General features: G+C 37.4%; 102 protein-coding genes and 2 tRNA genes (2 of these 104 cut by a window edge). 44 read left to right on the plus strand and 60 right to left on the minus strand.

Translation table 11 applies throughout. The features are described from left to right. On the minus strand, window positions 1-294 hold the 5' end (the start) of the coding sequence (locus HU137_RS03835) for a hypothetical protein (RefSeq protein ID WP_182042478.1). Its footprint begins 3,156 nt before the window's first position; only the first 294 of its 3,450 coding nucleotides appear in the window; its start codon is at window positions 292-294; its stop codon lies beyond the left edge, outside the window. Between the two features lie 99 nt (window positions 295-393). On the opposite strand from HU137_RS03835, the gene HU137_RS03840 reads away from it, so the two are divergent. After that, window positions 394-750, plus strand: coding sequence for a DUF4260 domain-containing protein (locus HU137_RS03840; RefSeq protein WP_182042479.1), 357 nt, complete (start codon window positions 394-396; stop codon window positions 748-750). Window positions 751-795: 45 nt separating this feature from the next. Here the strand turns inward: HU137_RS03840 and glyA are convergent, their stop codons facing one another. Next, entirely contained in the window at window positions 796-2,067 is a 1,272-nt protein-coding gene (gene glyA / locus HU137_RS03845; RefSeq protein WP_182042480.1) for a serine hydroxymethyltransferase, read from the minus strand. Between the two features lie 51 nt (window positions 2,068-2,118). Here glyA and HU137_RS03850 point away from each other — a divergent pair, with 51 nt between their 5' ends. From HU137_RS03850 to HU137_RS03870, 5 genes are all read left to right on the plus strand, one after another. Next, window positions 2,119-3,174, plus strand: coding sequence for an anhydro-N-acetylmuramic acid kinase (locus tag HU137_RS03850; RefSeq protein ID WP_182042481.1), 1,056 nt, complete (start codon window positions 2,119-2,121; stop codon window positions 3,172-3,174). Window positions 3,175-3,194: 20 nt separating this feature from the next. After that, the gene (locus HU137_RS03855; protein ID WP_182042482.1) at window positions 3,195-3,845 is read left to right on the plus strand and encodes a response regulator; all 651 of its coding nucleotides are present in this window, start codon (window positions 3,195-3,197) and stop codon (window positions 3,843-3,845) included. A gap of 137 nt (window positions 3,846-3,982) precedes the next feature. Beyond that, a complete protein-coding gene (locus HU137_RS03860) occupies window positions 3,983-4,510 on the plus strand; it encodes a DUF6252 family protein (RefSeq protein ID WP_182042483.1) in 528 nt (175 codons plus the stop codon). A gap of 168 nt (window positions 4,511-4,678) precedes the next feature. Continuing rightward, a complete protein-coding gene (locus HU137_RS03865; RefSeq protein ID WP_182042484.1) occupies window positions 4,679-6,466 on the plus strand; it encodes a tetratricopeptide repeat-containing sensor histidine kinase in 1,788 nt (595 codons plus the stop codon). A 47-nt stretch (window positions 6,467-6,513) separates the two neighbouring features. Further along, on the plus strand, window positions 6,514-7,728 hold the full coding sequence (locus tag HU137_RS03870) for a bifunctional folylpolyglutamate synthase/dihydrofolate synthase (RefSeq protein WP_182042485.1): 1,215 nt from the start codon (window positions 6,514-6,516) through the stop codon (window positions 7,726-7,728). Between the two features lie 11 nt (window positions 7,729-7,739). On the opposite strand, the gene HU137_RS03875 is transcribed toward HU137_RS03870, so the two are convergent. The 16 genes from HU137_RS03875 to HU137_RS03950 form a co-directional block, all read right to left on the minus strand. Continuing rightward, the gene (locus tag HU137_RS03875) at window positions 7,740-10,118 is read right to left on the minus strand and encodes a GumC family protein (protein ID WP_182042486.1); all 2,379 of its coding nucleotides are present in this window, start codon (window positions 10,116-10,118) and stop codon (window positions 7,740-7,742) included. Between the two features lie 3 nt (window positions 10,119-10,121). Further along, entirely contained in the window at window positions 10,122-10,898 is a 777-nt protein-coding gene (locus tag HU137_RS03880; RefSeq protein ID WP_182042487.1) for a polysaccharide biosynthesis/export family protein, read from the minus strand. A 123-nt stretch (window positions 10,899-11,021) separates the two neighbouring features. Then, window positions 11,022-12,899, minus strand: a complete 1,878-nt coding sequence (locus tag HU137_RS03885) for a polysaccharide biosynthesis protein (protein WP_246361474.1) — start codon at window positions 12,897-12,899, stop codon at window positions 11,022-11,024. Window positions 12,900-12,957: 58 nt separating this feature from the next. Then, the gene (locus HU137_RS03890; protein WP_182042488.1) at window positions 12,958-14,067 is read right to left on the minus strand and encodes a DegT/DnrJ/EryC1/StrS family aminotransferase; all 1,110 of its coding nucleotides are present in this window, start codon (window positions 14,065-14,067) and stop codon (window positions 12,958-12,960) included. A gap of 36 nt (window positions 14,068-14,103) precedes the next feature. After that, on the minus strand, window positions 14,104-14,778 hold the full coding sequence (locus tag HU137_RS03895; RefSeq protein WP_317169892.1) for an acetyltransferase: 675 nt from the start codon (window positions 14,776-14,778) through the stop codon (window positions 14,104-14,106). 17 nt (window positions 14,779-14,795) lie between these two features. After that, the gene (locus HU137_RS03900) at window positions 14,796-15,254 is read right to left on the minus strand and encodes a DUF3368 domain-containing protein (RefSeq protein WP_182042489.1); all 459 of its coding nucleotides are present in this window, start codon (window positions 15,252-15,254) and stop codon (window positions 14,796-14,798) included. After that, a complete protein-coding gene (locus HU137_RS03905; RefSeq protein WP_182042490.1) occupies window positions 15,247-15,474 on the minus strand; it encodes a UPF0175 family protein in 228 nt (75 codons plus the stop codon). The genes HU137_RS03900 and HU137_RS03905 overlap by 8 nt, the downstream gene beginning before the upstream one ends. 70 nt (window positions 15,475-15,544) lie before the next feature. Beyond that, window positions 15,545-16,150: a sugar transferase gene (locus HU137_RS03910; RefSeq protein ID WP_182042491.1), complete on the minus strand. Its 606-nt coding sequence runs from the start codon at window positions 16,148-16,150 to the stop codon at window positions 15,545-15,547. A 63-nt stretch (window positions 16,151-16,213) separates the two neighbouring features. Then, on the minus strand, window positions 16,214-17,362 hold the full coding sequence (locus HU137_RS03915; protein WP_317169893.1) for a glycosyltransferase family 4 protein: 1,149 nt from the start codon (window positions 17,360-17,362) through the stop codon (window positions 16,214-16,216). Between the two features lie 51 nt (window positions 17,363-17,413). Continuing rightward, window positions 17,414-18,505: a hypothetical protein gene (locus tag HU137_RS03920; protein ID WP_182042492.1), complete on the minus strand. Its 1,092-nt coding sequence runs from the start codon at window positions 18,503-18,505 to the stop codon at window positions 17,414-17,416. Window positions 18,506-18,766: 261 nt separating this feature from the next. Continuing rightward, on the minus strand, window positions 18,767-19,918 hold the full coding sequence (locus HU137_RS03925) for a hypothetical protein (RefSeq protein ID WP_182042493.1): 1,152 nt from the start codon (window positions 19,916-19,918) through the stop codon (window positions 18,767-18,769). A 27-nt stretch (window positions 19,919-19,945) separates the two neighbouring features. After that, a complete protein-coding gene (locus HU137_RS03930; protein ID WP_182042494.1) occupies window positions 19,946-20,986 on the minus strand; it encodes an acyltransferase family protein in 1,041 nt (346 codons plus the stop codon). Beyond that, window positions 20,976-22,046 carry a glycosyltransferase family 4 protein gene (locus HU137_RS03935; protein ID WP_182042495.1) on the minus strand — a complete coding sequence of 357 codons (1,071 nt, stop codon included), beginning with the start codon at window positions 22,044-22,046 and terminating at the stop codon, window positions 20,976-20,978. Before HU137_RS03935 ends, HU137_RS03930 begins: the two co-directional genes overlap by 11 nt. A gap of 109 nt (window positions 22,047-22,155) precedes the next feature. Further along, the gene (locus HU137_RS03940) at window positions 22,156-23,388 is read right to left on the minus strand and encodes a glycosyltransferase (RefSeq protein WP_182042496.1); all 1,233 of its coding nucleotides are present in this window, start codon (window positions 23,386-23,388) and stop codon (window positions 22,156-22,158) included. 627 nt (window positions 23,389-24,015) lie between these two features. Beyond that, on the minus strand, window positions 24,016-25,317 hold the full coding sequence (locus HU137_RS03945; protein ID WP_182042497.1) for an RNA-binding domain-containing protein: 1,302 nt from the start codon (window positions 25,315-25,317) through the stop codon (window positions 24,016-24,018). A gap of 1,178 nt (window positions 25,318-26,495) precedes the next feature. After that, complete coding sequence (locus HU137_RS03950) at window positions 26,496-26,699, minus strand: hypothetical protein (RefSeq protein ID WP_182042498.1); 204 nt, start codon at window positions 26,697-26,699, stop codon at window positions 26,496-26,498. Between the two features lie 304 nt (window positions 26,700-27,003). On the opposite strand from HU137_RS03950, the gene HU137_RS03955 reads away from it, so the two are divergent. After that, window positions 27,004-27,762 carry a hypothetical protein gene (locus HU137_RS03955; RefSeq protein WP_182042499.1) on the plus strand — a complete coding sequence of 253 codons (759 nt, stop codon included), beginning with the start codon at window positions 27,004-27,006 and terminating at the stop codon, window positions 27,760-27,762. Between the two features lie 92 nt (window positions 27,763-27,854). Here the strand turns inward: HU137_RS03955 and HU137_RS03960 are convergent, their stop codons facing one another. Then, on the minus strand, window positions 27,855-28,868 hold the full coding sequence (locus HU137_RS03960) for a PDDEXK nuclease domain-containing protein (RefSeq protein ID WP_182042500.1): 1,014 nt from the start codon (window positions 28,866-28,868) through the stop codon (window positions 27,855-27,857). Between the two features lie 348 nt (window positions 28,869-29,216). After that, on the minus strand, window positions 29,217-29,774 hold the full coding sequence (locus HU137_RS03965; protein WP_182042501.1) for a hypothetical protein: 558 nt from the start codon (window positions 29,772-29,774) through the stop codon (window positions 29,217-29,219). A 310-nt stretch (window positions 29,775-30,084) separates the two neighbouring features. Between HU137_RS03965 and HU137_RS03970 the strand changes: the two genes are divergently transcribed. After that, entirely contained in the window at window positions 30,085-31,644 is a 1,560-nt protein-coding gene (locus HU137_RS03970) for a helix-turn-helix domain-containing protein (RefSeq protein WP_182042502.1), read from the plus strand. A gap of 317 nt (window positions 31,645-31,961) precedes the next feature. Here HU137_RS03970 and HU137_RS03975 read toward each other — a convergent pair whose 3' ends face one another. The 14 genes from HU137_RS03975 to HU137_RS04040 form a co-directional block, all read right to left on the minus strand. Continuing rightward, the gene (locus HU137_RS03975) at window positions 31,962-34,514 is read right to left on the minus strand and encodes a prolyl oligopeptidase family serine peptidase (protein ID WP_182042503.1); all 2,553 of its coding nucleotides are present in this window, start codon (window positions 34,512-34,514) and stop codon (window positions 31,962-31,964) included. A gap of 14 nt (window positions 34,515-34,528) precedes the next feature. Further along, entirely contained in the window at window positions 34,529-35,914 is a 1,386-nt protein-coding gene (locus HU137_RS03980; RefSeq protein WP_182042504.1) for a RagB/SusD family nutrient uptake outer membrane protein, read from the minus strand. 16 nt (window positions 35,915-35,930) lie between these two features. Beyond that, complete coding sequence (locus tag HU137_RS03985; protein ID WP_182042505.1) at window positions 35,931-38,933, minus strand: SusC/RagA family TonB-linked outer membrane protein; 3,003 nt, start codon at window positions 38,931-38,933, stop codon at window positions 35,931-35,933. Window positions 38,934-40,045: 1,112 nt separating this feature from the next. After that, a complete protein-coding gene (locus tag HU137_RS03990) occupies window positions 40,046-40,687 on the minus strand; it encodes a hypothetical protein (protein ID WP_182042506.1) in 642 nt (213 codons plus the stop codon). Between the two features lie 105 nt (window positions 40,688-40,792). Further along, window positions 40,793-41,290: a hypothetical protein gene (locus tag HU137_RS03995; protein ID WP_182042507.1), complete on the minus strand. Its 498-nt coding sequence runs from the start codon at window positions 41,288-41,290 to the stop codon at window positions 40,793-40,795. Between the two features lie 167 nt (window positions 41,291-41,457). After that, window positions 41,458-41,694 (minus strand): hypothetical protein, encoded by a 237-nt coding sequence (locus HU137_RS04000; RefSeq protein ID WP_246361475.1) that lies wholly within the window; start codon window positions 41,692-41,694, stop codon window positions 41,458-41,460. A gap of 337 nt (window positions 41,695-42,031) precedes the next feature. Next, complete coding sequence (locus HU137_RS04005; RefSeq protein ID WP_182042508.1) at window positions 42,032-42,517, minus strand: serine O-acetyltransferase; 486 nt, start codon at window positions 42,515-42,517, stop codon at window positions 42,032-42,034. A gap of 73 nt (window positions 42,518-42,590) precedes the next feature. Then, complete coding sequence (locus tag HU137_RS04010) at window positions 42,591-43,709, minus strand: glycosyltransferase family 4 protein (protein ID WP_182042509.1); 1,119 nt, start codon at window positions 43,707-43,709, stop codon at window positions 42,591-42,593. Beyond that, window positions 43,702-44,769, minus strand: coding sequence for a glycosyltransferase (locus tag HU137_RS04015; RefSeq protein WP_182042510.1), 1,068 nt, complete (start codon window positions 44,767-44,769; stop codon window positions 43,702-43,704). The genes HU137_RS04010 and HU137_RS04015 overlap by 8 nt, the downstream gene beginning before the upstream one ends. 1 nt (window position 44,770) lies before the next feature. After that, window positions 44,771-45,907, minus strand: a complete 1,137-nt coding sequence (locus tag HU137_RS04020; RefSeq protein WP_182042511.1) for a glycosyltransferase — start codon at window positions 45,905-45,907, stop codon at window positions 44,771-44,773. 1 nt (window position 45,908) lies between these two features. Next, window positions 45,909-46,856, minus strand: a complete 948-nt coding sequence (locus HU137_RS04025; protein ID WP_182042512.1) for a glycosyltransferase family 2 protein — start codon at window positions 46,854-46,856, stop codon at window positions 45,909-45,911. Window positions 46,857-46,998: 142 nt separating this feature from the next. Next, window positions 46,999-48,003 (minus strand): glycosyltransferase family 2 protein, encoded by a 1,005-nt coding sequence (locus tag HU137_RS04030; protein ID WP_182042513.1) that lies wholly within the window; start codon window positions 48,001-48,003, stop codon window positions 46,999-47,001. Then, entirely contained in the window at window positions 47,996-48,934 is a 939-nt protein-coding gene (locus HU137_RS04035; RefSeq protein WP_182042514.1) for a polysaccharide pyruvyl transferase family protein, read from the minus strand. The genes HU137_RS04030 and HU137_RS04035 overlap by 8 nt, the downstream gene beginning before the upstream one ends. A gap of 1 nt (window position 48,935) precedes the next feature. Continuing rightward, window positions 48,936-50,462 carry an MATE family efflux transporter gene (locus tag HU137_RS04040; RefSeq protein WP_182042515.1) on the minus strand — a complete coding sequence of 509 codons (1,527 nt, stop codon included), beginning with the start codon at window positions 50,460-50,462 and terminating at the stop codon, window positions 48,936-48,938. Between the two features lie 403 nt (window positions 50,463-50,865). Between HU137_RS04040 and HU137_RS04045 the strand changes: the two genes are divergently transcribed. Next, the gene (locus tag HU137_RS04045; RefSeq protein WP_182042516.1) at window positions 50,866-51,189 is read left to right on the plus strand and encodes a GIY-YIG nuclease family protein; all 324 of its coding nucleotides are present in this window, start codon (window positions 50,866-50,868) and stop codon (window positions 51,187-51,189) included. Window positions 51,190-51,716: 527 nt separating this feature from the next. On the opposite strand, the gene HU137_RS04050 is transcribed toward HU137_RS04045, so the two are convergent. The 3 genes from HU137_RS04050 to HU137_RS04060 form a co-directional block, all read right to left on the minus strand. After that, window positions 51,717-51,986, minus strand: coding sequence for a hypothetical protein (locus tag HU137_RS04050; protein WP_182042517.1), 270 nt, complete (start codon window positions 51,984-51,986; stop codon window positions 51,717-51,719). 14 nt (window positions 51,987-52,000) lie between these two features. After that, a complete protein-coding gene (locus HU137_RS04055; protein WP_182042518.1) occupies window positions 52,001-55,873 on the minus strand; it encodes a hypothetical protein in 3,873 nt (1,290 codons plus the stop codon). A gap of 391 nt (window positions 55,874-56,264) precedes the next feature. Continuing rightward, window positions 56,265-57,551 (minus strand): nucleotide sugar dehydrogenase, encoded by a 1,287-nt coding sequence (locus tag HU137_RS04060; protein ID WP_182042519.1) that lies wholly within the window; start codon window positions 57,549-57,551, stop codon window positions 56,265-56,267. A 173-nt stretch (window positions 57,552-57,724) separates the two neighbouring features. On the opposite strand from HU137_RS04060, the gene HU137_RS04065 reads away from it, so the two are divergent. Together HU137_RS04065 and HU137_RS04070 are read left to right on the plus strand one after the other, a co-directional pair. Then, window positions 57,725-57,973 carry a hypothetical protein gene (locus HU137_RS04065; RefSeq protein WP_182042520.1) on the plus strand — a complete coding sequence of 83 codons (249 nt, stop codon included), beginning with the start codon at window positions 57,725-57,727 and terminating at the stop codon, window positions 57,971-57,973. Beyond that, window positions 57,970-58,266: a type II toxin-antitoxin system RelE/ParE family toxin gene (locus tag HU137_RS04070; RefSeq protein ID WP_182042521.1), complete on the plus strand. Its 297-nt coding sequence runs from the start codon at window positions 57,970-57,972 to the stop codon at window positions 58,264-58,266. The genes HU137_RS04065 and HU137_RS04070 overlap by 4 nt, the downstream gene beginning before the upstream one ends. Here HU137_RS04070 and HU137_RS13115 read toward each other — a convergent pair. The 3 genes from HU137_RS13115 to HU137_RS04085 all read right to left on the minus strand — a co-directional run bounded on the left by HU137_RS13115 (window position 58,220) and on the right by HU137_RS04085 (window position 58,926). After that, entirely contained in the window at window positions 58,220-58,444 is a 225-nt protein-coding gene (locus tag HU137_RS13115; RefSeq protein WP_182042522.1) for a GIY-YIG nuclease family protein, read from the minus strand. The genes HU137_RS04070 and HU137_RS13115 overlap by 47 nt on opposite strands. Window positions 58,445-58,525: 81 nt before the next feature. Continuing rightward, window positions 58,526-58,810 (minus strand): GIY-YIG nuclease family protein, encoded by a 285-nt coding sequence (locus HU137_RS04080; protein ID WP_182042523.1) that lies wholly within the window; start codon window positions 58,808-58,810, stop codon window positions 58,526-58,528. Window positions 58,811-58,853: 43 nt separating this feature from the next. Then, window positions 58,854-58,926 (minus strand) — tRNA-Phe (locus HU137_RS04085). Between the two features lie 191 nt (window positions 58,927-59,117). On the opposite strand from HU137_RS04085, the gene HU137_RS04090 reads away from it, so the two are divergent. From HU137_RS04090 to HU137_RS04130, 9 genes are all read left to right on the plus strand, one after another. Then, window positions 59,118-60,386 carry an aromatic hydrocarbon degradation protein gene (locus tag HU137_RS04090; protein WP_182042524.1) on the plus strand — a complete coding sequence of 423 codons (1,269 nt, stop codon included), beginning with the start codon at window positions 59,118-59,120 and terminating at the stop codon, window positions 60,384-60,386. A 9-nt stretch (window positions 60,387-60,395) separates the two neighbouring features. Then, the gene (gene lptC, locus HU137_RS04095; protein ID WP_182042525.1) at window positions 60,396-60,977 is read left to right on the plus strand and encodes an LPS export ABC transporter periplasmic protein LptC; all 582 of its coding nucleotides are present in this window, start codon (window positions 60,396-60,398) and stop codon (window positions 60,975-60,977) included. 132 nt (window positions 60,978-61,109) lie between these two features. Then, window positions 61,110-63,293: a peptidylprolyl isomerase gene (locus HU137_RS04100; protein WP_182042526.1), complete on the plus strand. Its 2,184-nt coding sequence runs from the start codon at window positions 61,110-61,112 to the stop codon at window positions 63,291-63,293. Between the two features lie 144 nt (window positions 63,294-63,437). Then, a tRNA-Asp gene (locus HU137_RS04105) sits at window positions 63,438-63,511 on the plus strand. A 44-nt stretch (window positions 63,512-63,555) separates the two neighbouring features. Next, window positions 63,556-63,822: a GIY-YIG nuclease family protein gene (locus tag HU137_RS04110; protein WP_182042527.1), complete on the plus strand. Its 267-nt coding sequence runs from the start codon at window positions 63,556-63,558 to the stop codon at window positions 63,820-63,822. Window positions 63,823-63,930: 108 nt separating this feature from the next. After that, a complete protein-coding gene (locus HU137_RS04115; RefSeq protein ID WP_182042528.1) occupies window positions 63,931-64,200 on the plus strand; it encodes a GIY-YIG nuclease family protein in 270 nt (89 codons plus the stop codon). A gap of 106 nt (window positions 64,201-64,306) precedes the next feature. Further along, window positions 64,307-64,576, plus strand: coding sequence for a GIY-YIG nuclease family protein (locus HU137_RS04120; RefSeq protein ID WP_182042529.1), 270 nt, complete (start codon window positions 64,307-64,309; stop codon window positions 64,574-64,576). Between the two features lie 79 nt (window positions 64,577-64,655). Then, window positions 64,656-64,952 carry a GIY-YIG nuclease family protein gene (locus tag HU137_RS04125; RefSeq protein WP_246361476.1) on the plus strand — a complete coding sequence of 99 codons (297 nt, stop codon included), beginning with the start codon at window positions 64,656-64,658 and terminating at the stop codon, window positions 64,950-64,952. Between the two features lie 266 nt (window positions 64,953-65,218). Continuing rightward, window positions 65,219-67,027: a TonB-dependent receptor plug domain-containing protein gene (locus HU137_RS04130; RefSeq protein WP_182042530.1), complete on the plus strand. Its 1,809-nt coding sequence runs from the start codon at window positions 65,219-65,221 to the stop codon at window positions 67,025-67,027. A gap of 250 nt (window positions 67,028-67,277) precedes the next feature. Here the strand turns inward: HU137_RS04130 and HU137_RS04135 are convergent, their stop codons facing one another. From HU137_RS04135 to hutH, 4 genes are read right to left on the minus strand one after another with little or no spacing between them, the layout of a single operon-like run. Next, window positions 67,278-68,594 (minus strand): MATE family efflux transporter, encoded by a 1,317-nt coding sequence (locus HU137_RS04135; protein WP_182042531.1) that lies wholly within the window; start codon window positions 68,592-68,594, stop codon window positions 67,278-67,280. A gap of 12 nt (window positions 68,595-68,606) precedes the next feature. Next, the gene (locus HU137_RS04140) at window positions 68,607-69,101 is read right to left on the minus strand and encodes a hypothetical protein (RefSeq protein WP_182042532.1); all 495 of its coding nucleotides are present in this window, start codon (window positions 69,099-69,101) and stop codon (window positions 68,607-68,609) included. Between the two features lie 21 nt (window positions 69,102-69,122). Continuing rightward, entirely contained in the window at window positions 69,123-71,102 is a 1,980-nt protein-coding gene (locus HU137_RS04145) for a urocanate hydratase (RefSeq protein WP_182042533.1), read from the minus strand. Between the two features lie 41 nt (window positions 71,103-71,143). Continuing rightward, the gene (gene hutH / locus HU137_RS04150) at window positions 71,144-72,643 is read right to left on the minus strand and encodes a histidine ammonia-lyase (protein WP_182042534.1); all 1,500 of its coding nucleotides are present in this window, start codon (window positions 72,641-72,643) and stop codon (window positions 71,144-71,146) included. Between the two features lie 141 nt (window positions 72,644-72,784). Here hutH and folE point away from each other — a divergent pair, with 141 nt between their 5' ends. The 7 genes from folE (at window position 72,785) to HU137_RS04185 (ending at window position 78,418) form a co-directional block, all read left to right on the plus strand. Further along, a complete protein-coding gene (gene folE / locus HU137_RS04155; RefSeq protein ID WP_182042535.1) occupies window positions 72,785-73,462 on the plus strand; it encodes a GTP cyclohydrolase I FolE in 678 nt (225 codons plus the stop codon). A gap of 25 nt (window positions 73,463-73,487) precedes the next feature. Beyond that, complete coding sequence (locus HU137_RS04160; protein WP_182042536.1) at window positions 73,488-73,970, plus strand: YcxB family protein; 483 nt, start codon at window positions 73,488-73,490, stop codon at window positions 73,968-73,970. A gap of 94 nt (window positions 73,971-74,064) precedes the next feature. Then, window positions 74,065-74,319, plus strand: a complete 255-nt coding sequence (locus tag HU137_RS04165) for a DUF6364 family protein (RefSeq protein WP_182042537.1) — start codon at window positions 74,065-74,067, stop codon at window positions 74,317-74,319. Next, window positions 74,316-74,735, plus strand: a complete 420-nt coding sequence (locus HU137_RS04170) for a type II toxin-antitoxin system VapC family toxin (protein ID WP_182042538.1) — start codon at window positions 74,316-74,318, stop codon at window positions 74,733-74,735. The genes HU137_RS04165 and HU137_RS04170 overlap by 4 nt, the downstream gene beginning before the upstream one ends. Further along, window positions 74,732-76,210 (plus strand): cysteine--tRNA ligase, encoded by a 1,479-nt coding sequence (gene cysS / locus HU137_RS04175; protein WP_182042539.1) that lies wholly within the window; start codon window positions 74,732-74,734, stop codon window positions 76,208-76,210. The genes HU137_RS04170 and cysS overlap by 4 nt, the downstream gene beginning before the upstream one ends. Window positions 76,211-76,450: 240 nt before the next feature. Continuing rightward, window positions 76,451-76,891: a universal stress protein gene (locus HU137_RS04180; RefSeq protein ID WP_182042540.1), complete on the plus strand. Its 441-nt coding sequence runs from the start codon at window positions 76,451-76,453 to the stop codon at window positions 76,889-76,891. 279 nt (window positions 76,892-77,170) lie between these two features. Then, entirely contained in the window at window positions 77,171-78,418 is a 1,248-nt protein-coding gene (locus HU137_RS04185; protein WP_182042541.1) for a LuxR C-terminal-related transcriptional regulator, read from the plus strand. A 10-nt stretch (window positions 78,419-78,428) separates the two neighbouring features. Here the strand turns inward: HU137_RS04185 and HU137_RS04190 are convergent, their stop codons facing one another. The 5 genes from HU137_RS04190 to thrS all read right to left on the minus strand — a co-directional run bounded on the left by HU137_RS04190 (window position 78,429) and on the right by thrS (window position 83,552). After that, complete coding sequence (locus tag HU137_RS04190; protein WP_182042542.1) at window positions 78,429-80,129, minus strand: APC family permease; 1,701 nt, start codon at window positions 80,127-80,129, stop codon at window positions 78,429-78,431. Window positions 80,130-80,365: 236 nt separating this feature from the next. Next, window positions 80,366-80,710, minus strand: a complete 345-nt coding sequence (gene rplT / locus HU137_RS04195) for a 50S ribosomal protein L20 (RefSeq protein ID WP_182042543.1) — start codon at window positions 80,708-80,710, stop codon at window positions 80,366-80,368. 97 nt (window positions 80,711-80,807) lie between these two features. Further along, window positions 80,808-81,005, minus strand: coding sequence for a 50S ribosomal protein L35 (gene rpmI, locus HU137_RS04200; RefSeq protein ID WP_182042544.1), 198 nt, complete (start codon window positions 81,003-81,005; stop codon window positions 80,808-80,810). 59 nt (window positions 81,006-81,064) lie between these two features. Further along, a complete protein-coding gene (infC, locus tag HU137_RS04205; protein ID WP_317169895.1) occupies window positions 81,065-81,577 on the minus strand; it encodes a translation initiation factor IF-3 in 513 nt (170 codons plus the stop codon). A 52-nt stretch (window positions 81,578-81,629) separates the two neighbouring features. After that, window positions 81,630-83,552 carry a threonine--tRNA ligase gene (thrS, locus tag HU137_RS04210; RefSeq protein WP_182042545.1) on the minus strand — a complete coding sequence of 641 codons (1,923 nt, stop codon included), beginning with the start codon at window positions 83,550-83,552 and terminating at the stop codon, window positions 81,630-81,632. Between the two features lie 96 nt (window positions 83,553-83,648). Between thrS and HU137_RS04215 the strand changes: the two genes are divergently transcribed. Beyond that, window positions 83,649-84,926, plus strand: a complete 1,278-nt coding sequence (locus tag HU137_RS04215) for an acetyl-CoA hydrolase/transferase family protein (protein ID WP_182042546.1) — start codon at window positions 83,649-83,651, stop codon at window positions 84,924-84,926. 65 nt (window positions 84,927-84,991) lie between these two features. Here HU137_RS04215 and HU137_RS04220 read toward each other — a convergent pair whose 3' ends face one another. From HU137_RS04220 to tgt, 7 genes are all read right to left on the minus strand, one after another. After that, window positions 84,992-86,569, minus strand: a complete 1,578-nt coding sequence (locus tag HU137_RS04220; protein ID WP_182042547.1) for a calcineurin-like phosphoesterase C-terminal domain-containing protein — start codon at window positions 86,567-86,569, stop codon at window positions 84,992-84,994. Between the two features lie 128 nt (window positions 86,570-86,697). Beyond that, on the minus strand, window positions 86,698-88,131 hold the full coding sequence (locus tag HU137_RS04225) for a SusD/RagB family nutrient-binding outer membrane lipoprotein (protein WP_182042548.1): 1,434 nt from the start codon (window positions 88,129-88,131) through the stop codon (window positions 86,698-86,700). A 10-nt stretch (window positions 88,132-88,141) separates the two neighbouring features. After that, window positions 88,142-91,345 carry a SusC/RagA family TonB-linked outer membrane protein gene (locus tag HU137_RS04230; RefSeq protein WP_246361477.1) on the minus strand — a complete coding sequence of 1,068 codons (3,204 nt, stop codon included), beginning with the start codon at window positions 91,343-91,345 and terminating at the stop codon, window positions 88,142-88,144. 78 nt (window positions 91,346-91,423) lie between these two features. Further along, complete coding sequence (locus tag HU137_RS04235; protein ID WP_182042549.1) at window positions 91,424-92,449, minus strand: FecR family protein; 1,026 nt, start codon at window positions 92,447-92,449, stop codon at window positions 91,424-91,426. Between the two features lie 74 nt (window positions 92,450-92,523). Beyond that, the gene (locus HU137_RS04240) at window positions 92,524-93,108 is read right to left on the minus strand and encodes an RNA polymerase sigma factor (protein ID WP_182042550.1); all 585 of its coding nucleotides are present in this window, start codon (window positions 93,106-93,108) and stop codon (window positions 92,524-92,526) included. Between the two features lie 97 nt (window positions 93,109-93,205). Then, window positions 93,206-94,303, minus strand: coding sequence for an LptF/LptG family permease (locus HU137_RS04245; protein WP_182042551.1), 1,098 nt, complete (start codon window positions 94,301-94,303; stop codon window positions 93,206-93,208). Next, window positions 94,304-95,434, minus strand: coding sequence for a tRNA guanosine(34) transglycosylase Tgt (gene tgt / locus HU137_RS04250; protein WP_182043314.1), 1,131 nt, complete (start codon window positions 95,432-95,434; stop codon window positions 94,304-94,306). A 114-nt stretch (window positions 95,435-95,548) separates the two neighbouring features. Between tgt and HU137_RS04255 the strand changes: the two genes are divergently transcribed. Next, a complete protein-coding gene (locus HU137_RS04255) occupies window positions 95,549-96,382 on the plus strand; it encodes a mechanosensitive ion channel family protein (RefSeq protein WP_182042552.1) in 834 nt (277 codons plus the stop codon). Further along, window positions 96,379-97,644, plus strand: a complete 1,266-nt coding sequence (locus HU137_RS04260; RefSeq protein ID WP_182042553.1) for a D-alanyl-D-alanine carboxypeptidase/D-alanyl-D-alanine-endopeptidase — start codon at window positions 96,379-96,381, stop codon at window positions 97,642-97,644. Before HU137_RS04255 ends, HU137_RS04260 begins: the two co-directional genes overlap by 4 nt. A 229-nt stretch (window positions 97,645-97,873) precedes the next feature. Here the strand turns inward: HU137_RS04260 and cmk are convergent, their stop codons facing one another. After that, a complete protein-coding gene (gene cmk / locus HU137_RS04265; protein ID WP_182042554.1) occupies window positions 97,874-98,557 on the minus strand; it encodes a (d)CMP kinase in 684 nt (227 codons plus the stop codon). Window positions 98,558-98,633: 76 nt separating this feature from the next. Beyond that, a complete protein-coding gene (gene porQ, locus HU137_RS04270) occupies window positions 98,634-99,656 on the minus strand; it encodes a type IX secretion system protein PorQ (protein WP_182042555.1) in 1,023 nt (340 codons plus the stop codon). A gap of 156 nt (window positions 99,657-99,812) precedes the next feature. Between porQ and HU137_RS04275 the strand changes: the two genes are divergently transcribed. From HU137_RS04275 to HU137_RS04305, 7 genes are all read left to right on the plus strand, one after another. Further along, the gene (locus HU137_RS04275) at window positions 99,813-100,208 is read left to right on the plus strand and encodes a hypothetical protein (RefSeq protein WP_182042556.1); all 396 of its coding nucleotides are present in this window, start codon (window positions 99,813-99,815) and stop codon (window positions 100,206-100,208) included. Window positions 100,209-100,437: 229 nt separating this feature from the next. Then, entirely contained in the window at window positions 100,438-100,851 is a 414-nt protein-coding gene (locus HU137_RS04280) for a hypothetical protein (RefSeq protein ID WP_182042557.1), read from the plus strand. A gap of 17 nt (window positions 100,852-100,868) precedes the next feature. Beyond that, window positions 100,869-101,474 (plus strand): metallophosphatase domain-containing protein, encoded by a 606-nt coding sequence (locus HU137_RS04285; protein ID WP_182042558.1) that lies wholly within the window; start codon window positions 100,869-100,871, stop codon window positions 101,472-101,474. 67 nt (window positions 101,475-101,541) lie between these two features. Beyond that, window positions 101,542-102,678 (plus strand): AAA family ATPase, encoded by a 1,137-nt coding sequence (locus HU137_RS04290; RefSeq protein ID WP_182042559.1) that lies wholly within the window; start codon window positions 101,542-101,544, stop codon window positions 102,676-102,678. 105 nt (window positions 102,679-102,783) lie between these two features. Further along, the gene (locus HU137_RS04295) at window positions 102,784-103,122 is read left to right on the plus strand and encodes a type II toxin-antitoxin system RelE/ParE family toxin (protein ID WP_182042560.1); all 339 of its coding nucleotides are present in this window, start codon (window positions 102,784-102,786) and stop codon (window positions 103,120-103,122) included. A 1-nt stretch (window position 103,123) separates the two neighbouring features. Beyond that, complete coding sequence (locus HU137_RS04300) at window positions 103,124-103,414, plus strand: helix-turn-helix domain-containing protein (RefSeq protein ID WP_182042561.1); 291 nt, start codon at window positions 103,124-103,126, stop codon at window positions 103,412-103,414. 28 nt (window positions 103,415-103,442) lie between these two features. Then, window positions 103,443-103,637, plus strand: a complete 195-nt coding sequence (locus HU137_RS04305) for a hypothetical protein (protein WP_182042562.1) — start codon at window positions 103,443-103,445, stop codon at window positions 103,635-103,637. Here the strand turns inward: HU137_RS04305 and alaS are convergent. Next, window positions 103,634-106,246 (minus strand): alanine--tRNA ligase, encoded by a 2,613-nt coding sequence (gene alaS / locus HU137_RS04310; RefSeq protein ID WP_182042563.1) that lies wholly within the window; start codon window positions 106,244-106,246, stop codon window positions 103,634-103,636. The two genes, HU137_RS04305 and alaS, sit on opposite strands and share 4 nt — an antisense overlap. A gap of 127 nt (window positions 106,247-106,373) precedes the next feature. On the opposite strand from alaS, the gene HU137_RS04315 reads away from it, so the two are divergent. From HU137_RS04315 to HU137_RS04325, 3 genes are all read left to right on the plus strand, one after another. Continuing rightward, window positions 106,374-106,613 carry a nucleotidyltransferase family protein gene (locus tag HU137_RS04315; RefSeq protein WP_246361478.1) on the plus strand — a complete coding sequence of 80 codons (240 nt, stop codon included), beginning with the start codon at window positions 106,374-106,376 and terminating at the stop codon, window positions 106,611-106,613. 221 nt (window positions 106,614-106,834) lie between these two features. Next, a complete protein-coding gene (locus HU137_RS04320) occupies window positions 106,835-107,803 on the plus strand; it encodes a M23 family metallopeptidase (protein ID WP_182042564.1) in 969 nt (322 codons plus the stop codon). After that, a complete protein-coding gene (locus HU137_RS04325) occupies window positions 107,804-108,145 on the plus strand; it encodes a MerR family transcriptional regulator (protein WP_182042565.1) in 342 nt (113 codons plus the stop codon). An 18-nt stretch (window positions 108,146-108,163) separates the two neighbouring features. Here the strand turns inward: HU137_RS04325 and HU137_RS04330 are convergent, their stop codons facing one another. After that, on the minus strand, window positions 108,164-108,973 hold the full coding sequence (locus HU137_RS04330; RefSeq protein WP_317169912.1) for an SDR family NAD(P)-dependent oxidoreductase: 810 nt from the start codon (window positions 108,971-108,973) through the stop codon (window positions 108,164-108,166). Window positions 108,974-109,112: 139 nt separating this feature from the next. On the opposite strand from HU137_RS04330, the gene dnaE reads away from it, so the two are divergent. The 4 genes from dnaE to HU137_RS04350 all read left to right on the plus strand — a co-directional run. Continuing rightward, a complete protein-coding gene (gene dnaE / locus HU137_RS04335; protein ID WP_182042566.1) occupies window positions 109,113-113,444 on the plus strand; it encodes a DNA polymerase III subunit alpha in 4,332 nt (1,443 codons plus the stop codon). Window positions 113,445-113,546: 102 nt separating this feature from the next. Continuing rightward, the gene (trxA, locus tag HU137_RS04340) at window positions 113,547-113,867 is read left to right on the plus strand and encodes a thioredoxin (protein ID WP_182042567.1); all 321 of its coding nucleotides are present in this window, start codon (window positions 113,547-113,549) and stop codon (window positions 113,865-113,867) included. 157 nt (window positions 113,868-114,024) lie between these two features. Continuing rightward, a complete protein-coding gene (locus HU137_RS04345) occupies window positions 114,025-115,029 on the plus strand; it encodes an AAA family ATPase (protein ID WP_182042568.1) in 1,005 nt (334 codons plus the stop codon). Window positions 115,030-115,100: 71 nt separating this feature from the next. Continuing rightward, window positions 115,101-115,343 carry the beginning of a DUF58 domain-containing protein gene (locus HU137_RS04350; protein ID WP_182042569.1) on the plus strand. 633 nt of this gene lie beyond the right edge of the window, so the window shows 243 of its 876 coding nt (coding positions 1-243); it begins with the start codon at window positions 115,101-115,103; its stop codon lies beyond the right edge, outside the window.

Raw genomic sequence — 115,343 nt, forward strand, 5'->3', positions numbered from 1 at the left:
ATCGGGATGGATATAATAAGAAATGGCCAATTTTTTTCCGACCAAAGATTCATCAAAAATAATTTCGCCTGTAGTATAATCAATTTTGTAAAATAGAGCAGAAATCGGTTTTCCTTCTTCGTCCGAAATCATCAATTTTTCAGGAAGAATTACGCGAGCATTGAGTTGGACCGTATCGGAAACCACGATGGAATCCTGACGCAAATTATCATTTTGCCAAGCCGGAACTTGTGCAAAAATCGAAATTGAACCCAGTATCCAAAAAAGAAAAAATATGTAAAACTTAATCTGCAAGCGGTGGATTTATAGTACAAATAACGGAAAATAACGGCTTGTCGTACAACCAAGTTGTAACAAAATCTTATATTTTCAACCAATAGATAAATCGTTTATATGAAAACATTAATTCGGTTGGAAAATTTGGGATTGTTTCTGCTTTCTGTGTATTTGTTCACGCTATTGGATTTTAAATGGTGGACGTTTCCCGTTTTCCTTCTCGCTCCCGATTTGGGAATGATCGGCTATATTTTTGGAAATAAGGTAGGCGCAATCGTTTACAACTTTTTTCACCACCAATTATTGGCCGTAGTGCTGTATTTAATTGGAATTTATTTAGAAAACGAATGGGTCCAATTTGCCGGAATTATCATTTTAGCACATTCGGTTATGGATCGAATATTCGGCTATGGATTTAAATATTTCACCGGATTTCAAGACACCCATTTGGGAAAAATAGGAAAAGCAAATTGATGGAATTAATGTAAATTCAGTCAGTCAGTTGACGGAATTAACAAATCACCATTGAAACAACGGACGTTCTTCCATCATTTCCACAACTTTATCACCGACTGATTCGAGTACAGATTCATTGTCTTTGTTCATCAAAGCTTGATCGATCAAATCAGCAATCGTTTCCATATCCGCTTCTTTTAAACCTCTCGTTGTAATTGCAGCCGTTCCCAAACGGATTCCGGAAGTGGTAAACGGTGACTTATCGTCAAACGGAACCATGTTTTTGTTACAGGTAATATCGGCTTTGACCAAAGCATTTTCCGCTTCGCGACCATTGATGTTTTTATTTCGTAAATCAATCAACATCAGATGATTATCTGTCCCTCCCGATACGATATCGTACCCATTTCTGATCATCGCTTTGGATAGCGCTTGTGCGTTTTTGGTAACTTGAATGATGTAATCCATGTATCCGTCAGAAAGCGCTTCTTCAAAAGCAACAGCTTTTGCAGCGATGACATGTTCAAGTGGACCACCTTGTGTTCCCGGAAAAACCGCCATATTTAAGAGTTGGGACATCATTTTGACTTCACCTTTTGGCGTTGTTTCGCCCCAAGGATTTTCAAAATCTTTCCCCATCATGATGACACCGCCTCTTGGTCCGCGTAAGGTTTTATGCGTAGTGGAAGTAACGAAATGACAATGCGGCATAGGATCGTTAAGAATTCCTCTGGCGATTAATCCCGCAGGATGCGCAATATCTGCCAATAACAAAGCACCAACCTCGTCAGCAACTTCACGGAATTTGGCAAAATCCATATCGCGCGAATAAGCCGAAGCACCGCAGATGATCATTTTGGGTTTTTCTGCCAAAGCCGTTTGGCGCATGGCTTCGTAATCAATCGTTCCGGTTTCTTTATCAACGCCATAGAAACAAGTCTGATAAAGCATTCCCGAAGAACTCACCGGCGAACCATGTGTCAAATGTCCACCATGTGACAAATCCAAACCCATGATTTTATCGCCCGGTTTCAAACAAGCCAAATAAACCGATGCGTTGGCTTGAGAACCGCTGTGTGGCTGAACATTTGCATATTCGGCATTGAATAAATGTTTCAATCTTTCGATGGCAAGGGTTTCGATTTCGTCTACGACTTCACAACCGCCATAGTATCGTTTTCCGGGATATCCTTCTGCATATTTGTTGGTGAGAATAGAACCCATCGCTTTCATCACGTTTTCACTCACGTAATTTTCAGATGCAATCAACTCCAAACCTATGGTTTGTCTTTCTCTTTCGTCTTCGATCAAATCAAAAATAATATCCTTAGCCATTGTCCAAATTTTAGATGCCCAAAAATAGGGATTTTATCTTACATTTAGATGATGAAAACCTTTTTTGCAATAGGATTAATGTCAGGTACTTCGCTAGACGGATTGGATATTTGTTATGTGAAATTTCCTTTTCCTGATGTAGAAAAATTTGAAATTCTCAAAGCAGAAACAATTCCTTATGATGAGAATTGGAGACTTAAATTGAAAAACGCCATTCATTTATCGGCTGAAGAATTGACCCAATTGGATTTTGATTACGGGATTTATTTAGGTCAAATCACCAATGAATTCATTCAAAATCATCAAATTCAAAGCCTTGACTTTATTGCTTCTCATGGCCATACGGTTTTTCACAACCCAAATGAAAATTACACGTTGCAAATCGGGAAAGGGCAAGGGATTTTTGCAGAAACGGGAGTTAAAACGATTTTTGACTTTCGTTCCCAAGATGTTTTGTTGGGTGGTCAAGGCGCTCCTTTGGTGCCGATCGGGGATCGATTTCTTTTCAAAGAATTTGACGCTTGTTTAAACCTCGGCGGATTTTCCAATATTTCCTTTGAGCGAAATTCAATTCGGATTGCATTTGATATTTGTCCGGTGAATATCGTTTTAAATCAATTGGCAGAACAAATTGGAAAACCTTATGATAAAAATGGTGAAATAGCACGTTCAGGAAAAATTGATTTGAATTTGTTAGAGGAATTAAATCAATTGGAGTATTATCAAAAACCAGCTCCAAAGTCATTGGGAATCGAATGGTGCAATGAGAAGATTTATCCAATAATTGGAAAACATCCACTAAAAACGGAGAATATCATTTCCACATTTACGGAACATATTGCCGAACAAATTGCTGTAGTTTTGAATCAAAATTCGATTCGAAATGTATTCATTACGGGTGGAGGCGCATACCATGTTTTTTTAATGGAAAGACTTCAAACCAAAACGGATTGCCAAATCATTTTACCCGAAAAACAAATCATCGACTACAAAGAAGCCTTGATATTTGCTTTTATGGGGTTATTGCGACTGGAAAATAAAATAAATGTATTGGCTTCGGTTACAGGAGCAAGAAAAGACCATATTTCCGGAATGGTCATTTCTTAAATTTTTGTTATTTTTATCAGATGAACAAACGAATTGTCCTGGTTGACGACAATCATTTTCTGACCAAAGTTATCGCTGAGAAATTGTCTTTTTTTGAAGAATTAAAGCTCAAATTCACGGCGCATGACGGCATGGATTTATTGGACAAACTGGAAGAGGATTCGGTTGTAGATTTGATTTTGATGGACATCGAAATGCCCCAAATGAACGGAATCGAAGCTACGGCAGAAGTCAAAAAAAGGTATCCGCAGATAAAAATCGTCATGCTGACGGTTTTTGATAACGATGAAAATATTTTCAATTCCATAAAAGCCGGAGCTGACGGATATTTATTAAAAGAAGTTGACCCAAAAACCTTGTATAACGGCATCATCGAAACCCTAAACGGTGGCGCAGCCATGACACCTTCCATCGCTTTAAAAACTTTAAAGCTTTTAAGGAATCCGGTTGAATTTAAAAGTCCGGAAAAAGAAGAAGAAATCAAACTTTCTTCAAGAGAAATAGATGTTTTGGAACAATTGAGCAAAGGACTGAGTTATACAGTCATTGCTGAAAATCTATTTTTATCGCCCAGCACTGTCCGCAAACACATCGAAAACATCTACAAAAAGCTACAGGTTCATAACAAACTCGAAGCCATCCAAAAAGCCGAACGAAATAAGTTGATTTAAATAATGGATGCTATATGTTGGGTATGAAAGTTCAGATTTCGTAATTCGTAGTTCAAAATAGGGCAATTGCCTTATTGAATAGCATGGGGCATCCTTCTACTTTTGTCCTCAACAATCAACTCAAAAAAATTATTGATATGAAAACAATGAAACAATCTTACCTATTTATTCTTACGCTTTTTGTAGCGTCCGTATTTACCTTTTCATGTAAAAGTGATGACGATGGCGGCGGAGGTGGAAGTGCTGCTGAAGGAACTATATCTGCCAAAATAGATGGCGATGGATTTACATCTGTAGAAATGGCAACTTTTGCTACAATTAGTGGTGGTTCCATTCAGATTCAAGGAAATACAGGTGGAACTTCAAGTAAAGCAATTATCATGACCATTACCAGTTATGATGGTGTAGGAACTTATCCAATTGGAGGTGGGGCCAATATTTTTAATGTCGCTTCTTATGTCGAAACAGAAGTAGATTTATCTGACCCTACTAATCCAAATGTAGTTACTTGGGCTGCACCCTATGATGACACCCAAGTAGGGGAAATCAATATCTCTGAAGTTACCGACACACATATTAAGGGAACTTTCTCTTTTAAAGCAAAAAACGAAGCACAAAACATCAAAAATATCACAGAGGGTTCTTTTAATATCGCCCTCAACTAAACCTATTTTTCCAACGGGAGCCTCTCTACATCTACTTTATCTTAACCTCCCAAATGCTATGAAACAATTAGAGGGACTCAAAATGGTAGCAATTATGAAGTCCAAATTTAATCGGATTTTGATTAAATTTGGGTTTCGGCTGCCGTTTCACAAAAATTTTACCTCTCTATGAAAGCATTTCAGTTCTATACGGTCTTTTTCTTCTTCCTTTCTGCTTTTTTAATGGCACAGGATGAAAATTTGATTCGAAAAATCGATTCATTAAATTTGGATGTGCCTTATGATCAACGAATTGAAACCTCCGCTTTCAACCTCAACAAATATCTTCAAAATGCCAAATCAGCCGAATCCATTCACTATCAAAAAGGAATCGCGGATTCGTATAACAACATTTCCCTAATTTATTATTACCAAAGCAAATACGACATCAGTACCCGGTATTTCTTTAAAGCCATCAAACTTTATGAAGCCTTAAAGTTGGACGGTGAAGCCGGAAATCTATATTCGCTTTACGGTTATCGGTTACGCCATAAAGACATCGAGAAATCGATGGAGTATATGCAAAAAGGAATCTTTCTGGCTAAAAAAGCCAATGCCCAATTTGAATTGATGGGCATGTATGACAATTATGGTTTGGTGAAAGAAGCCAATAATGAACCGGACAGCGCCGAATTCTTTTTCAAAAAATCGCTCGCCATGAAAAAAGCAGCCAATGACCAAGCCGGAATTCCCTATAGTTTAAACAAACTGGGGACACTGTATTCGGGATTGGGTGATTTTAAAAAGGCAAAACCCTATTTTGATGAGGCCTATGCCTTACGATTAAAATTAAAAGACAAAGTAGGAATCGCCGAAAACCTTAGTTTTTACGGGACTTTTTATGAAATGCAAGGTGAAACTTCCCAAGCCATTTCCTATTTTAAACAAGCGCTGGAAGCAAGCAAAGATGCCGGATACAGATGGTTGACATACCGTATCTATGAAGCCCTTTCCACTAACTACGAACAATCCAATCAATTTGCAGAAGCGCTGGATTATCATAAACAATTCACGGCCTATAAAGACAGTATTTACAATTTGGAAACGACAACCAATCAAAAAGAAATCGAAATCCAATTTGAAACGGAAAAAAAAGAAAAACAAATTCTGATTCAACGGGCTGAATTGGCCGAAAACAAATTGAGTTTGGAGCGAAAAAACACCTGGATGATTTTGATCATCGGATTAGCGCTTTTGATCGGATTGATCGGTTATTTTGTCTACCGAAACCAAAAGTTAAAAAATGAACAACTCCGCAAAGAAAACCAATTGAAAGATGCCTTGATCCGCATCGAAGCCCAAAACAAAGTACAGGAAGAAAGACTGCGTATTTCGCGGGATTTACACGATAACATAGGCTCCCAATTGACCTTTATCATTTCGTCGCTCGATAATTTAAAATTCCAATTGGGCAAAGAAAATCCGGAAGCCGGAAAACGCATCGAAAACATCAACGAATTCACCCGAAATACCATTACCGAATTGCGGGACACGATTTGGGCGATGAACAAAGAAAATATTCTTTTTTCCGATTTAAAAGTACGCATCAGCAACTTTTTGGAAAATGCAAAATCCCATGTTGAACATACCGATTTTGAAATAGAAATGAATGAATCCATAGATGAAAATCATTCTTTCTCAGCATTTGAGGGAATAAATTTATACCGAGTCATTCAGGAAGCGGTCAACAACGCCATCAAACATGCGGAAGCTTCGCACATCAAAGTTTCTTTTGAAAAAATAGAAAATCATTTCGAAGTTAAGGTTTCGGATAACGGAAAAGGAATAAGTGACTTATCAAAAGAATCAGGAAATGGTTTAAATAATATGTACAAACGGATTGCAGATTTGGGCGGAGAATTGATTGTAAAATCAGAACCGGGAAAAGGGACGGTTTTGAGAGTTGTTTTCTCATAAAATTGGAAGTATTTTCTACATTTGGGTTTGTATAATTTTATGTTCAGATGAATTACAACCAAACCGTTTCCTGGCTTTATCAAAAACTTCCCATGTTTCAACGAACAGGTGTTTCCGCTTATAAAAAAGATTTGGGAAACATAAGGGCTTTGATGGAACATTTGGGTAATCCGCATGAAAAATTCAAATCGATTCATGTTGCCGGAACCAATGGAAAAGGGAGTACTACGCATATGTTGGCTTCTATTTTTCAAGAATCAGGTTATAAAACCGGATTGACAACTTCTCCTCATTTAAAGGATTTCAGGGAAAGAATTCGCCTGAACGGCAAAGTTTGTTCGGAAGAATTCGTAATTGATTTCGTAGAAAAAAATGCAGCATTTATCGAATCTTTACAAGCTTCTTTTTTTGAAGTTTCCATCGCGATGGCGTTTACTTATTATGCCCAAGAAAAAGTAGATATCGCGATCGTCGAAACCGGATTGGGCGGGAGATTGGATTCGACCAATATTATTAGGCCGGAATTGTCCATCATCACCAATATAGGACTAGACCACACCGGAATTCTCGGTGAAACACTATCAGAAATCGCATCTGAAAAAGCCGGAATCATTAAACCGAACGTTCCGGTCATAATTGGAGAGTCTTCAACTGAAATTCAAGCCGTATACATACAAAAAGCAGTAGAAACTAATTCAAAAATTCATTTTGCAGAAGAATTTATCTTCCCAAATTATGATTCTGATTTAAAAGGAATTTACCAAGAAAAAAACAAAAGAACGGTTTTGACCGCTATTGAAATGCTCAATAAACAAGGATTTGAAATTTCGCAAAATGCAATCCAATCGGGTTTGAAAAATGTCATTTCCAATACCGGTTTACGCGGCCGCTGGGAAATTTTGCAAGAAAATCCGACCATCATTGCAGACACCGCTCATAATCCGCATGGTTTGGCTGAAATCCAAAAACAATTGTCCCAAACAAATTATGAAAACCTTCATTTGGTTTTGGGATTTGTAAACGACAAAGATGTCCTTTCCATTTTGGAATTTTTCCCAAAAGATGCGCAGTATTATTTTTGTCAGCCTGATGTTCCGAGAAAATTAGAATTGGTTGAATTGAAAAAAATGATTCCCCAAAATTTGAAGGCAGAATTTATCCCCGATGTCAGACAAGCATTGGAAAAAGCAAAATCAAAAGCCGGAAAATCCGATTTGATTTATGTCGGCGGAAGCACTTTTGTGGTGGCCGAAATTATCTAAATTGTTGAAGATTATTTCTTCAATAAATTTTTAGGCAAGAAACGTTTCCATCCGCTTGGGTTTTTGGAAGCATAACCATAGCCGTAACCGTAGCCATATCCGTAACCATAACCTTTTCCGGCTCCCACATCATTGAGGATGAGCGCCATATTGGGCAATCGTTTGTCACGGTACAAATCCTGAGGCATTTCCAGCATGCGTTTGTCTAGATAATTGGCACGAATGACATATAGAAATAAATCCGCAAAATCCGCAATAACCTGAGTATCAGTAACCAAACTCGTCGGAGCTGTATCGACTACGATGTAATCGTATTTATCTTTTACTTGATCCAACATTTCTTTGAAACGACCATTCATCAACAATTCAGAAGGATTGGGAGCCAAAGCGCCTGCATGGATGATATCAAATGGAAGTGAAGTTTCACTTATCAAAACGTCTTCAATCGGCATTTCATAATCACTTAAAAACTGCGTGATCCCTTTTCTATTATTGAATTGGGCAAGGTCCAACATTTCCAAAATCCTTGGATTTCGGATGTCAGCACCGACCAACAATACATTGTGCTTTTTTGAAGCCGATAATATCGTTGCCAAATTGACGGCGATAAAAGTTTTTCCCTCTCCACTTACAGTTGAAGTGATGAAAACGGTTTTGGCCAAATTATTTTTACCGGATAAGTAGAAACCTATATTGGTTCGCAACATACGAAAAGCTTCTGCCAGAATACTTCTGTCGTTTTCTTGAATGATCAAATCGGATTTGGTTGAAGGAATATCACCGATGATAGAAATCCCCAATTTATCGATGTCCCTACGTGATTGCACTTTATTGTTCATCATGAATATCAGGTACAAAACGGCAAAAGGAACGATCAATCCGGCAGCAGTTGCCATTAGGTAAATGTTGTTCCTGTTAGGCGAAATCGCCGCATTATTGCTATAAGCATAGTCCACAACTTTTATGGAAGAAGGTGTGGCAGCATTGGTGATTTCGTTTTCTTCTCTTTTCTGAAGCAAAAACAAATAAAGCGCTTCGACGATTTGTTGTTGGCGGGAAATGTTTTTAAATTCTTTTTCTTGCGTTGGGAATCGGTTGATTTTAGATGCGATACGACCGCTTTCTCCTTGTATGCTTCCCAAAGCGATTTGGGTCGTTTTTTTATAATTGTTTAAACTTTGGCTCAAATTGTCACGGATTTCATCAATTTGGTTGTTCAGATTTTGAACGATCTGGCTGGATTCTGTCGAGTGTTTCAACATGTCCATACGCGCCAGAATCAATTGGTTGTATTTTGCAGCATTGGCATTTACAGCTCCATCTGAAAGTCCTATGTTTTCCGGAATCAAATCATTTTGGTTATTGCGCAAATAATCCTGCATGGAATTCACCAAACTCAATTGCGTAGATTGTTCTAAAACCTGAGCATGATTGGCAGAAGCTTCCGACAAACTGATTCCACCTTCCGCTTCCAGATTGATGACTTGATTGTCTTTTTTAAATACTTCTACATTCTGATCTTTGTTTTGAAGATCTTCAGAAACTTTGGCCAGCCTTTCTTCGATGAATTGCGTGGTTCTTTCACCGATGAGTTCCTTATCACTCAGCGCATCTTCGTTGTATTGGTTGATCAGATCATCAATCACCGTTTTGGCTCTTTCCGGTAAATTGTCGACCATAGAAACGCTAAGTACAGAACCGTCATTGATCGGCGCTATCGTCAACCTTCCTTTGACCATACCGATCCCTGAAGAAACCGGATAAATCACCACATGGATGGTTCTTCCTACAGCATTGCCAATTGGTAGAACGGTAAATTCATTTTCACCCAATTTTATGGGTTTACCAAATGAAGATTTGATCGTTCTTTCGTTATGGGTGATTTCTATTTCTGATTTGGATTTTACGAAAACTTCAAAATTGAGATAAGAAACATCTTTGGAGAGCACACTTACTTTAATGGGAGATTGGTTGCCAAAGAATTCTTGTTTTTTTACGCGGGCATCTGAAAAATACCGAATGTTTAACTGTAAATTATCGACTACTTTTCCTATCAATCGTCGCGAACGCATGATTTCGATTTGATCGGAAATATTGGGTTTGGTATTTCCTCTTCCCAAACCTCCTCCGGTCAAAGCACTTAATTCAGAAGCTTGAGAGGAAAGGTCTTCTTTCAATAAGATTTTGGCTTCTGCGCTATAAAGGTTTTGGGTATATCTCAAATAAATCGCGGCGCAACTCCAAGCAACAAACAATCCCAATACAAACCATACCCAGTGTCTGCGCAACTGCTCCCAAATTTCAATCATAGAAAAAGAACTCGTCTCGGGTTTTGGTTCCATGACCGTTTGGGTGGTGTTGGTTATACTATTTAGTTCGCGGTAGGACATGGTTTATTTTGTAATTAATAAAATGATGGTCAACAAGAAACTGGAAATCGACATCGCAAATGAGATGTCACGGAAGATCGTCGCATTTCTGGACGAATTGATCTTATTTTGGTTGGGCTCTACATAGACCACATCGTTTTGTGCCAAATAATAAACCGGCGAATTGAAAACTTCTTCGGTCAATAAATTGACCCGATAAAAATTTCTTTTCCCGTTTTCTTCTCTCACCACCAAAACATTGTCTCTCAGTCCATTGATCGTCAGATCTCCCGCCATGCCTAGCGCTTCTAAAATCGTTACTTTTTCATTTTCTAGTGGATAAGTCCCCGGACTTCCTACTTCACCCAAAACGGTAATTCTATAATTGGTAATCGCAATGGAAACACCTGGATCTATGATTTCGTTACTGAGCATTCCTTTCATGTATTGAATGGCTTCATTTCTGGTCAATCCTGCCAATTTGATTTTGCCTAAAACCGGAAATTCGATATTTCCTTCTTCATCTACCAAATAGGTTTTCTGATTACCCATTCCACCCATTCCTACATTACTTTCCTGATTAAAGATACGTGTAGCCTCTTCATTTCTTCCAAAAACGGTTATGGACAGCAAATCGTCCGGTTGAATGGTGGCCGAATATTGCTCCGCCAATTGGTCAATGGATTCTAAATCACCTTGAAAATAAACGATTTTTTCCCGAGGAACACATGAGGTAAGGAATAAGCCGATGATCATTAAAACGAAATATTTCAATACGAATTGATGGCGGTTTATTTTCATATTTGGGCAATTGTTGCAGATGCAAATGTAAAACTAATTAATCTATGCATAAAATTTCTGATTTTTAAGTCGAATTTTGGTTTTTACGGATAAAATTTTTTGACTCAACTTTTTCACAAGGAATTATTTCGGATTCTGAAAATCAAAAGAATTGGAAATAGAAGTATAAATCGAATTACTAGGTTGATACTCCGGTACGAGTTCCTTCATTTTTGAAACCAAAATAAGATTGGCTTCCATTGCATTTTCAGTTGGTTCCGTAAAGACCAAATCCATTACTTTCTGCTCAAATCCTTGAACGGATTGATATACTTTTGCGATCATGATTTTGGGATGATGGGTTTTGATCGCGGTCTCATTGTCTACCAATAATTCTTCGTAAATTTTTTCCCCCGGTCGCAAACCCGTGATTTTGATATCGATGTCTTCAGGATATTTTAATCCACTCAACTGGATGACTTTTTTGGCCAAATCAAAAATTTTGACTGACTCGCCCATATCAAACACAAATACTTCGCCTCCCTTTCCCATGGCTCCTGCTTCCAAAACCAATTGACAGGCTTCCGGAATCGTCATGAAATAGCGGTTGATGTCAGGATGGGTAACGGTCAGTGGACCTCCTTCTTCTATTTGGCGTTTAAAAGTTGGGATTACGGATCCATTTGAACCCAAAACATTTCCAAATCGCGTTACGACAAATTTGGTATTGGATTTGGCGTTCAATTGGGTAACATATAATTCTGCCACGCGTTTGGTCGCACCCATGACATTGGTTGGATTTACCGCCTTATCTGTCGAAACCATCACAAATTTTTCCACACCATATTTCACGGCTAAATCCGCAATCGTTTTAGTACCCTTTACGTTGGTCATCACCGCTTCATAGGGATTGTCTTCCATGAGCGGAACGTGTTTGTAAGCCGCCGCATGAAATATAATATCCGGTTGATAATGGCGCATCATCACTTCGACGCGTTCGGGATTCCGTACATCTCCCATGACAAATTCACAACTATCATTATAAAATTTTCTTGTGGTTTGTTGCAAATTAAACAGGGCCGTTTCGGCCTGATCGACCATGATCAATTTTTTATGCGGATAGTTCATGATTTGTCTGGAAATCTCGCTTCCAATAGAACCTGCGGCCCCAGTCACCATGACTACTTTCCCACTGATTTCGTTTCGGATTTCTTCGTTGTCCAATTTGATGGGCTTGCGTCCGAGTAAATCTTCGATTTTGATGTCTTTGATTTGTTGGGCCGTCAAATCGCCTTTTAACCAATTGGATACAGCAGGGACGATTTTTAAAGTAACGGAATAGTCTGCAAATTGGTCCACAATTTCTCTCAATTGTGCTCCCGGCAAGTTTTGAATGGAAATGACTATCTCTGTGATATTGTGTTTTTCTATGAATTCTTTAGAAATTTTATTTGAATTATAAACAGGAATTCCATTGATTTTCTTTCCAACTTTTTTCTTGTTGTCATCCAAAAAACCCATTACCGTTACCTTGCTCTTATCGTCTGCTGTAAGGGCTTTATAGGTAATCACACCCGAATCTCCGGCACCATAAATCATGACTTTGCGTTTGTAACGGTTCCCCGTTACATAATAATTGTACAGATTTTTATACAGGATACGCAAAAATGAAAGGGCGATGGTGTTGAATAAAAAATGGACGACAATTACGGTTTTCCCAATCCGAAATGCCGGTTCGGTTTTAATTTCATAAATCATCCAAGAAAACAAACTGATCATGATGGTGTACAGAATAGTCGCCTTTAACACATTCATCATGTCCTTAAAACCCGTATGACGAACGATTCCCTTAAATGAAGATGTTAAAATAAAAGAAATGAGCGCAAAGATTAAAACTTGCGGCAATTGATGGGTGATGACTTTGCCGAAATCAGTTTCAGGTGCTATATTCATCCATCGGAGTACCCAAAAAGTCAATAAAAAAGTATTCAGCGTGATGTATAGATCTATAAGTAAGACCAACCACCTGGGCGTTTCTTTTTGTAAATGTTTCTTAAGCTGATAGCTTATAAAAGGGAAACTATAGGTTTTCAATGATTCTAATTAAATCTTGTTCTGTTAAATCCGATCCACTGGGCAAACAAAGACCCTTATCAAATAACTGCTCACTTGTGCCATTTACATATTTCGGGTATTTTTCAAATACCGGTTGTAAATGCATCGGTTTCCACAAGGGCCGGCTTTCTATATTCTGTTTTGCTAATCGCAATCTTATTTCTTCTCTTTGTTCAAACGAATCAGTCAAAATACATGTTAACCAACGATTGGACATAAAACCTTCAGGTTCATTTAGAAATCTTATACCCTCTTTTCCGGCCAATTGTTTTTGGTAAAATTCAAAATTGGCTCTTCTGGCTTCCACTCGATTGTCCAAAACTTCCATTTGTCCACGACCTATTCCGGCCACTACATTGGACATTCTATAATTGTATCCGATCTCTGAATGTTGGTAATGAGCCGCTGCATCTCTGGCTTGAGTCGCAAGAAAAATCGTTTTTTCTTTGGTTTCTTTCCTTTTGGAAATCAGTGCACCACCTCCTGAAGTCGTGATGATTTTATTGCCATTAAATGACAATACAGAGAAATCTCCAAGTGTTCCACATTTTTTTCCTTTATAAGTGCTCCCAAGCGCTTCCGCTGCATCTTCAATTACTGGAATTTCAAATTTCTCCGAAATCCTTTTGATTTCATCATGTTGATAGGGCATACCGTAAAGGTGAACGGCGATGATGGCTTTGGGTTTATGTTCCCTCGCCAATCGGTCTTCAATGGCTTTTTCCAACAAATCGGGATCCATGTTCCAAGTTTCGGTTTCGCTATCCACAAAAACAGGCGTCGCGCCCAGGTAGGCAATAGGATTGGCAGAAGCTGAAAAAGTCATGCTTTGACAGATCACCTCATCTCCGGCTTTCACTCCCGCTTGGATCAAGGCCAAATGCAATGCGCCAGTTCCTGAACTCAAGGCTGCGACATGGGCTTCCGGTCCCAAATATTTTTCCAAATCCAATTCAAACCCTTCTACATTTGGTCCCAATGGTGCAACCCAATTGGTTTCAAATGCTTCATGTACATATTTTAATTCTCCTCCACCCATGTGTGGAGAGGATAGCCATATTTTTTTTTCGTTCATGACTGAATTAAATTTGGGGTGTAAAGATACAACGAATTAACGGTCTGTATTCGTATTTTCAACCGTTTTTATTTGCTTGGCCGGATTGCCAACCATCACAGCAAAATCAGGTACATCACGGATGATAACAGCGCCCGCACCGATCACCGCCCATTTTCCTATTTTTACGCCTTGGATCACAGCTGCTCCTATGCCAATATGCGTGCCTTCCCCAACCGCTACATCTCCTGCCAATGCTGCGTTGGGTGAAATATGAACGAAATCTCCCAATTCACAATCGTGATCGATGGAAGAATTGGTGTTTAAAATGCAATGCTTCCCTACTTTTGCTTCCGAATTTACCGATACACCTGAAAGAATGACAGTTCCGTCACCAATTGCTGCCCGTTTGGAAACAAAAGAAAAAGCATGAATGATTTTGGGATAAACCAAATTTGGAAAACGATCCACTATTTTTTTTCTCACCTCATTTTTTCCGACCGAAATCACCATTTCTTTTGCTCCCAATGGAAGTTCTTTCAAAACTGGCAAATCCAATAGACTGGAAAGATTTGGGTTTTCATCTATAAAACCACTGACCTCCATTCCGGCTGTTTCAGCCGCCTCAGCTACTACTTTTCCATGACCGCTTGCGCCAAATACATACATATTTTTATTCATTTCCTCTAAAAACTTCCATGGTCGCTTGTCCTTGTTGTGAAAGCCTAACAAAGGGTGCTGTTTTACTGTTATAATTCGTCATTTAATTTTAAAAATTCATGGATAACATTATCTGCAATTCTAAAATCTGTCATCACTATTTTATCAATCAAGGGTTTCACTTTATTGATAACCGACATTTGTTTGGCTTTATGAATCACTCCGAGGGTTCCTGTGATTTTGAATTTAAGTTGCATTGCTAATTTACGTGCCTTTAAGTCATCAAGCAAAAGAAGCACATCGTCAAACTCCGAGGCTAAGGCTATAGCACTTGCCTCTCCTACATCAACTTGGGTTTCTAAAAACCATTGATATTTTTTATCAGAAACAGCTTGAATTTTAATCCAATCCGGTAATTTTTCACCAAATTCTTCTGCAACCTCGGAAGTGGTAATTAATTCACTATATACTTTTTGTAAAAGACCTATTTCATCAATCTTATCGAAAAGTATCAATGTACTGGTATCTGAAATAACGGTTTTAGGCATTTTTTATATCTGAATGTAAGTCTGATGTTGATTTACTAAAAACAGAAATTCCGTATTTGCCCAGCATTTCTATGAATGCTCTTTTGGACAGGCCAACCATTTTGGCTGCCTGACCTGCTGAAAGTTTAGCGTCTTCATAGAGTTTGGCAGCTATAATCATCGAAAAATCATAATCTTTTAAATCTATATTTTCCGGTATATTTATTTGTATGGTTCTCATGATCTTTTGTTTTCAACAAATTTACAAAATTTGACTGTACATTTAATCACCTTCGATTTTATGTTGGCGATCATTCATTTCCTTTAAAAACTTCCATCGTGGCTTGTCCTGTTTGCGAAATCCCTTCTCTGATCACTACTTTTTTGAGCGTTAAAAACAGGATTTTCACATCCAAACCAAATGTCAAATGGTCCACATACCAAACGTCCAAATCAAACTTTTGTTGCCATGAAATCGTATTTCTACCATTGATTTGCGCCCAACCTGTGATCCCCGGACGCACTTCATGTCTTCTTTTTTGGTTTTCATCGTACAGGGCTAAATACTGAACCAAAAGTGGTCGAGGTCCGATCAAACTCATATCGCCTTTGATGACGTTGAGCAATTGGGGGATTTCATCCAAAGAAGTTTTCCGTACAAATGCGCCGATTTTGGTCAGTCTCGCTGCGTCCGGAAGCAAATTGCCTTCTGCGTCTTTTTGATCGGTCATCGTTTTGAATTTGATAATTTGGAAAATCCTTTCGTTTTTACCCGGTCGTGGTTGGACAAAAAACGGTTTTCCACGATTGGCCAAACAAAGCCCTAGACAAACGATGAAAAACAATGGAAACAATAAAAGAAAGGCCGTCAATGACAACACAAAATCCAATGTTCTTTTTAAAAAAGCCCCATACATACCTGCGCAAAATTACATCTTATTTGAAAATCCCGAAAAATGAAAATGCATATTCTTTTATTTCTATCCCAATAAATTCCGGTATTCTTCCAAAAGCTTTTCCCAAACCCGATTTTGTTCATAACGGTCTAGGATCATTTTTCGGGCATTTAGAGCAAATCTATTTCTTAAATCAGTTTCCTGAACCAATTTCAACATTGCTATGCTTAAGGCTCTTTCATCTTTTGTCGGAATGATCAAACCATTTTCATTCTCTACGATGATTTCATTACAACCATTGATATCGCTCACGATAGAGGGCAAACCCATGGCGCCGGCTTGCATCACGACATTTGGGAAACCTTCTCGATAACTTGGAAAAACCAATGCGTCTGAGATCGCAAAATAAGGTCTGACATCTGCCTGAAAACCTACCGAAATGATGGCAGAATTTTCATTGATTTCCTGAATCGTTTCGGAAGATAATGGATCCAATTCCTGCTCAAATGGACCTACTAAAATGAGTTTTGAGTTTTGGGTTTTGAGTTGGGAAAAAGCCTTTACCAATTCATTGATGCCCTTGTCCTTTACCATTCGACCCACAAAAACGAATACAAAATCATTTTTTTCAATTCCCCATTTATTTCTCAATTCAGATTTCGTTTCTTCTGAAACTTCATCAGGCGAAAAATAAGTCGTATCGATGCCGTTGGAAGAGCCTTGACCTATGATTTTCAGTTTGGATTTCGAAGTGAAATTTTCATTTAGAATAAATTCATACAAACCTTTTGAGTTAGGATAAACATGAGTCGCAGACCGATAAGTCAATCGTTCTACGAAATTTAAAATCTTTCTTTTTATTCCCGTCGCTTCCATCAACGGCATGCCCGCAACGGTATGCATACGGATGGGAATCCCGGCCAACTTTGCGGCCATCATGCCCAATAATCCTGCTTTGGGCGTATGGCTATGCACGATTTGGGGTTTTTCTTTTTTAAAGAATCGGTACAATCTCCACAATGCTACCAAATCCTGAATCGGTGTGATTTTTCGGGTCATTTCGATGGTTTCCACCCGAATTCCTTCTCTGAGTTTTACTTTTTCAGATTCCTTACCTGAGGCTGAAACGCCAACTATTTCAAAGAATTGGTTCATAAATCCCAATTGTCCTTTCAATAAAATATCCAAGGACAATGGAACGGTCGTGATGCGGATGATTTTGGGTTTGGACACGGTTTCAATTTGGGACAAAAATAAATTATTATTTGAAATGAGATTGCTTCGTTACGCTCGGAATGAGAATTTGGAATCGCAATGACAACGAAATTCTTGTAAAACCGAAATACCTAGCATTAAAATCACTGGAAACACCAGGGATTTGGACCGAATGATCAATCCGAAATTGGCATATCCATACACCAACATGGTGCCGTATAAAATCAATAGCAAAACAGCAAATAATTGAAATACTGAACATTTCAATTTTTTCCAATAACGAATTGTTCCATATAAAATTCCAATAAAAAACCCTAATAAAATCAAATTTTCAAGCCCAATCAATTGATAAAGCATTCCCGGCCTTTCAAATAAAATGGGTCTGAAATAAAACGTAAACATTTTATACGGATAGATATATTCTTCCATCGGAACATAGGCTGCTGTTCCTTTCAGTTTAAAGTTATGGGCCGCATAAAGGTTCTCGATTTTTTGGATCAATGGGATTTGGGCATTGGTGATTTCGGCCAATAAAAAATACAATGCAATACTTAGAAGAATTCCGGATATACCCAATAAAAATTTGATTCGAATCGATGTTCTTCCCTTCCAAATAATCGCTATCAAATAAGCCAAAAAAACCACAAAGGCGAAATGTGGCCTGATCCAAGCTATCATAAAAAAGGAAATCCATACACTCCAAGTAAAAAACTCCTTTTTGTATAATTGACTGCAAATATGAACTACAGGCCAAAACAAAATGGCTTCTTTCCCGATGAGCGAAGTCCAAAAATGGGTGTTTGGAAGCAACAAAAAAAGCATGAAAAAAAATAAGAAATTGGATTTATGGAAAGATATTTCTTTTGCTAATTTCCAAAGTTTTAAAAATCCGATTCCGCTAAAAGCACTAAACAAAAGACAGCCTGCCCAACCGGGAAGATGAAGAAATTTCACAAAAGGAAAGGTGATAAACTGAATGAATTCGGTTCCAGGTTTTAAAAAAGATATCCATTCTAAATTTTCCATGTTGCTGCCGACAAACCAATATTTCACCGCATCTCCGTTGTTTTGGTTGACATAATCATAGGCCACCCAAGCAAAACCCAAATGGTAAAGGAAGAGGAAATATGGGAAATATTTTACAATGAATTTGGTTTTCATGTGATTTTCTGGGTTGGGTATAAAATTAAGGGAATTTTGATTTAATCCATAGGAGGATTACTTCAATTTCCCGAACAGCTCCCAGCTGTTCTCCTTCTTAATCTCAAATCCCGACCCTAAAGGGTGGGCGTTTTAATTACTTTGAATAATCAAAATATGTATTGAAAAGAATAGTTCAAAACCCTCCCTTTAGGGCTGGGGTTAAGATTTTAAACTATTTCCTTTACGGTTGGGGCAAATAAATTGAAATTTATTTTAAAATCACCCCTTCCCTCTGGTCTGATAATGGTAGGAAAACACCCACAAAATGAAGATCAACATCCCCGGTAAAAACATATTCCGCATCCGGATCATGATGCCCAGATTCCCCATAGATTGTGAAAAAGCGAGGCTTCCCACAATCAAAAAGATCACCATTCCTTTGATCACAAAAGGTGCAGCTTTAAAGGCGGTCAATGGTTTCAAACGCATCGCCATGATAAATAAACTAACCAACACCAAATTTTCTATGGAAGCCAATAAACTATTGACATTGTGCGCATCAAAAAACAAAGGCCGGAACCAAAATGTAAGCACTTTTAGAGGCAATGGATAGGAAGAAATATCAATCGCAGAACCTGAACTTGCACGACCTAAAACCGCCGATTTTTTATCAGCAAAATCATCAAAAGCCTCCACACTGGCTTCTTCAATTTTAGCAAATTCCATGACACTAGGCAATATTGCTATTCCGATGCCCAGCATGGCTACCGAAAAAATGATCCGCTGAAAACCGGAAACCTTTCCGCCAAATACATACGCCATTCCAAAGCCAACCATCATGAACAACAACATATGGGGCCTGACCGCCATGGTTAACAATACACTGATGACCAAAAGCGGAATCCGCTTCATCGGAGACATAATGCCATACACAAACATCCCGATGCATAAAAACAAAAGCGAATCTTTTCCTACCGCCACACTCCATATATGCAAATTGGGCATAAAAAATAACAGAGGAAATAAAGCATATCCATTGATGATTTTACTATAAGGAATGGTTTTGACCGCGACCATATAAAAAAAGGCCATACCTATAAAGCCAAAAAGTGAAAACAACAAGGTATTGGATAAATAGGACATTCCCAAAAGATTGGTAAATGGGAAATTTAAAGCATACATGAACATGGTTCCTTCCCCATTAAAAATATCTTCTGTAAAACGCTGAAACGAATAGTTTTTAGGTACGCGCCAATAGCCCACTGCATCTCCCGGAATAAAAAAACAATAGTACGCCCCGGCTACCAAATGAAAGAAAAACAGAAGTTGTAAAGTTTTAAAATTTTGAGGTGTTAATTCCTTTTTGAAAAGGTTTATAAAACCAATTCCCAGCATGATGATCAGAGGTATGTAAAGGACGTCCATTGCCATTCGAGCAAATGTAAAGATTTGATTGAATTATTTTTCAATAAACACAGGTTCAAATTTTAGTTTGATTTTATTTAAAACCTTTTTTTCAAATACTAAATAATAAAGATAACTAACAATGCAACAAACTATAACCACTAAAGTAAATTCTAATAAGATTAAATATTGTTGTTTAAGATCCGGTAAAAGTTTCACCATGAAGCTTTGAATCGGGTTGTGCAATAAATACAATGAATAACTTGAATTTCCAATCAACATCGCTATGCTTCGATTTCCCATCTTCACATTCCAATATTTTACAGCCAAATAAACAAACCATCCCATAGAAAAGGCAAATAATAAATTTGTTGAAAATCGGAACGTCTTTAATTCCAAAATTTTTATCATTAAAAACACCAAAAAACTTAAACATGCAAATAATAGTGAATAATTCCTTTTGACGATAATTTGAGATTTCACAACATAAGCTACAAAAACGCCAAAAATAAACTCAAGGTTATACATATTGAAAACCAAATTGGCAAACGCTCCTTTTGCATCAACATCAAAAATATTAACTCCAATTATTGAACAAATCCAAAGCGTTAAAAACCCATACCAAAGTTTTTTAGAAAAAAAATTTAAACCATATACCAAATAAAAAAACATTTCAAAAACCAAGGTCCAAGCAACCGACAACGCCGGATTTCCATTTGGAATTAATGTTAAAGAAGTAAGCAGGCTGATGGATCTATTTGAATCACTAAACCCAGGAATTATTGCATACAAAATCAACATCCCAATTGAAATGGGCAAATAAGGAATATAAATTCTGATGATTCTATTGAACGTATATTTCTTTAAAAAATTTGGATTATCTCTGAATCGAAATGTTGTAAATGCAATGATAAATCCAGAAAGAACAAAGAAAAAATCAACGCCATATTTTCCAATGGATGCAATAAACTCTAATGGAGGAAAATTCAATCCTTTAAAATATGAAAAAGACGTATAAGTATGATGTATCACGACAAGCAATGCAGCTATTCCCCTATAAACTTGAAGTAAATCAAAAAATTTTTTATCCGCCATTTGTTTCCTTTAAAATTCGAACCCATTTCCCCGCTGTCACCTGAATACAATAATTCTCCTCCACCAGTTTTCTGGCATTTTCCCCTAATCGGATGCGCGCTTCTTTATTATTTTTCAACTCGATGATTTTTTGTTTCCATTCTTCGGCTGAATCCACCAAATATCCGGTTTCATTTGGAATTGTTACTTCTTTGTTCATGCCCACATCAGAAGCAATTCCCGGCACACCAGAAGCCGCATATTGGATCAATTTGTAAGCACATTTTCCTTTCTCCCAAAGGGAATTCTGCAAAGGCATGATGCCAACATCCATTTTTTGAATTTCAGCTACTTCGGTTTCTTCTGACCAAGGAATAAATTTTACATTTTTTCCCATTCCCATATCTGTCGGAATCCCCACTACATGAAATTTTATTTCCGGATGACTCATTTCCAACTCCCGAATCCAATTTTTACAAGGCGCCAAATGTTTTTCAAACGTACTGCGCGTACCGATCCAGCCTACGATAAAATCCGAAGAACCCTGTGAATGTTTTTTTTGAGGATAACGATCCAAATCAATTACCGTTGGAATGATTTCAACTTTTTTCGCGCCGGCATTTTTTGCATAATCTGCCAAATAAGCGTTTCCTGCCACTACAACAGACGCATTTTTCATCACAGTAGCAATTTTTCGGGATAAGAAATGGCGAATGATGGGATTTGAACTTTGGTCATAATTATGAAAAATCGCATCGTCATAATCCACAATATATTTTACGCCAATCCATTTTAAAAACCATTCAAAACAAGCGGGTAAATAGGGAAACAATTCTTTTTCGATGATGAGAACATCGTATTTTCCGACAGCAAACAAGGTCAAAAACCGTTGGATATACCCTTTGAGACTTTCCTTAAACGTCGATTTTCCGCTGTACAAATTCTCCAAGTATTTCTCAGAAAACAGCGACGAAACTTCCACTTTAAAACCCGCTTCTTCCAAATACGGTATATACTGAAAGCTTCTCAATCGGCTGCTTCCGGCATTTCGTGCATATTTGGTGAAATAAAGGGTTTTCATGTATTAATATTTATTTTTTTTTAATGGACATATTTCGACTACGCTCAACACAGGCATGGAACACCCTATTGACATTCCGCTGTTTGATAAAACAATAATAATGGGTGTTTCATTCTTGAATCTTACTAATGGCTGAAATATACGATTCCGCAGCGGCTTCCAGTGAAAAATAAGTTGCTGCTTTCTCGCTGCTTTTGCTTTGGTCTGCAAAATTAGTCTTTTTAATGAACTCCATTATTTCGGAAATATTATCTCTTGATTCTTTTTTATGGTCATATAAATAACAATCTTTAAAGTTTTCCAAAATCGTTTCTGTATCCCCAATTCCTTTGCTCGCAATTACCGGAAGCCCGCACAGCAGATATTCTCCCAATTTGATCGGCGCAACGCCTTGCATGCTGAAAGTCGGCTTGCGCAACGCAAATCCGATCTGAGCCACGTTCAGATAAGCCGGAACTTCCTCTGATTTTACTTTTTTCAGGAGGATGTCCGATTTCAAATGTTCCGGAATGTTTTGTTCTGCGAATTCTAGATTTCCGGTCAGGATCAAAAATTTGGATTTGTTCGTTTTCTGATGGTTTTCAAAAATGGCCAACATTTCCGGGAAACAATATTGGGGACCGAGCGAACCTGCATACACAAATAGGAATTCGTCTTTTATGCTCAATTCCTTTCTGATTTTCTTTCCCATTTCCGGGTCAAATTTGAATCGACTGGCATCTCTTCCATTCAAGACCACTGAAAATTTATTCCTGAAATTTTCACCGATGGTTTTCAGGTGTACCTCAATTGCCTTTTGGGATCGTGTGATAACGGCATCTGCGTTTTGAAGCATTTGGGTTTCAGCGGATTTAAACAACTGATACTGGAAACTTCCTTTTTTCAATCCGGCGAAATCAACGCGTTCTTCGATCGGCAAACCATCGGCATCAAATATCAGTTTCCCCCTAAATCCTTTGCCCCTAAATCCCCTAAAGGGGAGTTTTTTTGTTTGAATCATTGAATTGACCATCATGGCCGGAAACGTACTTCGGGGCATGAGGATGTCGATTTGGTTTTCTTGGATGTATTTTTTGAGTTTACGACCCGATGTTTTGGCGGTGACCAAACTTCCGATGGAAGCGATGGGTTTGCGCAAAATGGGAAATGCGGTATACTTAATTCCCAATCTTTCTGCAACTTTCCGGGTTTCTTGGATTTTCTTTTCGTCTGCCCAGGTAAATTGGATGACGTGAAATCGGATGGCTTCTCTTTTGGCGATTTCGTGGAAAATCGGCATGAAAAGTCCTTCCATGTACGAAGTCTGTGGGCCGTCCCAACTGATGAAGAGGAGGTTTTTCATGATTTAAATTCAAGTTTCAAAATTATGGATATTAACGTGATTTCGATGTAAAAACATTAAGAATTAAGATAGATGCGCATTAAATAAAACTCATATTTATTTGTAATTCACTTTATTAAGACATTTTAAGAAATCAACAAGTTGATTTAAGAATAATAGACTTAAAATCATTTAGGATACCATTTTAAACTTTTTTCAATTCAATACTTACTTCTGTCAGGCTGAGCGTAGTCGAAGCCTTATTCGTGCAATAAATGTACATTTCGACTACGCTAATGTACATTTCGAACACGCTAATGTACATTTCAAATACGCTAATGCACATTTCGACTACGCTCAATGTGACAGAGGGTTGCTGTGTGACAGAGGGTCGCTGTGTGACAGAGGGTTGCTGTGTGACAGAGGGTCGCTATGAGACAACCTCAAGATTGATAGACTTAAATCGAACTGAGGTTAATTATTATTATCGTAATTATAACAATGCCCTGTTTTTCCGAAAATTATAATCCTATTTATAATTTTATTTGATTTATCATCGGGATTTTCATTGAAAATGGAGCATGCAAAGTCCTTTCCTATACGAAGTCTGTGGGCCGTCCCAACTGATGAAGAGGAGGTTTTTCATTTTTATTTTTTTATAAATTCCCAGTGCCCTCCTTTTGCTGCGCCTTCTCTTTTCAAAATACCTTTCGAAACCATATTTTTCAAATACCGCTGAATAGTTCGTTGAGAAATTTCTAATTTTTCTCCTATTGTTTTAGCAGAAGCTTTATTGTTTTGCAATAGGATTTCGATAATTTTTTGTTCAGTTTCTACGACAGTTTCTACGACAGTTTCTACGACAGTTTCTACGACAGCTTTGTTTGCAACAAAAACCATCCGAAGGAAATTTTCAGAAAAATGAAAACTGCTTTTGGGATAATTTTTTAGTATTCTAGGCACTCCCGAACCCAATTGTTCTACCAAATCCAAATCCTTAAAAATACGCATGATCTCCTGATTTCTAGGAACCGAATAGCCCGAAAAAAATTCATCCTTACTTAATCCTTCCGGTAAACCGCCATAAGAAGTGATTTCGATTCTATCCGAAAAAATCTCAAATTTTGGAGCCAATTCTTTTGTATAATCATTATGTACAAATGCATTTATCACAGCTTCCCTTAATGCAATTGGATTCCATAAACGAAATTCTTTTCTTTCTTTGGAAGTAATTTGGGTTAAGGTTTTATTTTCAATTTCCAATTTATCCAAAATGCGTTTGGTAGATTTGACCAATGATTCATAACCATATTCATTATTCTCTATCAAATTTTCACGATCCTTTCCATCGTATTTTGCCATTTTTACGGAAAGGGAATTATGGTCAGAAAAAAGATAACCTATCAGATTATATTGACCTTCTTCTGTTTGGAACTCCAAATTTTTGGAAAACTGTGCATTGAGTCTTTTATCATTCGTTTCATAATAAATTTTTAATTGCTCAAAAGCCAAATCCTGACGAGGCGAACGAATTTTACGGATAGAATGCCGAATGCGTTTGGAGAATAAATTTTCAATCATTTTTGAAGGCATCGGTTCAGAAGAACTTCCTATACGTACAAAAGTCCCTTTTTCGGACATTCCGTATTTTCTAAGATAATAAGGCTTTTCAGGTCCGCTAGCCATAATAATTTTCAGAACAGCCTTCCCTTCTTTTTCCTGTAAAATCAAATCAAACAATCCCAACGCAGAGGGCAGGATATTATTTTTCAACCGGTCTTTGATAAGCAATTGCACTTTATCTGCATTTTCTATACCTACCGCATTCCCCTTATCATCTACGCCCAAATAAATAATACCGCCTTCCGCATAATTTAGAAAAGCGATGACTTCCTTTTCTAAATTCTCGGTGAGTTCTTGTTTATATTCAATTCGGTTCGATTCTGACATCTTGTCAAAGATAGAAATTTCAATGTGTATTTATATGTTCAAAAATCGGCATAAACAATCCTTCCATATACGAAGTCTGTGGGCCGTTCCAACTGATGAAGAGGAGGTTTTTCATGATTTAAATTCAAGTTTCAAAATTATGGATATTAGCGTGATTTCGGTGTAAAAACATTAAGAATTAAGATAGATGCGCATTAAATAAAGCTCATATTTATCTGTAATTCACTTTATTAAGACATTTTAAGTAATCAACAAGTTGATTTAAGAACAATAGACTTAAAATCATTTAGGATACTTTACTAAACTTTTGTATCAATTCAATACTTATTTCTGTCAGGCTGAGCGTAGTCAAAGCCTGCTTCATCCAATAAATGCACATTTCGACTACGCTCAATGTGACAGAGGGTCGCTATAAGACAGCCTCAAGATTGATAGACTTAAATCGAACTGAGGTTAATTATTATTATCGTAATTATAACAATGCCCTGTTTTTCCGAAAATTATAATCCTAATTATAATCTTCACCTGATTTTATCATCGGGATTTTTATTGAAAATGGAGCATGAAAAGTACTTTCCTGTACGAAGCTTCTGGACCATCCCAGGGGAAAAGAGGAGGTTTTTCATAATTTAAATTCAAGTTTCAAAATTATGGATATTAACGTGATTTCGATGTAAAAACATTAAGAATTAAGATAGATGCGCATTAAATAAAACTCATATTTATTTGTAATTCACTTTATTAAGACATTTTAAGAAATCAACAAGTTGATTTAAGAATAATAGACTTAAAATCATTTAGGATACTTTACTAAACTTTTGTATCAATTCAACACTTACTTCTGTCAGGCTGAGCGTAGTCGAAGCCTGCTTCGTGCAATAAATGCTCATTTCGACTACGCTCAATGTGACAGAGGGTCGCTGTGTGACAGAGGGTCGCTATTATTCATTTCACCTATTAACCTGACCTTGGACTTTGACCAAGGCAACCAAATTTAACTCCTTCGGAGTTTTTTTGATTATATTGTTGATAATCATCACATTAAATGAAGACCTATAATGCAGTACGGGTTTAATTTTTGTTTATGGATAAAAGAATAATGGCAGGTATTTAAAAATTGAACAGGTTGATAAAATATGTAAAAACTTAAAGGAAATTAAATGATTTAAAGTAAAAGGCTAATCCATGATCAGGTGTTCAAATTGCTCGTAGTTGATTCCTGTGTAAAGGCAGAAATCGTCAATGGTAAGAAATTCTTTTTCAGGTTTGTTTAATTCCTTTTTAATTTTTTGAGCTAATCTGGCACTTTGTCTATAACTTTTACCGGTTATCAATTGAATGTCCTTGGGATAAATGCAAATTCTTTTCATTGGTAGTTTCATACATTATCCAAATTTTATTCATACACTGCTCATACTCTATCTATACTTTATCTATACTTTATCCCTTCTTTGACCTTAGCTTGAAAATCTGGTCGTTCAGTAGGATTGTTTTATTGCAATATAGTCAAAAATTCCCGTTGCAGGTGTGACTTTTGGTGCGAAAAGTGTCATTTGCGGACATCTCTGCCATCGTCATTTTTTTTCCCAGATTTAATGGATAAAATTTGTTGAACATTCAATTGAAAAGTTGCAACGAATGATTGAATCTGAAAATTAATAGAAGTTTAATTAAAAATTTTTAATCATGGCAAGACAAAAAGGAATTATTAAAATAAAGGGGACTATCGGAGATATGACCTTTTATAAATCCAAAGACGGTTACATGGTACGGGAGAAAGGCGGCATAGATGGCAATCGGATCGCAAATGATCCTGCTTTTCAACGCACCCGGGAAAATGGTGCCGAGTTCGGCAGGGCCGGAAAGGCAGGTAAATTATTGCGAACCGCTTTTCGGCCGATATTGTTAAAATCGTCAGACAGCCGAATGGTAGGTCGATTTACTAGAGAATTATTAAGGGTTATTCAGTCAGACTCGGTCAATGCGAGGGGTGAACGAACTCTATCGCAAGGAGATTTGAATTTATTGACCGGATTTGAGTTTAACATTCAAGGAAAGTTAAGCACTACGTTTTTTGCGCCATATATAACCACGATGAATCGCACGAGTGGTGAAATGAGCGTGGACATAGATCCTTTTGTACCCAATAATATGATTGGTTCACCAGAAGGTGCGACTCATTTTCAAATTATTTCGGGAGCTGCAGAGGTCGATTTCGTGAATGAAACGTATAATCTGGCTATTTCCGAAACGCCTCATATGGTTTTGGACGGTGTAATGACAACGGCCATCAACCAAGTCAACACTTTGACACCTGATTCGACGCAAGCCTTGTTTTTATTGTTGGGCGTTGCGTTTTTTCAGGATATAAACGGCGAGATGTATCCGTTGAGAAACGGGGCATATAACCCTATGAGCCTTGTGAAATTGGAAAATGCTGTGTAGTGCTGCCGGATATTTTCCATTTAAAGAAAGCCCCGATATATTTCGGGGTTTTTTTTAAGTTAAAAGGTTGTAAAACATTTTCGACTGGCGTCTTAAAAATTTCCGGGACTTTTGTCCATTTCTTTTTTGATGGTGGTGAGGAGTTGTTTTTTTGTTGGGAGGTAGAGTTTGTATTGGCTAGCAATAATTTGTTTTTGTTCGAGAGGAAGTGTGAATTTAACCATTGCTTCATTTTTATTTGCACAAAGTAATATACCAATGGTTGAATTTTCGTGTGGTAATCTTTCAACCCGATCAAAATAGTTTACATACATCTGAAGTTGTCCAATGTCCTGATGGGTAAGTTTATGGGTTTTGAGTTCAATCAGAACGAAACACTTTAAAAGCCGGTTATAAAAAACGAGGTCAACATAAAATTCATCTCCATCAATTGTAATTCTTTTTTGCCTTGCGGTAAAAGAAAAGCCATTTCCCAATTCCAACAGGAATTCCTGGAGGTTTGTAATGATGGCTGTTTCTAGGTCCTTTTCATAATAAGACGATTGCATCTTTAATCCTAAAAACTCTAATACCATAGGGTCTTTAATAATTTGTGTGGGATCTGATGGAAGGATTTCCTTCCGTGCGATGGCTAAAATGCTTTCTTTATCATTGCTTAATTGCAAGCGTTCAAATAAATTGCTGAATATTTGTCTTTCCAATTGCCTTACCGTCCAATTGTTGTGTAGGCTTTCTGCAATATAGAAGTCACGTTGTTCGTCTGAATCCAATCTCAATAAGAGTTTGAACTGACTCCAACTTAAATGTGCATACGGTGTGGGCAGAATTGGGAAGGTTCGATAAAATTGTCTATACAGGTGAATCTGACGGACAGAAAAACCGATTCCAAATTCAGGTTGTAATTTTTCAGAAATTTGTTGAATGAGAAAAGTCCCATATTCGGCTCGTTTTTTTTTGTTTTGTTCTTCCTCGAAAATGCGTTTCCCTATGTGCCAATACATGAGTGTTCGCTGAAAATCTACTGAACGGATTGCTTTTTCTTTTGACTGTAGTATGATATTTTTAATGTCTGAAATTAAATTTGAGGGTAGGATATTTTTTTTCATTTTAGTGTGGCTATGGGTTCATCCAATTTGTTGATTTTCACTTCACTTCCTTTATAAGGATTAAAGGATGGTTTGTATTCTATTATTTTCCAAAAATGAAGTTCTTTCATGCATTTGTGGTAAGTGGCGGTTGAAAATATTCTACTTGTTTTCATTATTTCCTCCCTTGATATGGTGACAGGGTTTTTACAATCATTCATCCACCATAAATAATATATGGCTAAAAAGATGCTAAAATGAGATGGATTTGCTTTCTTGTTATTTTCCATATAGGAAATGAAGTTATTTAAATGGCGAAAGGGGCTCATAGTTGATCAATTGGGGTTAAGGAATCGATTTTGTCAAGATTTATTTAGAGCCTTTTTCTTGCATTGAAAAGGTCAAGTCATCCAAAATGGTACTTTCAAAACTTACTATATATGCATACAGAATCGGATAATCTTCAGACTCATTGAGTGTAGTATAGTTAATGATTTCGGTAATAGCATCCCCCGCATTTGATGATAATCCTGACTGGCTTAAAATATCGTGAAATACTTGTTCGGAATCATCCAATATATTTTGAATTAATAGCAAATCTGCGGCTGACGAAATATAATTAATTGCTATCGGATTTGTAAAGTCGGTAATGTTGTTTACTTCGGTAATTATAAAGTTGAGCGAGGTAAAAATGCTATCTCTTGCCCAAAGATCTTCTACGAATGCGGTGTAGTTTATTCCTACCGTATCATAAGGATTGTCAAGATTTTCCGGGCTTATCTGTCCCCATTTACTCTGTTTAGCATTTGAATGAGCCGAGGTCTCCCGTTCGTAGGTATGGTTGACATCATCCTCGTTCAGACATGCGTATAAAACGAAAAACAAGAGTTTAAATGAGAGGGCTAATTTATAATAATTGCTGTACATAATTTAATGGATTTAAAAAGTTATTGAATAGATTTCAGCTTTTTAACCCGGGAAAAATTTGACTGTGGTAATGGTTGAATTCGCTTCAAATCTATGTTAAGAAACTCCTCCATTCCAAGTCCAATAGTGGGGTTTTTTCAAAAATTAGCAGTGAATTTTTCGAATAGTCAAAGTTCTGATTAGCAGAAAATTTCTTATATTTCCTTCATGAACCTATAAGGTTAACTCTACTATGCTTGTTTTTTTATCTGCCCATAAAAATTCAACTTTCAAGAGCATTCTACTCGTTGTATTTTGTAACTCTTTTTTCATGTTGTTTGCACAAAACAGCTATGATGATTTGTATCAAAAGATAGAAGAATATGAGGGTTATCCCCGACAGACCATTTATTTGAACCTCTATTTAGAAAAGGCGAAAGCAGAAGGTGATTTGGAAGAAATGGTGAACGGCTATCGAAATTTTACTTATTATAGAAGTGAGAAGACGGCATTGGCATATGGCGATAGTATGGTATGGGTCTCCCTATTGAGTCAGGACGACCCTCTGAAAGCGAACGCTCATTTATCAAAGGGCATATTGTTTTATAAATATAAAAGGTATTCAGACGCTTTGGCTTGTTATTTAATTGCTGACTCTTATCTGCAAGGAAGTAGTGATGAATATCTGGTTTATAAGACACGTTATAATATTGCACAAATCAAAAATTTTTTAGGTTTTCACTCAGAAGCGATAGGGTTGTATCAATCCTGTATCCAATATTTTAAATACCATAATGATAGAGGATACATCAACAGCCTCCATGGTTTGGCTTTGTGTTATAGCCGTATGGGAGAGTTTAATAAAAGCAATGAAATTATAATAATAGGTATTGCAGAAGCCAAACGTTTGTCCATTCAAAGTATGGATGCATATTTTAAACAACTTAGCGGCATCAACCATAGTTATATGTATGATTTGCATTCGGCGATTCAACTTCTTGAAAGTAGTTTGGTGGAAATTGAAAAGAAAAATGATTTTGCGAACGCTTCCTCCGGTCATTTTTATTTAGGTAAAAACTATTGGACTCTTAATCAAAAGGAGAAAGCCCAGCAACATTTTCAGGAAGTCGATCAAATATTTTCCGAGCAAGGCTATATGCATCCGGATTTAAGGGAAACCTATCAGTTTCTGGGTATGATTCATGCTGAAAAGGAAGATTTGGATAAAATGGAAAATATATTGGTACAAATAGGTAAAGTTGACAACTATCTTCAGGAGAATTTTCAATATCTCAGTTCGAAACTCCATGTTGAATTTGATCAAACCGCCTCCCAAAAAGAAAATCAAGCCTTAAAAAAATCCTTAAAACAAAACCAAGTGTTGGTCTTTTTCCTGGTCCTAGTTTTTATTGTTTTGTGGGTGTTTTTGGTTCTTTATATCCGACCTAAGAAAGATTATGTAGGGGGAATATTTAGGAGAAATTCTTCTCCAACAGCCTCAGATGAGAAAAACGCAGTCAGTCTTCCGACTTTAACTCTATTGAATTTAAAAGATCAACTCGAAAAGTTTGAAAAATCTGAAAAGTATTTAAAAAAGGACTGGAATCAAGCCCAGCTTGCTGCAGAATTCAATTCTAATGTGGTTTACATGAAATCTGCCATCCAAACATTTAGAAATAAGGGCTTTTCTGATTACATCAATGATTTACGCATAGATCATCTGATTCGTTTGGCTGAAAGGGACAGTAAGCTTAAATATTACGATAATAAATCACTTGCTCAAGAAGTCGGTTTTAGTACTACAGACCGTTTTACAAAAGCTTTTAAATCGAGAATGGGTACAAGTCCGAGTGAATATTTCCGGAAATTGAGAGAGAAAAGCGAAGATTGAATCTGGAAAAAATTATCTGCATCCAATCCGGTATAAGATAATCTATTGAAACCATTCAGTCGAATTTTCCTCCTTTTTAAATATATAGTCCATTTTTTTATATGGATCGTAAAATATAGGGTGATTAGTTTTGGTATCATGAAAGTCGGGTATGAAAACTTTGGGTGTTCCTATTCAACGAGTTCCTTACCGGTTTACCAAAACAGTACGTGTACAACACCCATGTTCAGAAGACCGTGATTTAAAAAAGGAGGCTATAGTATGTAGCCTCCTCTTTTTTCTATTTGAAATCAAATCATTCTAATCAATCCAATTAACTATTTGAGATATTTTTCAAACCATGCATGAATTTCTGAGGATAATAACAATTGATTTTCCTTGATCATCAGGTTATGGTCATCATTTTCAAAAACGATTAGTTTACCCTCCTTTTCTAACTCTTTCATGGCTGAATACATAAAAACACTTTGGTACCAATTTATGTTGTAATCTTTTTTACCCGTCCACAAAAAAAGAGGTGTGCTTAAATTCGCTGTACTGTACAAAGCCGAATTATCGTAGTAAGATTTCTTGTCCTGATAAAAAGATCCGGCCATCCTGAACTGCTGGTTGCGCATTCTCCATGACTGCTCATCGTTCCATGACCAAACGAAATCATGGTAAAAGCTCACTAAATCAGTGACACCGGCTCCCGCAACCACAGCACTGAATAAATCTGTCTGCGTTGCTATGAAAGCGGCTTGGTAGCCACCAAATGAATGACCTATCAAACCCACTTTATTTTTATCAATGGACTTTTCATCAAAAGATTTTTCTACAGCAGATACAACACAATCTAATGCAGATTTTGCAGTATTTCCAAACTCATACTTAATATCAGGTAATAGGATAAAATAGCCATCCGTTACATAATTAAGAATATTAAACCCCGTGTAACTAAGTTTTGAAGGTGGATTAAAATAATTGAGATAAACACTGTTTACTTCATAAATATAGGTGATCATCGGATATTTCTTTGATGGGGTGAAATTACTGGGATAGACCAAAATACCGCGCAGATTATTGCCATATTTATCCTGATAAACAATTTGTTTGTATTTCCCTAAATCAAAGTTTAATAGTCCTTCATTGCTTTGATGTATTTTTAATGTATCTGAAGTCGTTAAATCAAGACTGTAAATTGCAGGAGGAACGTTTAATTTGTATGCACGATACACCAGCCGTTTGTTATTCTCAGAGACTAAAACATCGTCTTTAAATGTTTGGGAATATGTGAGTGTTTTCACCTTTCGCTTGCCTTTCCAAACGGCCAGTCCGCTTTGAAGATCATCTCCCAACATATCCAAAATGATAGGCGAATCATCATCATAACTTAACCCCAAGAGATTATTTAAACCTTCCGAAATTCCATCTGTTCTTCTGTTCAACTGCCAATTGATCCTGTACTTGATTTTGTCTTCCCGTCCTTTTGTAATTCTGAAACCGGATTTCTTTTCAGGTTCAAATAACCAAATGTCATACTGGTCATATAATATTATGAACTTTTCATCTTTGGTCCATCCGGGATTTCCATAAGGTCTTTTATCCACATATTCCCATGAATTTTTATCAACGAAAGAAACATTGCTGTTTTCAGTAAGATTAAATGTCATTTTTTTATTCGAATCAAATACAAGCCACTGATCATCCTTAAAATATGAAACATATCTTCCTGATGGGGAAACCGATAAATAACGCTGATTAGAATATTGCTTTTCTATAACAAGCTCCATATCTCCGGATTTCAGATCTTTTAAATAAAGATCGACATAGGGGCTCTCGGAGTATTGTGGCTCATAGGTCATCGGGTCATAAACCAAAGCCTTTTCATTGGCAACGTTTGCTTTCGCAACGGGGTGCTGGATATCTGCTATTGGAAAAAAAGTTTCCTTTACAGGATGCCATGCAATTTTTATGGGATTGAGCTGTGTCCGCTTATATATTTGTATTTTTGGCTCTATCCATTTATCACTGGTATCTAAAATCCTTACATTTGGGTTGTCTGTCTCATTTTCGATATCGCAGTTAAATAGTACTAAATCCCCATTGTCTGAAATTCTTAAGCTGTGTTTGTTTAAAGCTGTAAAGGAGATTTCAGTTCTTAGGTCATTAATTTTTAATTCAGAATGTTTACCATGAAGGTCAAAAAGATGGATAGACTGCTCATCCACAATAGTAAAATACTTACCATTGTTGCTCCATATCAGAGATGATATCTTACTTGTTGTTTGATAGATGTTCTCTTGCTCTGAATCGCTTAAAGAAATTTTATTTACTAAAAATCCATATCGTGAAGTTGATTTATGAGTAGTGATCATTACTTCAAGATATGGATGTAAAGAATAATGATAAACACCTTCTAGCTTTCTTTTAGTAAAGTCCTTAAGGTCTATAACTTGCAACGTTCCAGCTTTTTCAGGAAGTTCGTCTTTCAGGACAATGTATTTGCCGGAAGCCGAGAATTTAAATGATTGTACACCCACTATTTTTTCCACTTTGTCAAATGCGAGTTCCCGCAAATAAAGCGTATCTTCTGATAAGGATGCGAGCCATTTACTGTCAGAAGTAAATGCATAGCTGCCTGTAAGATTTATATCAAACTTTTTCTCTTTTAATTGCGTGTGGGCTAAGTAGCCTTTTGGTTTTCTATCTGTGTAGGCTTCTTCAAATAAAACCCAATTCCCGTCGGGGCTTATGCTTTGGATAAAGATATTTGAACTCCAAAGTGAATCCATTGAAGTATTGTACTTTAAAGAATTATCATGAACCTGACTGAGTGTATTTCTAAATAACAGACTGAATGAAATAATTATTAAATACTTTAAATGCATATTGAGTTTTTTTATTAATATCCGGGATTTTGAGGTGCCAGATTTGGATTCGCTAACAGCTCAGATTCAGGAATGGGGAACAGGACATCAGTCGAACGCCAGTTTGGTTTAATGGGAGCTAAAATATCTGTAGCTATACCAAGTCTTTTTAAATCAAACCATCGGTGCCCATGTTCTGTAAACAATTCATGTTTTCTTTCATTTATCAGTGCTGTCGTTAATTCAGAAGTGGTTATGTTTTGAATATCGGCTAGACCTGCCCGATTTCGAATAATATTCAGGTCATCAGCACTTGCTTGAAGATTTCCGGAATTAGCTCTTGCTTCGGCGCGTATTAGATAAAGTTCAGCCAATCTGAAGAGAACTGAATATTCCAAAGTAGTCCCTGAATTTTCGAGGGATTTATACTTGAAAGGTGCAAACCAAGTGGTAGTGCCATCTGTAATTTCTTTAACCCAATGGCTTCTGCGCAGGTCTTCCTGCTCAAAAGAAGCCATAAACAATGGATTCAAGGAAACATTGAGTGGAGGTCCCTGTTCAAACAAAAAATACCCCCCTTCTTTTGTGTTTTCTCCGTCTGAAAGCGGTTTTAGCTGTAAGATGGCTGAAGAACTCTCTTTTAAAAATTCTTTATCGAGATCAGTCTCCAGATTATAATAAGAAGAAAATTCAATAACCTCAGATGCCTGCAGTTCTGCATTAATCCAATCGCCTTTGTATAAATAGATTCTCGCAAGCAGTGAAGTAGCGGCAAAACGGTTGGCTCGTGTACGCTCTTGATCAGGATACTCAATAGAAAGCATTTGTTTTGCCCGAACTAAGTCATTGACTAAAAGTCCGTAAACTTCCTCGGACTGGGTACGTATAACATCCTGATTAATGAGGTAATCAGTTGATTCAATATAAGGAATGGCTCCGAAGAGCTGCAAAAGGTAAAAATGAGTCAGTGCCCTGATAAATAGTGCTTCACCGGTTAACTGTTTTTTCAAATCTGTGCTAAGCGATTGCGATTTGTCTATTTTTTCGATGGCAAGGTTAGCTTTATAAATCAAAGAATATGCGTTATCCCATGTACTCTTTACTATATCGTTTGAAGGCATGACCTGATGATTAAAAAACATCTCCAAAGAAGATCCCGGAGTGCTGTAGTAGTCTAATTCATCTGAATAGAGCCCCATCAAAACGCCCAGCCCACCTGAGTTTCCTACAAGGGGTGCATTATCCCTTAAATGTGCGTATAATGAAGTAATAGCTGCATTTGCAGTAGTCGGATTTTCAAATACGGCATCGTCCGCTATCTGACCCATAGGATCGTCAACTTCCAGTAAATCTTCACAGGAAGTAGTTAACAATACACTGATTGATAAAGCGTATTTTAATAAAAATTTTATTTTAAACATAATATCAGTTTTTAAGTTATAATTCGATTTTGGCGCCAATTGAAATTCTGCGTACGGGAGGCAAAAAACCGCGCATCTGCTCGGGATCACCACCTTTAAATCCGGTAATGGTAAAAAGATTCTGGCCCTGTAAATACACTAAACAATTCAGAATACCGGGAAGTGGGAGCTGGTAGGATAGGTTGACTGTTTTCAGTCTGATAAATGAAGCGTCAGATATAGCACCACTGCTATATGCAAATTGGGACTGTGCTTGCAGGGCTTCGCTGTTGTTTTCGGTTGTAAACTGCTGGTAAGTTGAATTGTCTCCCGGATTTTGCCAATGATTTAGAACGCTGGTTGACTGATTGGACATGGTACCTGCCGGAGCGAAATTGTAAAATTCATTGAATGCCTCTTTCTTCACAAAATGGAAGGTAAAATCGAAATTGAATCTTTTGTATCTGAACTGATTGGTCAAACTTCCAAAAAATGCAGGCGTAAAATCAGCAATGTATTTTCTGTCATCAGTCCCAGTAATAATCCCGTCACCGTTAAAATCTTTGAAAGTGAATATTCCGGTTTCCGGATTAATTCCCGTAAATTCATAAATCTTGATGATATTGAGAGGATAACCAATCTCCAAATAATTGGCGTTGGTAGAATTTTCCAGATCATCGTAGGCAAGTAGTTTTGTTTTGGGCAGTGTTAACTGAAATTCCGAGGACCATGTAAAGTCGGAAGAACTTAAGTTGGTACTGCTTAAACTCAGTTCCCACCCTGAATTTTCCACAAGTGCATTCATGTTGGAATTGATTGAACTAAATCCAGTAGTTCCGGGAAGGGGCGTACCTGCAAGTTGATTACCCGATCGGGAGTTGTAGTATGCAGCGTCCAATTGCAATTTATTTTGGAAAAGGGCAATTTCAATGGCTGCTTCTGTTTTGGTATTCTTTTCCCATGCAAAATTGGGATTGTAAAGCCGTGTTGGAATCAGGCCTATGTTTCCATTGTAGGAACTTTCATTTACCGAGTAGGTACTCAAATACTGATAATCTCCAATCTGGTCATTTCCTGTGCTTCCGTAGGATGCTCTAAGTTTTCCAAAGCTTAGGAAATCAGAATTTTCCATGAATGGTTCTTTGGAAAATATCCATGCAACACCTACTGCACCAAAATTAGCGAATCGATTTCCCGGGCCAAAACGGCTTGAACCGTCTCTACGTCCCGTCAGGTTAATGATGTAACGTTTCATTAAACTATAATTAATACGGGCATATCCTGCCAGATACCGGTACTGTCTGTCATCTACATTGAGATAGATAACCTGATTGGCAGCATTGATATTACTTAGTAACTGGTCAGTGGGATAACCTATGCCCAATACTGCGGTCTGGCTGAAACTCTGATCTTGGATTGTACTTCCCACCGTGATCAAAAATTCAGATAAACCCCAATTTATCTTTCCCTCCAATTGTGGTTCTATTAGCCAGCTACCGTTCTCCGAATTATTTTCAAAGAAATTGGAAGAAGCACTGGTCAGTCCCCATGCCGGATTAAACCTTGTAACGGGATTAGCCTTTGTTTCATTTAACAAAGCATTGGTGTAGCCGAAGCTGGTTTTTACTTTCCAGTTCCTGAATATTTCATAGCTTAAATGGGAGTTGAAGTAAATACTGCGGGAATTGTTCCGGTATGTACTTTGCAGATCCCCATAGGGATTTGTCCATGTACTGTTTTCCCAGTTGAGTTCACCATTTTCTGTATATAACGCCGGTGCATTGGGAGGAAGTATATATGCCCGAGAGGTAATATCACTTGCAGGCAGATGGTTATTGTCCAATCCGTAATTGGCGGAAAGGTTCAACTGAAATTTTTTATCCTTGGAAAAATGCTGGATGCTGGTAAATACCGTAGTTCTGTTGTAGCTGTAATCAAAAGGAAATACAGTTGTTTCTTTCATCAGGCTGCTTCCTAAAGTAAAGCGGGTAAATTCGTTTCCACCGGACAGATTGAATTTTAAGGTGTTGTTGAATGCTGGATTACCAATGAATTCCTTTTGCCAATCGGTGTATCTTTGGGTATCCCAAGTGCCGTTGATGTCATAAGCTGTAGCGGGATAGGTTGAAATATCGTTATTTGCAAATGCCTCCTGCCGCATGGCGATGTACTGCTCAGTATTGAGCAAGTCCATCATTTTGGTCACCGCAATCACTGTGGTAGAAAAATCTGCAGAAAAAGCAGTCTTTCCTGTTTTCCCTTTTTTGGTGGATATTAAAATCACACCATTTGCGCCACGTGAGCCATAAATGGCTGTTGCATCTGCATCTTTGAGCACTTCAATGGATTCAATCACAGACGGATCCAGCGTATTGAGCGGATTGATATCAGCTCTTGGCAAAATAGTTCCTGAAATGGATTGAGAACCTAAGGGCGCTGTGTTAAATGGAACGCCGTCAACAATATATAAGGGATCATTCCCTGCGGCAATGCTGTTCTGCCCCCGAATCCGAACGGTATATCCACCACCGGCAATCCCGGAAGACGGAATGATTTCGAGTCCCGGAACACGACCTTGTAGTGCATCCAGTACATTATTTACAGGTTGGTTTTCTATTTCTGTAGCAGTTACTTTGTATATGCTACCTGTCCTTTCCCGATCTTTAACCGTATAATAACCTGCATTGATGACCGCTTCTTCCAAAGCAACAGAACCCGAAAGCTCAACATCTATGACCAGCTGGTTACCGACCAAAACTTCAACTGTAGCATAACCGGGATAAGCAAATACCAAAACATCGGAAGGTGATGCTGAAATAGCGTAGGAACCGTCTTCAGATGTATAAACTACGACGTCTGAACCGGTAATGGATACAGAGGCATCGAGGATGGGTCCAACCGAATCATAGACTGATCCGGTAATTAAAGATTGATTGGATTGGGGAGGTTGTTGCGCCGAGGCGAGCGAGCACAAGGTAATGAGGACAAAAAGGATGTACCCCGGCACAACTACTTCCCTTAATAATGAAATTGTTTTCATAATTTTGAATGGGTTTTAGTGAAACATTAAGACTCTTGCTCTCTGTACCTACGCCAATAGGTGTACAGGGAGCTTTTTATTCTGTAATTTTTTTGATTAACAGTAAGTATCAAGTAAAAGCGGACGAAATAACTCATCAAAAATCCCCTGCCTCAACCAGATCGGTTCTGCTTTCCTGAACAATCACCCAAAGGCAATGCAGGGGACAAATAAATAATTAACACACGATTTTCAGATTATCGCGCTCACTTACTGCTCGTAATTCTCTAAGTCTCTAAATAATAAATCGTTCTCATTTAATTTAAGTTTTATGTGTTGTTATTATTGCAAAACCCCAAGAGAAGAAAGTAGATTGCTTAGAAAATGTAAGTGAGAAAACCACATAGAAAAGGCGTGGAACTCAACTTACTGCCTTGGGGTACTGGTATACCTATGCACGATAAGAGAGCCCACGCCCGGGTCGTGAGCATCTTGCTTATTTTCTCGTGCGTAAAAATTACCAGTTTTCAAGGCGAGATCCTAAGCAATTGCTTCAATATTTTATCCTATTGGAGGAATTGCAATATGTTATTTTACAAATATAATTAAAAAATTCAATAATTCGGATTTCAGTCCGAAAGTTTTTAATTTATATCATTTTTATTTGTTTATATGCAAAAGGCAAATAGAAAAATAGTTGATTTTATTAGAGATAAATGGGTAATACCTACAGATAATAATAATCTATTTGCAAGAAATCACGGAATTGATGAGAAAACTGTGAGACGTATACGAGAAGACAGTTCCTACCAAATAGCTTTAGTAACTATAATGAGAATTTGCGAAAGTGAAAATTTGAAACTTCACGAATTTTTTAAGATGGTTGGAATTTAAAATTAAGCTAACATCTTAAATCGAACTGACGTTAATTATAATCTTCACCTGATTTATCATCGGGATTTTCATTGAAAATGGAGCATGCAAAGTCCTTTCCTATACGAAGTTTATGGGCCGTCCCAAGTGATGAAGAGGAGGTTTTTCATTTTTTATCTTTTACGGTTTAGTTTCCATATACTGTAGGTTTTTTTTTTCGGCTCTGAAGTCGGGAGACTTCTTAAAGTGATAAACGGTAATTAGCTAGAGATTAAAACACTTAGTAATCCCAAAAGTAGAGAGACTCCAATACCGATCCACGCAAGTGTTTGTTGTTTATTAAATTTCAAATCATCTTCTGAACAAAAATCGTTCTTTACCAATTCACGTAATTCTTCTGAAACATAAAGCACTCCGAAAAAATTATCGATAATCAATTGATAAACATCAGATGGAAGATTAATACCTTCATAAACAATATGATTATCACGTAAGATTTTAGTTGCTTCATTTGTTACAAGGTAATCTTTGTCATTAAAAAAAATATGTCCCTTTCCATCATCACGTGGATTATCAAAACCCTCTTTCATTATCTGCAAAGCAGCGTTTTGTGATTCTACTTGATAAATCGAGATATATCTTTTTTCTTTAAGATAAATTATCAAGGATAATAATTCCAAAAATTCTCCCAATTCGGTCTTGCGATCTTTTATATTGATAAATTTATCATGTTTAATGTATAGAAGTGCTTGCTGAAATTGCATAAATACTAAAAGAGCTTTATTAGAAGTTGCTGTAAAATAATACATTTGAAGAAAAAAAGAAAATTTTTCCGTTTCACTAAATGATACTTTACTAAGATCTGATATTAATTTTTTCTCTCGTTCGTTAAATTTCCTCATCAATTATGTATTTTTTTTTATCCTTACTTTTTTGTTCGGTACGCGGGTTCTTTTTATTCGGTCCCGAAGTCGGGAGACTTCGGAGAGCGGGGGAGTTAGCATATTTCAATGGTAAATAATTTTTGTCACTTTACTTTCTAATTGATCAAGCTCTTTACCTAGCTCAATCAAAATTAAATCATTTAAGCGGCTCATTTCCAGAAGATCTTTTAACACTTCATTATAATCTATCTTCATTCTCATCTTTTCATTCCCTATATGCTTCTCCATGTTTTTTAAAGAAGCATTTAATTTATCAGTAAGTGTTTTATCAATTAAATGTGAGATTTTCAGTACATCTTTGAAGTTTTTTGAATAAAAAGCAGCCATTCTTCCGCGATCTTCTAAACTATTCCACTTAACAACATTACTTTCTCTATCACTTATCTGAACTTTTATATTTTCTAATTTAAGAATCCGTTTATCTAAAGCATCAATTGTTGATTTCTTTAATTCGATCTCATTTTGTTTTTGAGAAATTTTCTTAGTGGATTGATTGTTTAAAACTCCTAATATCAGGGAGATAAATGATGCAATGAGTGCAACTATAATTTCTGGTGCCATTTTGTTGTTCTTTTAGTATTAAAGCTAAAATATATTATTTTCTACAAGTGATGAAGAGCAGGTTTTTCATTGATTCAATTTTCGGTGTAACTTAAGGTGTGGTTTTTTTTGGCTCCGAAATCAGCAGAATTCGGGGAGCGGTGATGAAGAGGAGGTTTTTCATGATATTATTTCCATTTGTTGGTTAAAAAACTTCGCAAGTCTATGGTAATAATTCCCTCGAAAGTATTTCCGGAGAATTCATCCATCGTTACCACCATTTTTGGATAGTTGTCTTTTATTTTCTGCAAATTTCCAAATTCTCTTTCTATGGTTTTTTCCTCGTTAATTGTCAAAGCCGCTTGAATGTAAAGTTTTTCGCCTTGCTTTTGGGCGATAAAATCAATTTCGTTGTTGTCCAGCATTCTATAATCATAATTATAACAACGCCCAATTTACTTGAGAATTATAATCATACTTATATTTTTTATTTGATTCTATATGGGATTTTCATTGAAAATGGAGCATGCAAAGTCCTTTCCTATACGAAGTTTCTGGGCCGTCCCAGGTGATGAAGAGGAGGGTTTTCATGGTTTAGTTTCGCTATAAATTAAAGTGTTTGTTTCTCAATCCGGCACCGAAGGTGGAAAACTTCGGTGCGAGGGGGCATCTAAAAGTTCTAAATAATTGTAATCCTTATAAATATCAAAAAGATGTAATTCTAAAAACTTTGTCAAGGTTTGGAATACTACAAAAGTTGAATTAATCCTCAACCATATTTTTGAAACCAACAACCCTCATTGGATTACCTACAACAATTGCATTATCGGGAATATCAATATTTACCAATGTAGAAGCTCCAATTATAGCATTGTTTCCTATTTTTACATTTCCGATGATTATTGCATTCGCTCCAACTACTACATTATCACCAATCTCTGGATAGTCATTTCCAAAGACTAACCTTTTTGTTCCTAAGGTGGAATTTTGATAAATTGTACAATGATTACCCAACTTCACTCCCATTCCAATAACAACACCTACTGGATGAGGAAATTTTGTATTTCTTTTGCCCACATACTTGATGGTGCATTTAATGTCACAACTATTTGCAAGTCTCTTGGTCTGGTAGTATTGATAAGACCAAAATAATTGTTTAAAATAAAATCTCCAACTCAAAAAAGCACGGAGTAACCATTTCGTTAACTTTCCAATAATGCTTTTTTTCAGTTTTTCTTTAATATTCATTTTTAAAAGCTATTAATATAAAAAATGAGGATTAATTCCCCTACAATATGATTGATATTCAACCTTCTCCCTGTTAATTAACCCAATTCTTTTTCAACAATTCTACATACAGTGCTTCCACTTCCTTCACATATCTTTCCTCGGTGTAATTCTGAATCGCTCTTTGGTAGCCGGCTTCGCCCATGGCGGTGACGGCTTCAGGATGATGGTAGAAATAGTGTATTTTTTCTGCCAACTTCGCTGGGGTATTGGGAGGAACCAAAAATCCGGTTTCTTCATTCACTACAACATTTTGCAACCCTCCTACTTGGGTTGCCAATACCGGAAGGTGATGCAACATCGCTTCTGCTGCGACCAAGCCAAAGCCTTCCCGTTGGGAAGCGATACAAAACAGGTTCATCAACCGGTAAAAAGGAGCTGTATCATATTGATAACCCGTAAAAATCACCTGACCTTCTATACCCAATTCCCGGGTTTTGTCTTTCAATAATTGTTCATCTCTTCCCCCTCCAACAATTAACAGTTTTAAGTGAGTCAAATCCAATTGTTTTACCGCCTCCAAAATATCAGTTATTTTCTTATGGTCATTAAACAACCTCCCCACGGTTCCCACTACAAAATCACTTTCCCTAATGGCATATTCCGCTTTTAAATCCTGAATTTTCTGGGCTGAAACCGCTCTGGGTATTTCGACTCCGTTATTGATGGTGATGACTTTTTTTGGAGATACTTTAGCTCTGTCTCGAAGATAGTTGGCCACATTGGGAGCAATGGCAATAAAACGATCGGCACCCCAAGAAAAAATGCGCAACAGAAAGTCTGCTTTTGCACTTCTGTTTTGAGGATCTGAGGTTTCTTCCAAAATCACCACAGGAACTTTTTTGATAAAACCGTTGATAGCTGCCATGGTAACGCCTTCGTACACTGCACCATGGATGATATGCGGTTGGAACTCATCGATGATTTTCTGAATTTTTCGATGTTTTTCCCAGTGGAAAGGTCCGTTAAAATCTCCAACTTCAATTATTTCCACTCCGTTTTCTTCAATCTGCTCTGCAATAGCACCACCTTTGAAAGTCCCCACGAGTTTCATTTCAAATTCGGTTCCTTTAAAAGCTTTTGCTAAAGAAAGACGTCGGCGTTCTACGCCACCGCCAGTCACGGTGGACATGATGTGCAAAACTCTAATCATGGTGCAATTGGTGATAAAAACGTTCTAAATTTTCAATATATTTTTCAACGGTAAATTGATTTACGACTGTATCATAACCATTCCTGCCAATCAGATGTAAGGATTCGGCATCCATTGCCATAATTTGGTTGAGTTTTTCAGACAGTTCCGTACTATTTTTAGGATCGAAAAGCCAACCGTTTTCGCCATCTTTCACAAACTCCGGGATGCCTCCAACCCTGGAACACAACACGGGGATTTTCAAAAACATCGCTTCTGCTGCTGCGATCCCAAAACCTTCCGAAAAAGAAGGCAATACAAACAAATCAGCATTAGAAAGGTATTTGGAAGGTTCTGAAGTGAAACCGGTAAAGGTAATCTTGGAATCCATCTGTAATTTTGAAGTCAATGCTTCCAGCTGATGGCGTTCCCGGCCGTCTCCTACAATGGTCAAATGAGCATGTGCATTATTGGAGTGGGCGAAAGCAGTAATTAAGGTTTCCACATTTTTCACGATTTCTAATCTTCCCACATAAACGATTTCGAAATTCGGGCTGTCTTTTCTAGGAAATGGTGTTGGAATGCTTACCGGATTATAAATGACCTTTCCTTTGCTTTCCGGAATTTCCCCGGTATTCACTAAATGATTTTTTACAGATTGTGAAACGCCAATCACTTGATTTGCCAAGCGGTACACCCATCGAAAGACTTTTTGGGCAATAGAAGAATGATTGGGAATACCAATTTCTTCGCCGATAATGGTCTTAACTCCGGCCAGTTTTGCGGCGATAATCCCATGAAAATTAGCTTCTGCTGCCGCAGTATGTACCACATCGGGTTTTACTTTTTTGATTAATTTGTAAACTGTCCAAATATTAAATATGTTCTTTATAGAAAAATTCCGATTTAAGACATGAACTTCAAATCCCCTTTCTTTTAAAACTTTCTCTGCATTCCCACCAAAACCGATGGCTGCAAAAACATAGTCATTCTTGAGCAATTCCGCTTTTTCGGTAAAACTCAAGTATTGTTTTTCCTGACCACCGAAATCAAGCAGTGTAGTGAGGCGTAGGATTTTCATATTAAATAGAACTATAGAATTGGTGCCACTTCAACATGATTGATTCTACGCTAAAATCTTTTGAATATTGATAGGATTTCTCTCCCATTTTATTGCGTAGGGTTTGATCTTTTGTTAATAAAATTATTTTTTGTGCCAGCTTTTTATGATCTCTGTCGAATATTAAAAATCCGTTATCGTTATCATGAACCAACACTTTTACACCACCCACCGATTCAAAAGCTACTAAAGGCAAACCATGTCCTGTTGCTTCTAACATGGTGTTTGGAAAACCTTCATAATGAGCGGTGTGCACATAAATAGAAGAAGAAGCATACTGATCAAAAATATTTTTGACTGCAGGCCTCAGAAAAATATGATTTTCCATTTTCAATTTTTCGATCTGTTTTTGCAAAATGTTTCTTAAAGAGCCATCTCCAAAAATATTAAGTTTCCAATCCGGAACTTCGTTTGCAACCATTGAAAATGAATTTATTAATGATTCAAAATCCTTTTGCAATTCCAAACGCCCCACCGCAATCACTGTTTTTGAATCCAGTTTTGACTGTGTCATTTGATTGTGGTCTATAAAATTAGGCATTACAACTACCCTTTTTAAATATTTTCTCCAAAAGTTGGCATCTTCCTCTGTCAAAGAAATGATATAATCCATTTTTCTCTGAATGCTGATGCTATTTTTAAACAATAATTTTCTCCATAGATTTTGTATTCCAAATTTCTTCTCAAAACGAAGCATTCTTTGATAAGTAAACCTATGTTCTTTAATCTTTGCAAAATGATGATAATTTTTCTCCTTGTAAAGAAAAGTCTCCGAACCAAACGAAGTACAAATATCAAATTTCTCTAAACTAATAAAATCGAGCAATTTTTTCTCCTTTTTATAATTGGTTGGTAAGAAAATGGCCAGTTTATCCGCTAACGTTTTTTTAGAAAAATCAATTGGAATATTAACCACTTTTACCTTATCACTCAATGGATAAAAAGACTTTACTGCACCTGTCAAATTTGTAGTTACAATAGTTATATCGTAATTAAAGTTTTCAATAAGATAGTTGACACGGCTTGATAAAATTCTTTCCAAACCACCTGAACCTTCCATAGAAAGGATGGTAAATAATAATTTTTTTTTCGTGCTCATTTTACTGATTGTGGACGTACGTAAAGATGAATTTAAAATATTTTCTGGCTAATTTCTGAATTTTCCTTTTGTTTAAGAAAAAACTACCAACTTTATAAGGGATATGATAATACAATTCTGCGAAAAAATATTTTTCACTAATGCTTTCTTTGAGTTCTTTCGCTTGCTGGTGGGTTTCTTTTTGAAAAAAAATAATGTATAAACTGGAATACATGTATTTGCTAAGAAAATTATAGAAATCCTGGGAATATATTTTTTTGCCATTTTCAAAATACATCGAACCAATATTTGCAATAAATCTTCGGTTAAAATCTTTAGTCAATTTTGTTGCCTGATTAACATCCTCGTCTGAATAATATACTAATACATTATTAATGTAGTAAGCACTACCGCCACTTAATATTGCACGAAACCACACGTCTATATCTTCACCACTAATAAGATTTGAATTAAACCCATGATTCTCCAAAAAAAAACTACTCTTCACAACAGTAGAACTACTCGTAAACAAGGAGTTTTTAATAGCTTGGTTTTTAAAATAAGAATGTATTTCAAAAAATGAAAAAATGGCATTGGTTTTTTCTAAATTACTTTTAACCCTAGTATACTTACATCCTATTATTTTTGCCTTTTTATCATTTTCAATGATTTCAGAAATTGCTTCCAAATAAGATGGGCTCCAATAATCATCCGCATCCAAAAACGCAATATAATCATGGGTGGCTGCTGCAATTCCTGCATTTCTTGCTGCTGAAACCCCCTGGTTAACCTGTTGAATTAATTGCACTTTCCCCGAATATTTTTCTTCAATAAGTTGAGCAACATCATCTTGGGAACCATCATCTACCAAAATAATCTCAAAATTTTGGTAGGTTTGCGCCAATACCGCATCAATACACCTCTCGATGTATTTTCTTTTTTTGTAATAGGGGATGATTATCGAAAACATTTTTAGTTATTTTTCCTTTGACCTAATTTGAAAAGATTAATACGCACAGCACGAAAATTAAGCAGATTAACGTTATGGATATATAAATTCTTTATTATTTTCAACATGTGATTTTATTTATTATTGATGCAGTCAACGCCCGCTATAATTTTGGCAATACCTTTTCTAAAAACGCTAATTTAAATGGAAGTCCACTGTTCCATACTTTTTTAATAAATTGATGTTTTTTCACCTTGCGCAATTGGTGGTGCATTCCGAGATGATCAAGTTCCAAAAGATATTTTTTTATCAATTCTTTCTTTGTAGTCTTCGTTAGTTTCGTTTTTTCATGAAACAATTTAATAAGTGACTTGGTAAGTAAATCATGATGAACATTAATGGTAAAGGTACGATACCTTTCACTCATGTTATGATTTTCTATATTGCATAATCGAGCTTCATACACCGCACTAGCATATAAATGTAATTTATCGTGGGGGATGAATTTGTTTGATAAAGAATTTTCATTATTAAACTTTCTGTAATAATAATTTGCCGGCTGACCAACTACTATTGAACGAATATATTTTAAATACTCCATAACAAACAGGTGGTCTTCTGCATTACTTAGCTCTTCATTAAATAAATGGTTGTTTTTTGATAGAATTTCTAACTTGAACAATTTGCCCCATGGCACCTCTAAAACACTATGCTCTATATCTAATTTCTCTATTACTTGATTGAGGTCTGTAGAAAAAGCACTTTCATCAATAATATATACCGAATTGAATTTGTCAGGACCTACCCACTCAATGTACCCCTGCACATAAAAATCTGCTTCCAGCTCCAAGGAATTGAAATCCATTAAAAAAGATGGTTTTACTTTATCATCTGCATCTACAAAGGTTACATATTTGCCTTTCGCTGCTTTAATTCCAGTATTTCTTGCGGCACTTACGCCTCCGTTTTCTTTATGAAAGACTTTAACCCTAGAATCTTTCAATGCATATTCATCACAAATCTTTCCGCTGGAATCTGTGGAACCATCATTAACCAACACTAATTCAAAATCCAAAAATGTTTGTGATAATATAGAATCTATACATCCTTTCAGATATTTTTCTGAATTGAACACTGGAACGATCACGGAAATTTGTGGCTTATTCATATCTTTCAATGCTGCGATATTTATCAATAACTTCAAACGGTGCTGTTAGTAATAGATCTGCCTGTCGTTTCTGGATCATTTCAAACGTAGGTAATAAATTACTTTTTAATTCATTTGTGATCACTCTTGAAAAACAGTCTTTTTCTAAATTTGTAAACTCAAGAGGTGAATAATCTGATATACCTACAGATGAAAAATAATCAAAGAATTTAATATTATCCCCCACCAATCTAGTAAAGGTTAGTCCGGGAAATTCAGCCCAAAGTGAGGGTACTTGATACGCATGGGATACAATAATACCATGCAACGACGTAGAATAAGTAATTGTGCATGAGGAGATTTCATCGATAACTTTTTCTATGGGATCTAACAAATTAATTACTGTAAATTCTTCACCAAATTTATCTTTTAATTCTAAATAATGTTGATAATGTGGAATAATTCCAATTTTATTCTGAGCCTTTACTTTTGGCTGATAAATTATCGGCAGTAATAATGCGGGATCTCCAATTGCATCAGGTGCGTTGTTACCCATCTCCCTTAATTTCTGAACCGTTCTTAAACCTCTCACCGCATAAAAAGTCCCACTAACCTTTTTCGTTTTCGAACTGATAAATCCGGCACCCCATATTTTATTTTTTGAGGAGTTAGAGGTTTCTAAAATACTACCAATTACCAAAAGTACCTCCGGCATTTTGATAAAATTATAAAAGATATATTGCAGATAAGTGAATACATTTATTTCTTTTCGAAGTATTGCTTTTGAAATTGTTTTAAAAGCCAACCAACGATCATCAAAAAGGTATTTAATATTAATGAACTTGACCTTTTTATATGTCAGACGCTCAATAATATAGGGATTTAGTTCATCCCCAAAATTGCCATATCCTTGCTTATGTTGATACCAATAAAGGTTTATTTTTTTGCTCATGCTAATTGAAAAATTTTAACCATCTACTCTTTATAAATTGATTTATTCTCAGTTTTTCCCGCTTATTAAATAAGCAGGCGTAACAAACTAATCCCATTAGTACTACGATTATGCCGGATTTAACTATGAAATTTACCCATTGTTTACTCAGTTGAATATAATTTGATAAATAATAAATTAAAAAAACAAACGGGATTAAAAAAAGTATTCTCATCAAAACTTCTTTAATAAATAAGGTTATCCCCATGCCCATATGTGTTTTCAGATAGTACAAGCGAAACCAAAGTGCGATGGATGATATAATGATACTGGTTAAAAAAATCATTTCAGGCCTCGCCGTATTTCTAATGAGTAAATAAGAAATTGGTAAATTGAGAAAAACCAATGTTCCTACCACAATCTGATACATTCTGATTTTGCCCGTCGCTTGTAAACCAGTCATTAATGGATTTGAAATAGTGTCGATTAAGATGATCACAAAAGTAAGTTTGATAAAAAGAATGCTTTGTTGTGGATAATTTTTCAACCACACATCTAAAACAAAATTCAGAGAAGAAAAAATCGGTAATATAATTAAGATCATTAAGCCAAAAGAAAACTTGGCGCTTTGTACAATTAACTGCATTGATTTAGCTTTATTTCCTGCAGCGTAATTCTTAACAATCTGGGGATTCACCGCAATCTGAAAATTGGAAACGAAACTACTCACTAAACTTTGAACCTGACTAGTAATGCCATACGCAGCGTTCATAGCAGCACCAAAAAACCAGTTTAGAACCAAGTTATTACCTTGTCCTCTTGCAGTAACTGCAATCGTACCAAATAAATTCCAACCACTGAAAGCCAATAAAGTATGGAAATAACTTTTGTCAAAATAAAACTTGTATTTACTTTCTGGGAATTCTCTTCTGCAATATACTCTGTAAATCATTCTGATAAAAAATGAAGAACAGAAGAGTAAAATAGCATATAAAATCAGCTTATCATAATCTACATGAACGATCAAAAATAAAATGGTGATTTTAAATGCGATCTCCAGGAAGCTAATGTAAGCATAGACATTAAACCGTTCATGCGCTGTTATCAAAGCGTTATAGGGAACTTGTATAATTCCAAAAAAAGTAGAAAAAACCGAGAACTGAAAAATGATGTTGATCGCAGGAAGTCGTTCTGCCGGAACATTTAGTTTATGGTTGATGTACCAAAGTCCAAAGGTTTCTAAAGCTAATACAATGATAATAGCAATCGCAAAATGAATGGTAACCGTCGTACTAAAAGTTTTGCGAAGTTGTTCCTGATCATTCTTTCCTAGATCAAAAGAAAGAAACCGCTGTGTTGCAGAGGACATCGAAGCATTTAAAAACCCAAACATGGATACAAAACCCGCCACAACATTATAAATTCCATAATCTGTAATTCCCAAAACGTTTAACGTAATCCCGGCAGTAAATAAGCCAACGACCATATTCACCAACATCCTTGAATAAAGAAAAAGCGAATTTTTAGCTATCGTTTTTGAACTTGACATTGCGTTTATTGAAAAATCAGAATTGGCAAAATTACGACAATTAATATTAAGCCTTATCGACCAAAAACTAAATTTATTGTGTTTTGGGTGGCATTTTAAGGTTTATTTAATGTGTAGAGGGGTCTCGACTACCGCTCGACCTGACTTCTCGACTGTCGCTCGAAGTGACAGACCTTGACTACCGCTCGAAGTGACTTCCCAACTGTCGCTCGAAGTGACAGACCTTGAATACCGCTCGAAGTGACTTCCCAACTGTCGCTCGAAGTGACAGACCTCGAGTACTCTTTGATTAAATCACACCCTTGTCACTTCGAGCATGAGCCGGAGGCTTACCAGCGCAGCTGTCGAGAAGCGAGAAACTAAAAAATCAATAAAATTTGTATTTTTAAGTCAAACTAAACATATGAAAACCTATTATGTCTACATCTTAAAATGTAAAGATGGTACCTATTACACTGGGATGACCAATAATCTGGAAAGAAGACTAAATGAACACAATAGTGGATTGAATAAAGAATGTTATACCTTTAATAGAAGACCGGTAGAATTGGTATTTCATGAAAGTTTTATGGACGTAAACCAAGCAATATTTTTTGAAAAAAAGATTAAAAAATGGTCCAAAGCAAAAAAAGAGGCTATCATCAATGGGAATTGGAATGAGTTGAAGACTTTGTCGGAATGTCAAAACAATTCGCATTCTAAAAATTTTAATCAGGATAATGAATAGGGTCTCGACTCCGCTCGACCTGACAAACCTCGACTACCGCTCGACCTGACAAACCTCGACTACCGCTCGACCTGACTTCTCGACTACCGCTCGACCTGACTTCTCGACTAACGCTCGAAGTGACAGACCTTGACTACCGCTCGAATTGACTTCTCGACTAACGCTCGAAGTGACAAACCTCGACTACCGCTCGAAGTGACAGACCTTGACTACCGCTCGACCTGACTTCTCGACTACCGCTCGAAGTGACAGACCTTGACTAACGCTCGACCTGACTTCTCGACTGCCGCTCGAAGTGACAGACCTCGACTACCGATCGAAGTGACAGACCTTGACTACCGATCGAAGTGACTTCCCAACTGCCGCTCGAAGTGACAGACCTCGAGTACTCTTTGATAAAATCACACCCTTGTCACTTCGAGCGGAGTCGAGAAGCGCTGGTAAGCCTCCGGCTCATGCTCAACCTGACAACGTCAACTTCATACCAAAAAAAACCCGCCATCGTGGCGGGTTATATCAGGTGGACATCAAGCCCAATTCCTTTTTCTATACATGAAATAAAATCCAATGCCTATTCCGACTAGTGGCAATGCCCAAGCCCAACCATCAATAGGGGTCGGATCGTTAGGGTTTCCAGGTGAATCCAATCCTTGATCGGGTTGATCATAATCCGGTGCTTCTTGCGAGAACCCATAGTCCTGGGTTTGTTCTTCTTCTGGTGCGTCTTGTTGACTTTCAAAAAACTGAGCATTTCCGATGAATGAAAAGAATAGGGCAATCAGTTTTATTTTTTTCATGTCGGTTTCTTTCTCTACTTGTTGATCATTTTTCGGGATACAATCTCACCTGTTTCTGTTTGCACTTTAATAACGATGATTCCTTTCCCAAATTGTTCAGCCGGTAGGATTAACTCCTTGGCATTGACCGAATTATTTTGATACAACGACCAGCCCGAAAGATTCAAGATTTCAACTTCTGCTAATTTTTCTTTTTCTGATGAAATGACAATCTGTTTGTTGATTTTTTGAATTTTGAGATCATTATTTCCTGTCAATAAGGATTCTTTTGCAATATTTCCTTTTTTGTACACAATCTCAAATCGGTCTGTAAATTCACCCGGCTCCGCTCCCCATTCAAATGCCGATTCGGACAGATTATGAACCGTTTGGGTTAATTTATCACGCAAATAAATGGTTTGATGAGTATTGAATATCCCCAATCTGTCTTCCAACTGTATTTTGTATTTTCCCGGATTCGCTATCTTAACGCCCAGCGGAACGACATCTGATTTCCGGAAAGGTCCCTGACGACCTTGAATCGCCAGTTTTTTATCGTCTTTGCTGATCGAATAAATATTTTCTGAAACGGATTCATTGAAAATCGGAGAATCATATTTTTCAAATCCATTGTCCGCTTCCTTAAAATATCCGATTGCCATTTGAACATGAACGCCGTTTGGATTGACCAATTCTATCCAAAATTTAGAATTCTGCTTTCGGGAGCCATTGTTTTCCGGGTTTTTATAATAAACGGCTTCATCTCCATCTTCAGTCAAACGGGTAGCCGTTGTACGCATATCGTTGTCCAACAGAAGAGAAGTTGCATTTTCGGCCGCTTTGATGATAAATCCCTGTCCCGGTTTTACGATGCCGTTTGGTTTTTTCATTTTGTCTCCTCCTGTCGCCGCAACACCACCTGATAATGGATTGTAAATCGCATAATTATTGCCGCTGTATCCCGAACCTTGCTGCGTTAATTCCATATTTCCGGTGTTGTCCCAGAAATAAAAAGCCGGGGTTTCTTCGGTTTCATCATTGTAGAACTGATCTTCATTGGCCAAATACAATTCTTTCAAATTCAAATTGGACGGAAAAGGATTCCCGATCAAATTGTATTTGTTTCCCAGGGTATCAAGTGGAATCCGGTTTTCTTCTTCATATTCCGATGAATTTTGAGGGACGCCCACAAAAAGAGCGGTCACCCAAATATCTTCCGGATCATCGCTGCCCTGCGGATAATTGGAAGCAGAGCCCTTGATGGAATATCCTTTCCCGAATGAAGACAAAGTTCCGGCCGGAACGATAGAAAAATAATCATTCCAGGTGTTATACGTCATGACCCTGTTATTGGGAATACCGGAATAAAGCGCATACAAATTCTGTCCTACAACCGGTGAGGCCCAATAATTATATTGGTTCGAAGGAACCGTTGCTTGTCTTTTGAGGGTGATTTTCCCTGTGTTTTGCACCGGATTTATTTGTAAAAGATTGGCATCGTTTTCAATGATAAAACTCGCTCCGTTTTCGTCGTCCACATTCAATTCATTATCCAGAATCAAACTATATCCCGAATCGATGATCACCTCCACTCCCGCCAAAGCTTCCAACGAACAGCCCACCAATTCATGGTTAAGCGTATTGGATTCATCGGTGGTAAAATCGGCCTCTATGATGATTTTAACGGTTGGATCAATCGGAATACCGTTAGACCAGGCAGCTCCATCCCAAATGGTTTCGGAAGGACAATCTCCATCTCTGAATTGAACGGACCAATCTTGGAGCGCTACTTCTTCTCCGCTTAAAATCCCTACCAATCGAATCTGATCAAAAGCCGGCATTTCAGCTAAACTGATGGTATGAAGTCCATCTCCAGCCATAGAAATTGAATCAAACCCTGGCACATCTGACCAAATTTCTCCCGTTCTTTCCTGAATTTTTAAGGTCAAATTTCCAGTTCCCAATGTTTGGTTCCAACTTAAACTTTGATAAGCTGTCGCTTCCGGAATCGATGCCAAATTTATCGCTGTAGAACGCAGTTCTCCTTCTGTAGCCGTTGTTGTACGTACGTGATCCAGATTCAATATTTTATGTTGGGCAACGCCGGTTTGCTGGTCGTTCACATAGTACATCAGTTGGATTCTTTTTTCTCCGCTCAACATAAAAGATGTAAGGTCAATTTCGAGGTCTTCGGTTGCGAAATTGGAATCAGGAGTCCATTGGTAAACCAAGGTTCCAAACTCTTCTTCCGGACCATAAACTTCACTTATATAAACTCTGAGTTCAACATTCATAACACTACTTCCTTCATATTTTGCAGTCATCAACAATTGGGAAACGCCGGTTAAATCGACAATTTGATTGATTTGAATGTAATCTCCTTCAAAATATCCGTTTACAAATGGATTTCGATTGTAAAATTCTACTGAATAATTTCCATCAACTGCCCATTTCTCGCTTATGTCCGCAATATAATTAGAGCTTTGATTGGATTGGGTATTCCAGTTTGTCAAAGCATTTTCAAAACTTCCGTTTAGAAAGTCATTGCTTTCCGCATCCATCACCCTGACTTCTCCGGAGGAAGTTATTTCGGTAAATTCGTTTTCATCTGACTGAAACTGAGCTTGGGTCGTTTGGAACCAATCGGCCATTTCTCCGCCCAATTGATGCGTAAAACTTTGCAATGCAGCATTCCAGTCACTCCAAATCCCATGAGAAATCCCTTTTGCACGGGCGCGCACATAATAAGTAGTATTGTTCACAGGATTAAATCCATTGTCAAAAATAAAACTGACGGCTTCATTTCCGGGGAAACTTCCCGTATAGTTTTGCATCCAGGAGGTTCCGGTAAAATCGGCCGATGTATTGATTTCAATTTCATATTCGTCCGCAGTATCTCCCTGATGAATTAGCCTGAAAACAGGTGTCTCCCAATTATAGCGGCTGTTGTTAAAGGTCAGAATCTGGGAACCATCCACATCCAGAAAAGCAATATTCTGAGGTTGGCTCTCCTCCCAGACCCAATGGATTTCCGAATCCTCCAATATATCAATCGTCAATGTTCCGCTCGTTCCCGTTGAAGGCACACTGCCCGTTCCCGTCCAGCCTGTTATCTCATATCCGACCCGGTTACCCGAAGTCAGCGTAATGTTTGTATTGTTTTGAATGGAATAGGTTCCGTCCGCATAAGTAGCTCCCTCATAAGCACCCGAAACGATTAGGCTGCGGTTCTGCACATCCGTTGTTCCGCTTAGCACCAGATTATCCAGGATGAATTGAGGTGCCGCACCCCCACAATTATTGGCTTTTGAACGAAAAGCAAGGGTAAAATTGGGTTGGTTGGCAGCCTCTTCGGGGAATGAAACAATAATGTTTTGGGCGTTGGCCTGATCATGGTAGAAACCATCGCCTGAAAATCCGCCTTCGGTCAACCAGATAAACGGCGGCCCGCCTGTCGTGCTATAACCTATCTGGCCATAGTCCACCCAATTTCCATTTAAATTTTCGCCCATTCCTTTCCAGTCAAATTGAAGTTGAATGTTTTCATGTCCCGAAGTGGAAATGGCTTTATAAGTCGCCAAATCAAAAGGAGTAGGGAACTCACAGGAGGTGTATTGGAATCCAAAATAGACCTCTAGATTTTCGTCGCTATAAAGCGAAATTCCCAATGATTGTCCCGAAATGGCTTGACCTCCGGGATGAATGCCAAATTGATGCGTATAATCTAAAAAGCCATAAGTAGAGCCGGATTGCTGCCAGCTGTCCTGGTGTTCATAGACAATCGCTCCGGGAACCAACTCCTCAAAATCTTCCTCATAAATGGTAGTTTGAGCGTTTGAATCAATCAAAACAACAAAAAGGAACAGGACACTAAAGACCCGGGAAAATAGGTACAAAGGATTTCGCATAATCCGAAAATTTCTCATTCATAATAAATTTCTCTACGTCCGGTTTAAGCGAAGTAAGGTGTGTCAGATCAGGATGTTAGGAAATTTATCCGAATTGAAAAACGGCGTTTTTAACAGCTTTGAAATTCGAATTAAACTTCGACAAGTATAGGAATAATTCTTTTATATCACATCAAATTTGATGCAATTCCTAGGTAATGATTTCGTAAATTTTGATTCGATTTTTCGCAAACCCAATTCAGAAAAGAATTTGCAGAAATTTTCTTTTTCTAAAGAATTAGAGCCTGTCTAAATTTTAACGGATTTAATTTCGTATAGTAACAATAACTAACCCTTTATTATCTTTTTATAAAACTTAAACAGTCTCTTACAAAATTGGGGTTCATGAAAATTATAATCTTCCATCAACAGTTCCCTCGATGATGCCTTTTACATCAAAAACGATGGCTTTTTCTTTTTTCAAACTTTCAAAATCCAAATCGCGGAATTCTTGATGTGCTACACCTAGAACGATCGCATCAAATTTTTGCGTTGCACCATTCAATTGATTCACACTTTTGATCCCATACTCATGGATTACTTCGTCTGGATTGGCCCAAGGATCATAGGTCGAGATTTGGGTTTCATAGTCCTCCAAGGCATGAATGACGTCTACGATTTTGGTATTTCTAACGTCGGGACAATTTTCTTTAAAAGTCACTCCCAGCATCAAAATCTGTGCGCCATTTACTTTTATTCCTTGTTTGATCATGCATTTGATGACTTGCGAAGCGACGTATTCGCCCATAGAATCGTTCAACCTTCTTCCCGCCAAAATGATTTCAGGATGGTAGCCGTATTCTTGTGCTTTTTGTGCCAAATAATATGGGTCAACGCCTATGCAATGTCCACCGACCAATCCGGGTTTGAACGGAAGAAAGTTCCATTTGGTTCCGGCAGCTTCCAGGACATCATGGGTATTGATTCCCATGAGGTTAAAGATTTTGGCCAATTCATTTACAAAAGCGATGTTGATATCGCGTTGCGAATTTTCGATCACTTTTGCTGCTTCTGCGACTTTTATGGTTGGCGCCAGATGGGTTCCGGCTGTAATAACCGATTTATAGAGTTCATCTACTTTTTTGCCAACTTCCGGCGTGGAACCTGAAGTTACTTTTAGGATTTTCTCAACGGTGTGTTCTTTGTCTCCCGGATTGATTCGTTCCGGCGAATAACCGGCAAAGAAATCTTCATTGAACTTTAAACCTGACACTTTTTCCAGAATTGGAATACAATCTTCTTCCGTTGCTCCTGGATAAACCGTGGATTCATAAATCACGATGTCGCCTTTTTTCAGGACTTTCCCTACCGTTTCACTTGCTTTAAAAAGCGGCGTCAAATCAGGTCGGTTGTTTTTGTCAACCGGCGTAGGAACAGTAACGATAAAATAATTGCAAGACTTCAAATCATCCAATTGATGACTGATATAAAGGCCTTTAAGTTCGGATGGATGATTTACCAAAACGGATTTCAATAATTCTTCTTCTACTTCTAAAGTACTGTCAACACCCGATTTTAGTTCTTTGATTCTGGTTTCATTGATGTCAAATCCTATAGTTGGGAATTTCGTAGCAAATAGTCGCGCTAAAGGTAGACCCACATATCCTAAACCGATGATTCCTACTTTTATATCGTTCATGTAATTTCTAATTAAAAGCGTTCAAAATTACGGTAATTAATTTATTTGAAGCCAAATTGAAAAAGAATAAAGCGTTAATTTTTATGGACTATAAACCAATCATGCAAAATGAATACACAAATAATATAATGGAACTCTGAACAAATCAAATTAAATCTTCTTAAATTAGCGATATGAATACAGAAACTTTAAAAATAAATATCGTTCAGCAAATTCTCAATTTGTCTGACGATAATTTATTGCAACAAATAGAGGGTTTATTAAGTTCTGAAACGGTTGTTGGGTATGAAGCGGACGGTACAACCATAACCAAAACCCAATATCTAAAAGACATGGAAGTGGTGGACAACCAAATTAAAGCTGGAACACTTAAAACCTATTCCACCGAAGAAGTACGCCATCAAATTTTCAGCAAAAAGTGAGTTTAAAGGTAGAATGGCGGGAAAAAGCAATTGAGGAACTTCAAGCCATCTATGACTATATTTATTTCCGAAGTCCACAAAATGCCGAAAATGTTGTAAATACTATATTGGATTTAGGGAACTCTTTAGGCGACTTTCCAAACAAATTTCCGATAGAACCTATACTGAATCAAGAACACACCCGATTTTTTACACAATGGAGTTATAAAATCATTTATCGTGTAGAATCTGAAAGAATTATTATTCTTAGGGTTTTTGACAGCAGACAGAATCCTGATAAATTACTTTCCTAACATCAATTTTTGTTTGGGTTTGAAAACTAAACACCAACTCCCAATCATCGGATCTAGAAGTAAATGATGTAGAAAACGCTTTATCTAAATGTAATTTCAATCGAAATGATACATCGGCCGTTTCTCCAATATAATATCGGTTCAACTTTTTACTGTATAAAATATATAGAAAATGCATCTTAAAAAATAAAGCCGATTCTCGCGAAACGGCTTTTAGTAAGTGGTGCCTCCAGCCCCGAAGCGTCGGGGGAACCAGGGACTATTTTTTTTCTTTTAAGACTTCCTTCAATATTTCAGGATTTCCCATTATTTTTTCAATGAACTTTTTACTTTTCATTCTTTTGATGAATTTTTCTAGATATAAGGAATCCTCTTTGGTTTGGGTTTGAAAACTAAACACCAACTCCCAATCATCGGATCTAGAAGTAAATGATGTAGAAAACGCTTTATCTAAATGTAATTTCAATCGAAATGATACATCGGCCGTTTCTCCAATATAATATCGGTTCAACTTTTTACTGTATAAAATATATAGAAAATGCATCTTAAAAAATAAAGCCGATTCTCGCGAAACGGCTTTTAGTAAGTGGTGCCTCCAGGAATCGAACCAGGGACACAAGGATTTTCAGTCCTTTGCTCTACCAACTGAGCTAAGGCACCTACTCATTTGGGACTGCAAATATATAAAAATTCTGATATTCCAAAAAAATATTTTTCATGATTTCCATTTTCCCTTTGTCAGCCCACATCCTTAACAAACTTTAATAGTTCATTAACAAGCAATTCCTCATGGGTTTTTTGCAGTTTCCAATCTAATCATCATATTTGCAAATTGAAATTATAAAAAACGCATGAAAATCAAAAGCGTATTGGTCGTATTGGGTATGGTAGGAATGGGAATTCAAGGATTTGCACAAAGCATTTCTACTTCGCCATATTCTGCATTTGGTGTAGGAAGTTTACTTTTTGACAACAACATAGAGCAAGCTGCAATGGGTGGGATTTCGGTTTTTAACACCAATCCTTATAGCGCCGGCGCAAATTTTTACAACCCTGCTGCCAATAAAGACCTGAACGTCACTTCTTTTGATTTGGGTGTCAATACGCATATGAGTCAATTTGATGATGGAAGTATGGTTTCTAAAAAAAGCACTACTTATCTATCCAACGTTTCACTTGCTTTTCCGGTGGGTACAAAAGCCAGAGCCGGATTTGGATTTCAACCTTATTCCTCCATCGGATATGATTTAAGCACCATCACGGAAGGTGATGAGCTCCGCTTTCGAAATGATTATAAAGGCGAAGGTGGTGTCAACTCTTTTCATGTAATGGGTTCTTATAATGTTTCACCTGAGTTTTCAGTTGGGGTTCGTGCCAATTATTTATTTGGTGACCTCAATCGCCATCAAATCATCACTACAGAAGGATTGGCATTGGTGACAGATTATTCGTACGAAGCCAAATTAAGCGGATTTCAATTTACCGCAGGAACCTATTATTCCAAAAAAATCGGTACAAACAAACATTTTGAAGCCGGAGGAACTTATACACTCGGCGCAAATGTCAATGCGAGAATCGAGGATATGACTTCGACTTATATGTTGATGGACAACATCCCTCAAAACATCGACACGATCCAATACCATAAAATATACGGCGACATGAAATTGCCACAATCCGTTTCCATCGGAGCCTCTTACCGCAAAGATTTGCACTGGATGTTTGGTGCGCAGTTGGATTGGGGTGATTGGGGTGCTTATCAAATGGATGAAGCTGACAACTCCAATATAGACACCAGATTTAGAATTTCCGCAGGAGGATATTGGATTCCTAATTTTAATAGTTACAAAAGCTATTTTGACAGAGTTACGTATCGATTGGGAGGATTTTACGAAGCCACACCCTTACAATTTGGTGAAGTTGGCATCAAAAAATATGGGATGACTGTAGGATTTGGATTTCCAGTCGGGAAAGACCGTGATGCCTCGATGTTAAATTTAGCGGTTGAATTAGGTCAATTGGGTAAACCCAATTCTTCTGTCATTCAAGAAAACTATGCCAACGTAAAAATTGGATTTACTTTGAACGATATTTGGTTTAGAAAACGCGTGATCGACTAATTCGTCAATATGGCCGCCCAACCTTTTTCTTCACTTTTATTCTTTCGCAAAAGGTGGTTGCTTATTTATCTTTCTGCTTTGGTTTTTGCTTGTACAAAACCCGAAGAAGTAGATCTTTCCAAACGCAAAAAAGACTTCCCGAGCCGATCTCTGGTTAATGCAGATGTGATCTTTAAAGATTCAGGATTTTTAAAAATAAATTTACGCTCACCTTTAATCGAAGAGTACGCCATGATCGACTCGCCCTATACCAAATTCCCAAAAGGTTTGGAAATGGATTTTTACAATAAAAATCCGGACTCACCGGGATATATGCGCGCCAATTGGGCATTGATGAACGAAATGAAAGGTTGGTACGAAGGAAGAGGCGATGTGATCGTGATCAATGAAAAAGGAGATACTTTGAAAACCCAAAAACTATTTTGGAACAAAAAGAAAAGAAGCATATTCACACAAGACACGGTTTACATCATCACAATTGAAGGAGATTCACTTCAGGCCAACAATGGACTTGAAGCCAAAGATGACCTGAGCGAATACATGTTATTTAACAATCAAGGAATCAAATTCTATGAAGGTGAAAAATTCTAAATTTTTATCGGTTTTTCATCAAAACACCAATTTAACCCACTCATTTTCAAAATTTATGGGTTTCAAATTTTCAAATTGATTTAATTATTGTAATTTCGCCAACCAAAAATTTAATATTTAAGACTCAAGATAATGGCAATTTTAGGAGATATCCGCAAACAAACCTGGTTACTAGTAGTTGTAATCGGGGTAGCAATGTTGGCATTTGTAGCCGGTGATTTATTTAGTGAGAATTCTGTCGTAAAACGCATTTTTACAGGTGACCCAAATGAAGTCGGGAACATCAACGGAGAGTCTATTTCTGTTGCAGAATTTATCAATGCTCAATCCATCGCGAGCTCTAATCAAAATAATTTGTCTCAAAATCAAGTTTCTCAACAAGTTTGGAACAATTTGATAACCAAAAAAATCATTCTAGCTCAAGCCGAAAAAGCAGGTTTGGAAGTAAGCGATGACGAAGTTTGGTCTTTTATGGCCAAACAATACGGTATGGTAGATGCTGCCGAATTGAAAACCCAAATCGGTCAATTAAAATCTCAAGCTGAACAGGGTATTCAAGGAACCGGTCAGGCTTACCAAAATTTCATCATGATGTTTGAAGAAGCCAAGCCAAATATTTTGCGTCAAAAATACATGGAATTGGTAACAATGGGCGTTGCGACAACCAGCAAAGAGGCTGAATTCCAACAAGTTGCAAACATTCAAAACGCAACCATTGATTATGCTTTTGCGTCTTATGATGATTTGAAAAAGAAATACAAAGTCGAAATCACCGACGACGAAATCAATGCTTACGTTAAAAAATATCCGAAATTTTATGAAAGCGAAGCTACTGTTGATTTAAGTTACGTGTATTTTCCTGCAACTCCATCTGCTGAAGATGATCAAAATGCATTGAACGATATCAAAAAATATTTGACCGGAACAGTTGTTGTTGACAAAGTAAACAATATCAACGATACGATTCCTTCCTTTGCAAGCGCAAGCAACGACTCTATTTATGTTTCAAAATATTCAGATCGTCCATTTGTAGGACAATTCATCACCCGAAAAGAAATACAACAATATGCTGCGCAATTACCGGCAGACTATGTTGATTTTTTAACAACCGGAAGTGTAGGTCAAGTTGGCGGTCCATTTAAAACCGGAAACGCTTACCAATTGGTAAAAATATCCAAATCAAAAGAAATTGCAGATTCTATCAGTTCTAGCCATATTTTGATTTCATACAAAGGAACTGGAAACGAAACCGTTACCAGAACCAGAGATGAAGCCAAAGTTCTAGCTGACAGCATCGTAGCACAAGCAAATGCTGGTAATTTCACCGCATTGGTAAACCAATATTCAGAAGATCCGGGTTCTAAAGTGAAAAACGGAAGCATCGGTTGGACAAGCCGTAGTGCGCAAAACATCGCTCCTGAATATTTACAATTCTTGAATACGCATAAAACCGGAGAAATCGGGTTGACTGAATCTCGATTTGGGTTTCATATCATCAAAATCGATGGTGTAAAAAACACGACGGGGTATCAATTTGCCAATATCATCAAAGACATCACGCCTTCTCAAGCAACTTCTGATAAGAATTTCTCTGATGCACGTACTTTTGCTCAAGATGTACAAGGAAAATCTTTAAATGATTTTGCCAATTTGGCACAGAAAAAAGGATTCAACTACAATACGGCTGAAAATGTAACAAGATATTATACCCAACCTTTGGTTGATCCTTCAACTGGTTTCAGCAACGAAAAAGACAATGATATTTTGCGTTGGGCGTTTAATAAAGATACCAAGCCGGGAAGTTCATTTCTTTTTACGACAACCAATGAAGACCAGATCATCGTTCATTTAAATGCCAAAACTTCAAAAGGATTGGCATCTGCAAAATCTGTAAGAAAAGAAGTTGAACCGATTTTAATTCACCAAAAATTGGTTGAAGAAGTCAATAAAAAATTAGGCGCAAGCCCGAGTTTGGATGCTTTTGCTAGCAATTTCGGAGCGGTTAAAGGAAATTCATCCATTACATTTGGATCAGCTCAAATCGCAGGAAAAGGCGCAGAACCAAACGTAGCCGGAGCAGCATTTGGATTAAAACCGGGATCAGTTTCCAAAGCGATTAAAGGAAACACCGGAGTTTACGTCATCCAAGTAAAAACAGTTGCTGAAGCTCCAAAAGTAGAAGATGCTACTTTCTTGGTGGACCAAATCGAACAACAAACCAAACAAAAATTGACCCAACAATTGATTCCATCAATCATCATGTCTTCTGACATTACCGATTCGAGAATGGAAAAACTGGACAGACAACAGATGTAATCTTTTGATTGCAAATAAAATACACAACCGGAGTTTTACTCCGGTTTTTTTGTGCCATAATAATTTTAAAGAAATTTCATTAGAATTTTAATTTAAGTTTGGTGGATATAAAAATTCATGTATATTTGCAGTCCCAAAATGACTGATCCGGTAGTTCAGTTGGTTAGAATACCTGCCTGTCACGCAGGTGGTCGCGGGTTCGAGTCCCGTCCGGATCGCATCAAGCACTTCAGAAATGAGGTGCTTTTTTATTTTAGTTCTTATGGCCAGTTTTATTGTCTACATCATTTATTCTGAATCTTTGGACATCTATTACAAAGGTTACACAAACAACTTAGAAATTCGATTGGAACAACACCTCAGAGGTAAAAGTCAATTCACTTCCCAAACCAACGACTGGCGTTTGGTTTTCACCAGAAGTTTTGAATTGAAATCAGAAGCTTTGAAATATGAAAAAATGCTCAAACGTCAAAACCATCAATATTTGAAATGGCTCATCGATGGGGATTTAAATGATTTGAACAATTGATAATTTCCTGCCTGTCATCTCGGCTCAGCCGAGACGGGTTCGAGTCCTCCCGGCTCAGCCGGGACATCAAGCACTTCAGAAATGAGGTGCTTTTTTATTTTAGTTCTTATGGCCAGTTTTATTGTCTACATCATTTATTCTGAATCTTTGGACATCTATTACAAAGGTTACACAAACAACTTAGAAATTCGGTTGGAACAACACCTCAGTGGCAAAAGTCAATTCACTTCTCAAACCAAAGATTGGTGTTTGGTTTTCACCAGAAGTTTTGAATTGAAATCAGAAGCTTTGAAATATGAAAAAATGCTCAAACGTCAAAACCATCAATATTTAAAATGGCTCATCGATGGGGATTTAAACGAATTAAATATTCAGTAATTTTCCTGCCTGTCATCTCGGCTCAGCCGAGACGGGTTCGAGTCCTCCCGGCTCAGCCGGGACATCAAGCACTTCAGAAATGAGGTGCTTTTTTATTTTAGTTCTTATGGCCAGTTTTATTGTCTACATCATTTATTCTGAATCTTTGGATGTGTATTACAAAGGTTACACAAACAACTTAGAAATTCGATTGGAACAACACCTCAGTGGTAAAAGTCAATTCACTTCTCAAACCAACGACTGGCGTTTGGTTTTCACCAGAGGTTTTGAATTGAAATCAGAAGCTTTGAAATATGAAAAAATGCTCAAACGTCAAAACCATCAATATTTGAAATGGCTCATCGATGGTGATTTAAACGAATTAAATATTCAGTAATTTTCCTGCCTGTCATCTCGGCTCAGCCGAGACGGGTTCGAGTCCTCCCGGCTCAGCCGGGACAAAAACCACTTCAGAAATGAGGTGGTTTTTTTTATTGAATCTTATGGCGAATTTTTTGGTCTACATCATTTATTCTGAATCTTTGGATGTGTATTACAAAGGTTACACAAACAACTTAGAAATTCGATTGGAAGAACACCTCAGTGGCAAAAGTCAATTCACTTCTCAAACCAAAGATTGGTGTTTGGTTTTCACCAGAAGTTTTGAATTGAAATCAGATGCATTGAAATATGAAAAAATGCTCAAACGTCAAAACCATCAATATTTGAAATGGCTCATCGATGGGGATTTAAACGAATTAAATATTCAGTAATTTTCCTGCCTGTCATCTCGGCTCAGCCGAGACGGGTTCGAGTCCTCCCGGCTCAGCCGGGACATCAAGCACTTCAGAAATGAGGTGCTTTTTTTATTGAATCTTATGGCGAATTTTATAGGATCAAGAACAAAATTCTTCTATCCTAATTGCACGTCTGCTATGAACATAATTTTAGAAACCACCTCATTTTTTCACCAAACATTCATCATTTTCTAAAAAATGGAGTCCATCTATCTTTGGCTTCGCAAAGCAACATCATGAAAATGAAAAAACTGAATTTCTTATTAATTTTGGGAAGTCTTTTCCAATTGGGACATGCCCAAATCGACTCTATCACTTTAGAGGAAGTTTATCTTTCGGACAACCGTATAGCCCTCCCACTATCGCAAACAGATAGAAGTGTGAGCATCATCACAAAGGAAGACATTCAACTTCTTCCGGTCAATTCCATAGAAGAACTTCTTTCTCATCAAATAGGAGTCGATGTACGCCAAAGAGGCACAAACGGCCTTCAAGCTGACGTGGCCATCCGAGGTGGCTCATTTGAACAAACCTTGATCATGATCAATGGCGTCCGTATGAGCGACACCCAGACCGGTCACCACTCCATGGACATTCCGGTGAGTTTGGAAGCCATTGAACGAATCGAAATCGTCAAAGGTCCTGCTTCAAGGCGCTATGGACAAAACGCCTATACCGGAGCCATCAACATTATTACCAAAACCGAATCTACTCCTTCATTGCAACTTGGGTTGGAAGGTGGCGAATTTGGAACTTTTGGAGTAAATGCTGGTGTGCAAACCGGTGGAACGAAATTTCAGCAGATGTTTCAAGGAAATTACAATCAAACCGACGGTTATCGCCACAATACCGATAGTAAAAAAACCAATTTTTGGTACCAAAACGAATTGAATTTAGGGAAACATTCTATCAGTCTTCAAGGTGGATTTATCGAAAAGAGATTTGGTGCAAACGGATTTTATGCTACACCTTCAGCAACTGAACAATACGAAGAAACGCAATCTTCAGTTGTCAGCCTTTTAGGTAATTTCAAATTTGAAAACTTAGAAATTTCTCCTTCGGTTTATTGGAGAAGACATCAAGACATGTATGTATTTGTTCGTGAAGATCCTTCGATTTACAGAAATATGCACATCGGCAATACCGCCGGAGCAACGATCAACACCAATTATAAAAGCAAATTAGGGATTACCGGATTTGGCGTAGAAGGCAGAAGAGAATTTTTAAGCAGCAATAATTTGGGAGACTGGGACAGAAGCACGATTTCCTTGTTTTTGGAACATAGAATCAGTTTACTTAAAGGAAAACTAAGCATCACTCCAGGAGCGATGTGGGCAGATTACAGCGATTTTGGTTCTTATTTCTATCCAGGAATCGATGTTGGCTATTCGTTCAATCCGCATCATAGGATTTATGGAAATATCGGAAAAACCTACCGTACACCAACTTATACCGATTTATATTACCAAGATCCTGTAAATGAAGGAAATCCCGATTTAAAACCCGAGGAAGCCCTCACTTATGAAATTGGCTATAAATTTAACCATCAATATGTTACCATCGAAGCCAATGTTTTCAGAAGAGAAAATGAAAACCTCATCGACTGGGTCAAAGAAAACGAAGATGACAAATGGAAACCTTATAATTTAGCCGAAATCAATACTCAAGGATTCGAGTTAAAGGCTGAACATAGCTTTCACAACATGATTCTGAACAAAATTTCATTGAGTTATACCTATTTGGACAATGAATTAAAGGACTACGGGGCTTTGTTGTCACGTTATACTTTGGACAATTTAAAACATCAGTTATCTGCCAAATTGAACCATAATATTATCAAAAACCTCTCTGTTGAGTGGGTGTATCGCTATAACTACAGAGTAGCTTTGGGCGATTATCACCTCCTCGATTCCAAATTGATGTACAAAACTCCTAAATGGGAAATTTTTGTTCAGGGAAATAATTTATTCAACACCAATTATACCGAAACCAATCTCATTCCTATGCCGGGAAGATGGTTCAGCGGTGGCGTCCAGTTCTCCGTATTTTAAAAAACCAACCCTATTAATCGTTTTTCAATCTCAATTGAGCAGTTGATTTTCCATTTCCAAATTTTAATTGTCAACTGCTCATTTGAATTTTCTTTCATGTAGCTAAATCAACATAAAATAACATGAATCTTTAGCGTAAAAAACCGAATTTCTTCGTTAAAAATACTCGCCGTAACTAGGCTATGTCTGCGTTTTTTGCCTTGAACTTCAATTTTTTATATCAAAATATTCTATGCCATTTTATATCGACTTAGCTATATTTCAATCTAAAATGACCAAATAAACCAGCGGAACGGAATATCATCCAAGTCCCGAAACTTAACCAGATGCCTAGCATCCCTAAATCCAAATTGTAGAACAAAAGCAAAAACGGAATAAATCCAATGATTACCGCGCCGACCAAAACATTTCGTAAAACCTTGGTTTCGCCCAGTCCTTTGTAAATTCCATCAAATAAAAACGCTACCGCATTGATCGGTTGCATAACACAAACCAACCAAAATACTTGTTTGAAAATCGTTTGGACTTCTGTTGAATTTGTTAGTGAATTGGCAATGAAATCAGTAAAAATAAAATAGGTTATGCCCAAAATTCCTCCAATCAAAATCATGATTTTCAATAAATCTTTCACCAAAATTTTCATTCGATTCAAATCTTTTGCACCAAATAATTTACCTGAAATCGCTGTTCCGGCATGCGCATATCCGTCCAATAAATAAGACGAAAACAACCAGATTTGAATCAAAATCGTATGTGCTGCTACAAATTCGCTTTCTTCACCATTCCCCAATAAAGTTGCAAATCGGAAGGCTAAAAACAAAGCAAAATTCAATGAAAGCGTCCGGATGAATAAATCCAAACTCATACTCAAAGTGCGTTTCAAATCATGGTGAAAAGGAAATATTTTTCCAATTTTAAACGGAGTTTTATTCAAGAAATAAATAATCGCTAAACTGAACATGACCAATTGCGCCGTCAAACTCGCCCAAGCAATTCCTTCTACATCAAAATTCCATACAAAGACAAACAATACATCCAATACAGCGTTGAGTATTCCGCCGATGATGCTGATTCGCATCGCCCAAGAAGTATTTTGCAAACCTTGAAAAATGCCGTACAACGTAAAAGTCAGCAAAGTCAGCGGAAATCCCCAAACCCGGATTTGAAAATACCGAACACAGGTTTCGAGCAATTCTCCTTTTGCGCCGTACAAGGAAAAAATTTGCGAAGCAAAGAAATATGCAAGTACCGATAAACAAACGGAAACAATGAGATTGAACGATAAAACTTGTGTGACCAGATTTTGTAAACGTTTGACTTGATTGGCGCCGACTCCGTGGGAAACCAAAGCGGAAATTGCGTTGGAAGTTTGCAAAAAAATCCAAATTAAAGCCGACATAAACGATGCCGCCAAGCCGATTGCGCCCAACGCCATTTCAGAGTTTTCAGGCAATCTTCCTGCAACCAAAGTATCGGTGAGTGAAATCAAAGGCTCTACAATTCCTGCTAAAATTGCCGGAATCGCCAAACGATTGATTTCTTTGAAAGATATTTTTGTGTTGTTCAAATAAATTTTTGATTAGAATTGGTAAGCTAAACCGAATCCGTTTCCATTGATATTCAAATTCAATTGAGCATTTGATTCTTGAACATCACCATTTTCAACATCAATTGCCTTTTTGATGTTTTTGGAATAACCCATCCACAATGGAATGCTTGAAAGCATAATTCCAGCGCCCAATGCTATTGTCGAACCACTTAAAATATAACCCAAAAAATTACCTTCGGTTGATTTAGTGATAACATAAACACCTACCCCCAAACCTAAAATTGCACCGCCCGAATAAGTGAGAATTGAAGCATTAGATTTGTTCGTTTTAGCTTTTCGCATATAACCAATTGCTTGTTCGTTTGAAAAAACATTTTCATATTCTTTAAACCTAAATTCCTGAGCATCCTTGATGAAGAAACTTTTAGAGTTTGCTCCTCGCTCAACTTTTGAAGTTGGTAGCTCTTCAATTTGTGCAAAAGACAATGCCGGAATAAGTAAAATTGCAAATACTAATTTTTTCATTTGATTTAAATTTGCGCGAATTTACAATAAATTCTCATCCACCAAATTCGGCAAGGTAACTTTTAACAAAGGTTCTTCTTCCATTGCACGTTTGATCGCGAAAATGGCTTCTTCGTTTCTTGCCCAAGAGCGACGCGCAATTCCATTGTTCACGTCCCAATGCAACATCGATTTCAATCGGTTCTCCGCATCTGAAGTTCCGTCCAGCAACATCCCAAATCCGCCGTTGATCACTTCGCCCCAACCTACGCCACCGCCATTGTGAATCGAGACCCAAGTCGCTCCACGAAAACTATCGCCGATCACATTGTGAATCGCCATATCGGCCGTGAATTTCGAACCGTCGTAAATATTGGAAGTTTCACGAAAAGGAGAATCTGTCCCCGATACATCATGGTGATCTCTTCCTAGAACAACTGGTCCAATTTCGCCTCTAGAAATAGCATCGTTAAAGGCTTTCGCAATTTTAATTCGCCCTTCGGCATCGGCATAAAGAATTCTCGCTTGTGAACCCACGACTAATTTATTTTCCTGTGCACCTTTGATCCAAGTGATGTTATCTTGCATTTGTTGTTGGATTTCCTGCGGAGAATTCTTTTTCATTTCTTCCAAAATCCGGCAAGCAATTTCATCCGTTTTCTGTAAATCTTCCGGTTTTCCAGATGTACAAACCCATCGAAACGGCCCAAATCCATAATCAAAACACATCGGCCCCATGATGTCCTGCACATAACTCGGATATTTAAAATCAATGCCGTTTTCCGCCATCACATCGGCTCCGGCACGGCTTGCTTCGAGCAAAAACGCATTTCCATAATCAAAGAAATAGGTTCCTTTTGCGGTATGTTTGTTGACCGAATCGGCGTGTCGGCGCAAACTTTCCTGTACTTTTTCTTTGAACAATTCCGGATTTTCTGCCATCATTTGGTTGGCTTGCTCAAAAGACAATCCAGCCGGATAATAACCTCCCGCCCAAGGATTATGTAACGAAGTCTGGTCAGAACCCAAATCGACAAAAACATTTTCCTGATCAAATTTCTCCCAAACATCTACTACATTTCCATCAAACGCAATTGAAACGACTTCTTTCTTTTCTTTGGCTTCGCGAACTCTTTTCACCAATTCATCCAAATCAGAAATCACTTCATCGACCCAACCTTGTTCGTGGCGCTTCCAAGTTGCCGCCGGATTCACCTCAGCCGTTACCGAAACCACTCCGGCAATGTTCCCGGCTTTGGGTTGTGCACCTGACATTCCGCCTAAACCTGCCGTTAAGAATAATTTTCCTGCAGTTCCGTTTGAATCGATCTTTCTGGATCCATTCAAAACCGTTATCGTCGTTCCGTGCACAATTCCTTGCGGACCAATGTACATATAACTTCCGGCGGTCATTTGTCCGTATTGGGTTACCCCCAGTGCATTGAATTTCTCCCAATCGTCGGGTTTCGAATAATTTGGAATCATCATTCCGTTGGTCACCACTACTCTGGGTGCATTTTGATGCGATGGAAATAATCCCAACGGATGCCCCGAATACATCACCAAAGTTTGTTCATCGGTCATTTCCGACAAATACTTCATTGTCAAGAGGTATTGCGCCCAATTGGAGAAAACCGCTCCGTTTCCTCCGTAGGTGATCAATTCTTCCGGATGCTGTGCCACAGCAGGATCCAAATTGTTTTGAATCATCAATTGAATCGCTTTGGCTTGTAAGGATTTTCCGGGATATTCCTCAATCGGCCGGGCGTACATCTCATAATCGGGACGAAGTCTGTACATATAAATGCGCCCGTATTTTTCCAATTCTTGTTTAAATTCAGGAATTAATTCCGCATGAAATTTTGGCTCGAAATAACGCAAAGCATTTTTCAAAGCCAACTTCTTTTCTTCGTCAGAAAGAATTTCTTTCCGTTTCGGCGCATGACTGAATTTGTCATTAAGCGGTTTCAATGATGGTAAATTCGCTGGAATTCCTTGTTGTATTTGTTGTTGAAATTTCATTTTTTAGATTTTAGATATTAGACGCAAGACATTAGATGAATTTAGATTTTGCTAATAATTTCTTTTAATTTTCCTCCTTGAATCAATTCAATAATCAATTGAATATCATCCCCAATCAATCGATCGTCTTCCAATTTCGGAACTCGAGTTCGCACCAAATCAAATACTTCTTCAATCATCGGACTTGATTTTAACGGTCTTCGGAATTCCAATCCCTGACAGGCATACATCAATTCGATGGCGAGAATTTTTTCCAGATTATTCAAAACTTGATTGAACTTCCGACCGGAAATACTCCCCATCGAAACATGGTCTTCCTGCCCCAATGAAGTCGGAATACTGTCCGCCGAAGCTGGAAAACACAAAGTTTTATTTTCCGTCACCAATGCCGCCGCCGTGTATTGTGGAATCATAAATCCGGAATTCAATCCCGATTTCGCAGTCAACAATCTCGGCAATCCAAACTTTCCTTCGATCAACAGATAACTTCTTCTATCGGAAATATTTCCCAATTCCGCCGCTGCCAAGGTCGCATAATCCAACACCATCGCCATCGGCTGACCATGAAAATTTCCACCCGAAATCGCCGTTTTTTCATCCAAAACGATTGGATTATCGGTCACGGAATTCAATTCTATTTCCGCCATTTCTTTTAAATGATTCCATGCATTTCGCGAAGCACCATGAACTTGTGGCATACAACGAAGCGAATATGGATCTTGAACACGGTAATGGTCTTGGTTTTCTACGATTTCGGAATTTTCCAACAATTTCCAAATCCGTTGCGCCACCAATTTCGTTCCTTCATATGGACGCACTTCGTGCAATTCCTGCATAAAAGGCGATTTATTTCCGGAAAAAGCTTCCAAACTCATCGTCCCGATCACATCTGCCAAATCCAACAAATATTTCATTTTGTCCAATCCTACCAATGCGTGCGCGAGAATAAATTGGGTTCCATTGATCAATGCTAAACCTTCTTTGGCTTGTAATTCAATCGGTTGAATATTAAGTTGGTTCAAAACTTCCATTGTCGGAACAGGTTTTCCATTTTTCCACACTTTTCCTTCGCCGATCAACGGTAAAAATAAATGCGATAACGGCGCTAAATCACCGGAAGCACCGACTGAACCTTGTTCGGGAACGACTGGGATGATGTCTTTCTCGAGGAGCAATAAAATTCGCTCATAAGTTTCCATCGAAATGCCCGAAAACCCTTTGGCCAAAGCATGTGCTTTGGTGATCAACATCAGTTTGGATAAATCTTTGGAAATTGGGTTTCCGACACCAACAGCATGGCTGATCAACAAATTTCGTTGGAGTTTTCCGGTTTCTTCTTTGGAAATTTTGGTATCCCAAAGTGGCCCGAAACCGGTATTGATCCCGTAAACCGTCATTTCAGAGTTTACGATAGACTCTACATTGGATTTGGATTTTAGGATTTGGGATTGAGATTTTTCATTTAAAGCTGCTTCAGTGGTGGAATGAACTGTTTGGATAACGTCCTCCAAACTGAAACGATCAACGCCGTATATTTTCATTTCTAATCTTTTATTCGTTTGCGGTCTCAAATATACAAATTGCCGGTAGAGACGCAACGCATTGCGTCTCTACAATTTCAACAGTTAATTACCTGTTTTCTGATTTTGATTCAATAAATTTGCAGATTAAAATTTAATAAAATGAGTGATCAGGACTTACACGACGAAATAGGCGATGAACATTTTGGTTCTCACCATGACACGCCGATGCGTGATGATGCTTTTGACATGAGCAATGATGAAAAAATCGCAAAAATAGAAGGCGAATTTAGAAATATCATGGAAACGCTTGGTTTGGATTTGACAGACGATAGTTTGAAGGGAACGCCAAAGCGTGTGGCAAAAATGTTTGTCAACGAAATTTTTGGTGGATTGCATCCGGACAGAAAACCCAAAATGTCCACGTTTGAAAACAAATACAAATACAATCAAATGTTGGTCGAGAAGGACATTACGGTTTATTCGACTTGTGAACATCATTTTTTACCGATTGTCGGAAAAGCGCACATCGGCTATATTTCCAACGGAAAAGTAATTGGATTGTCCAAAATGAACCGAATTGTGGATTATTTTGCGAAACGTCCACAAGTTCAGGAACGCTTGACGATGCAAATCGTAAAAGCGATGCAAGATGCATTGGGAACGGAAGACGTAGCTTGTGTGATCGATGCCAAACATCTATGCGTGAATTCTCGTGGAATCAGGGACATCGATAGTTCAACTGTTACCGCGGAATTGGGTGGTATTTTTAAAACCGATCCGACGACGAGAAGAGAATTCTTGCATTATATCGGAGTTCATACGAAGTTTAATGTGTAATCTTTGGTAGAAGGTAGAAGGTAGAATGAAATTAGTTGTCGATATAACAAGAGAAGATTATGCTGATTTTTTTAAATTTCATTTTATGAAAACTGGTTTTAAAAAATCTATAGTTTTTTATTTTTTTCTCTTAATAATTTGTTTAATAATAATTAATTTAAGAGAATTTGGTTGGACTCAAACAATCATTTTTACTCTTGTTTATGCTATTTTAGTTTATTTTATAATAATCCGTTGGATTAATAAATCAAAAAAAATTCCACTTGATGGAGGAAGTTTTTTAACTGAAACAGAATATGATTTTACCGATCATAAAATTTTTTATAAGAATGAAAATTCTGAAGGAAGCATTGATTGGTCAATGATTAAAACTTTTGAAGAAAGCAAAACAGCTTATTATCTTTACATTGATAGAATTGTTGCCTATGTAATTCCCAAACGATTTTTCCTAAATGAACAAGAAAAATTGACATTTCAAGAACTTGTAAAAAGACAAATTCAAAAATAATTTAACGCTCAACTCAAAACCCATAACCTCCAAGTTTAGCCTTTCCTTTTCACGTAATAAATTTATATCTTTGCACGTAACAAATTGTTCGGTTATGAGTACAAAATTAACGTTAAATATTGATGAAACTACGATTGCCCAAGCCAAAGCTTATGCAAAAAAAAGTGGTATAAGCGTTTCAAAATTGGTTGAGAATTATTTGAACTCTTTGACCTCTAAAAGAATAAATAAAAACAATGAAATCGAAATCACACCATTGGTGAAAAGCCTGACGGGCGTTATCAGTTTACCGGAAGATTTTGATTATAAAAAAGAGATTGCGGAAATTCTTACAGAAAAATACAAATGAAAAAATTACTGATTGATTCCAATATCGCAATTGATTTACTCGCGCAAAGAGATCCGTTTTATGACGAAGCATCGGTTTTATTTTCGCTTGCCGACAAAAGTAATCTGGAATTGTATATTTCTTCTTTGTCTTTTGCCAATACAAACTATATACTTGCCAAAGCTTCTTCGGCTTTTCTAGCTAGAGAGATTTTGAAAAACTTCAAACTCATCGTTTCCATTTTGGATTTGAATGAAAAGCTGATAACTTTAGCGTTAAACAATAAAAATTTTCCCGATTTCGAGGACGGATTGCAATACCATACCGCTCTCGAAAATGATCTGGACATTATCATTACACGTGACAAAAAAGATTTTAAAAACGCTGAAATTCCTGTAATGACAGCAAAAGAATTTTTAAACATATACCCAAAATGATCAAAAACCACAACCTCCAAGTTTACAATACCCTCAGCGGCGAAAAAGAAAAATTCGTTCCGATCCATCAAGATTCAGTCGGGATGTACGTGTGTGGGCCTACGGTTTACAGCAATGTACATTTGGGGAATGTGCGGACGTTTATGTCGTTTGATATGATTTTTAGATATCTCCAGCATTTGGGTTATAAAGTGCGTTATGTACGAAATATCACCGACGCAGGACATTTGACCGATGACGGAAATGTGGAAAACGACCGATTTGTGAAACAATCCCGATTGGAAAAATTGGAACCGATGGAAATCGTTCAGAAATACACAGTCGATTTTCATCAGGTTTTGGAAACTTTTAATTTTCTTCCACCGACGATTGAACCTACTGCAACGGGACATATTCTCGAACAAATCGAATTGTCCGAAAAATTAATCGAACTCGGTTTTGCTTATGAAAGTCAAGGTTCGGTATATTTTGATGTGGAAGCTTACAATAAAAAAGGGTTGAATTACGGCGAGTTGAGCCGAAGAAATATCGAAGAATTGATGGCCAATTCCCGTGATTTGGATGGTCAGGACGAAAAACGAAATCCGGTGGATTTTGCTTTGTGGAAAAAGGCATCGCCAAGTCACATCATGCGTTGGAATTCGCCTTGGGGCGAAGGTTTCCCAGGCTGGCATCTCGAATGTACGGTGATGAGCACCAAATATTTGGGGGAAACTTTTGACATCCACGGTGGTGGAATGGATTTGAAATTCCCACACCACGAATGTGAAATCGCACAAGCCAAAGCGGGACTAGGAAAAGAGCCGGTGAACTATTGGTTGCATGCGAATATGCTCACGATGAACGGTCAACGGATGAGCAAATCGACCGGAAATTATGTTTTGCCGATGGAATTGTTGAACGGTGAAAATGATTTTTTTGAGAAATCATTTCATCCTAATGTGGTGAGATTTTGCTTTATGCAAGCGCATTACAGAAGCGTTCTCGACATTTCAAATGATGCGATGGTAGCGGCCGAAAAAGGCTATTTGCGTTTGATGGAAGCGATGAAAACTTTGGAAAATTTGGAAGGAAATGAAACTTCAACATTTGATGTGGAGAATTGGATTCAGACGTCTTATGATGCGATGAACGATGATTTCAACACGCCGATTTTGATTTCGCAATTATTTGAAGCAGTGCGCATCATCAATGGCGTGAAAGCCGGTAATGAGCAATTGACTTCCGAAGATTTAAAGAAGTTGAATATGGCGATGAAAGAATTCATTTTTGACGTCATTGGTTTGAAAAAAGAAGAAATTTCGTCTAATAGTAGGTCCAAATTGGATGGTGTAATGCAAATGTTGATCAAGATGCGCAATCAAGCGCGAGCCGATAAAAACTGGGCGTTGTCCGATCAAATCAGAGATGAATTGGCACAAGTCGGCATCCAACTCAAAGACGGAAAAGATGGAACGGATTATTCTCTCGACTAAATTTGAGATCATTCATATCCGGATTAAATTGAATTCGATTTAAAAACATGAAGATTTAAATTAGATTCAAATTAACGCAAAGCCATATAAATTTACAATTCAATTTGTTTAAGTTTTCTTTCCCAACCTTTTGTTTCAATTTGGTGAATTCTAACTATTTTCTTTCTTTTTCAGAAGAAATATCAGCTTTAAATCGATTTCTATTTCCTAACTTTAGTTCGATTCAAATTTCAAATAAATATGAAAACGATATTGGTTCCGATTGACGCAAATAAGGAAGCGGATTTGGTCATAAAAAAAGCATTAGAAGTCGCAGAAGTTTTTGACGCACAAGTGCATTTGATGCATGCTACTTCAGAAGGACATTCAAAAGAAGATTCAGATTTTGGGAGTGAAAATTTAGAGCCGGAAAATCTATCGGGTCATGAAAAAGAAATGAAGAATTTGAATGTCTTCAAGTCCAAATTTCTGGATGCCGGAATAAATTGTGAGGTTCATTTGGCCAAAGGAGTTGCGGATTTAGAAATTCTGGGTTTGGCCGAACGCTTGGCAGCAGATTTGATCATCATCGGGCTCATACAGCATAGTGCTTTGTATAAATTATTTGTAGGAAGTGTTTCAAATGAGGTCATTAAAGCCACAAAAATTCCGGTGCTTTTGATTCCGGTTGATCATAAATAATCTTGTTTAAAAAAAATAGTCTTCCGTAGGTTTTCAGAAGACTATTAGGTCCCCTAACTAAAATACGTGGGGGAATTTTGGTGGTTAAGATAGGTTTCTTTAATTGAGAGAGGATCCTATTGAATTATTCGTTTTTTTCAATCATCTATAGCATTCTCAGCATTCCTTTACAGAATTGAGATGCGAAGCTCTTGAATATTCTTTATTTTACCTATTTTTGTGCGTATAGTTGGAGAGTAGTTTCCATAACCTACCCTTCTGGGTAGGTTGCCGTATTTTATGTTAAATAAACTGAATTTGAAATTGTTAGGAAGTTTTAGCCCAAAGTTAAAATTGGTTTTATGGTTATTGTTTTCTCCAATGTTTCTTTGGGGACAATCTTTCGACCCCATTCAATTGAACAAAGAAATTTCCGATTTAAACAACCAATATAAATATGATTCTTCCATATTAAAATTAGAAGAAATCATCACCCGAAAATCCAGCACTCATTTAGACAAATACTATGCTTTTCTACAAAAAGCCCTTACTTATAAAAGGCTTTTCAATTATCCTGAAACGCTAGATAATTTAGATTTCGCACTGAAAGAAGGCAAGCAAACTAATGAACAAAAAGCTGTTAATGCCCGAATTTTAACGGAAAAGATGTTCATCCAATACGATTTATTGAAATTTGATGAAGCCCGTAGTCTTTTTCAACAAATCAATCCGGAAGACTTTCATTTGCTCGATGGTATGACCAAAGCTTTTTACCTAAATGTTGCTTCCACTTTCCATTGTTTGGATGGAAATTATGTACAAGCAGAAAGAGATTTGAACCAAGGGTTAAAAATCTTGGAAAAAGAAAACCCTGAACATCTTGCAGCGGTCTATTGTAAATTGATCAATCTGGCAGAACATTTAGACAATGAGGAAATGGCTAAATCTGCTTTTGCGTCTGGAATTCAAAATGCTGAAAAATACAATATGCAATTGTATAAAATCCGCTTGTATTATGATTTGAGTCATTTTTATTTGGTCAAAGAAGATTATAAAAATGCCTATAAATATGAAAAGTTAGGTAGTGATTTATCCGGAAAATACAATGCCCCTTTTGAAAGTGGAAAACTCAATTTACTCGAAAAAGAATTGATCAATAAAAGAAGAAAATTGGAACTCCAAAACGAAGAAAATCGTCAAATCTTTTTGATCATTATCACCGTCATTCTCTCTATTTTAATCTTGGTCCTTATCCTATTGGTCAGGTCCAATAAAGAGAAACGAAAATTGACGGAAAGAGAAAATGACAGGATGCGTTTGGAACTTGAAAAAATCAACTTTGAATTGAACGAAAAAAAGGAGATAAATACAGGTGAATATCAATTGAACCTTACAAATCGTCAACAGGAGATCATCGATCTCGTAAAACAAGGATTTACCAATAAAGAAATCGGAAACCAATTATTTATATCAGAAAATACAGTAAAATACCATCTGAAAATCATCTACAACCTATTAGGAATCGATAACCGTATGAGTCTCAAATAATGCTGATTATTTAATTATAATCCAATGCTTCTTTTGACAACTTACTGTTTCTAAATCCATACAAAAAGTAAATTAACAACCCGACTATCATCCAAACCATAAACCATTTCCAACTGACCAGCGGAATTTCAATCATCATATAAGCACACATCAGCACGCCCATGATTGGGATAAACGAATAATTTCTGATAAATGTTAATATAGAAATGAGCGCAGCAAATATTAAAAACACCATAAATAGCACCTCTACCGTATTTTCTAAATGAAATCCCGTAAAAGCATTGATAATTCGATCTTGAAAAGTATAAATAAAAATCAAATATAAAATCGGAATGATCCATTTTCCGTTGATATAAGGTAATTTAAACTTTCCGGGTTCTTTGATTTTGGGTGGTAAAAATAAGACGCCGCCTGAAACCAAAATAAAAGCAAATAAAGTCCCGATACTCGTCAAATCTGTCACCAAATCGCTTTCGATAAACAAAGAACCGATTCCCACAATAATTCCGGTAACGATCGTTGAAAAGGCCGGCGTTTGGTATTTCGGGTGAATTTGACCAAATTTTTTCGGTAAAAGTCCATCACGACTCATGCTCATCCAAATCCGAGGTTGCCCAATTTGAAAAACCAATAAAACCGAAGTCGTCGCCACAACTGCACTGATCGATACAATTTTTTCAATCCATGGCGCTCGGTCTTCAAATACAAATGCCAATGGATCGCTGACGTTGTTAAAATGCGAATAATGCTCTATTCCCGTTAACGTCAACGCAATCAAAATATACAATCCCGTACAAATCAGCAGCGAATAAATCATCCCTCTCGGCATATCGCGCTGCGGATTTTTGGTTTCTTCTGCCATCGTAGATATCGCATCAAAACCAATATAGGCATAGAAAACGGCCGAAACACCTTTTAAAACGCCTTCAAAACCGTTCGGTAAAAACGGTCGCCAATTGTTTGTATCCACAAAAAATGCGCCTGCAACGATCACAAATAGGATGACCGCCACCTTAAAATACACCATGAAATTGGCCGATTTCTTACTTTCTTTGATGCCGATATACGCCAACCAAGTGACCAATGCCACGATGATAAAAGCTGGAAGATTGAAAAATATTTTGGTGTCCCCGATCGTCGGTGCAGCGTTATAAGCATTGATTGCGAACTGATAACTCTCTATTTTTTTCGCTGTTAAATCCGCTCCTGAACTAAGCGCAGTTGTAGATTCGATAAAAGCATTTTTGGCAGTAGCCGGATCGATGAGCATCCAGTCAGGTAGATGAATGTTGAATAGATGAACCAATAAATTATTGAAATAACTGCTCCAGGAAATGGCCACCACGATGTTACCAATAGAATATTCGAGGATCAATGCCCATCCAATTATCCATGCTGCCAATTCACCAAAAGCCACATACGAATAAGTATAGGCACTTCCCGAAACGGGAATCCGGCTAGCAAATTCCGCATAACATAGTGCTGTAAATCCACAAGTTACCGCAGTGATAATGAACAACAAAGATATTCCGGGGCCGCCATTATAAGCTGCTGAACCAATTGTCGAAAAAATCCCGGCGCCTACCACCGCTGCAATTCCCATAAACGTCAAATCCTTTACGGTCAAAACCTTTTTTAGCGGATTGGAGGTTTCTTGATTCTCTTGAATGAGCTTTTCGATGGATTTTTTACGGAATAATTTGTTGCGCATCTTTAAACTATGTTTCGGAGAATGAAAGTAGGGATTTTTATTTAAATTTTTAATCCCGACAAAGCGTTCTATACAATTTTAATTTTAGTAATTGATAAATTCATATTCTATAATTTGCATGTAAAACTTAGATTATGTTCTTCCTATTTTATATAAATAATAGATTTAAATAGAAATAAAATAAAAAAAATCCCGCCTTTTAAAGCGGGATTTACAAACGTTTTATATGGGTTAATTTATTTTACTTTTTCAACAATTGCTTTGAAAGCTTCCGGGTGGTTCATCGCCAAATCTGCAAGAACTTTACGGTTCAATTCGATTCCGGCTTTTTTAGCTGCACCCATAAATTGCGAATAAGACATTCCGTGAAGTCTAGCTCCTGCGTTGATTCTTTGAATCCACAAAGCACGAAAATTTCTTTTCTTTTGACGACGATCACGGTAAGCATAAACCAATCCTTTTTCAACCGCGTTTTTCGCTACGGTCCATACATTTTTTCTGCGTCCGAAATAGCCTTTGGCTAATTTCATCAACTTTTTTCTACGCGCTCTTGACGCTACTGAATTTACTGATCTTGGCATAATTTTTAATTTTTTTGTGTTAGGCGAACCTAAAGGCTACTTGATATTTTGCGCTGAACACAGGGTTAATAATTGAATTAATAAACCTGAAAATGAATTACTTCATTCTCAACATGAACTTTACGTTGTTCTCATCTGCTTTATCAACTAAAGTAGAATGAGTCAAATTACGTTTTTGTTTGGTCTCCTTTTTTGTAAGGATGTGGCTTTTATAAGCGTGTTTTCTTTTAATCTTCCCGGTTCCGGTAAGCTTAAAACGCTTTTTAGCACTTGAATTTGTTTTTAATTTTGGCATAACTGTATGTTTTATAAAACGTCTGTTTTTTTTTTGAATTTCGAAACTCGAACTTCGTATTACTTTTTAGGAGCCATCATCATGATCATCCGCTTTCCTTCTAATTTCGGAAGCTGCTCCACCTTTCCTACATCTTCTAATTCTTGGGCCAATTTTAACAATAAAATTTCGCCTTGGTCTTTAAAGATGATAGAACGTCCCTTGAAGAAAACATAAGCTTTCAACTTAGAACCTTCTTCCAAAAAGCTTCTCGCATGACGCTTTTTGAATTCATAATCGTGGTCATCTGTTTGAGGTCCAAATCGAATCTCTTTCAAAACCACTTTCTGTTGTTTGGCCTTTAATTCCTTTTCTTTCTTTTTTTGTTCGTAAAGGAATTTTTTATAATCTACAATCCGACAAACCGGAGGATTGGCTTTCTCAGTAATCATAACCAAGTCTAGGGCTTGTTCCTCCGCCATTTGCAATGCTTTTCTGGTCGGATAAACACCCGGTTCTATTCCCTCTCCTACGACCCGAACTTCAGGCACGTTGATTTTGTCGTTAATTTTGTGTTGATCTTCTTTGATCACTCTGGCAGGACCACGGCCGCCTCTTCTTTTAATTGCGATAGTTTATAAAATTTTAATTAATCTCCATTTCTTTGAGGATACGATTTCTTAATTCTTCCATCGTCATTTCTCCTAAATCTTCTCCTCCATGTTTTCGCACCGAAACTGTTCCGTTTTCTGCCTCCTTCTCGCCTACAATCAACATATACGGAATCTTTTTCATCTCAGCATCCCGGATTTTCTTACCCGTTTTTTCGTTGCGAGAATCTATCAGGCCGCGAATATCGTGATTTTCTAAGAAATTTGAAACTTTTTCGGCATATTCTTGATATTTCTCGCTGATTGGCAGGATGATAAAGACATCCGGCGTCAACCATAATGGGAAATTTCCGGCTGTATGTTCGATCAAAATCGCCACAAATCTTTCCATCGAACCAAACGGAGCTCGATGAATCATCACCGGCGTATGCGCTTGATTATCAGAACCTATATAGCTCAATTCAAATCGTTCCGGTAAATTATAATCGACTTGTATCGTTCCCAATTGCCACTTTCTTCCCAAAGCATCTTTGACCATAAAGTCCAATTTAGGTCCATAAAAGGCTGCTTCTCCGTATTCGACAACTGTTTTTAAACCTTTTTCAGTTGCGGCTTGGATGATGGCATTTTCCGCTTTTTCCCAATTTTCATCGGACCCGATGTATTTCTCTTTATTCTCAGGATCTCGAAGCGAAACTTGTGTCACAAAATCTTCAAAACCTAAAGAATTAAAAACATACAACACCAAATCGATGACATTTTTAAATTCTTCTAACAATTGATCCGGTGTACAAAAAAGGTGTGCATCATCTTGTGTAAAGCCTCTTACACGCGTCAATCCATGCAACTCACCGCTTTGTTCGTAACGGTAAACCGTTCCAAATTCTGCATAGCGTTTTGGAAGATCACGGTACGACCATTGGGATGCTTTATAAATTTCGCAGTGATGCGGACAATTCATCGGTTTCAACAAAAATTCTTCTCCTTCGTTCGGCGTATGAATCGGCTGGAAACTGTCTGCTCCATATTTGGCATAATGTCCTGAGGTTACATACAATTCTTTCGAACCGATATGCGGTGAAATCACCATTTCGTAGCCGGCTTTTTGTTGCGCTTTCATCAGAAATGCTTCCAATTTTCTACGCAAAGCAGCTCCTTTTGGTAACCAAAGTGGTAAACCTTGTCCAACTTTTTCGGAAAAAGTAAAGAAACCTAATTCTTTCCCTAATTTTCTATGGTCGCGTTTTTTGGCTTCTTCCAAAAGATTCAAATATTCGGTTAAATCTTTTTGTTTTGGAAATGAAATTCCATAGACCCGCGTTAACTGTTTGTTTTTCTCATCGCCTCGCCAATAAGCGCCAGCTGCATTTAAAACTTTAACGGCTTTTACGATTCCGGTGTTTGGAATATGACCACCTCGACATAAATCAGTGAAATTATCATGTGAACAAAAAGTGATTTCACCGTCTTCTAAGTTTTCAATCAATTCGGTTTTAAATTCATTTCCGGCATATTCTTTCAGCGCATCTGCTTTTGAAACCGGATACAATTTGAATTCGGATTTTTTCTGCGCGTTCTCGAGCATTTTCTTCTCGATTTTCTCGAAATCTTTTTCGGAAAAAGATTCGCCCATAAAATCTACGTCATAATAAAATCCATTTTCGATTGCCGGACCGATGGTCAATTTGGCATTTGGATAAAATTCCATGATCGCTTGCGCCAATAGGTGAGCAGACGAATGCCAAAATGCTTTTTTCCCTAAATCATCATTCCACGTCAACAACTGAACGGTAGCGTCTTCGGTAATCGTGGTGGTGGTTTCCACCTGATTGCCGTTAACTACTGCGGATATGACATTTCGCGCCAATCCTTCGCTTATGCTCAGTGCAATATCCATCGGCGTTACGCCGCTTTCATATTGCCTGATGCTCCCGTCCGGAAGTGTAATGTTGATCATTTTAATTAAATTTTTGAGGTGCAAATTTACGATTTTTGATGAGATTGGTCATTTAATTTTAAGAACTAAATCTATCTTGGTAAATTTGGTAGCAATATGGAAAATCATCAATTCATTTCAGGAGAAGAAGCTGTAAATTTAATCAACAGCGGCGATCGGGTTTTTGTGCATGGAAGTGCGGCAACGCCTTTGTTTTTGTTGAATCTTTTATTGAAAAGAGCCGGAGAAATATCTGATGTGGAAATCGTCTCCATCAGCATGTTTGGAGAAGTTGACTGGAAACAACCTGGGGTGACCGATAGTTTTTATTTGAATTCCCTTTTTGTTTCTTCTAACATCCGCGAATGGGCCAATAGTTCGCGAGGTCGTTATGTTCCGATTTTCTTAAGTGAAATCCCTCTCTTATTTGAAAATGGGTATTTACCGTTGGATGTGGCGATTGTTCAAGTTTCACCTCCTGACCAACATGGATATTGTAGTTTGGGAACTTCGGTTGATGCGGCTTGGTCGGCGGTTCGAACCGCCAAAAAAGTCATCGCGCAAGTGAACCCAAAAATGCCGCGAACTCTGGGGGATTCTCCTATTCATAGTTCAAAATTTAGTGCGATGGTTTGGCACGAAACAGAACTTCCTTCGGTGGACTATGGAAGCAAAATCAATGAAACAATTCAGAAAATTGGCGAAAACGTGGCAGGCTTGATCGAAGATGGTTCTACTTTACAGGCCGGAATCGGTGCGATTCCGGATGCGGTTTTGAATTGTTTAAAAAACCATAAAGACTTAGGCATTCATACTGAAATGTTTTCAGATGGTGTGATTCCGCTTATCGCGTCTGGAGTTGTCAACAATGAAAAAAAGAAAATTCTCAGAGGAAAAACGGTTACTTCTTTTGTTGCCGGAACACAGAAAGTCTATGATTTCGTTCATGACAATCCGAGTATGTCCTTTATGAATGTTTCTTTGGTTAACGATTCCGGAACCATACGCCAAAACCCGAGAGTGGTGGCGATCAATAGTGCACTCGAAGTGGATCTGACAGGTCAGATTTGCTCGGACTCTATCGGAACCTATCAATATTCGGGAATCGGAGGTCAAATGGATTTTATGCGAGGAGCGGCTCTTTCTGCGGGAGGAAAACCCATCATAGCGATTCCTTCTGTAACCAATAAAGGAATTTCCCGAATAACACCATTTCTAAAAGAAGGCGCGGGAGTTGTAACGACCAGAGGTCATGCGCATTATATCGTAACGGAATACGGCGTTGTGAATTTATATGGCAAAAATCTGGAACAGCGTTCCAAATTGCTCATCGGCATCGCACATCCTGACCATAGAGAAGCATTGGAAAAAGCGCATTTTGAAAGGTTTCAATAAGGTTTTAAAAAAAACGGCAGAATCTGAAAAGATGCTACCGCTTATTATAAAACATATGAGGCTTTCTATTTTTTTGCTTCTATCCGATAGGTTTCTGTATCTGAAAAAGTTCGCCCAAACATATCGGTTATTTTGATTTCGATTTTATGGTTTCCGACACCCAATTTATTGGAGATTTTGGCAGACCAAATATGAGAACTTTCCACCGGATTGGATGGTCTTCTTCCGGTCAATAAAGTTACGGACAAGTCCCATTTCTGAACGGCTGCATAATAGGAAGGATCTTCTGTTTTGACTTTAACCATCGGTTTCCATTCTCCATCATCAAATCTAATCTCTACTTTGTCATTTTCCGTTCCCATAAACACGTTGGCAAATACCATTGCGGTATTCCAACCTTTATCGGCAACGACTTTTGGCGCATAGATTTCCATTTTATAGTCCAATGGTTTTCCAACTACTTTGTAATCCAACTCATATTGGTTTCCTTTAATATTAAGAAAAGCATAGCCCACCGGCGTTCCGTCACGCATGGTCGAAACCGGCACTCCGTTTTCATTGAATTCTCCCGAATACCAATCTCCTGAAGTCGTCCCAACGTTATATTCATGTAAAGGTTTTGCGCCCTTCCAACCTTGGTCTTCTGTGTAAAATTGATTGGTTTGGAAGTGTGTATGCGCCGAAAGCAAGAGGATATTTGGATAATCTTTTAACAAATCAAATAATTGCTGACGACTTTCCGGATGGAAATGCTGTTCGTCTCCGACAAATAATGGAATGTGAAATGAAATGACGATCAGCTTATCTTTATCGATGAATTTTAAATTATTCTGAACGAATTCAATTTGATCCGGTCGAAATCCACCCCAATAACCTTTTCCATCGCGAGGATCAGGATAAATGATGTCATCTAAGATCAAAAAGTGTGCTTCACCGTAATTAAAAGCATAATTGGCTGGCCCAAAATTTAACTCAAATGTTTCATCTGAATAGAGATCTTCCTTGGCTTCATAATTCATGTCATGGTTACCGATGACGTTGTACCAGGGCAAACCCATTTCTTTCATCACTTCTTTGTAAGGTGGATGATACGATAAATTGTCCCCGACCAAATCTCCTAAACTGATTCCGAGCAGCACACCATTTTTATTGTTTGCAGCTTCCGTTACGATGGCTTTTCTGAAATATTCCAATTCTTCAAGCGAATAAGGTTGCGGATCTCCAAAAAGAAAGGCAGAGAAATCTTTGGACTCGTTTTGCGCGACCATTCCAAAATCTACAGATTTGGGTAATTTCCCGGTTGGAGCAACGGCCTTGTACTTAAAATCGGCATCAGGAGATCCATTGGGTTTATGTGTCACATAAAATTTCGGCAAATTGAATTCATCTATAGCAAATGCATAGCCGGAAGGTTTGATCACAAAAATTTGGTTGTCATCAGAAAGGGGAAGTTCATATTTTCCGTTTTCGTCGGTTTGTACCACTTGAATTCCATTGGAAACGGAAACTTTTGCCAATCCTTTTTCTTTTCTTTCTTTTTTACCGTTTTGGTTGGCATCTTCATAGACAAATCCGCTCACTTTTTTTTGCGCAAAAGCCAAAGTACCGCAAAGCGTAAGGAGTATTAAAATTGATTTTTTCATGTGTTTATTTTTTATTTTTTCTATTGTCACATGTAACCTTAGATGATTAAAATAATCATTAAGACGTGTGTTTAAAGATTATTTTAATCATGTCGGTTTCATTTTTAAAATTGAATTTTTTAAGGTGATTAATTCACGTCCCACCAAACTTTTGCGTTGATGGTGTTTCCGCCCATTTCCTGAACTGCTTGGTCGTAATTTTCTGAATTATAAATATTTGGAGAATCCGGATAAAGCATACGGGATGGCATAACACCGTTATTTTCCATGGAATTGGTAACCGGTAGAATTGGAAATCCGGTTCTTCTGTATTCAGACCATTGCTGATAATCCGTAAAAAAGAGCGACAAATACTTTTGTAGCATAATTCTTTCCAACGAACCATCATAAGCAGCAAAGGAATTATCGAAATAGGTTTCGTCAAAATTTTGATTTGTCCAAAATTCAATTGATGACTTAACGCCTTCTTTATAATGACCTTCTGCATCGTTAAAATGTCCTTTTAGTGCTGCTTCTGCTTTGATGAATTGGAGTTCGGAATACGACATCAAAATAATCGGCATAGGCGCGATGATGAGTGGTTGTTTTAAACCGGACGGTGTATATGGAAAATCAGAGCCTGCGTTGTCAAATCCGGCAGGAATACCCAAATATCCAATTGTATTTCCCTCTAAATCTTTTGCTTCGTTTGCAAATATGGGCAATCTCGGATCTTCTAATTCATTAAGTTGATCGATAAAAAATGATGCATAAGTGCGCGCATTGCTAAAATCCTGTTCTCTTGGCCAAGGAGACAAATTGGGTGTTACACCGGTTACGGTTAGAACTGCAGCATCTGAATTGTCTTCAAAAACTGGATAAACTGTGGGGTTATGAAGCATCGTTTCAATTTGCTGCCAAGCATCAGGTTGACGATCAGACACTCTAAGCAACAACCTCAAACGAAGAGAGTTGGTAAATTTTTTCCATTTGACCAAATCATTTTGGTACAGCAAATCGCTTGCATACAAAAGGGATTCTTCTAGGTTGTACAAATGATTGGCTTGTTCCAAATCATTTAAAATCTGAGTATAAATGTCTTGTTGTTTGTCAAATTTCGGAGTAAAATTCCCTTGTTCGGCCTGAAAAGCCTCTGAGAAAGGTACACTTCCAAACATATCGGTCAGATTGGAAACGATCATGGCGCGAAGCGTTAAATTGATTGCGGTATAGTTTTCATCTTCCAATTCAAAAGATTTGTTGAGCATCTCATTTACATTCCCCAGCGCATCATAGGCTGCATTCCATACCGAGCTTCCTGTTCCTACAGTAATGTGGTACCGATGAACATCTCCAGTAATAGAAGGATAAGGAAAATGTACCTGCATGAGTTGACTGGTGATGTCATAATTCTTTCTTGCATTGTTTGAAGCGATGTTATAAATCACCGGATTGAGCATGGAAGAAGGATTGATTTCAGAGACCTCATTTGGGTTGGTGTTGATGTCTTCAAACCCCTCTGTACAGGACACGACATTAGCCGATAAGAACGTGATTATTAATAATTTAACTATATTTTTCATTTTAATTGAATTAAAGTTTAACATTGATACTAAATCCATAGGAAGCCGTAGAAGGCATTTGTCCCATTTCAACTCCGGGAACTTGTACGGCACCATTTAATGCTGCAGTTTCCGGATCATAAAGTGGAAAATCTGAAATGGTCAATAAATCTCTTCCAAAAACGGTAAAAGAAAGTCCTTGCAGTCCAGATTTTGCATATAAACGTTTGGGCACATCATAAGATAGACTTACTTCTCTGAGTTTGATATAAGAAGCGTCAAAAGAATTGGACTCTACGTTGGCACGTCGATAATATTTGGCATAATAGTTTGCAATTGTGGTTTGCTCAGTATTGGGCGAATAAGAGCCATCTTCGTTTAAAACCACGCCTTCTCCTATGATAAATCCATCTTCTCGCCCCATCAAAGTTCCTTTTAATTTACCTTGTTCCATCATTTTATGATAGGATTGCGAATAAACGATTCCGCCATATTGCGCATCAAAATTGAAACTAAACCTCAGGTTTTTATAAGTAAAAGTATTGGTCAGACCTGCACGCCAATCAGGTGATGCATCACCAATTAACTCTATGTCTTCCGGATAGGCAGGAATTCCATCTTTATAAACGATATTTCCTTCCGGGTCCCTTACAAAACCATATCCATACAGCGCCGTAACAGAACCTCCAACTTTTGCAATCATGCTTACCGTTCCTGCCGTTGCAATCACCTGTTCTTCACCTGCTTCTGCTGGTAAAGAAAGTACTTCACTTTCATTTTTGGACCAAGTACCACTGATTTCCCATTTAAAATCATTCGTTCTGATCGGTGTACCTGTTAATAGAATCTCTAAACCTCGGTTACGAACTTCTCCTGCATTGGTGTAATAATAACTGTACCCAGAAGTAATGTCCACCGGAATTGGTATAATCTGATTTCGGGTGTCTGTTTGATAAACCGTCAAATCTAGTCCAAAACGGTTTTTAAACATTCTCAATTCAAACCCTGTTTCCCAGTTGGTTGAAATTTCAGGTTTCAAATTTCCGTTGTATAAATAATTATCCATAGAAGCTGAACTTGCAAAATCACTATTTGAATAATATTTACTTGTTTGATAAGGATCTGTATCGCTTCCAACTTGAGCAAAAGACAATCTGTATTTTAACATATCAATGGATGAGCCCATCTTAAAAATATCATCCAATATAAAACTGGAAACAACCGAAGGATAGAAATAGGAATTGTGATGACTAGGCAAAGTGCTCGACCAATCGTTTCGTCCTGTTAAATCCAAAAATATTTGGTTTCGAAACGCAAAAGAGAACATACCATAGAAACTGTTGATCTTTTTGTTTCGGTCTCGGGTATTGGCCAGTGGCGTGTTGACACCATTTGAAAGCATATAAACATAGGGCACAACCAATGCGTCTACCGAAGCCTCCAGAAGGTTGTATTTGTAGTCCATGCTATTTCCACCGATATGTCCGTCGAATGTAAAATCTTCTCCCCATTTATCTTTGTATGACAATAAGAAATCTAAATTGGTTTCATATTTATTGATGTCTTGTCTTTTGTAATATCCATTTGGGGAACGATTCAAATCAAAAGGACGCTTCTGTTCTGTTTTCTGAGTATAATTATTGATCGCCGCTCTTACCATCAAATTAAATTTGGAAGAAAGATTGAAATCAAATTTCATATTACCCATGATCCTGTTGTTACGCATCGGGTTAACAGCCTCATAAGCAATCACATAAGGATTGTCGATGTAGGAACTAAATGGTTGGATCTGGCTATAGCCTTCTTCTCCTGCATACCATCTCGGTTTGTACCAGTTTAGGTCAACGTTTGGATTTTGAAAAATCATAAAATAAGCAATTGAGCCATTGTTATAACCAGTTCCCGGAAGGTTGTCACTTTTCTTCATGGTATAATTCACCACAGATGATACTTTTATCCATTTCGAAATCTGATAGTTGGCGTTCAATGAGGTTGCATAACTATTGAAACCGGTATTGGGCATGATCCATTCGTTTTGGATATTACCTATCGATGCACGGTAATTTCCTTTTTCGTCACCACCAGAAATGGAAACTTCGTTTCTAAAGGTCGTTCCGGTTCTCCAAAATGATTTTCTATTGTCATCATACCCTCTCCAGAGCTGTCTTTCCGAGCTTTGACCCTGTAATGTTGGATCGTATTGAAAAAAGTACTGTCCGTCAAACTTAGGGCCAAAAGCACTACTTGTCCCGCTAGTTCCAGGACCATCTTCAGACGCACCATAAGAATAATAAGGATTTCCCTCATCATCAAAATAATTTCCGGTTCCTTGACCATATTCATATTGATAATCAGGCCATCTGTTCACCACATCGATCATGGTACTTGATTTGAATTCGATGCCGATTTTTTGGTTTTTCTTTCCCGATTTTGTAGTGATGATGACCACTCCATTTCCAGCTCTGGAGCCATAAAGAGCTGCAGCAGCCGCTCCTTTTAGAACCGTCACCGTTTCTATATCGTCCTGATTGATATCCGCAATTGAATTTCCAAAATCAATCGGAGAATCATTTCCCATATAAGCTGTTTCATTTCCGGATGAAGTCATCTCAGTGGTCATGGGAACGCCGTCAATGACGATCAAAGCTCCTTGATTTGCCAATTTTAATGAGTTGCTTCCTCTTAATTTGATAACCTGTGAGTTGATAGGTCCAGATCCCGAAGAAACTATATTCAAACCGGCTACTTTTCCTTTCAATCCGCTGGACCAGTTGTTGGACTCAGCAGTTGATAATTCTTCCGCATTTATCGTTTGTTGGGCATAACCCAATTTTTTCTCTTCTCGCTTGATTCCCAAAGCGGTTACCACGACTCCTTCCAATTCCGTTATCGGATTCATGCGGACCATGATGGAGTTGTTTTCTCCTTCATTTACATCAAAACCGTCGATGTAATAAGGCTCAAAATTGGGTTTGTCAAAAGTTAGATTGTATTCTACTCCCGAATTTAACCCACTGATGGAGAAATTTCCATTTGTATCCGTCATCACAAACTGGCTGTCAGACAAGTCTTCTGCAGAAGTTGCATCTACCATCACTCCTTCCAAAGGTTTTCCATCTAAATCCTTAACAGATCCTTTTACGATCCCACTGGCTTGCTGGGCGTGAAGCATCGCATTGAAGCAACATAAAAACAGTAAGGACACAAAAATTTTCATACTCAATTTGTTTTTCATTTCCATAATTTTAGTCATAGCTCTGGCTGAATCAAATATCAACCATTTGATTTTTAGCCTTTTATATTTAATTTTGAATTATTTTTCGATTAGAATCTCATTCGCTTTTTCCGTAAACTTCAGTTCATTTAATTCGCACAAGGTTTGGATAGAATGGTTCAGTTCGTCTTGTATATATAGATCACCTGTAAATGTCAACCCTTCTAATTCGTCAGCATTGTAGGTTATTTTTTTCTTGTAAATTTTACTCAGTTGACGCAAAACCTCACTCAGATTCTCCTTTTTGAATTTTAAGATTTCAACGCCTTTTTCTATTTCCATCGCAGAAGTTTCATACGTTGATTGCACTTTGGCCGACTTTTGAGGTTGGAAATGTCTTTGTCGATCGGAAATTTCATCGATGATCAATTTTTCACCCGGACTCAAATAAATAGCGGAAAATCGGGACTTGCTCTTGTCGGAAGAATTTACCACGATTTTTCCTTCAATTAATTGAATTTGAATAGTATCAGAACGACCATCAACCGTAAAAGCCGTTCCCAAAGCTGTTGTATAATAATCCTTTGACTCCACAACAAAAGGCAATTCCGGGTTTTTGGCCACTTTAAAATATCCTTTTCCTATGAGTTTTACATTTCGGTTTTGATTTCCATAGCCGAGATCATATTTGATTTTTGAATTGGGAAACAATTTGACCTTCGAACCATCTTCCATTTCGAAAAACATCATCTTATCTTGGTGTGGATTTTCGATAACGGTCAGCTGGGTTTCGGAAATTTCGGGAAGGTTTGAATTTGAATTTTGAAGCGCAACAAAACCTATTGTAAAAATAACCAAAACCGCCGCCGCTATTTTGTATAGAAATCTATGTTTCCGGATTTTTTCCTTTTTCTTTTGCTCCGAAATCTTTTGGTGCAATTCTTTTAAAATAATTTTGAATTTCTCTTCTTTTGAAGAATTCGAAGAAGAATAAGCATTTAATTCAAATTCACTTTTTAACTTTTGAAAATGCCGTACCTCTCTTTTTTCTAAGAGTTGGAGCAATCTCTTTTTTTCCTCTTCAGTCGATGTTCCTTCCCAGTATTTTTTAAGTAGTTCTTCCATAGCTTACATACTTAAAAACGTGGCGAAGTAGATTTGGGGGTGGATTTTAAGATTAACAAAACGTAACCAAATGCTTAAGAAAAGTAATCCATCATTCCAACCGTAATGGAGAGTTGTAGGATAGACGGATATTTTAAAGCAACGTATTTTCTGATCAATTGATTGGACTGCTTCAAATGATCTTTTACTGTTTCTTTTGAGATTTCTAATTTTTCCGCTACTTCTTCTTTGGATAGTCCCTCAAAGCGATACAACTGAAAAACTTCTTTTTTTCTGGCCGGTAAAACACTGATCGCTTCTTCCAAAATTTTCATTTTCAATAGCTCCGCTTCCTCGTCCATTTCATTTATTTCTTCCGTAATGTTTTCAAGAAGACTTTCTACTTTTTCTGAAGAAACCAAAGTAGATTTTATCTTTCCACGCAAATGGCTGATGGATTTATTATAACTCACCACAAAAAGCCAACCACCGACACTGTCCTCGTTTGACAATTTATCCTTGTTTTCCCAAAGCGTCAAAAATACTTCTTGCAAAATATCCAATGCCAATTCTTCATCATGTACCAACTTTTTGATGTTTCGATAAACGGCTTTTTGGTATTTTGAATAGACTTTATCAAATTGATTCAAATCAACATGGTACGAAGCTAAAATCTTCATTTGGGTTTTATAATAAGGAATTAAGAAATTATTTATAAAATTAAATCGTCATCCCTATTCAATAAAAAATTCTGGATTATTAAAATATTAAATCCTTCTAAGCCCTGGCTCTTTTCATGTAAAAATAAGCCGTCAAGATTCCAAAAAGAAAATTGGGTCCCCAAGCCGCCACAAATGGTGAAACATAGCCTTGAGTCGAATAGGTAAGCGAAATCTGGTTAAAGAAAATATAGACAAACGCCAAAATAATCCCCAACGCCAAATTGAGTCCAATTCCTCCCCGTCGTTTTTGAGAGGAAAGTGAAAGCGCCAAAAGCGTCAAAATAAAAGTAGAAAATGGCGAGCTGTTCCGTTGGTGCAATTCGTTCATGTAGGCATTCACACTGGCTGATCCTTTGAATTTTTGTTTTTGGATGAAATCATTTAGCTCCAGTGAATTCATCGTTTCCGCCACATAACCTTCAGGTAAAATCTCATCAGGTGTCGCTTTGAATTTCCGTTTTAAGGTGATTTGATAACCTAAGCTATCGCGAAAATCCGATTTCACTTTTTTGATAAAAGCACTTCTCAATATGTAAACAGAATCTTTTTCGTCCCAATTAAAAGAAGAAGCGATGATTTGGTATTTCAATTTTTCTTCTTTGTCAAATTCCTGAAAGACAAAACTCGTCCCTCGCTTTTGTACACGGTCATAATTCTGTGCAAAAATGTATTCGTTGGGAGAAATTTGGGACGAAATCTTTTGTCGTTCATAATATTCGCCCTTTTTCGTATTGCTTAAAAGATATTCGTATTGGTAGGTATTTTTCTTGATGTTAGCCCAGGGAAGCGCAAAATTATTGACAAAAAGTGCGACGATGGCTATTGCAGCTGCTACCCAAATGTAGGGTTTTGTGATTCGAAAAAAACTGATTCCTCCTGCTTGAGCCGCCACGATTTCGGTTTGCATGGTCAGCCTAGAAGTAAAATAAATCACTGAAATAAATACCGCAACCGGTAAAAAAGTATTGACCAACCAAACCGCCCAATATGGGTAAAAATGGATCAGCGCAGCCATAGGCGTAGAACCATTGTCTTCAATTCTTCCCAATTTTTGACTCAAATCGATGATAACCGCAATCGTCGACAAAATGATCACCATAAAAAAGAAGGTGCTCACGAAATTCTTGACGATGTATTTATCAAATATTTTCAATTATAATCTTTGTTTAAGTTTTGGGAGAATTTGATTTTTCCATTCGCTGAAATCCCCGTCTAAAATATGTTTTCTTGCGGTCTGTACCAAATCCAAATAAAAAGCAAGATTATGAACCGAAGCAATTTGTTTTCCCAAATATTCCTCCGCCACAAACAAATGTCGCACATAAGCTTTTGAATACTCAGAATCAACATAACTTTTCCCCATTTCGTCCAAAGGCGAAAAATCATCTTTCCATTTGGCGTTTTTCATGTTCATCACGCCGTTCCATGTAAACAACATTCCGTTTCGGGCATTTCGGGTCGGCATCACACAATCAAATTGATCCACGCCCAGCGCAATGCATTCCAGCAAATTCCAAGGGGTTCCAACACCCATCAGATATCTCGGTTTCTCCGTGGGTAAAATATCCGTTACCAAATCCGTGATTTCATACATCACCTCTTCCGGCTCGCCCACACTCAGTCCACCTATTGCATTTCCTTCTGCTCCGAAATTGGCGACATATTCTGCCGATTCTTTGCGTAAATCATGAAAAGAATTTCCCTGAACGATCGGATACAAAGTTTGTTCATATCCATACAACGGCGGATTTTCATTTAACCAAGTTCTACACCTTTCCAACCAACGATGTGTCACTTGCATGGCGCGTTTTGCGTCTTTGTATTCGGCAGGAATTCCGGTCAATTCATCAAATGCCATGATGATGTCTGCTCCTATGTTTCGTTGAATTTCCATCGAATATTCGGGTGAAAACATATGGTAAGAACCGTCGATGTGCGATTTAAACCGAACTCCTTCTTCCGAAACTTTTCTACGATCTGAAAGCGAATACACCTGAAAACCACCACTATCCGTTAAAATCGGTCTGTCCCAATTCATGAATTTGTGCAAACCTCCGGCTTGGTTCAAAATCCCGATTCCTGGACGCAAATAAAGATGGTAGGTGTTTCCCAAAATGATTTGGGCTTTAATGTCTTCTTTTAATTCACGTTGGTGAACGGATTTTACGCTTGCTACCGTCCCAACCGGCATAAAAATAGGCGTTTGGATTTCACCATGTGCGGTAGAAATCTTTCCGGCTCTTGCTTTGGAGTTTGGGTCTTTTCCTTGGATCTCAAATTTCATCGCTGCAAAGATATTTGAATTCTGCATACTTAAAATCTTAAATTCGGGTTAAAACTCTCAAGTCTTTCCTTAAGCGATTAATTTTCAATTATTTTTGCCAAAAACAGTTTTTAAATGGAAAAAGAAGTGGAGAAATACAGTTGGATCATAGACGAAATCATCAAATACGGAATGAAGATAGGAATTGCGATTTTTATCATTGTAGCGGGGTTTTGGTTAGGAAGTTGGCTGAAAGGAGTCATCAGAAAACGAATGATCAAACGAAATTTAGATCCATCCATTAGAGAATTTGCTCTACCTGTAATCGATGTCGTTTTCAAAATTCTCGTTTTATTAACTGCAGTGAATACGGTCGGCATTGAAATCACATCTTTTGCGGCTATTATGGCCGGTTTGGCTGCCGGAGTCGGACTTTCTCTTCAGGGAAGTTTATCGAATTTGGCAGGTGGACTTTTGATCATCATGTTCAAACCTTTTAAAGTGGGAGATTTCATTGAAGCACTTGGAAATAGTGGAACGGTAGAATCCATCAGTATTTTGTACACGACCATCGTTACTGTAAATCAACAAGTTGTGATTTTACCCAACTCCAGTTTGTTAAATAATCCAATCATGAATTATTCAGTAAAACCTACCAGAAGGTTGGATATAAAAATTGGAATTTCTTATAGCGATGATGTTGAAAAAACACAAAAAATCTTAAAGGATATGCTAGAAAATGATCCTTATATCATCAAAGATCAACCGATTACAGTTGAGGTTTTAGAATTTGCGGACAGCAGTGTGAATTTGGCCGTCAGAGCTTTTGTAAAAAGAGAAGATTATTGGGACGCCTATTTTAAATTGTACAAACAAACCAAAACAGTTCTAGATAAAAACGGAATCTCCATACCATTTCCGCAGACTGAAATGCGCATCATTCAACCTACAAATGAATCTCCTCAATGATCCGCTTTAAACTGCTCTTCGTTTTATGTTTAGGGTGGGTTCATGTTTTCGCCCAAACTTCTGATTGGGTAAAGGATTATTTGGAATCCGATTTTTACAAAACCCAATTCACCGGATTTTATTTATACGATCCGGTTTCCAAACAGGTTTTGGAAAATTATAACGGCGAAAAATATTTCACCCCGGCTTCCAACGTTAAAATCCTATCGCTTTACAGTGCGATGAAAGTCCTCCCTGACTCCATTCCCGCACTACGTTACGAGCGAAAAGACGGAGATTTGTTTATCGAAGGATTGGGTGACCCAACTTTTTTACATCCTGAATTTAAATCGGTCAGAACGGTTTTGGACTTTTTGAAAAAAGAACCCGGAAAAATTTATTTGCATTGGGGTAATTTTGATGGAACAAGATTGGGACTGGGTTGGTCATGGGAGGATTATGAAAAATATTATTCGCCTGAACGAAGCGAATTTCCACTTTATGGAAATATGGCGACGGTCAAAAAGGGCAAAGGAGGTCCCTCTGCATTTCCGCTGACTTTAGCCGATTCGGTCGAATATGAAGAAAGTTTGTTCAGTCGTGATTTTTATGAAAATAAATTTAAAATCGGATCCCGAAATGGTTCTTCCACCAAAGTTCCTTTTGTTGTCAAAGATGAATTGATCAGACAAATGCTAGAAGATGCTGTTTCAAAAGAAGTGTCACTCACCGATCAAAAATTATCCAAAAATGCTAAAATATTGTTCAGTCTTCCTTCCGATTTGGTCTATAAAAGGATGATGGAAAAAAGTGATAATTTCCTCGCAGAGCAAATCTTATTGATGGTTTCCGCTCAAATTTCAAATTCTATGAATTCAGAAAAAGCCATCAATTACATAAAATCCAAATACTTAAAAGGGCTTTCTCATGATCCGGTTTGGGTAGATGGTTCGGGACTTTCCCGATACAATTTATTTACGCCCAAAGACATGGTTTTTGTGTTGGATAAATTGTATGGCGAATTCCCGCAGGAACGTTTGTTCAACATCTTTGCCGTCGGAGGTAGAACCGGAACTTTAAGAGGAAGTTATGGCGGACCGACTCCTTATGTTTATGCCAAATCCGGCACGCTTTCCAACAATTATTGCCTCAGCGGATATTTAAAAACGAATTCAGGAAAAGTGCTGATTTTCAGCGTGATGAACAACCATTTTCAAAAAGAAAATTGGCAAGTCCGACAACAAACCCAGAAATTATTGGAACACATCCGGGACAATTATTAAATTATCTTGAGTTCGATATCAAAACATTAAGATTTAAGGTAGATGTGAATGAATAAAAACTTATAATTTATCTATAAGTCAATTTATTAATGTCTTTTAAGAAATCAACTAGTTGATTTAAGAATAGAAAACTTAAATCATTTATGATACCTTTCTGATCTATTTGTATCAATTCATTTCTCAACTACTTAATGTTAAAAGATAATTGATTTATAATGAGTCAATTAAATCAACTAATTCCTTTGATGATTGCTAAAACTTCTGCCAAAGTTTCTTGTGGTGTCAATTTCCCATTGTCCACCAAAACCGCATCCTCTGCTTGTTTTAAAGGTGAAATTTCCCGTGTCGAATCGATGTGATCCCGCTCAGAAATATTTTGAAAAACTGCTTCAAAAGTTGCCGGAGTATCTGTTTTTAACAATTCTTCGTATCGGCGTTTGGCGCGCTCTTCCGCAGAAGCATTGAGAAATATTTTCAAATCGGCGTTTGGAAAAACGGTCGTCCCTATGTCCCGACCATCCATCACGATTCTTTTTTTCTCGCCCATTTTCCGTTGAAGATTCACCGCAAAAGAACGGACTTCAGGTATTTTGGCGATCAAACTTACTTTGGATGAAACTTCCATCGCACGGATTTTTTCTTCGACATTTTCACCATTCAAAAAGATTTCATTTTTACCTGTATCCGGATTGAGTTCGAAGTGAATGTCCATGAATTCCAATTGCGGAAGCAATTCAAATTCGTTGACCTGATTTCCATCGATCATCCCATTTTCCAGCGCATAAAGCGAAATCGCTCTGTACATCGCACCACTGTCTATGTGGATATATCCCAATTCTTTGGCCAATAATTTGGCAAGTGTACTTTTTCCGGTGGATGAAAATCCGTCGATAGCTATGATGAGGTCGCGCATTTAACAAAAGTAGAAAGTAAATACTAAAAACTAAAATGTATTTTTACTCCCCTCATTTGGCGGGACTGGGGGAGACTTAATAATAAGGATTGCTTCGCCAATAATTGCTTCCTTGGATCAATCGATCCAAATTGATGATCATCCCAAAATGATTGGAGTTTGAACCTTTGTAATAATTGGCGTGAGCAAATTCAAATCGGAAAGCATGCACACGGATTCCAAATCCATACGTCAATCCCGCAAAAGTCCTTTTATCTTCCAGAGCCAATTCATTTCCGCGTTTGAAATTATAACCCAGTCGGATGTTGAATCCTCTTCCCGGAAACAATTCACCACCAATCGAAATATGATCAATCACTTTTCTACCAAATCCAACTTCCTGTCCGTTTTCATTGTATGGCATGGAAATGTCAAATTTCTGCAAATCATGAAGCGTCAAACTCAATTCCAACGGCACATATTCTAGTCGATGCGAAATCCCCAAATTGACCTGCAACGGCATTTTTTCTTTAGTTCCGGCATAAGTTTGGAGTTGCGTCCCGATGTTTCTTACAGAAAGCGCGACATTGGTTTCATAATCCACATCGTGAAAAACCAATCCCAAGTCGGCCGCAATGGCGTGTGAGGAATAAGATTCAATTCTCGAATTGATGTATTTAGCATTGACGCCGACTGTAAAAAAATCGCTTAGATTTCGGGCATAACCGACAACGATTGCGGCATCTTTTGCACTGAAATCTCCGGTAGCATTGTCGTTTTCATCATAGCCTCGGAAATCACCATAATCGACGTATTGGCCATGGATGGAGAAAAATTCATCGTCGTCGTATTGATACACAAAAGAAGCCGTCCCGAAATTCACATCGGCCAAATAATTGACATAATTAATCGCCATCTGACCATGGGATTGTTCATTCATCAAAGCCGGATTCCAATACGACATATTGGGATCTGCGTCCCAGGCCGATTGTGCATTTCCACCGAGCGCAGCTTGGCGAGGCGAAGTCGTGATGTTGACAAATTCATATACGCGGGTACCGTCTTGCGCTGTCAAAAAAACAGAAAACAAAAATAGCAGAATCGTATACGATTTGGTCATCGGGCAAAAATAAGAATTATGTAGATAACGGAATTGAAGTTTTTTTCTTGTGTGGTAGGTATTTCTTTTAGGAATAAGTTTTAATTTTTATGAAATTATTTTTTCAGCGACAGGGATTGGCGGAGTGTCATATTATATTTGATTAAATCATTTGAAATGGAACAAACAAAAAATTCTCAAGACTGGAAATCAAAATTTTCCAAAATATTTCGAAATACCGATCGCCCTAAATTAGATGTTTACGAACTTTATCTCAACAAAACGGAATTTGTCCCAAACTTTCTGGACATCACAAATGCTGATGTGAAAAGCATTCACGAACATTTCTTACAGAAATACGAATTTTCAATTGAAGGGGAGCATTCCTTTTTGGAATTGGATTTTTCGGATCATGATTTGAAAAATGAGCAATTGTTTTATTGGGTAAAAAACGTATTGATTCATTTTAATTTTCAACAGGAATCTATTTTCATCTTGTATGGAAATGTAGAAAAGGGTTTTGTGTTGAAGTTGGTGGAGTGTTGGCGGAAATTGGATTACGGAAAGCTGTAATTTTTCAGGAAATTAAATAATTAGATTTGAAAAAAAAGTAATTATGTATAAATTAACCTTCGAGCCGTTTATAGGAAAGAATTATTAACAAAGTGATTTTAAAATCTTCATATAAGGTGAGAGTCATTATTATGATAGCGATTTTACTAATTTGCCTAAAAGTCTAACGCAAGATGTTGTAATTCAATATTTAAAATATGTGGAAACAGGCAAGCACCATTGCAACTGGATGAGAACTTTTACTCGTTTTGCAAATATTTTTAGTGGAGTTAGATTTAATTCTAAAAGCAATTTCGCCTTCTGGAATTCTATTGCATTTTACAATTACGTAAAATATCCCACAGCAAAAACACGATTATTTCCAAGTAATGAAGATTTTATAAAAAGTTTAGAGGCTTTTAAAGAAACTTTAGAAAGTTTAAAACCAGATTTGATAATCTTCTGGGGAGATAGACTTTGGAATAATTTTCCAAAAGAAAACCATAAACAAATCAACCGAGATGAAACTAAAATTCACTATTTAGATTATCAGAGAAAAATTCCATTTAAAGTAATTCCGCATCCTGCATCATCAAAATTGTCCTATCCTCATACAAATGAAATTAAGGATTATATAAAATTAGTAAAAAGCATAACCCTTTAATATTTACTGAAAAACTAATGCACCTCCTCCACCTCTCCGACTCCCACAACCAACACAGAAGTTTAGAAAACTTACCGGAAGCTGATATCATCGTCCATTCCGGTGATTTTTCATTTGCCGGAACTCGAGCGGAATTTTTGGATTTTCTCAACTGGTTTTTAGGTTTGGATTACCAACATAAAATTTTCATCGGCGGAAACCACGATTATTTCCTAGAAGGAAAATCACAAAAAGACATTCAGAAAATGCTGCCTAAAAATTGCCATTATCTTTTTCACAGCGGCGTAACCATTGAAAACATCAAATTCTGGGGCGTGCCGATGTTTGTTTCAGAAGATATTGACGGTTCATATTTCCGGAAAATCAAACGAATTCCGAAAAACACAGACATTTTGATTTCGCACAATCCGCCGTTTGGGATTTTGGATTTGGACGGAAAAATCAATTTCGTATGTAAAAGTTTAGGGGAAAAAATAGTAGAAATCAAACCCAAATTTCATCTATTTGGACACATTCATAACGCTTTCGGAATTGAAAAATCAAAACACACCACTTTTTCAAACGCTTCTATTCTTAACGGAAACTACGAATTTCAAAACCTTCCAAATATTTTTGTCGTTTAAAGAACAACGCGACATCAATTGACGTTTCCTAATCCTATTTTTGTATTCAACTTAAAAATGCTAACCCATGCAACTCGAAAAATTTATCCAAGAAAACGCAGAAAAATTTAACCAAAATCGATTCTCTGAAAAATATAATCTATCAGACAAACCATTAGTTTTTGAAGAGAGACGCCGAAGTTATCTCAACGAACAAAAATTGTTCATGGCTTATTTCGGTGAAATTCCGAATTTGATGGAAGAAGAAAATATCAATTGTAAAAAGGCGGTTGAATGGTTTATCAAAAATTATGGAAATCAAATCAAGGATATGCATTTCAGCAAAGTTGAATTGGAGTCAAGCAAAAATAATGTTTCGGAATTTGATGATGTTTTTTTCTTGCTCGACCAAGATTTATTGGTCGATTTTGATACCAATCAATCCAAAATGCGGATCTTATTTCGGAAAACCAATTTCGAATTCGTTGAAAAAATCAGAAAATCCTTGTTGAAATTTCGAAGTAGAAAAAGACAGAAACCGGAAATTCATCTGATCACAAAAGAACCTTACGGGATTGATTTGCAAGAATTTGAAATTCAAAAACCCAAACTGGCGATTCAAGACAATTACAACGATGATTTTCTTGAAATCCACCAAACCATTTTAAAAAGACTGCAAACCAAAAAGGACAAAGGTTTGGTTTTGTTGCACGGAAAACCCGGAACCGGAAAAACGTCCTACATCCGATATTTGATTACTTCTTTGAAGAAAAAAGTGATTTTCTTACCGCTCAACATGGCGGCAGAAATCACCAATCCGGGCTTGATGAAATTGCTTATCAACAATCCCGATTCGATTTTTGTGATTGAAGATGCCGAAAATATTATCATGGATCGCGAAGAAAACGGAAATTCACCAGTTTCCACTTTGTTGAATTTATCGGACGGATTGTTGTCCGATTGTTTGAACATCCAAATCATCTGTTCGTTTAACACTGATATTTCCAAAGTCGATTCTGCACTTTTGCGCAAAGGAAGATTGATTGCCAAATATGAATTCAAAGAATTGGAAGCGGAAAAAGCGCAAAATCTTTCTGAGAAATTGGGCTTTAAAACCCATATTTCCAAACCGATGAACCTGACCGATATTTACAATCAGGAAGAAAAAAACGGGAATCATACCGCACAAAGAAAATCAATTGGTTTTGTGAAAGCGGTGGGTTGATTTAGAACGCTTTAACTTAATTAAAGTTATTGCTATTCTTTTTGCTAAAACAAAATTTTCGTAAGAACCATCGCAACAAATAAACTAATTAGTTAACTTTGTGGTGTGATTAGAACGATTGTTTTATATGAAGATCATTTTCTAAAGTTTCATAAAGACCAAGAATTAACGGTTCAAGAAAAAATTGAATACGTTTTGGATATGGTTCGATTTGAAAACCATGTGCCAAAGAGGTTTTTTAAGCGACTTGAAAATACAGATGGAATTTATGAAGTTCGAGTCATCACTAGCTTCAAAAGCATAAGAATTTTGTGTTTTTTGGATGATGGAAATTTGGTGGTTTTAATGAATTGTTTTCTCAAAAAAACACAAAAAACACCTAAAAAGGAAATTAACCTCGCTGAAAAATTAAAAAAAGAATATTTAAATAATAAAAATGTCTAAAATGAACAGTATAACAAATTTTGAAGATCTTTTGATTGATAAATATGGAGAAAAGGGAACTCCAAACCGTGATAAATTTGACGCAGATTCTCTTGCATTTCGATTGGGCATTATGTTGAAAGAGGCACGAAAAGAGGCAAATTTAACGCAAGAAGAATTGGCCGAAAAAACTGGAACGAAGAAAAGTTATATTTCACGAATCGAAAGAGGATTGAGCGATATTCAAATCTCGACTTATTATAAATTGATTGAAATTGGATTGGGTAAAAGTTTAAATATTTCTATCCATTAAAAATTGAAATTGTATAAACACATTCGTTATGAAACCAAAAAAACTAGAAACCATCACGGTCAGTATGCAGGAAATTTGGCAGCAAACTACGCCAAAAGTGCACAAGAGCAAGAAACATTACAGTCGTAAAGACAAACATAAAAAAAATCCGGATCGCCAAAATCCGGATTTTTTTTTATCATTTTCATTCCGAAGCTTCGGAATCAAATTAACTCATTATTAAATTAAATTTTTCGCTTTCTCCAACGCTCTTTCCAATCCTGAAACATCCTTCCCTCCTGCCGTTGCAAAGAAAGGCTGTCCGCCTCCGCCACCTTGGATTTCTTTTCCTAAATCACGTACGATTTGTCCGGCGTTCAATCCTTTTTCCGCCACTAAATTATCGGAAATCGCTACCGTAATCGATGGTTTTCCGTCGTGGTCAGAAGCCACAATTAACAATACATTTTCCAACTCTTTACGCAATGGAAATGCGATTTGTTTGATGTTTTCCGGACTCAAACTCGTTTTTACTGCAAGGAAATTGATTCCGTTTTTATTTTCAAAAGATTTTTTCCAATTTTCCTTTTCCTGACCTGCTTGTTGCGCAGCAAATTTTTCCAATTGGGATTTCAATTCTTTGTTTTCGTCCAAAAGTTTTTGAACCGCTTCTACCGGTTCTACCGGATTTTTCAGCGTATGCAGAATTTCGTTGTATTTGGAATAAATTTCTTTCAATTCGTCGATCGCGGCAATTCCGGTCGTAGCTTCAATTCTACGAATTCCTGCCGCACTTGAACTTTCATTTTTCAATTTGAACAAAATAATATCGGCCGTATTTTCAACATGCGTTCCACCACATAATTCGATGGAATCTCCAAATTTCACCATCCGCACAACATCGCCATATTTCTCTCCAAAAAGTGCCATCGCACCTTCTTCCAACGCTTTTTTGAAAGGAACAGATCGTTTTTCTTCGAGTGGAATTCGGTCAAAAATCTTTTGGTTGACTTGTTTGGAAACTTCTGTCAATTCCTCTTCCGTCATTTTATTGAAATGAGAAAAATCAAAACGCAGATAGTCCGGCCCCACATAAGAACCTTTTTGCTCCACATGCGTCCCCAATACCTCACGCAAAGCTTCATGCAACAAATGCGTCGCCGAGTGATTTCGCATGATATGATTTCTGCGTTCCTTATCCACAACGGCTTTGAAAGGCATGTCCAAATGTTTCGGTAGTTTTTCCGTGAAATGAACGATCAGGTTGTTTTCCTTTTTGGTGTTGAGAATTTCAATTTTTTCACCATTTACAATCGATTCGATATAACCCGTATCCCCAACTTGTCCTCCACTTTCCGCATAAAAAGGCGTGGCTTGAAACACCAATTGATAAAAAGTTCCGGTTTTATTTTCCACTTTTCGGTAGCGCGTGATTTTTACATCAGCTTCCAAATAATCGTATCCGATGAATTCCTCTACTTTGTCTTCGATCAATTCTGTCCAGTCAGAAGCCGAAAAAGAAGTCGCCGATTTGGAGCGTTGTTTTTGTTTTTCCATTTCCGATTCAAATCCTTTCTCGTCAATGGTCAAACTTTTTTCTTCCGCAATGATTCTCGATAAATCAGCCGGAAAACCATAAGTGTCGTACAATTCAAAAACGACTTCACCTGGGATTTCTTTTAAATTCGAATTGTTTTGAATGAAATTGTCCAAACGGATTAATCCTTGGTCGATGGTTCTCAAAAAACTCGTTTCTTCTTCTTTGATGACTTCTGTCACCAATTGAATTTGTTTCCCCAATTCCGGGAAAACTTCGCCCATTTGGTTTTGAAAAATCGGCAATAATTTATAAATGAATGGTTCGTTTAGGTCTAAGAAACGATAACCATAGCTGATCGCTCTCCGTAAAATTCGACGGATGACGTATCCGGCGCCGGTATTGGACGGCAATTGACCGTCAGCGATCACAAAAGAAACTGCTCTCAAATGATCTACCACAACGCGAAAAGCTACATCTGTTGTGAAATGTTCACCGTATTTTTTACCTGAAATTTTTTCCAATTCCTGAATCAATGGTTGGAAAACGTCGGTATCATAATTCGAAGTTTTTCCTTGTAAAACCATCGCCAAACGCTCAAACCCCATTCCGGTATCGATGCTTTTTGCGGGCAAAATTTCCAGCGAACCATCTGCTTTGCGCAAATATTCCATAAAAACCAGGTTCCAAACTTCGATCACTTGTGGATGGTCTTGGTTCACCAAATCACGTCCGGGAACGAGTGCTTTTTCCTCTGCTGAACGGATGTCTACATGAATTTCGGAACAAGGACCACAAGGACCTGTTTCGCCCATTTCCCAGAAATTGTCTTTTTTATTTCCAAATAAAATGCGTTCTTCCGCAATGTGTTTTTTCCATAATTCCAAAGCCTCATCATCCTGAGCCGTCCCATCCTTTTCATCTCCTTCAAAAACGGTTACGTAAAGATTTTCCTTTGGGATTTTATAGACTTCTGTCAACAATTCCCAAGCCCATTCGATGGCTTCTTTTTTAAAATAATCTCCAAACGACCAATTTCCCAACATTTCAAACATGGTGTGGTGATAGGTGTCTTTTCCCACATCATCGAGATCGTTGTGTTTTCCGGAAACGCGCAAACATTTTTGGGTATCGGCAATTCGCAAAGAAGTCGGTTTTTTATAGCCGAGGAAAAAATCTTTGAATTGTGCCATTCCTGAATTGTTAAACATCAAAGTCGGATCGTCTTTTAAAACAATGGGTGCTGATGGTACAATCAAATGTTGTTTGGATTCAAAAAAATCTAAAAACTGTTGGCGTATCTGTTTGGATGTCATTTTCTAAAAATTGAGTTGCAAAATTCGTGAATTTGATTGAGTTATTGAAACAGATGTTGAGAAATTCTGATCCAATTGTTTGTATATTCCTTATTGTAAAGTTTTTTATAGTTGTTTTATGATTTCCATGATAGAGAAGAATTTGATTCCGTTGCGTGATTTGTGTAAAACATATCATGTAGACAATCTTTTTTTGTTCGGCTCGGCGGCAAGAAATAAATTCAAAAAAGAAAGTGATTTTGATTTTTTGGTCAATTTTTCTTCTGAATTAGATTTAATGAATTATGCGGATAATTATTTTGATTTTATGTCTGAACTACAACAACTCTTCGGTCGAGAAATTATTTGGTTACAGAAAAATCATTAAAAAACCCTGTTCTTATCCAGAAAATAAATAAATCCAAAATTCCGATCTATGAGACCTGAGATTCTCAACTTAAAGAACGAAATAGAGGATTTTAAAAATTAAAAAACGCATCTATTTGACATTCATTTCATTAAGTAATATTTACAATTTCCTTAACAACAATCTGTTGTTTTTTCCCGTTATTTTGTCGGACACAAGAGGAACAAAACACACAACAAAGAATGGGGATTAAAAAATTCAAGTACAACGCAAAAACCACATCCTTCAAACCTATTAAAAACCAAAGAATTAGAAATTTTCGTAATCTAGCGGCATTTCTAATCGTGACTGCTTTTTTTGGCATCATTTCCGGTTTCATTTTCAGCAATAAAGTCAATTCGCCAGAAGAGAATTCACTGGCAGCAGAATTGAAAGAAATGAAAATTCAGTATGAATTGTTAAATAAAAAAGTCAAACAATCACAAGAAGTTTTGGGTCAAATCGAGAACCGAGACAATAATATTTACCGCAGTTATTTCGAATTGGATCCTATATCTGAAGATGTCAGAAAAGCAGGATTTGGTGGTGTGAATCGTTATTCGAAATTCACGGATTGGAAATATGGCGATTTGGTTTCTGATGTAGCAAAGAACATTGATATACTCAATAAACAGATGGTGATACAGTCCAAATCTCTGGATGAAATCGTCATCAGCGCAAAAGAAAAAGACAAAATGTTGCGTCATTTGCCGGCGATTCAACCGGTTGCCAATAAAGACCTGACGCGTCTGGCTTCAGGATATGGAATGCGCATGCATCCGATTTTAAAAATCAGCAAAATGCACGCCGGAACAGATTTTGCCGCCCATATAGGAACACCAATTTATGCAACAGGAGACGGAAAAGTTACCTTAGCAGGAAGAGAGGGTGGCTATGGAAATGTCGTGAAAATCAAACACGGTTATGGCTATGAAACGCTTTATGCGCACATGAGCAAAATTAAAACGAGATCCGGTCAAAACGTAAAAAGAGGTGATATCATCGGCTATGTGGGAAACACAGGGCTTTCTACAGGGCCACATTTGCACTATGAAATTCATAAAGATGGTCAACCGATCGATCCGGTTTCTTATTTTTATCAAGATGTAAGTCCGGATGAATTTAACGTTTTGCTCGATAAGTCTCAGCAAATGTCTGTATCTTTGGACTAAATGCACGTCGAATTACCAGATAAAATCTATTACAGCATTGGGGAAGTTTCCAAAGCTTTTGGTGTAAACGCTTCTCTGATTCGTTTTTGGGAAAAAGAGTTTGAAGTGATTTCTCCCAAAAAGAATAAAAAAGGCAATCGTTATTTTACCCAACAAGACATCAAAAACCTGAAGTTAATTTACCATTTAGTAAAAGAACGCGGTTATACACTTGATGGTGCAAAAACGGCTCTGGAAGAAAATCAATCGATCAAAGAAGACGTTGAGCTAATTGCCAGAATGGAGTCAATTCGTTCAGAATTAGTGCGTTTAAAAGAGAGTTTTGATTTGGGTGCAGATTAATTGATTTTATTTCTCTTCCTATCCCCTATTTTTCAATTGAATTTTATAAATCAAATTTCTTGCAGTATTTCTGGGAATGAGTCTTGGTAAAATCGATAAAAATTGACAACTCAAAGATGGCAAACAAACCACTTTTCCCTTACGCATTGCGCGAATTCCATAGGCCGCAACTTCTCCCGGTTCGCTGTTCATCGAATTGATTTTCGCTTCCTTATCTGCCGCCACATTCTTTCGGAAATTGGTATTGACAACGCCGGGACAAAGCACACTTATCCTAACATTTGAACCTTTATTTTCCCGAGCAATGGCTTCTGTAAACGAAATTAAAAATGCTTTGGTCGAATAATAAATCGACATCAAAGGACCCGGTTGAAATCCGGCCAAAGAGGAAATATTCAGAATTTCCCCTTCATTTCTTTCCAACATGCCTTTTAGGAATAATTTTGTCAACGCCATCGGTGTCGTTACATGTAATCCCGCCATGGTCAATTCCGAATTCAAATTGGTTTCTGAAAAATTTCCAAATACACCAAAACCCGCATTGTTCACCAATCCAAAAACAGTCAAATCATTTTCAACCGTAAAATCATAAACTTCTTGAGCAAAAGAAACCTGAGAAACGTCCCTTACCAGCACTTTTACATCTACAGCATAATTAGATCGGATCTCATTTGCGGTAGCATCGAGCATTTCCGAATTGATGTCGGCCAAAATTAAAGCATAACCATCCTTTGCATATATTTTTGCAAATTCTTTTCCCAAGCCAGAAGCCGCTCCGGTTATGATGACGTATTTATTTTTGATAAGACTAATTTTGGCGGTAAATATAAATAATTTCTAAAAACAGAAGTCTCAATTACTTAGGAACCTTCCATTTCATTTTTCAATTTTGTTCAAAACTTAAGCACACTCAATTCCTTCATTTTTCCTAACTTTATACATTCAATTTCAACTTTTTTAGCTGTACATGTTTCTAATTTACGATACCGAAACCACCGGTTTACCAAAAGATTTTAATGCTCCTGTAACCGATACGGACAACTGGCCGCGCATGGTTCAAATCGCTTGGCAATTGCACGATAAAACCGGAAAATTAATTGAGAATAAAAACTATATCGTTCGACCGGACGGATACGATATTCCTTTTAATGCAGCGCAAATCCATGGTATCACAACCGAAAAAGCGATCAAAGAAGGGATTCCCCTTCAAACGGTTTTAGATGAATTCCGAAAAGCATTGCAACAATCAGAAGTGCTGGGTGGTCACAACTTAAGTTTTGACCAAGGAATCGTCGGTGCAGAGTTTGTGCGGTCTGAATTGGATTACCATGAAATTGATTTGCCGATTGTCGATACAATGGAATTATCAACAGAATTTTGTGCACTTCCCGGAGGCCGAGGCGGCAGATTTAAATCTCCCAAATTAGAAGAATTACACGAAGTGCTTTTCAAAGAAAAATTTGACGAAGCGCATAATGCCGCAGCTGACGTAAATGCGACAGCAAGGTCATTCATGGAATTGCTTCGAATTGGTGTTTTTAAAAAAGAACAAGTTCTTTTATCAGAAGAAGAATTCGAAGCATTTAAAGAAATTAACTCCGGACCTTTTCAGCCTTTTGACATCGTTATAGAAGACCAAGTCAAAAGCCACCAAAACACAAATGATGGTCAAAATTTAGCGTTAAATAAAACAGCAAAATCGACTACAGATGCGCCGTTCTTTCATTTTCATAACCATACTTCTTTTTCTATTCTGACCGCAACCACATCTGTTGATGCTTTGGTTCAGAAAGCGATTGAAGAAAAAATGCCGGCAGTCGGCATAACCGATATGGGAAATTTGATGGGTGCATTTAAATTTGTGAGTGCCGTTAAACGGGCCAATTCCAGTTTAGAAAATCCGATCAAACCCATCATCGGTTGTGAAGTATATGTTTCGGAAAATTATACCCAAAATAAATTTACAAAAGACAATCCCGATCGAAGATTTACGCAATTATTGATTGCAAAAAACAAAGCAGGTTTTAAAAACCTTTCCAAAATTTCTTCTACAGGGTTTATCGATGGTTATTACGCCGGATTTCCGCGCGTTGGAAAAAATGTAATTGAAGAATATAAAGAAAACCTCATCGCCACCACCGGAAGTTTGACCGGAGAGGTTCCCAATTTGATTCTAAATGTTGGTGAAAACCAAGCGGAAGAAGCTTTTGTGTATTGGCATAATTTATTTGGGGAGGATTTTTATGTCGAAATCATTCGCCACGGATTGCCGGAAGAAGAACATGTCAATCAGGTTTTAATCAAATTTGCAGAAAAATACAACGTCAAAGTTCTGGCCCAAAACAACACATTTTATATCGGTCAAGCAGATGCAGAAGCGCATGACATCTTGCTCTGTGTACGTGATGGTGAAAAGAAAAACACACCGATAGGGCGTGGAAGAGGAACCCGATTTGGTTTTCCAAATGATGAATTCTATTTCAAATCCCAAGATCAAATGCGCTCTCTTTTTCACGATATTCCGGAATCGATCGATAATTTATCTGAATTATTGGACAAAATCGAACCTTATGAATTGGCGAGCGATGTTTTATTGCCCAAATTTGCGATTCCTGAAGAGTTTAAAGATGCAGCAGACGAGGCTGACAACGGGACTCGCGGCGAAATGGCCTATCTGAGACATATCACCTACGTCGGTGCAGAAAAACGATATAGAGAAATTACTCCAGACATCAAGGAACGACTGGACTTTGAGTTGGATACCATAGAAAGAACAGGCTATCCGGGCTATTTTTTAATCGTGCAGGATTTTACTTCACAAGCTAGAAAAATGGGCGTTTCAGTTGGGCCCGGACGGGGTTCTGCTGCTGGTTCTGCGGTAGCCTATTGCATCGGAATCACCAACGTAGATCCGATTGCGTACAATCTCCTTTTTGAGCGTTTCTTAAATCCGGACAGGGTTTCACTTCCCGATATCGATATCGATTTCGATGACCGTGGACGCGATAAAATTATACAATGGGTGGTGGACAAATACGGAAAAAGTCAGGTAGCCCAAATCATTACTTATGGAACGATGGCCGGAAAATCGGCGATCCGCGATACCGGACGGGTTTTGGATTTACCGCTTCCCGATACGGATAGGATTGCAAAAAAGACCCATTTGAAATTGAACAAATTGTTCAACATGGATGAAAAAGCATTGAAATCTGCTTTTGGAAGTGATGAATTTAACGATTCCATGGAATTGAAAAAAATCAGAGAACAAGATACGCTGGAAGCCAAAACACTTCAACAAGCAACGGTTATCGAAGGTTCGCTTCGTAATACCGGAATTCATGCTTGTGGTGTCATCATCACCCCGAAAGACATCAGGGAACTCGTTCCTGTGGCTGTTGCCAAAGATGCTGAACTTTTGGTTACCCAATTTGATAATTCCGTAGTAGAATCTGCCGGATTGTTGAAAATGGACTTTTTAGGACTTCGAACTTTGACCATCATCAACGATGCCATCGATTTGATTGAAAAAAACCATGGCGTGAAAATCAATCCGGACGAAATTCCACTGGACGATAAAAAAACCTACGAACTTTTCCAACGTGCCGAAACAATAGCCATTTTCCAATATGAATCTCCCGGGATGCAAAAGCACATGAAAGCTTTGAAGCCCGATAAATTTGATGATTTAATTGCGATGAATGCTCTGTACCGACCGGGGCCGCTTCAGTATATCCCCAATTTCATCAACCGTAAACACGGAATCGAAGAAATCGTCTATGATCTACCGGAAATGGAGGAGCATCTTGCTGAAACTTATGGAATTACGGTATATCAGGAGCAAGTGATGTTGTTGTCTCAAAAACTGGCCAATTTTACCAAAGGTGAAGCCGACGTTCTAAGAAAAGCGATGGGTAAAAAGCAGCGCGATGTTTTGGATAAAATGAAACCCAAATTTCTCGAAGGTGGAGAGGCCAATAACCATCCGAAAAAGGTTTTGGAAAAAGTTTGGAACGACTGGGAAGCCTTTGCCGAATATGCTTTTAACAAATCGCATTCGACTTGTTATGCGCTGATCGGCTACCATACCGGTTATTTAAAAGCGCATTATCCGGCTGAATTTATGGCGGCGGTTTTGAGTAACAACATGAGCAACATCAAATCGGTCACCTTTTTTATGGAAGAATGTAAATCGCTGGGAATTCCGGTTTTAGGACCCGATGTCAACGAAAGTTCTTTTGCATTCTCGGTAAACGATGAAGGCGCGATTCGGTTTGGGATGGGAGCTATAAAAGGTGTTGGAGGTGCTGCGGTAGAGTCCATTTTAGGAGAACGTGAGGAAAATGGGAAATTTGCAACGATTTTTGACTTTGTACAAAGGGTGGATCTGCGTCAGGCCAATAAAAAAACGATCGAAAATCTAGCTTTGGCAGGCGCTTTTGATGAGTTCGAAATACACCGAGCGCAGTTTTTTTATGACGAAGACGGTTCGAGTAATTTAGAGAAATTGATACGATATGGCGCTTCTTTTCAAGATTCAAAAAACAGTGCTCAAGCTTCATTATTTGGAGATTTGGCAGAAGAAATTGAAATCATAAAGCCGCATTTACCGACGTGTCAGCCTTGGAATTCGATCCAAAAGTTGAATCGGGAAAAAGAAGTCGTAGGGATTTATATTTCGTCTCATCCTTTGAATGATTATTTGGACGAATTCAATTTTTACCAAAATACTTCGCTCAAACAACTCAAAGAAAACCAGGAAAAACTCATCGGCCGTGAACTTTCTGTCGCCGGAATCATCACCGATGCCCAACATAAAACATCCAATAAGGACGGAAGAGAATTTGGTGTTTTTACGTTGGAAGATTTTGATGATAGTTATGAATTCATGTTGTTTGGGGAAGATTATTTAAAATTCAAACATTTTTTACAGCCCAATATGATGTTGGGTGCTAAAATTTCTGTGACGGAACGGGTTTTTAAAGATAAGGACGGGAAGGTTACCGGAAGAAGAATTTATGTCAACATCAATAAAATGCAGTTGCTGAGTGAAATACTGGAAGGAATTGCAAAAAAAGTCGTCATTACGGTCAATGTGGCTGATTTGACCAAGGAAATTTATGAGGAATTGGTCAAAATATTTGAGAAACACAAAGGAGAAAAGTCGGTTTTGTTTGTGATGAATGATTTGGAAAACAAAACCCAACTCAAACTTCCGGCGACCAAAACCAAGGTAGAAATCAGCAAAGAATTGTTGACCGAATTAAGGGAATTGCCCAATTTGGTTTTTCAATTGAATTGATTTTGAAATTTATAGATGGATTGATAATTCCTATGAATTTAACGATTCGGTTAAATAAATTTAATTTACTTTTGAATGTTTAATCTAAATAAATAACTGAAAATGGCACTTGAAGTAACAGATACATCGTTTGCAAAAGACGTATTGGAAGCCGGAAAGCCGGCAATGGTTGACTTTTGGGCAACTTGGTGTGGTCCATGTCGTATGGTCGCTCCAACAGTTGAAGAATTGGCAAAAGAATTTGACGGTCAAGCTGTAGTTGCAAAAGTTGATGTAGATAATAATCAACAAATCGCAGCAGAATATGGCATCCGTAACATCCCTACCATTTTATTTTTTAAAGACGGACAAGTCGTGGACAAAGTTGTAGGTGTGGTTCCAAAAGCACAATTGGAACAAAAACTAAAAGCGATTATGAATTAAATTGAAAAATATTCAATTCAAAACCCGAAGGACTTCTTCGGGTTTTTTTAAAGTTTTAGGTCTGATTTGCCTTAACAAAATTTAACATAATTCTACCAATAAATTAGCGCAAACCAATCGACAAAATGTGCAACTTAGCGTGCTTAAATTTAACAAGATGCAGAACGATCTGACCTCAATTGACATCAAGCAAGTCAGTGAAGAAATAGAAAGAGAAAGTCAGGTGATTTATCGGCTTTCAAACGAAATCAACAAAAAAGTAATTGGCCAAGAAAAAATGGTCGAAAGTCTGTTAATCGGGCTTTTGGCAAACGGTCATGTTTTATTAGAAGGCGTTCCCGGTTTGGCGAAGACTTTGGCAATTAAAACCTTATCAGAAGCGGTAAACGGAAGTTTTTCGAGAATTCAGTTTACACCGGATTTGCTTCCCGCCGATGTCGTCGGAACCTTGATTTACAACATCAAAGAAAACGATTTCAAAATCAAAAAAGGACCGATTTTCACCAATTTCGTTCTAGCGGACGAAATCAACCGATCGCCGGCAAAAGTTCAATCTGCTTTGTTAGAAGCGATGCAGGAAAAACAAGTTACAATCGGCGATGAAACTTATAAATTGGAAAATCCGTTTTTGGTTTTGGCGACACAAAATCCGGTAGAACAGGAAGGAACTTATCCTTTACCGGAAGCACAAGTCGACCGATTTATGTTGAAAACTGTAATTACTTATCCGAATCGTGAGGCAGAAAGATTGGTTTTACGAAACAGCATTGACGAATCATTTCCTAAGGTTGAAAAAGTAATTGATTTACAAGAAATTCTTCGCGCCAGAGAAATGGTGAAAAAAGTTTATATGGACGAGAAAATCGAACGTTATATTCTCGATATCATTTCCGCTACGAGAAAACCGTCTGATTTTGGTTTGTCAAGATTATCTCCGCTGATTTCATTCGGTGCTTCTCCGCGCGGTTCAATTAATTTGGCTTTATCCGCACGTGTTTTTGCGTTTTTGAGAAGACGTGCTTATGTGATTCCGGAAGATGTTCGCGCAATGAGCAAAGACGTTTTGCGTCACAGAATTGGTTTGAGTTACGAAGCCGAAGCTGAAAATATCAATGCTGATTTTATCATCGACGAAATCCTCAATGCTATTCCGATTCCTTAATAAAAAACTAGAAGGTCGAAGTTATATTTTAAAAACTTTTAAACTTTGAACCTTAAACTTTAAACTAAATTTTGGACACCAAAGAAATCATCAAAAAAGTCAAACGGATTGAGCTGAAAAGCCGCCGAAAAGCCAATAATCTTTTTATGGGCGAATACCATAGCTCGTTCAAAGGTCGTGGGATGATTTTTTCTGAAATTCGTCCGTATCAATACGGCGATGATGTCCGAAATATCGATTGGAACAAAACCGCACATTTCAACGAACCTTATGTAAAGATTTTTGAAGAAGAACGGGAATTGACGATGGTTTTG

Origin of the sequence: Moheibacter lacus (assembly GCF_014042165.1) — a bacterium.
Classification (GTDB): domain Bacteria; phylum Bacteroidota; class Bacteroidia; order Flavobacteriales; family Weeksellaceae; genus Moheibacter; species Moheibacter lacus.

Coding starts and splice junctions, on each gene's coding strand:
- HU137_RS04080 (WP_182042523.1), bottom strand. CDS start 58,810: ATGCATTTTCTATATATTTTATACAGTAAAAAGTTGAACCGATATTAT.
- rplT (WP_182042543.1), bottom strand. CDS start 80,710: ATGCCAAGATCAGTAAATTCAGTAGCGTCAAGAGCGCGTAGAAAAAAG.
- HU137_RS04050 (WP_182042517.1), bottom strand. CDS start 51,986: ATGAAAAAAATAAAACTGATTGCCCTATTCTTTTCATTCATCGGAAAT.
- HU137_RS04240 (WP_182042550.1), bottom strand. CDS start 93,108: ATGAAGATTTTAGCTTCGTACCATGTTGATTTGAATCAATTTGATAAA.
- HU137_RS04065 (WP_182042520.1), top strand. CDS start 57,725: ATGAATACAGAAACTTTAAAAATAAATATCGTTCAGCAAATTCTCAAT.
- HU137_RS03970 (WP_182042502.1), top strand. CDS start 30,085: ATGTTGTTTGCACAAAACAGCTATGATGATTTGTATCAAAAGATAGAA.
- HU137_RS04020 (WP_182042511.1), bottom strand. CDS start 45,907: ATGAGCACGAAAAAAAAATTATTATTTACCATCCTTTCTATGGAAGGT.
- HU137_RS03985 (WP_182042505.1), bottom strand. CDS start 38,933: ATGAAAACAATTTCATTATTAAGGGAAGTAGTTGTGCCGGGGTACATC.
- HU137_RS04130 (WP_182042530.1), top strand. CDS start 65,219: ATGAAAAAACTGAATTTCTTATTAATTTTGGGAAGTCTTTTCCAATTG.
- HU137_RS04290 (WP_182042559.1), top strand. CDS start 101,542: ATGCAACTCGAAAAATTTATCCAAGAAAACGCAGAAAAATTTAACCAA.
- HU137_RS04160 (WP_182042536.1), top strand. CDS start 73,488: ATGAAATTAGTTGTCGATATAACAAGAGAAGATTATGCTGATTTTTTT.
- HU137_RS03940 (WP_182042496.1), bottom strand. CDS start 23,388: ATGAAAAACCTCCTCTTCATCAGTTGGGACGGCCCACAGACTTCGTAC.
- cysS (WP_182042539.1), top strand. CDS start 74,732: ATGATCAAAAACCACAACCTCCAAGTTTACAATACCCTCAGCGGCGAA.
- HU137_RS04045 (WP_182042516.1), top strand. CDS start 50,866: ATGAAAACCTATTATGTCTACATCTTAAAATGTAAAGATGGTACCTAT.
- tgt (WP_182043314.1), bottom strand. CDS start 95,434: ATGAAATTTGAGATCCAAGGAAAAGACCCAAACTCCAAAGCAAGAGCC.
- HU137_RS04090 (WP_182042524.1), top strand. CDS start 59,118: ATGAAAATCAAAAGCGTATTGGTCGTATTGGGTATGGTAGGAATGGGA.
- HU137_RS03855 (WP_182042482.1), top strand. CDS start 3,195: ATGAACAAACGAATTGTCCTGGTTGACGACAATCATTTTCTGACCAAA.
- HU137_RS03920 (WP_182042492.1), bottom strand. CDS start 18,505: ATGAAAACCAAATTCATTGTAAAATATTTCCCATATTTCCTCTTCCTT.
- HU137_RS04145 (WP_182042533.1), bottom strand. CDS start 71,102: ATGAAATTTCAACAACAAATACAACAAGGAATTCCAGCGAATTTACCA.
- HU137_RS04170 (WP_182042538.1), top strand. CDS start 74,316: ATGAAAAAATTACTGATTGATTCCAATATCGCAATTGATTTACTCGCG.
- HU137_RS03995 (WP_182042507.1), bottom strand. CDS start 41,290: ATGGCACCAGAAATTATAGTTGCACTCATTGCATCATTTATCTCCCTG.
- HU137_RS03840 (WP_182042479.1), top strand. CDS start 394: ATGAAAACATTAATTCGGTTGGAAAATTTGGGATTGTTTCTGCTTTCT.
- HU137_RS03930 (WP_182042494.1), bottom strand. CDS start 20,986: ATGGCGGATAAAAAATTTTTTGATTTACTTCAAGTTTATAGGGGAATA.
- HU137_RS04165 (WP_182042537.1), top strand. CDS start 74,065: ATGAGTACAAAATTAACGTTAAATATTGATGAAACTACGATTGCCCAA.
- HU137_RS04225 (WP_182042548.1), bottom strand. CDS start 88,131: ATGAAAAATATAGTTAAATTATTAATAATCACGTTCTTATCGGCTAAT.
- HU137_RS04100 (WP_182042526.1), top strand. CDS start 61,110: ATGGCAATTTTAGGAGATATCCGCAAACAAACCTGGTTACTAGTAGTT.
- HU137_RS03965 (WP_182042501.1), bottom strand. CDS start 29,774: ATGTACAGCAATTATTATAAATTAGCCCTCTCATTTAAACTCTTGTTT.
- rpmI (WP_182042544.1), bottom strand. CDS start 81,005: ATGCCAAAATTAAAAACAAATTCAAGTGCTAAAAAGCGTTTTAAGCTT.
- HU137_RS03850 (WP_182042481.1), top strand. CDS start 2,119: ATGAAAACCTTTTTTGCAATAGGATTAATGTCAGGTACTTCGCTAGAC.
- HU137_RS04120 (WP_182042529.1), top strand. CDS start 64,307: ATGGCCAGTTTTATTGTCTACATCATTTATTCTGAATCTTTGGATGTG.
- cmk (WP_182042554.1), bottom strand. CDS start 98,557: ATGCGCGACCTCATCATAGCTATCGACGGATTTTCATCCACCGGAAAA.
- alaS (WP_182042563.1), bottom strand. CDS start 106,246: ATGACATCCAAACAGATACGCCAACAGTTTTTAGATTTTTTTGAATCC.
- thrS (WP_182042545.1), bottom strand. CDS start 83,552: ATGATCAACATTACACTTCCGGACGGGAGCATCAGGCAATATGAAAGC.
- HU137_RS04000 (WP_246361475.1), bottom strand. CDS start 41,694: ATGCTGGACAACAACGAAATTGATTTTATCGCCCAAAAGCAAGGCGAA.
- HU137_RS04060 (WP_182042519.1), bottom strand. CDS start 57,551: ATGAACGATATAAAAGTAGGAATCATCGGTTTAGGATATGTGGGTCTA.
- HU137_RS04260 (WP_182042553.1), top strand. CDS start 96,379: ATGATCCGCTTTAAACTGCTCTTCGTTTTATGTTTAGGGTGGGTTCAT.
- HU137_RS04185 (WP_182042541.1), top strand. CDS start 77,171: ATGTTAAATAAACTGAATTTGAAATTGTTAGGAAGTTTTAGCCCAAAG.
- HU137_RS03925 (WP_182042493.1), bottom strand. CDS start 19,918: ATGGCAATGGACGTCCTTTACATACCTCTGATCATCATGCTGGGAATT.
- HU137_RS03950 (WP_182042498.1), bottom strand. CDS start 26,699: ATGAAACTACCAATGAAAAGAATTTGCATTTATCCCAAGGACATTCAA.
- HU137_RS04025 (WP_182042512.1), bottom strand. CDS start 46,856: ATGTTTTCGATAATCATCCCCTATTACAAAAAAAGAAAATACATCGAG.
- HU137_RS04275 (WP_182042556.1), top strand. CDS start 99,813: ATGGAACAAACAAAAAATTCTCAAGACTGGAAATCAAAATTTTCCAAA.
- hutH (WP_182042534.1), bottom strand. CDS start 72,643: ATGAAAATATACGGCGTTGATCGTTTCAGTTTGGAGGACGTTATCCAA.
- lptC (WP_182042525.1), top strand. CDS start 60,396: ATGGCCGCCCAACCTTTTTCTTCACTTTTATTCTTTCGCAAAAGGTGG.
- HU137_RS04300 (WP_182042561.1), top strand. CDS start 103,124: ATGAACAGTATAACAAATTTTGAAGATCTTTTGATTGATAAATATGGA.
- HU137_RS04015 (WP_182042510.1), bottom strand. CDS start 44,769: ATGAAAATCCTACGCCTCACTACACTGCTTGATTTCGGTGGTCAGGAA.
- HU137_RS04220 (WP_182042547.1), bottom strand. CDS start 86,569: ATGAAAAAATCAATTTTAATACTCCTTACGCTTTGCGGTACTTTGGCT.
- HU137_RS04035 (WP_182042514.1), bottom strand. CDS start 48,934: ATGAGCAAAAAAATAAACCTTTATTGGTATCAACATAAGCAAGGATAT.
- HU137_RS03900 (WP_182042489.1), bottom strand. CDS start 15,254: ATGCCTAAAACCGTTATTTCAGATACCAGTACATTGATACTTTTCGAT.
- HU137_RS03880 (WP_182042487.1), bottom strand. CDS start 10,898: ATGAAAATAAACCGCCATCAATTCGTATTGAAATATTTCGTTTTAATG.
- HU137_RS04055 (WP_182042518.1), bottom strand. CDS start 55,873: ATGCGAAATCCTTTGTACCTATTTTCCCGGGTCTTTAGTGTCCTGTTC.
- HU137_RS04315 (WP_246361478.1), top strand. CDS start 106,374: ATGATAGAGAAGAATTTGATTCCGTTGCGTGATTTGTGTAAAACATAT.
- HU137_RS04280 (WP_182042557.1), top strand. CDS start 100,438: ATGAGAACTTTTACTCGTTTTGCAAATATTTTTAGTGGAGTTAGATTT.
- HU137_RS03865 (WP_182042484.1), top strand. CDS start 4,679: ATGAAAGCATTTCAGTTCTATACGGTCTTTTTCTTCTTCCTTTCTGCT.
- HU137_RS03910 (WP_182042491.1), bottom strand. CDS start 16,150: ATGTATGGGGCTTTTTTAAAAAGAACATTGGATTTTGTGTTGTCATTG.
- HU137_RS04305 (WP_182042562.1), top strand. CDS start 103,443: ATGAAACCAAAAAAACTAGAAACCATCACGGTCAGTATGCAGGAAATT.
- HU137_RS03875 (WP_182042486.1), bottom strand. CDS start 10,118: ATGTCCTACCGCGAACTAAATAGTATAACCAACACCACCCAAACGGTC.
- HU137_RS03990 (WP_182042506.1), bottom strand. CDS start 40,687: ATGAGGAAATTTAACGAACGAGAGAAAAAATTAATATCAGATCTTAGT.
- HU137_RS04215 (WP_182042546.1), top strand. CDS start 83,649: ATGGAAAATCATCAATTCATTTCAGGAGAAGAAGCTGTAAATTTAATC.
- HU137_RS03890 (WP_182042488.1), bottom strand. CDS start 14,067: ATGAACGAAAAAAAAATATGGCTATCCTCTCCACACATGGGTGGAGGA.
- HU137_RS04320 (WP_182042564.1), top strand. CDS start 106,835: ATGGGGATTAAAAAATTCAAGTACAACGCAAAAACCACATCCTTCAAA.
- HU137_RS04040 (WP_182042515.1), bottom strand. CDS start 50,462: ATGTCAAGTTCAAAAACGATAGCTAAAAATTCGCTTTTTCTTTATTCA.
- HU137_RS04030 (WP_182042513.1), bottom strand. CDS start 48,003: ATGAATAAGCCACAAATTTCCGTGATCGTTCCAGTGTTCAATTCAGAA.
- HU137_RS04325 (WP_182042565.1), top strand. CDS start 107,804: ATGCACGTCGAATTACCAGATAAAATCTATTACAGCATTGGGGAAGTT.
- HU137_RS03980 (WP_182042504.1), bottom strand. CDS start 35,914: ATGTTTAAAATAAAATTTTTATTAAAATACGCTTTATCAATCAGTGTA.
- HU137_RS03870 (WP_182042485.1), top strand. CDS start 6,514: ATGAATTACAACCAAACCGTTTCCTGGCTTTATCAAAAACTTCCCATG.
- HU137_RS04345 (WP_182042568.1), top strand. CDS start 114,025: ATGCAGAACGATCTGACCTCAATTGACATCAAGCAAGTCAGTGAAGAA.
- dnaE (WP_182042566.1), top strand. CDS start 109,113: ATGTTTCTAATTTACGATACCGAAACCACCGGTTTACCAAAAGATTTT.
- folE (WP_182042535.1), top strand. CDS start 72,785: ATGAGTGATCAGGACTTACACGACGAAATAGGCGATGAACATTTTGGT.
- HU137_RS04180 (WP_182042540.1), top strand. CDS start 76,451: ATGAAAACGATATTGGTTCCGATTGACGCAAATAAGGAAGCGGATTTG.
- porQ (WP_182042555.1), bottom strand. CDS start 99,656: ATGACCAAATCGTATACGATTCTGCTATTTTTGTTTTCTGTTTTTTTG.
- HU137_RS03955 (WP_182042499.1), top strand. CDS start 27,004: ATGGCAAGACAAAAAGGAATTATTAAAATAAAGGGGACTATCGGAGAT.
- glyA (WP_182042480.1), bottom strand. CDS start 2,067: ATGGCTAAGGATATTATTTTTGATTTGATCGAAGACGAAAGAGAAAGA.
- HU137_RS03935 (WP_182042495.1), bottom strand. CDS start 22,046: ATGAAAACCCTTTATTTCACCAAATATGCACGAAATGCCGGAAGCAGC.
- HU137_RS03860 (WP_182042483.1), top strand. CDS start 3,983: ATGAAAACAATGAAACAATCTTACCTATTTATTCTTACGCTTTTTGTA.
- HU137_RS04115 (WP_182042528.1), top strand. CDS start 63,931: ATGGCCAGTTTTATTGTCTACATCATTTATTCTGAATCTTTGGACATC.
- HU137_RS03975 (WP_182042503.1), bottom strand. CDS start 34,514: ATGCATTTAAAGTATTTAATAATTATTTCATTCAGTCTGTTATTTAGA.
- HU137_RS04235 (WP_182042549.1), bottom strand. CDS start 92,449: ATGGAAGAACTACTTAAAAAATACTGGGAAGGAACATCGACTGAAGAG.
- HU137_RS04140 (WP_182042532.1), bottom strand. CDS start 69,101: ATGAAAAAATTAGTATTTGCAATTTTACTTATTCCGGCATTGTCTTTT.
- HU137_RS04190 (WP_182042542.1), bottom strand. CDS start 80,129: ATGCGCAACAAATTATTCCGTAAAAAATCCATCGAAAAGCTCATTCAA.
- HU137_RS04285 (WP_182042558.1), top strand. CDS start 100,869: ATGCACCTCCTCCACCTCTCCGACTCCCACAACCAACACAGAAGTTTA.
- HU137_RS03960 (WP_182042500.1), bottom strand. CDS start 28,868: ATGAAAAAAAATATCCTACCCTCAAATTTAATTTCAGACATTAAAAAT.
- HU137_RS04005 (WP_182042508.1), bottom strand. CDS start 42,517: ATGAATATTAAAGAAAAACTGAAAAAAAGCATTATTGGAAAGTTAACG.
- HU137_RS04010 (WP_182042509.1), bottom strand. CDS start 43,709: ATGATTAGAGTTTTGCACATCATGTCCACCGTGACTGGCGGTGGCGTA.
- HU137_RS03945 (WP_182042497.1), bottom strand. CDS start 25,317: ATGTCAGAATCGAACCGAATTGAATATAAACAAGAACTCACCGAGAAT.
- HU137_RS04125 (WP_246361476.1), top strand. CDS start 64,656: ATGAGGTGGTTTTTTTTATTGAATCTTATGGCGAATTTTTTGGTCTAC.
- HU137_RS04255 (WP_182042552.1), top strand. CDS start 95,549: ATGGAAAAAGAAGTGGAGAAATACAGTTGGATCATAGACGAAATCATC.
- HU137_RS13115 (WP_182042522.1), bottom strand. CDS start 58,444: ATGCATTTTCTATATATTTTATACAGTAAAAAGTTGAACCGATATTAT.
- HU137_RS04110 (WP_182042527.1), top strand. CDS start 63,556: ATGGCCAGTTTTATTGTCTACATCATTTATTCTGAATCTTTGGACATC.
- trxA (WP_182042567.1), top strand. CDS start 113,547: ATGGCACTTGAAGTAACAGATACATCGTTTGCAAAAGACGTATTGGAA.
- HU137_RS03905 (WP_182042490.1), bottom strand. CDS start 15,474: ATGAGAACCATACAAATAAATATACCGGAAAATATAGATTTAAAAGAT.
- HU137_RS04230 (WP_246361477.1), bottom strand. CDS start 91,345: ATGAAAAACAAATTGAGTATGAAAATTTTTGTGTCCTTACTGTTTTTA.